102 protein-coding genes, 1 tRNA gene and 2 pseudogenes (2 of these 105 cut by a window edge) are annotated in these 115,343 nt (G+C 57.4%); 36 read left to right on the top strand and 69 right to left on the bottom strand.

Annotation, left to right across the window (positions count from 1 at the left end; translation table 11 throughout):
- Together LB462_RS04545 and LB462_RS04540 are read right to left on the bottom strand one after the other, a co-directional pair.
- Positions 1–780: the 5' portion of an extracellular solute-binding protein gene (locus LB462_RS04545; RefSeq protein WP_224506178.1), read on the bottom strand. Its footprint begins 303 nt before the window's first position; the window shows 780 of its 1,083 coding nt (coding positions 1–780); the start codon lies at positions 778–780; the stop codon falls past the left edge of the window.
- 25 nt (positions 781–805) lie between these two features.
- Positions 806–1,495, bottom strand: coding sequence for a TetR family transcriptional regulator C-terminal domain-containing protein (locus LB462_RS04540; RefSeq protein WP_224506362.1), 690 nt, complete (start codon positions 1,493–1,495; stop codon positions 806–808).
- Positions 1,496–1,757: 262 nt separating this feature from the next.
- Here LB462_RS04540 and LB462_RS04535 point away from each other — a divergent pair, with 262 nt between their 5' ends.
- The 5 genes from LB462_RS04535 to LB462_RS04515 all read left to right on the top strand — a co-directional run bounded on the left by LB462_RS04535 (position 1,758) and on the right by LB462_RS04515 (position 7,656).
- Positions 1,758–3,377, top strand: coding sequence for a phytoene desaturase family protein (locus LB462_RS04535; protein WP_224506177.1), 1,620 nt, complete (start codon positions 1,758–1,760; stop codon positions 3,375–3,377).
- Positions 3,364–4,929: a phytoene desaturase family protein gene (locus tag LB462_RS04530; RefSeq protein WP_224506176.1), complete on the top strand. Its 1,566-nt coding sequence runs from the start codon at positions 3,364–3,366 to the stop codon at positions 4,927–4,929. Before LB462_RS04535 ends, LB462_RS04530 begins: the two co-directional genes overlap by 14 nt.
- A 4-nt stretch (positions 4,930–4,933) precedes the next feature.
- Positions 4,934–6,169, top strand: coding sequence for an aminomethyl transferase family protein (locus LB462_RS04525; protein WP_224506175.1), 1,236 nt, complete (start codon positions 4,934–4,936; stop codon positions 6,167–6,169).
- Between the two features lies 1 nt (position 6,170).
- A complete protein-coding gene (locus LB462_RS04520) occupies positions 6,171–6,416 on the top strand; it encodes a hypothetical protein (protein ID WP_224506174.1) in 246 nt (81 codons plus the stop codon).
- 124 nt (positions 6,417–6,540) lie between these two features.
- Positions 6,541–7,656 (top strand): porin, encoded by a 1,116-nt coding sequence (locus LB462_RS04515; protein ID WP_224506173.1) that lies wholly within the window; start codon positions 6,541–6,543, stop codon positions 7,654–7,656.
- 86 nt (positions 7,657–7,742) lie between these two features.
- On the opposite strand, the gene LB462_RS04510 is transcribed toward LB462_RS04515, so the two are convergent.
- Positions 7,743–9,077 carry an aminotransferase-like domain-containing protein gene (locus LB462_RS04510; RefSeq protein ID WP_224506361.1) on the bottom strand — a complete coding sequence of 445 codons (1,335 nt, stop codon included), beginning with the start codon at positions 9,075–9,077 and terminating at the stop codon, positions 7,743–7,745.
- Between the two features lie 97 nt (positions 9,078–9,174).
- Between LB462_RS04510 and LB462_RS04505 the strand changes: the two genes are divergently transcribed.
- The 5 genes from LB462_RS04505 to LB462_RS04485 are packed head-to-tail and all read left to right on the top strand — an operon-like array spanning position 9,175 to position 13,945.
- Positions 9,175–10,149 carry a substrate-binding domain-containing protein gene (locus LB462_RS04505; protein ID WP_224506172.1) on the top strand — a complete coding sequence of 325 codons (975 nt, stop codon included), beginning with the start codon at positions 9,175–9,177 and terminating at the stop codon, positions 10,147–10,149.
- A 54-nt stretch (positions 10,150–10,203) separates the two neighbouring features.
- On the top strand, positions 10,204–11,046 hold the full coding sequence (locus LB462_RS04500) for an ABC transporter substrate-binding protein (protein ID WP_255626473.1): 843 nt from the start codon (positions 10,204–10,206) through the stop codon (positions 11,044–11,046).
- Between the two features lie 6 nt (positions 11,047–11,052).
- Entirely contained in the window at positions 11,053–11,967 is a 915-nt protein-coding gene (locus LB462_RS04495) for an amino acid ABC transporter permease (protein WP_224506170.1), read from the top strand.
- Complete coding sequence (locus LB462_RS04490) at positions 11,954–12,727, top strand: amino acid ABC transporter ATP-binding protein (protein WP_224506169.1); 774 nt, start codon at positions 11,954–11,956, stop codon at positions 12,725–12,727. Before LB462_RS04495 ends, LB462_RS04490 begins: the two co-directional genes overlap by 14 nt.
- A gap of 33 nt (positions 12,728–12,760) precedes the next feature.
- On the top strand, positions 12,761–13,945 hold the full coding sequence (locus LB462_RS04485) for a M20 aminoacylase family protein (protein WP_224506168.1): 1,185 nt from the start codon (positions 12,761–12,763) through the stop codon (positions 13,943–13,945).
- A gap of 62 nt (positions 13,946–14,007) precedes the next feature.
- Here LB462_RS04485 and LB462_RS04480 read toward each other — a convergent pair whose 3' ends face one another.
- Positions 14,008–14,880, bottom strand: coding sequence for a hypothetical protein (locus LB462_RS04480; RefSeq protein WP_224506167.1), 873 nt, complete (start codon positions 14,878–14,880; stop codon positions 14,008–14,010).
- 262 nt (positions 14,881–15,142) lie between these two features.
- Here LB462_RS04480 and LB462_RS04475 point away from each other — a divergent pair, with 262 nt between their 5' ends.
- The gene (locus LB462_RS04475) at positions 15,143–15,901 is read left to right on the top strand and encodes a sulfite exporter TauE/SafE family protein (protein WP_224506166.1); all 759 of its coding nucleotides are present in this window, start codon (positions 15,143–15,145) and stop codon (positions 15,899–15,901) included.
- Positions 15,902–16,001: 100 nt separating this feature from the next.
- On the opposite strand, the gene LB462_RS04470 is transcribed toward LB462_RS04475, so the two are convergent.
- On the bottom strand, positions 16,002–16,649 hold the full coding sequence (locus LB462_RS04470; protein WP_224506165.1) for a TetR/AcrR family transcriptional regulator: 648 nt from the start codon (positions 16,647–16,649) through the stop codon (positions 16,002–16,004).
- Between the two features lie 132 nt (positions 16,650–16,781).
- Between LB462_RS04470 and LB462_RS04465 the strand changes: the two genes are divergently transcribed.
- Complete coding sequence (locus LB462_RS04465; RefSeq protein WP_224506164.1) at positions 16,782–17,963, top strand: HlyD family secretion protein; 1,182 nt, start codon at positions 16,782–16,784, stop codon at positions 17,961–17,963.
- A gap of 26 nt (positions 17,964–17,989) precedes the next feature.
- The gene (locus tag LB462_RS04460) at positions 17,990–19,573 is read left to right on the top strand and encodes a DHA2 family efflux MFS transporter permease subunit (RefSeq protein ID WP_224506163.1); all 1,584 of its coding nucleotides are present in this window, start codon (positions 17,990–17,992) and stop codon (positions 19,571–19,573) included.
- 110 nt (positions 19,574–19,683) lie between these two features.
- Here the strand turns inward: LB462_RS04460 and LB462_RS04455 are convergent, their stop codons facing one another.
- Genes LB462_RS04455 through LB462_RS04425 form a run of 7 tightly spaced genes read right to left on the bottom strand, consistent with a single transcriptional unit; the run spans position 19,684 to position 26,754 of the window.
- Positions 19,684–20,517 (bottom strand): 5-deoxy-glucuronate isomerase, encoded by an 834-nt coding sequence (locus tag LB462_RS04455; protein WP_224506162.1) that lies wholly within the window; start codon positions 20,515–20,517, stop codon positions 19,684–19,686.
- Between the two features lie 2 nt (positions 20,518–20,519).
- Positions 20,520–21,500: a mannonate dehydratase gene (locus LB462_RS04450; RefSeq protein WP_224506161.1), complete on the bottom strand. Its 981-nt coding sequence runs from the start codon at positions 21,498–21,500 to the stop codon at positions 20,520–20,522.
- 12 nt (positions 21,501–21,512) lie between these two features.
- Entirely contained in the window at positions 21,513–22,316 is an 804-nt protein-coding gene (locus LB462_RS04445; RefSeq protein ID WP_224506160.1) for an ABC transporter ATP-binding protein, read from the bottom strand.
- Between the two features lie 5 nt (positions 22,317–22,321).
- Positions 22,322–23,152: an ABC transporter ATP-binding protein gene (locus LB462_RS04440; RefSeq protein WP_224506159.1), complete on the bottom strand. Its 831-nt coding sequence runs from the start codon at positions 23,150–23,152 to the stop codon at positions 22,322–22,324.
- Positions 23,153–23,157: 5 nt separating this feature from the next.
- Positions 23,158–24,066 carry an ABC transporter permease gene (locus LB462_RS04435; protein WP_224506158.1) on the bottom strand — a complete coding sequence of 303 codons (909 nt, stop codon included), beginning with the start codon at positions 24,064–24,066 and terminating at the stop codon, positions 23,158–23,160.
- Positions 24,063–25,124 (bottom strand): ABC transporter permease, encoded by a 1,062-nt coding sequence (locus LB462_RS04430; protein WP_224506157.1) that lies wholly within the window; start codon positions 25,122–25,124, stop codon positions 24,063–24,065. Before LB462_RS04430 ends, LB462_RS04435 begins: the two co-directional genes overlap by 4 nt.
- 25 nt (positions 25,125–25,149) lie before the next feature.
- The gene (locus LB462_RS04425) at positions 25,150–26,754 is read right to left on the bottom strand and encodes an ABC transporter substrate-binding protein (protein ID WP_224506156.1); all 1,605 of its coding nucleotides are present in this window, start codon (positions 26,752–26,754) and stop codon (positions 25,150–25,152) included.
- A gap of 274 nt (positions 26,755–27,028) precedes the next feature.
- Here LB462_RS04425 and LB462_RS04420 point away from each other — a divergent pair, with 274 nt between their 5' ends.
- The 3 genes from LB462_RS04420 (at position 27,029) to eglC (ending at position 30,392) form a co-directional block, all read left to right on the top strand.
- Positions 27,029–27,757 (top strand): FadR/GntR family transcriptional regulator, encoded by a 729-nt coding sequence (locus LB462_RS04420; protein ID WP_224506155.1) that lies wholly within the window; start codon positions 27,029–27,031, stop codon positions 27,755–27,757.
- Between the two features lie 113 nt (positions 27,758–27,870).
- Positions 27,871–28,785, top strand: coding sequence for a 5-dehydro-4-deoxyglucarate dehydratase (gene kdgD / locus LB462_RS04415; protein WP_224506154.1), 915 nt, complete (start codon positions 27,871–27,873; stop codon positions 28,783–28,785).
- Between the two features lie 164 nt (positions 28,786–28,949).
- Entirely contained in the window at positions 28,950–30,392 is a 1,443-nt protein-coding gene (gene eglC / locus LB462_RS04410) for an endo-1,3-1,4-beta-glycanase EglC (RefSeq protein ID WP_224506153.1), read from the top strand.
- Positions 30,393–30,496: 104 nt separating this feature from the next.
- On the opposite strand, the gene LB462_RS04405 is transcribed toward eglC, so the two are convergent.
- From LB462_RS04405 to LB462_RS04385, 5 genes are all read right to left on the bottom strand, one after another.
- A complete protein-coding gene (locus LB462_RS04405) occupies positions 30,497–30,751 on the bottom strand; it encodes a hypothetical protein (protein ID WP_224506152.1) in 255 nt (84 codons plus the stop codon).
- Positions 30,752–30,753: 2 nt separating this feature from the next.
- Positions 30,754–33,042, bottom strand: a complete 2,289-nt coding sequence (locus LB462_RS04400) for a xanthine dehydrogenase family protein molybdopterin-binding subunit (RefSeq protein ID WP_224506151.1) — start codon at positions 33,040–33,042, stop codon at positions 30,754–30,756.
- 8 nt (positions 33,043–33,050) lie between these two features.
- Positions 33,051–34,037, bottom strand: a complete 987-nt coding sequence (locus tag LB462_RS04395) for an FAD binding domain-containing protein (protein WP_224506150.1) — start codon at positions 34,035–34,037, stop codon at positions 33,051–33,053.
- 3 nt (positions 34,038–34,040) lie between these two features.
- Positions 34,041–34,703, bottom strand: a complete 663-nt coding sequence (locus LB462_RS04390; protein WP_224506149.1) for a 2Fe-2S iron-sulfur cluster-binding protein — start codon at positions 34,701–34,703, stop codon at positions 34,041–34,043.
- Between the two features lie 96 nt (positions 34,704–34,799).
- The gene (locus tag LB462_RS04385; RefSeq protein ID WP_224506148.1) at positions 34,800–34,955 is read right to left on the bottom strand and encodes a hypothetical protein; all 156 of its coding nucleotides are present in this window, start codon (positions 34,953–34,955) and stop codon (positions 34,800–34,802) included.
- 278 nt (positions 34,956–35,233) lie between these two features.
- Here LB462_RS04385 and LB462_RS04380 point away from each other — a divergent pair, with 278 nt between their 5' ends.
- The 3 genes from LB462_RS04380 to LB462_RS04370 all read left to right on the top strand — a co-directional run bounded on the left by LB462_RS04380 (position 35,234) and on the right by LB462_RS04370 (position 38,189).
- Positions 35,234–35,953, top strand: coding sequence for a response regulator (locus LB462_RS04380; RefSeq protein ID WP_112531118.1), 720 nt, complete (start codon positions 35,234–35,236; stop codon positions 35,951–35,953).
- Positions 35,950–37,392 (top strand): sensor histidine kinase, encoded by a 1,443-nt coding sequence (locus LB462_RS04375; RefSeq protein WP_224506147.1) that lies wholly within the window; start codon positions 35,950–35,952, stop codon positions 37,390–37,392. Before LB462_RS04380 ends, LB462_RS04375 begins: the two co-directional genes overlap by 4 nt.
- 155 nt (positions 37,393–37,547) lie before the next feature.
- Positions 37,548–38,189, top strand: coding sequence for an adenylate/guanylate cyclase domain-containing protein (locus LB462_RS04370; RefSeq protein WP_224506146.1), 642 nt, complete (start codon positions 37,548–37,550; stop codon positions 38,187–38,189).
- 35 nt (positions 38,190–38,224) lie between these two features.
- Here LB462_RS04370 and LB462_RS04365 read toward each other — a convergent pair whose 3' ends face one another.
- Together LB462_RS04365 and LB462_RS04360 are read right to left on the bottom strand one after the other, a co-directional pair.
- Positions 38,225–39,172 (bottom strand): DUF930 domain-containing protein, encoded by a 948-nt coding sequence (locus tag LB462_RS04365; protein WP_224506145.1) that lies wholly within the window; start codon positions 39,170–39,172, stop codon positions 38,225–38,227.
- 117 nt (positions 39,173–39,289) lie between these two features.
- Complete coding sequence (locus LB462_RS04360; RefSeq protein WP_112531122.1) at positions 39,290–39,943, bottom strand: TerC family protein; 654 nt, start codon at positions 39,941–39,943, stop codon at positions 39,290–39,292.
- A gap of 386 nt (positions 39,944–40,329) precedes the next feature.
- Here LB462_RS04360 and fae point away from each other — a divergent pair, with 386 nt between their 5' ends.
- Positions 40,330–40,869 (top strand): formaldehyde-activating enzyme, encoded by a 540-nt coding sequence (fae, locus tag LB462_RS04355; RefSeq protein ID WP_224506144.1) that lies wholly within the window; start codon positions 40,330–40,332, stop codon positions 40,867–40,869.
- A 48-nt stretch (positions 40,870–40,917) separates the two neighbouring features.
- Here the strand turns inward: fae and LB462_RS04350 are convergent, their stop codons facing one another.
- The 5 genes from LB462_RS04350 to LB462_RS04330 form a co-directional block, all read right to left on the bottom strand.
- A complete protein-coding gene (locus LB462_RS04350; protein WP_224506143.1) occupies positions 40,918–41,868 on the bottom strand; it encodes a Csu type fimbrial protein in 951 nt (316 codons plus the stop codon).
- Complete coding sequence (locus LB462_RS04345) at positions 41,865–44,294, bottom strand: fimbria/pilus outer membrane usher protein (RefSeq protein WP_224506142.1); 2,430 nt, start codon at positions 44,292–44,294, stop codon at positions 41,865–41,867. Before LB462_RS04345 ends, LB462_RS04350 begins: the two co-directional genes overlap by 4 nt.
- The gene (locus tag LB462_RS04340) at positions 44,266–44,985 is read right to left on the bottom strand and encodes a fimbrial biogenesis chaperone (protein ID WP_224506141.1); all 720 of its coding nucleotides are present in this window, start codon (positions 44,983–44,985) and stop codon (positions 44,266–44,268) included. The genes LB462_RS04345 and LB462_RS04340 overlap by 29 nt, the downstream gene beginning before the upstream one ends.
- Before the next feature lie 21 nt (positions 44,986–45,006).
- Positions 45,007–45,513, bottom strand: coding sequence for a Csu type fimbrial protein (locus LB462_RS04335; RefSeq protein WP_224506140.1), 507 nt, complete (start codon positions 45,511–45,513; stop codon positions 45,007–45,009).
- A gap of 384 nt (positions 45,514–45,897) precedes the next feature.
- The gene (locus tag LB462_RS04330; protein ID WP_224506139.1) at positions 45,898–46,461 is read right to left on the bottom strand and encodes a methylated-DNA--[protein]-cysteine S-methyltransferase; all 564 of its coding nucleotides are present in this window, start codon (positions 46,459–46,461) and stop codon (positions 45,898–45,900) included.
- Between the two features lie 284 nt (positions 46,462–46,745).
- Here LB462_RS04330 and LB462_RS04325 point away from each other — a divergent pair, with 284 nt between their 5' ends.
- Positions 46,746–47,264, top strand: coding sequence for a sigma-70 family RNA polymerase sigma factor (locus LB462_RS04325; protein ID WP_224506138.1), 519 nt, complete (start codon positions 46,746–46,748; stop codon positions 47,262–47,264).
- Here LB462_RS04325 and fhuB read toward each other — a convergent pair.
- From fhuB to LB462_RS04290, 7 genes are all read right to left on the bottom strand, one after another.
- The gene (gene fhuB / locus LB462_RS04320) at positions 47,218–49,245 is read right to left on the bottom strand and encodes a Fe(3+)-hydroxamate ABC transporter permease FhuB (protein WP_224506137.1); all 2,028 of its coding nucleotides are present in this window, start codon (positions 49,243–49,245) and stop codon (positions 47,218–47,220) included. The genes LB462_RS04325 and fhuB overlap by 47 nt on opposite strands.
- Positions 49,242–50,000: an iron-siderophore ABC transporter substrate-binding protein gene (locus tag LB462_RS04315; RefSeq protein ID WP_255626426.1), complete on the bottom strand. Its 759-nt coding sequence runs from the start codon at positions 49,998–50,000 to the stop codon at positions 49,242–49,244. Before LB462_RS04315 ends, fhuB begins: the two co-directional genes overlap by 4 nt.
- A 109-nt stretch (positions 50,001–50,109) precedes the next feature.
- Positions 50,110–50,889 (bottom strand): ATP-binding cassette domain-containing protein, encoded by a 780-nt coding sequence (locus LB462_RS04310; RefSeq protein ID WP_224506135.1) that lies wholly within the window; start codon positions 50,887–50,889, stop codon positions 50,110–50,112.
- 10 nt (positions 50,890–50,899) lie between these two features.
- Positions 50,900–53,053, bottom strand: a complete 2,154-nt coding sequence (locus tag LB462_RS04305) for a TonB-dependent siderophore receptor (protein ID WP_224506134.1) — start codon at positions 53,051–53,053, stop codon at positions 50,900–50,902.
- A gap of 186 nt (positions 53,054–53,239) precedes the next feature.
- Positions 53,240–54,424 carry a PLP-dependent transferase gene (locus LB462_RS04300; RefSeq protein WP_224506133.1) on the bottom strand — a complete coding sequence of 395 codons (1,185 nt, stop codon included), beginning with the start codon at positions 54,422–54,424 and terminating at the stop codon, positions 53,240–53,242.
- Positions 54,421–55,833, bottom strand: coding sequence for an MATE family efflux transporter (locus LB462_RS04295; protein WP_224506132.1), 1,413 nt, complete (start codon positions 55,831–55,833; stop codon positions 54,421–54,423). Before LB462_RS04295 ends, LB462_RS04300 begins: the two co-directional genes overlap by 4 nt.
- On the bottom strand, positions 55,830–56,852 hold the full coding sequence (locus LB462_RS04290) for a GNAT family N-acetyltransferase (RefSeq protein ID WP_224506131.1): 1,023 nt from the start codon (positions 56,850–56,852) through the stop codon (positions 55,830–55,832). Before LB462_RS04290 ends, LB462_RS04295 begins: the two co-directional genes overlap by 4 nt.
- 172 nt (positions 56,853–57,024) lie before the next feature.
- Between LB462_RS04290 and LB462_RS04285 the strand changes: the two genes are divergently transcribed.
- From LB462_RS04285 to LB462_RS04275, 3 genes are read left to right on the top strand one after another with little or no spacing between them, the layout of a single operon-like run.
- Positions 57,025–57,240, top strand: a complete 216-nt coding sequence (locus LB462_RS04285; protein ID WP_224506130.1) for an MbtH family NRPS accessory protein — start codon at positions 57,025–57,027, stop codon at positions 57,238–57,240.
- Positions 57,241–57,279: 39 nt separating this feature from the next.
- Positions 57,280–61,275, top strand: coding sequence for a non-ribosomal peptide synthetase (locus tag LB462_RS04280; protein ID WP_224506129.1), 3,996 nt, complete (start codon positions 57,280–57,282; stop codon positions 61,273–61,275).
- A gap of 26 nt (positions 61,276–61,301) precedes the next feature.
- Complete coding sequence (locus tag LB462_RS04275) at positions 61,302–62,648, top strand: lysine N(6)-hydroxylase/L-ornithine N(5)-oxygenase family protein (RefSeq protein ID WP_224506128.1); 1,347 nt, start codon at positions 61,302–61,304, stop codon at positions 62,646–62,648.
- Here LB462_RS04275 and LB462_RS04270 read toward each other — a convergent pair whose 3' ends face one another.
- The 5 genes and pseudogenes from LB462_RS04270 to LB462_RS04250 form a co-directional block, all read right to left on the bottom strand.
- Positions 62,649–63,416: a 4'-phosphopantetheinyl transferase family protein gene (locus tag LB462_RS04270; protein WP_224506127.1), complete on the bottom strand. Its 768-nt coding sequence runs from the start codon at positions 63,414–63,416 to the stop codon at positions 62,649–62,651.
- Entirely contained in the window at positions 63,416–64,303 is an 888-nt protein-coding gene (locus LB462_RS04265; protein WP_224506126.1) for an alpha/beta hydrolase, read from the bottom strand. The genes LB462_RS04270 and LB462_RS04265 overlap by 1 nt, the downstream gene beginning before the upstream one ends.
- Positions 64,304–64,476: 173 nt before the next feature.
- Positions 64,477–64,986: a peptide-methionine (S)-S-oxide reductase MsrA gene (gene msrA / locus LB462_RS04260; protein ID WP_112531137.1), complete on the bottom strand. Its 510-nt coding sequence runs from the start codon at positions 64,984–64,986 to the stop codon at positions 64,477–64,479.
- A gap of 62 nt (positions 64,987–65,048) precedes the next feature.
- The gene (locus tag LB462_RS04255) at positions 65,049–65,234 is read right to left on the bottom strand and encodes a hypothetical protein (protein ID WP_224506125.1); all 186 of its coding nucleotides are present in this window, start codon (positions 65,232–65,234) and stop codon (positions 65,049–65,051) included.
- 69 nt (positions 65,235–65,303) lie between these two features.
- Positions 65,304–66,599, bottom strand: a pseudogene (locus LB462_RS04250) (cytochrome c biogenesis protein DipZ); the annotation flags it as partial.
- A 238-nt stretch (positions 66,600–66,837) separates the two neighbouring features.
- Here LB462_RS04250 and LB462_RS04245 point away from each other — a divergent pair.
- From LB462_RS04245 to LB462_RS04230, 4 genes are all read left to right on the top strand, one after another.
- A complete protein-coding gene (locus LB462_RS04245) occupies positions 66,838–67,578 on the top strand; it encodes a response regulator (protein WP_224506124.1) in 741 nt (246 codons plus the stop codon).
- Complete coding sequence (locus tag LB462_RS04240) at positions 67,575–68,915, top strand: ATP-binding protein (RefSeq protein WP_224506123.1); 1,341 nt, start codon at positions 67,575–67,577, stop codon at positions 68,913–68,915. The genes LB462_RS04245 and LB462_RS04240 overlap by 4 nt, the downstream gene beginning before the upstream one ends.
- Before the next feature lie 169 nt (positions 68,916–69,084).
- On the top strand, positions 69,085–69,504 hold the full coding sequence (locus LB462_RS04235; protein WP_224506122.1) for an organic hydroperoxide resistance protein: 420 nt from the start codon (positions 69,085–69,087) through the stop codon (positions 69,502–69,504).
- A gap of 55 nt (positions 69,505–69,559) precedes the next feature.
- Entirely contained in the window at positions 69,560–70,612 is a 1,053-nt protein-coding gene (locus LB462_RS04230; protein ID WP_224506121.1) for an alpha/beta fold hydrolase, read from the top strand.
- A 57-nt stretch (positions 70,613–70,669) separates the two neighbouring features.
- Here the strand turns inward: LB462_RS04230 and LB462_RS04225 are convergent, their stop codons facing one another.
- Positions 70,670–71,314, bottom strand: coding sequence for a CDP-alcohol phosphatidyltransferase family protein (locus tag LB462_RS04225; protein WP_224506120.1), 645 nt, complete (start codon positions 71,312–71,314; stop codon positions 70,670–70,672).
- A 197-nt stretch (positions 71,315–71,511) separates the two neighbouring features.
- Here LB462_RS04225 and LB462_RS04220 point away from each other — a divergent pair, with 197 nt between their 5' ends.
- The 3 genes from LB462_RS04220 to LB462_RS04210 all read left to right on the top strand — a co-directional run bounded on the left by LB462_RS04220 (position 71,512) and on the right by LB462_RS04210 (position 73,305).
- Positions 71,512–72,012: a hypothetical protein gene (locus tag LB462_RS04220; protein WP_224506119.1), complete on the top strand. Its 501-nt coding sequence runs from the start codon at positions 71,512–71,514 to the stop codon at positions 72,010–72,012.
- Between the two features lie 77 nt (positions 72,013–72,089).
- The gene (locus tag LB462_RS04215) at positions 72,090–72,731 is read left to right on the top strand and encodes an alpha/beta hydrolase family protein (protein ID WP_224506118.1); all 642 of its coding nucleotides are present in this window, start codon (positions 72,090–72,092) and stop codon (positions 72,729–72,731) included.
- Between the two features lie 214 nt (positions 72,732–72,945).
- Complete coding sequence (locus LB462_RS04210; protein ID WP_224506117.1) at positions 72,946–73,305, top strand: DUF2147 domain-containing protein; 360 nt, start codon at positions 72,946–72,948, stop codon at positions 73,303–73,305.
- 47 nt (positions 73,306–73,352) lie between these two features.
- On the opposite strand, the gene LB462_RS04205 is transcribed toward LB462_RS04210, so the two are convergent.
- The gene (locus tag LB462_RS04205; RefSeq protein ID WP_112531208.1) at positions 73,353–74,393 is read right to left on the bottom strand and encodes a glutamine synthetase beta-grasp domain-containing protein; all 1,041 of its coding nucleotides are present in this window, start codon (positions 74,391–74,393) and stop codon (positions 73,353–73,355) included.
- A 510-nt stretch (positions 74,394–74,903) separates the two neighbouring features.
- Between LB462_RS04205 and LB462_RS04200 the strand changes: the two genes are divergently transcribed.
- Positions 74,904–75,602 (top strand): DUF899 family protein, encoded by a 699-nt coding sequence (locus LB462_RS04200; protein ID WP_224506116.1) that lies wholly within the window; start codon positions 74,904–74,906, stop codon positions 75,600–75,602.
- Positions 75,603–75,779: 177 nt separating this feature from the next.
- Here the strand turns inward: LB462_RS04200 and LB462_RS04195 are convergent, their stop codons facing one another.
- The 10 genes and pseudogenes from LB462_RS04195 to fdnG all read right to left on the bottom strand — a co-directional run bounded on the left by LB462_RS04195 (position 75,780) and on the right by fdnG (position 87,846).
- On the bottom strand, positions 75,780–76,406 hold the full coding sequence (locus LB462_RS04195) for a hypothetical protein (protein ID WP_224506115.1): 627 nt from the start codon (positions 76,404–76,406) through the stop codon (positions 75,780–75,782).
- A 35-nt stretch (positions 76,407–76,441) separates the two neighbouring features.
- On the bottom strand, positions 76,442–77,836 hold the full coding sequence (locus LB462_RS04190; RefSeq protein ID WP_224506114.1) for a selenium-binding family protein: 1,395 nt from the start codon (positions 77,834–77,836) through the stop codon (positions 76,442–76,444).
- Positions 77,837–78,117: 281 nt separating this feature from the next.
- Entirely contained in the window at positions 78,118–78,606 is a 489-nt protein-coding gene (locus LB462_RS04185; RefSeq protein ID WP_224506113.1) for a hypothetical protein, read from the bottom strand.
- A 26-nt stretch (positions 78,607–78,632) separates the two neighbouring features.
- Positions 78,633–78,728, bottom strand: a tRNA-Sec gene (locus LB462_RS04180).
- Positions 78,729–78,854: 126 nt separating this feature from the next.
- A pseudogene (gene selB, locus LB462_RS04175) lies at positions 78,855–80,687 on the bottom strand (selenocysteine-specific translation elongation factor); the annotation flags it as partial.
- Positions 80,684–82,135: an L-seryl-tRNA(Sec) selenium transferase gene (gene selA, locus LB462_RS04170; RefSeq protein ID WP_224506112.1), complete on the bottom strand. Its 1,452-nt coding sequence runs from the start codon at positions 82,133–82,135 to the stop codon at positions 80,684–80,686. The gene selA and the pseudogene selB, both read right to left, overlap by 4 nt.
- A gap of 8 nt (positions 82,136–82,143) precedes the next feature.
- Positions 82,144–83,061: a formate dehydrogenase accessory protein FdhE gene (gene fdhE, locus LB462_RS04165; RefSeq protein ID WP_224506111.1), complete on the bottom strand. Its 918-nt coding sequence runs from the start codon at positions 83,059–83,061 to the stop codon at positions 82,144–82,146.
- Positions 83,062–83,113: 52 nt separating this feature from the next.
- On the bottom strand, positions 83,114–83,809 hold the full coding sequence (locus LB462_RS04160) for a formate dehydrogenase subunit gamma (protein WP_224506110.1): 696 nt from the start codon (positions 83,807–83,809) through the stop codon (positions 83,114–83,116).
- Positions 83,806–84,750: a formate dehydrogenase subunit beta gene (gene fdxH, locus LB462_RS04155; protein ID WP_224506109.1), complete on the bottom strand. Its 945-nt coding sequence runs from the start codon at positions 84,748–84,750 to the stop codon at positions 83,806–83,808. The genes LB462_RS04160 and fdxH overlap by 4 nt, the downstream gene beginning before the upstream one ends.
- A 9-nt stretch (positions 84,751–84,759) precedes the next feature.
- Positions 84,760–87,846 carry a formate dehydrogenase-N subunit alpha gene (fdnG, locus tag LB462_RS04150; RefSeq protein WP_224506108.1) on the bottom strand — a complete coding sequence of 1,029 codons (3,087 nt, stop codon included), beginning with the start codon at positions 87,844–87,846 and terminating at the stop codon, positions 84,760–84,762.
- Between the two features lie 481 nt (positions 87,847–88,327).
- On the opposite strand from fdnG, the gene LB462_RS04145 reads away from it, so the two are divergent.
- From LB462_RS04145 to LB462_RS04130, 4 genes are all read left to right on the top strand, one after another.
- On the top strand, positions 88,328–89,425 hold the full coding sequence (locus LB462_RS04145) for a transglutaminase-like domain-containing protein (RefSeq protein WP_224506360.1): 1,098 nt from the start codon (positions 88,328–88,330) through the stop codon (positions 89,423–89,425).
- 38 nt (positions 89,426–89,463) lie between these two features.
- Positions 89,464–90,525, top strand: coding sequence for a selenide, water dikinase SelD (gene selD / locus LB462_RS04140; RefSeq protein ID WP_224506107.1), 1,062 nt, complete (start codon positions 89,464–89,466; stop codon positions 90,523–90,525).
- Between the two features lie 184 nt (positions 90,526–90,709).
- Positions 90,710–90,946 carry a DUF1236 domain-containing protein gene (locus tag LB462_RS04135; RefSeq protein ID WP_224506106.1) on the top strand — a complete coding sequence of 79 codons (237 nt, stop codon included), beginning with the start codon at positions 90,710–90,712 and terminating at the stop codon, positions 90,944–90,946.
- Between the two features lie 790 nt (positions 90,947–91,736).
- Entirely contained in the window at positions 91,737–92,177 is a 441-nt protein-coding gene (locus LB462_RS04130; protein ID WP_224506105.1) for a hypothetical protein, read from the top strand.
- A gap of 418 nt (positions 92,178–92,595) precedes the next feature.
- Here LB462_RS04130 and repC read toward each other — a convergent pair whose 3' ends face one another.
- The 21 genes from repC to pcaH all read right to left on the bottom strand — a co-directional run.
- A complete protein-coding gene (gene repC, locus LB462_RS04125; RefSeq protein WP_224506104.1) occupies positions 92,596–93,894 on the bottom strand; it encodes a plasmid replication protein RepC in 1,299 nt (432 codons plus the stop codon).
- A gap of 160 nt (positions 93,895–94,054) precedes the next feature.
- The gene (repB, locus tag LB462_RS04120) at positions 94,055–95,017 is read right to left on the bottom strand and encodes a plasmid partitioning protein RepB (RefSeq protein WP_224506103.1); all 963 of its coding nucleotides are present in this window, start codon (positions 95,015–95,017) and stop codon (positions 94,055–94,057) included.
- An 82-nt stretch (positions 95,018–95,099) separates the two neighbouring features.
- The gene (gene repA, locus LB462_RS04115) at positions 95,100–96,299 is read right to left on the bottom strand and encodes a plasmid partitioning protein RepA (RefSeq protein ID WP_224506102.1); all 1,200 of its coding nucleotides are present in this window, start codon (positions 96,297–96,299) and stop codon (positions 95,100–95,102) included.
- 250 nt (positions 96,300–96,549) lie between these two features.
- Complete coding sequence (cydX, locus tag LB462_RS04110) at positions 96,550–96,675, bottom strand: cytochrome bd-I oxidase subunit CydX (protein ID WP_183661901.1); 126 nt, start codon at positions 96,673–96,675, stop codon at positions 96,550–96,552.
- Between the two features lie 15 nt (positions 96,676–96,690).
- Positions 96,691–97,845 (bottom strand): cytochrome d ubiquinol oxidase subunit II, encoded by a 1,155-nt coding sequence (gene cydB / locus LB462_RS04105; protein ID WP_224506101.1) that lies wholly within the window; start codon positions 97,843–97,845, stop codon positions 96,691–96,693.
- A gap of 6 nt (positions 97,846–97,851) precedes the next feature.
- Complete coding sequence (locus LB462_RS04100) at positions 97,852–99,429, bottom strand: cytochrome ubiquinol oxidase subunit I (protein WP_224506100.1); 1,578 nt, start codon at positions 99,427–99,429, stop codon at positions 97,852–97,854.
- Positions 99,430–99,513: 84 nt separating this feature from the next.
- Entirely contained in the window at positions 99,514–101,202 is a 1,689-nt protein-coding gene (gene cydC / locus LB462_RS04095; protein WP_224506099.1) for a thiol reductant ABC exporter subunit CydC, read from the bottom strand.
- Positions 101,202–102,974, bottom strand: a complete 1,773-nt coding sequence (gene cydD, locus LB462_RS04090; protein ID WP_224506098.1) for a thiol reductant ABC exporter subunit CydD — start codon at positions 102,972–102,974, stop codon at positions 101,202–101,204. The genes cydC and cydD overlap by 1 nt, the downstream gene beginning before the upstream one ends.
- Before the next feature lie 4 nt (positions 102,975–102,978).
- Positions 102,979–103,551, bottom strand: coding sequence for a GbsR/MarR family transcriptional regulator (locus tag LB462_RS04085; protein ID WP_112531168.1), 573 nt, complete (start codon positions 103,549–103,551; stop codon positions 102,979–102,981).
- A 409-nt stretch (positions 103,552–103,960) separates the two neighbouring features.
- The gene (gene efeO / locus LB462_RS04080; RefSeq protein ID WP_224506097.1) at positions 103,961–104,788 is read right to left on the bottom strand and encodes an iron uptake system protein EfeO; all 828 of its coding nucleotides are present in this window, start codon (positions 104,786–104,788) and stop codon (positions 103,961–103,963) included.
- 11 nt (positions 104,789–104,799) lie between these two features.
- Entirely contained in the window at positions 104,800–106,107 is a 1,308-nt protein-coding gene (gene efeB / locus LB462_RS04075) for an iron uptake transporter deferrochelatase/peroxidase subunit (RefSeq protein ID WP_224506096.1), read from the bottom strand.
- Between the two features lie 5 nt (positions 106,108–106,112).
- Positions 106,113–107,300, bottom strand: coding sequence for an iron uptake system protein EfeO (gene efeO / locus LB462_RS04070; RefSeq protein WP_224506095.1), 1,188 nt, complete (start codon positions 107,298–107,300; stop codon positions 106,113–106,115).
- A gap of 24 nt (positions 107,301–107,324) precedes the next feature.
- The gene (gene efeU, locus LB462_RS04065; RefSeq protein ID WP_224506094.1) at positions 107,325–108,158 is read right to left on the bottom strand and encodes an iron uptake transporter permease EfeU; all 834 of its coding nucleotides are present in this window, start codon (positions 108,156–108,158) and stop codon (positions 107,325–107,327) included.
- 246 nt (positions 108,159–108,404) lie between these two features.
- Positions 108,405–109,127 (bottom strand): ABC transporter ATP-binding protein, encoded by a 723-nt coding sequence (locus LB462_RS04060; RefSeq protein WP_224506093.1) that lies wholly within the window; start codon positions 109,125–109,127, stop codon positions 108,405–108,407.
- Positions 109,105–109,866: an ABC transporter ATP-binding protein gene (locus LB462_RS04055; RefSeq protein ID WP_224506092.1), complete on the bottom strand. Its 762-nt coding sequence runs from the start codon at positions 109,864–109,866 to the stop codon at positions 109,105–109,107. Before LB462_RS04055 ends, LB462_RS04060 begins: the two co-directional genes overlap by 23 nt.
- Complete coding sequence (locus LB462_RS04050; protein ID WP_224506091.1) at positions 109,863–110,861, bottom strand: branched-chain amino acid ABC transporter permease; 999 nt, start codon at positions 110,859–110,861, stop codon at positions 109,863–109,865. The genes LB462_RS04055 and LB462_RS04050 overlap by 4 nt, the downstream gene beginning before the upstream one ends.
- On the bottom strand, positions 110,858–111,721 hold the full coding sequence (locus LB462_RS04045; RefSeq protein WP_224506090.1) for a branched-chain amino acid ABC transporter permease: 864 nt from the start codon (positions 111,719–111,721) through the stop codon (positions 110,858–110,860). The genes LB462_RS04050 and LB462_RS04045 overlap by 4 nt, the downstream gene beginning before the upstream one ends.
- A 21-nt stretch (positions 111,722–111,742) precedes the next feature.
- Entirely contained in the window at positions 111,743–112,915 is a 1,173-nt protein-coding gene (locus LB462_RS04040) for an ABC transporter substrate-binding protein (protein WP_224506089.1), read from the bottom strand.
- Positions 112,916–113,098: 183 nt separating this feature from the next.
- On the bottom strand, positions 113,099–114,154 hold the full coding sequence (locus LB462_RS04035; protein ID WP_224506088.1) for a 3-carboxy-cis,cis-muconate cycloisomerase: 1,056 nt from the start codon (positions 114,152–114,154) through the stop codon (positions 113,099–113,101).
- Between the two features lie 3 nt (positions 114,155–114,157).
- Positions 114,158–114,772, bottom strand: coding sequence for a protocatechuate 3,4-dioxygenase subunit alpha (gene pcaG, locus LB462_RS04030; RefSeq protein WP_224506087.1), 615 nt, complete (start codon positions 114,770–114,772; stop codon positions 114,158–114,160).
- Positions 114,772–115,343 carry the 3' portion of a protocatechuate 3,4-dioxygenase subunit beta gene (gene pcaH / locus LB462_RS04025; protein WP_224506086.1) on the bottom strand. It continues 169 nt past the right edge of the window, so the window shows 572 of its 741 coding nt (coding positions 170–741); the start codon falls outside the window, past its right edge; the stop codon is at positions 114,772–114,774. Before pcaH ends, pcaG begins: the two co-directional genes overlap by 1 nt.

Here is a 115,343-nt window from a genome sequence, read left to right as displayed (position 1 = left end):
TTCGTCCGTATCGGGCTTTCTGGCTGCCGGCGTACCCGCGAGCGTGAGTTGCGTCGCTGCATCGTTCCATGCCCAGGCCAGATCGACTTCCCCGCCGCCCATCGCCTGCACGATCTCGGTGGTATCTGTCCAATAGAGCCGTACGTTTTTATGGACCTCACGAAGAAAATCCGACGCCTGCTTGAATTGGTCGTCAGTCATCTGCGTCCAGTCCTTCAAACCGATCGCGAGACTGGCCAGGGCATAAGCATCATCGACATTGTCGCCGATAGACACGCGGTCCTTGAACTTCGGATCGGCAAAGGCTTTCAGCGATTGCACGTCCTTCGCGTCGATCTTGTCGGTATTATAGGTCAGCGACGTATTCCCCCAATCCCAGGGCATGAACCACGCCTTGCCGTCCGCTGTGGTTGCGAGCTCCTTCATCGCCATGATGTTCGGCGCAAGATCATTCCAACCGGTAATCTTCGTCGTATCCAATGGTTGTAGCAGGCCAGCTTCGCGCCACTTCTTCACACTCTGCGAGCATGGATGTCCTAGGTCCGACTTGAAGCCGGAACGCACCTTCTCGAAGGCTTCATCCTCGTCGCCAAAAAAAGCGAATGTTGGAGACTCACCATTCTTGGCGACATAGCCGGGGTGGAACGAGGGTTCCTCATATCCTGCCCAGTCAAAAACGATGAGATCCTTGTCTGCGGCGATTGCGATCGTCGCGACCGCGGCCGAAAGCCCGGCGGCTACTCCGAGTATGATGCCAAGATGGCGGCCCGATTTCTTCATGCTCATTCCCCTTATTGTTAACCGTTCATGCGGTTTTCTTTGTCGGTAGGGCTTCTCTTGAGAAGTGTTTTGGAAATACGGAGGCCAGGTAGTCGCAGGCGGCAAAATGGGCCGATTCTCGCGTCACATCTTCGGTCCCCATCATGAGACGCAGCCATAGGCCCTCAAGCATCGCGCTTAGTCCAAGCGCTGTTGCCGTGGCATCGAACGAATAATCGCCGTCAGCCTTGAGTTTTCTGCAAATGTCGATGATCACGTTCTGATAGGCTTGGTCCCGCGCGCCGCACAGAGCCTGATAGGTCGGCCGGGATTTCGCCTCCCCCCAAAAGGCACACCAGGCGGCAAGCTTTCTCTTGTTGCAGATGGCACGATCGAAATCCGAGGCGACAACGCTGGCAAGTTGCCGGGCAGGATCATCGCCGCCCTTTGCCAGGGCGTTGCGCCAGTGAACGGAATACTCCTCCGACATGAATTGCAGCGTGGCGATGAGCAGCTTTTCCTTGCTCTCGAAATGGAAATTGACGATGCCGCGCGAAAGACCGGCACCATCGGCCACGTCCGCCATAGTCGTCTCGGAATAGCCGCGTTTGGCAAGCGAATCGATCGTCGCCTCGATAAGCTGCAACTGCCTGGTCTCCTTCGAAGCCTTTCTGCCGCGCTTCTCCGCGTCCTTTTCCTTGATCGGTGTGACTTTCATGCTTGACCTCTTTTGCATCTGGCCGGTCTGCAACTCACGCCCGGCATCTTCATGCCGATGAGTGAAGTGAAAGTCGTCATTGTCAAGCTCGCCCTGCATCGTTTCCAAGCCCGGATGATCTCCGCCTCCGTCAACGGCGTACCGCCCACAATCCAGCTCAACAATACCCAAAGTCGTCCATAACGCAATCATATTTGTTGAACATTCATTCAATATCTGCTGGACAAGCTATTATTTCTCGTGTGAATTATGGGGCAAGAACAGTGGGAACGGGTATCGAATGAAAAAATGGGACGCCATCGTCATTGGCGCGGGACACAATGGTTTGGTCAATGCGTGCTATTTGCAGCGCGCTGGACTCGATGTGCTCGTGCTGGAGAAGAACGACTGGATCGGCGGCGCCGCGACCAGCCGGTCTCTCACCCCGGGTTTCCTGTATTCGAACTGCTCTTACGTCTGTTCGCTGTTCCGGCCCGAAATCATGCGCGACCTCGAACTGCCGCGCTTTGGTTTGCAGGTCATCTCGTATGAGGGCGGCGCAGTGTTCACCCAGGACGGCGATTACCTGGCCAACTATCGCGACCATCACGCGCACCGTCGAGAGTTCGCGCGTTTCTCGCCACGCGATGCCGAAGCCTATGATCGATATGCGCGCGACGTGACGAGACAGTGCCGGTTCATACAACCGTTGCTCATGCGCACTGCTGCCGATCCAACGACCTTCCGGCCGCGCGATATCTCGGAGTTGATGTATCTCGGCAAGAAGTTTGCCGGTCTCGGCGCCACGGAGATGGCCGATACACTGCGCTTCTGGACGATGTCGATTTCGGATTTTCTCGATGAGTATTTCGAGACAGACGTGATCAAGGCGAATTTCGCGCTGTCCGGAATCATCGGCACGGCGCTGGGGCCAATGTCACCGGGTACGGCCTATGTGCTGCTGCATCATTACATGGGCGAGGTTGACGGATCTGTCGGTGCTTGGGGTTATGCCCGCGGCGGCATGGGTGCGGTTACAAAGGCGCTCGCCGCGTCGTTCGAGGCCTCCGGCGGCACGATCCGCACCGGCGTCGAAGTCGATCACGTTCTCGTCAAGAATGGTTCCGCCAAGGGTGTTGTGCTCGTCGACGGGGAAGAAATCCCCGGGAAGATGGTCATTTCGAACGCCGATGTGAAAAGAACTTTTCTCAAGTTGGTCGAGGAGAAGGAACTCCCCGATATTTTCCTGCGCCGCGTAAAGAACTTCAAGATGCGCGGATCATCAGGAAAGGTGAATATCGCGCTCGATTCCATGCCGGAGTTTCCGGCACTTCCAAAAGATTCGCCGGTCTATCGCGGCGACATGCACTTCACCGACAGCGTGGAACGCATGGAGCGCGGATATGATGACTGGAAGGCCGGGCGCTGGTCGGCCGATCCTTTCCTGGACATGGTCATTCCAACAACGCTCGATCCGACGATGGCGCCGCCCGGCAAGCACTTCATGAGCTGCTTCGTCCAATATTGCCCACCCAAGGTGGAAGGCAAGGAGTGGACAGACGCTGACCGCGATGCTTTCGGCGAGACGGTGATTTCGCAGATCGCCGACTATTCTCCGGGTTTCCGTGATCGCATCATACATATGGAAGTGCGCACCCCGCGCGAACTCGAAGCGGAAGTCGGCCTGACGGAGGGCAATATCTTCCAGGGCGAATTGACCTTCGATCAGTTGCTGTTCAACCGCCCTGTCCCCGGCTACGCGCAATACCGCTCGCCGGTCGACAGCCTTTACATGTGCGGTTCCTCCACACATCCAGGCGGCGGCGTCATGGGAGCACCCGGACGCAACGCTGCAGCTGAAATCCTGCGTGATCTGTCACGCGGCACAAAACATATGAGTCCCGCCCATGACGTCATTTGATGCGATCGTCATAGGTGGCGGCCATAACGGCCTCGTTGCTGCCGCTACCCTCGGGAAAACCGGCAGAAAAGTCCTCGTACTTGAAGCAGAGCGTGAAACCGGCGGTGCTGCGCGCACCGAGGAATTCGCACCAGGTTTTCGGACGTCTTCAGTAGCCCACCTGATTAACAGGTTGCATCCTGAGGTAATCAAGTCTCTGGAGTTGCAGAAGCACGGCCTGAAACTGGACACGTCCCCTTTGATGCCGACCACCGTGCTTTCAGCAAAAGGTGCACCACTTACCCTGATCGGCGCTTATGGTGAAACTCTCGTCGGCGCGTCAAAGCCGGAACAGGAGGCGTGGAGCGGACTGCGCAGTCAGCTCTTCCGCTATGCCGGGATCCTGAAGCCCCTGCTCGCGCGCAGACCTCCCGATTTGGGCGGCATGTCCTTTGCAGAAACGTCGGCGCTGGCCATGACCGGCATCTCCCTGCGCCGGCTCGGCAAGGAGGACATGCGCGATTTTCTGCGCATGCTGCTGATGAACGTCGCCGATGTGCTGGACGAACATCTCGAAGACGATCGGTTGAAAGGTCTTCTTGCTTTCGATGCCACGCTTGGCAGCCATCTTGGACCGCGCTCCCCGACCTCCCTGCTCGGGCTCTATTACCGGCTTGCGGGCGAAATTGGTGGCAAGCCCGGCGCGCAGATGCATCCCGTCGGCGGTACCGGCGCCGTGGTCAAGGCAATCGAACTGGCCGCAGAGCAGGCTGGCGTGGCCATCCGCTCGAATGTTCCCGTCGCCAGGATCATCATCGAGAATGGCCGGGCTGTCGGTGCCTTGCTGGAGAGCGGTGAGGAAATCCGGGCGAAAACGGTTGTATCCGCCATTAGTCCTCGCACGACGTTTCTCAATCTTGTTGGGACCCGCGAGATCGATACAGGATTTGTCCGAAGGATCAATAATATCCGCGTCAATGGCGATGCCGCGAAACTGCATCTGGCCTTGGACAGAATTCCGCAATTTTCAGGCCTGCGCGCACCCGAGTTGAATGGACGGCTGGTTATCGCGCCTTCCGTCAATCACGTGGAGCGCGCATTCAATCCCTCCAAATACGGAGAATTCTCGCCCGAGCCCGCCATGGAGATAACCTTGCCAAGCTTGCTCGACCCATCGCTGGCGCCCGACGGGACGTGCACCCTCTCCGCCATCGTTCAGTATGCTCCCTATGTGTTGAAGGAGGGTTGGACCGCGGGCAAACCGAAGTTCCTGAAGGCAATTCTTGCACAGCTGGAGGCATATGCCCCAGGAATCGGCAAATCGATCCTCCACGCCGAACTCCTCACGCCGCTGGATATTGAACAGCGTTACCGCATGCCGGGTGGACATTGGCACCACGGAGAACTGCAGGCTGATCAGATGTTGATGTCCCGTCCCGTTTTCGGCGCTGAAGGCTATGACACGCCTATTGACGGACTTTATCTTGCAAGTTCCGGCTCCAATCCGGGCGGCGGTGTATCCGGCGTCCCGGGATTGAACGCGGCGCGACGCATCATTGCGAGGAATGGATAACGTCATGAAGCACAGCGACCCAAAAAAGCTGCTGATGGCGAGAGCCGCCTCACAGGATCATTTCCGCACGCCTCGCATCGCCTCGCCGTTTCAGCCGCGCATCGAGGCATTGATGCGAACGGAGGAGTGGTACGACTGGGCAGGCTACAAGGCTCCTCTATCGCTTTGGGACGAAGAACTCGAGTATTTCGCCATTCGCAGCCAGGCCGCGCTGTTCGATATTTCGCCAATGGTGAAATATCGCATTGAAGGACCGGATGCCGAAGCATTCCTGAACCGGGTTACCCTTCGCGATGTCAGGAAGTTGAAGCCCGGCAGAGTTCACTATACGGCCTGGTGCAACGATGAGGGCCACGTGCTCGATGACGGAACGCTTTTCCGCCTGACGAGTGATCGGTTTCGTCTTTGCAGCCAGGAACGGCATTTACCCTGGCTGCTCGATAGCGGCATCGGGTTTGACGTTAGCATTATCGAGGAGACCAAGTCTGTCGCGGGCTTGGCTCTGCAGGGCCCCGCGTCATTTGCGGTCCTGCGCGACGCGGGCTTCAACGGCGTCGACGCGCTGAAAATATTCGACCTTGCTGAATTTGAGCACGACGGCGAAAATGTCACGATCTCGCGAACTGGTTTTACCGGCGATCTTGGCTATGAACTGTTCGTAGACCAGAAAATGGCTCTCAGTCTTTGGGATAGGTTGTGGCAAGCAGGAGAACCCCGTGGCTTGCGCGCGATAGGCTATGCCGCACTCAACCGGGCGCGGCTCGAAGCAGGGTTGATCGTCGCCAACTCGGATTTCATAACCGCCGAGCACGCCATCCGCGCGGACCGGGTGCGAATGCCGGATGAGATTGGCCTCGGATTCATGATCGATATGGAAAAGCCCCACTTCAACGGGCGGCGTGCCATCCAGCAGGCTCGAGCTAGTGGCGGCCTCCAGCACGTCCTTGTGGGGCTTGAAATCGAGGGGAATATCCCTGCCGAACACGCCATTGTGTACCATCAGGGCAAGCGCGAGATAGGACTGGTCAGCGCGGCGATATGGTCGCCGATGGCCAAGCGCAACATTGCGCTAGCCAGCCTGGAGCGGCCCTACGGCGACACCATAACCGGCGATCTGTGGGTCGAGATCTATGCCATGCGCGAGTTGCGTTATCAGAAACTGATGAAGCGGGCCAAGGTGGTGCCGAGGCCCTTCATCAAGCTCGATCGACGCACTGCGAACCCACCTGGGGATTTCTGACATGTCTGCGGACGAAGTAGAGCGAGAACAGTGGGCCTTGATCAACACGCCGCTAGGGCAGGAGTGGTCAGGCCGCGCCCGTTATGCCGCCGCCATGTACTTCAATCGGCGGGGCGAAATGGATGCGGAGACATTGGAGATCTATCGCATCTGTTCGCGTCTCGATTGGGAAGATCCTCTTGCGATCCTGAGATCTCATTCTATCGGAAGCGACTGGTTGGCACGGTTGGAGCGAATTGATAAGTAGTTTAAATGGTAAAATGGCAACACATATTAAATAACCCGCATGCAACTACCGCTATATCAAACATTTTCTTTGACGGTTCAACTAAATTTTGCCTAGATTGATAACAAACATGAGGGGAACAACGATGAATATCAGAAGCTTTTTACTCGGATCGATTGCAACTCTGGTTGTAGCTTCAGGCGCACGAGCTGCAGATGCAGTTGTTGTTGCTGAACCGGAGCCCGTCGAATATGTGCGTGTTTGCGATGCATACGGCACCGGCTTCTTCTATATACCGGGAACTGAGACCTGCCTGAAGATCGACGGCTATGTGCGTTACGATGCTGCAGCCGGCGACAACCCCTATGATGGAACCAATGTCGGCGCCAAGGGCAACGAGACCTGGTACAAACTCACCCGTGCAGAGGTTCGCTTCGACGCCCGCTCCGAAACCGAACTGGGCACATTACGCTCCTATGCCGAGACCCGCCTTGAGTATGAGAATGGCGTCTCCACCGGCGGTACACTCCCGCAAGCCTGGATCGAACTCGGCGGCTTCCGCATTGGTACAGCCGATGAACTTTTCGGATCATTCGTCGGCTACGCCGGCAATGTCCTCAACGACGATGTGATCAACTATCAGTCAGGCCAGAGCAATCAGGTCAGCTATACCTTTACAGGCGGCAATGGCTTCTCGGCCATGATCGGCGCTGAACAAGGCCAGGATGATGTTACCGGTCTCGGCGGACAATATGTCATCGAGGACTATATGCCTCACGTTCTCGCCGGTGCGAAACTCGAGAAGGATTGGGGCGGCGTTTCCGGTGTCGTCGGCTACGACTCCAATGTCGAGGAATTTGCCGGCAAGCTCCGGCTGGACGTTACGATCAACGACAAATTCTCGGTCTTCATCATGGGCGGCTATCAATCCGGCTATGACAATGACTTCGATCCTGCGACAGGCGATGTCGATCAATTCAACCGCAACTGGTTTGGCACATGGGAGGGCGATTGGGCTGCGTGGGGTGGCTTCACCGCAAAGGTCGCCGAAAAGGCAACTCTCAATGGCCAGGCGGCATGGGAAGACGAAGGCACCTACGCCTTTGCACTCAACGTCGAATACGAACTGGTTCCCGGGTTCGTAATCACACCGGAGCTCAACTACACCAAATTCGATGGCGCTCGCGAGGCGTTCTCGGTTGCCAATGGCGGCGATGACGATGCTTTCGGCGGCACCATCCGCTTCCAGAGGAATTTCTGAACCCTCACAGGCGCCCATTTTGAAGACATGAAAGCGGCCTGATCTCTCAGGCCGTTTTTGCATGAAGCAAAGCGCCCCGGATGCTCTCATCTGGGTACAGCGGCCGCGACCTCGATCGCAGCGGCGACCCTTTCGACGTCGGGCAATTGAAGAACACTGGTGGCGACGCGTATGAAATTGATCGGCTTCATGGAGAATTTTGAGCCTGGATGAACGGCGATGCCGCGGGACGCCAGGGTTATCAGCGCAAAGTTCTCCGACATGACCGGGACGAGCACGCTCAACCCGTCTCCGGTATCAATTCTTATGTCACGCCGGAGCAATTCCGAGGCAAATGCTTGCCGGCGCTCCCGATATATCGTCCTGGCCCGACGGATAATTTCATCCGTCGAGGGGTCCTGAAGAAGCCAGGATGCTGCAGCCTGCAAAATCCTGCTCGTCCAGCCTGCGCTGAAGCTTCGATACGATTGAATCTGTTCGACGATACGCGCTGAACTCGACAACACGGCCAGCCTCAGATCGGGCCCGAGGGTTTTCGAATGGGAAAGGATATGGATGACGCGGTCCGGAAAACGCCGACCCAGTGACTGCCGGGCCCCCTCTGAAATATCGCCGACACCATCGTCTTCTATGATGAGCGTTTCGGACTCCTTGAGCACGTCGCCCAGCGCTTCAAGCCTTTCCGCCGTCATGGAGGAGCCGGTGACGGAATGCACCCTGGGCTGGAAAAGAAACGCCACGGGTTTTTCTTTCAACGCTTCCCTGAGCGCGTCCGGAAGTGGTCCGTGCACGTCGCATGCAACCGGGATGATCGGGACGTCGAGATCCTCCAGAATATCCAGAAGCCGCATTGCCGTCGGGTCTTCTATTGCAACTGGCGAACCTGCAGGCACCAGTGCATGGAGCAAGGTGTATACGGCGTTATACCCTCCATTGGTTGCCAGGAATGCACCCGGATCATATGGCCAGGATGGACGAACCGCGTCTTCCAATTCGGGCAGAATGCGAACCCTTTCGTAGCTGTTGAGCGCTTCGGCCTTCGCTCCATGCACCAGAGCAGCTTCCAGGGGCGGAAGCAAAGACCTATCCGGCGACGCCGTCGCGAGTTCCAGGGTGTCCGGCACGTAGTTGCCTATGTTCACGAGGCGCGTCGGACGAGGCGCAAATCGGTCGCCCATCACCCAGGCGCCGTTCCTACCTCTCCCCCCAATGATCTTATGGCGGCGCAGATCGGCCCAGGCGATGGATACCGTCGCCGGACTTATACCCAGCGTGAAGGCGAGATCGCGGACGGACGGCAGTTTGGTTCCGACCGGCAGCGATCCCGAGCGGATCATCGCGCCGGTTTCAAGCGCAATGCCACGCGAGGTGCGATCGCCAAGACGATGAGCAAACCATTGGGCGTCGAATTGATCCGTCATCATCTGAACTTTAAATGTTTAATGTCATAATAACATTTGATTGCATCAACATAAACATTTACGGAGGTCTAGTCAAACCGCCGGTATGAGGAAATCCATGCGCGTTCCCATCAAAATTGCCACCCGCGATTGGGACTATCTGACTCCACTGATTTTCGGCGACGTCCCGTCGGATCGGATCGAACTGCAGGTGGATCGCGTCGGAACATTGATCCCCGATCTTGCTTCGAGCGAGATCTATGACGCCGCGGAAGTTTCCTTCAGCCGCTACACCTCCGCCATGGCCGAGGGCGCGGAAACCATCGTCGGCATTCCTTGCTTTATCATGCGCGGCTTCCGCCACAGGTGCATTATCACCACCGAAGCGAGCCCTATGACCCGGTTGTCCGATCTTGCCGGGAAGCGGATCGGCGTTACCGGCTGGCGCGACTCCGGCAATACCTGGACGCGGGCTGCCCTGCGCAGGGAAGGCGTCGGTATCGAAGATGCATTCTGGTTCGCCGGTCGCCTGACGGCCAACCACCCCATCGTCGATCGGCTCGACGGCTTTGGCCAGCCCGGCAGGATCGAGGCGGCTCCCGGTGAACGTCCCATGCTGGAACTGTTGGCGAAGGGCGAGCTCGATGCGATCTTCACTCCCTTCATGCCTGACGGCTATTTCGAGAACGGAGCGGGGCTTCGCCAATTGTTGCCGGACTTTGCAGCCGCCGAAAAAGCCTATTTCGACGAAGTTGGATATGTGCCCGGCATGCACATAATTGCGATCAAGACAAAGCTGGTCCATGATCATCCATGGCTAGCCGACGAATTAACCCGCCTTGTCGACGAAAGTCAGCGAGTCTGGACCTCGAAGCGACGCAAATATGCCGAGACGACGCCGTGGATGTTCGACGAACTGCTGCGCTCGGCGCGGGACTTGCCGCCGACGTGGAACGAAAGCGGACTGGACGCGAATTTCGGGATGATCGAGGATTTCGTTACCGAATTGCGTGAACAGGGTATCCTGCAGTCCGAGCTCACGCCTCATTCGCTTTTTCCGTTCGAATCTACGCGCCGCGCAGGCGCCGCCTGAAACAATTTTACAGAGGAGTGTACCGTGAAGAAATCGATCCGCATTCTCACCTCACTGGTGGCGGCTCTGGCCGCAACCGCTGCATGGGCTCAGGACATTCAGAAACAAACTCAAAATGAAGAGTTGCGCGCGCGCCTGCCACAGGACATCCGCGACGCGGGCAAGATGGTCGCCGTCAATAACGGCTCCTTCCCTCCCTATGAAATCGTCACGGGAACCGAACTTACCGGCGCGACCAACGATATCTCGATCGCCATCGGCGAATTGCTCGGGATCACCATCGATCATGCATCCGTGGCCGGCCTTCCGGCCCTGCTCAGCGGCATCAATTCCGGCCGCTACCAGTTCGCCATGGGCCCGGTGGGCGACTATCCCGACCGCCAGAAGGCCAATGACTTCATCGACTGGGCGCGCGAATACGTCGTCTTCGCCGTGGAGAAGGGCAATCCGAAGGGCATCACGTCGCTCGATGCGTCTTGCGGCAAGCGCATCGCAGTGATGGCCGGCGGCTCGGCGGAAAAGGTCATCAAGGAACAATCGGGAAAATGCGTGGCGGCGGGTAATCCGGCGGTGGAGGTTCAGTCCTTCACCGACCAGCCGAGCTCGATCCTGGCCGTTCGGTCGAAACGCTCCGACGGGTTCTTCTCTTCACAGGCTCCCTTGACCTATTTCGTTCAGCAAGCCAACGGCCAGCTCGAGCTGGCCGCCGTAGGCCAGGCCAACGGGTTCAAAGACATATATCAGGGAGCCGTGGTGAAGAAGGCCTCGCCACTGGGCGGCGTGCTGCTCGACTCATTCAAGATCCTGATCAAGAACGGCACCTACGCCCAGATCATGAAGAAGTGGGGCCTCGACAGAAATTTGATCGACACTCCCGGCATCAATCAGGGGCAGTAGAGGACGATGTCCGGTTCCGCGTCGATCCAACCCGATGACAGGCTGCGCGACGTCAAACTCGCGCATGTGCCGTTCCCCATCACACGCCTTGCCCTTTGGATATTCACCCTGGCCGTCGCTTTTGGCTTCGCCTACATCGTAGCGATCAATCCGAATTTCGGCTGGCCGGTCGTTGCCCAATATCTCTTCGACCCGACGGTCATGCAGGGCCTGTGGGTGACACTCGGCCTGACGGTCGTCGCAATGATCATCGGCGTGGTGCTCGGACTCATTCTCGCTATTGCACGTATGTCGAACGACAGGCTGGCGTCATCCCTGGCCAACCTGTTCATCTGGTTCTTCCGCGGAACACCGCTGCTCGTGCAGCTTATCTTCTGGTACAACATGTCGACGCTGTTTCCACGCATTTCCATCGGAATCGCGAGCTGGGATACGAACGACCTCATTACGCCGTTGACCGCAGCCATTGTCGGGCTGGCCCTGAACGAAGCGGCTTATATGGCGGAGATCATTCGCGGCGGCTTGCTCTCGGTGGATAAGGGTCAGGCCGAGACGGCGGAAGCCTTCGGCATGAACAGGGCGCGCGCCTTGTGGCGCATCATCATTCCGCAAGCGATGAAGTCCATCGTGCCGCCGACCGGCAACCAGCTTATCAGCATGATCAAGGCGACCTCGCTTGTCAGCGTCATCGCCATGGCCGATCTCCTCTACTCGGTCCAGTCGATCTATAACAGGACGTTCGAGATCATCCCGATGCTGCTGGTCGCCGTGCTTTGGTATCTGTTCATCACGTCGATCCTTAACGTCGGACAGAGCGCCATCGAACGCTATTACAATCGCGGCGATCGTGGGGCGACGGCTGCGGACAGGACAAAGGCGAACGCCACGCCCATCGCAGGAGCCGCCCATGAGCACGTCTGAAACAAGCCTGGTCCGGGCCCGCAATGTTCACAAGGCGTTCGGCCCGCTGGAAGTCCTCAAGGGCATTGATCTCGACGTCGCGCCCGGAGAAGTGGTTGTGATCCTTGGTCCGTCAGGTTCGGGAAAATCCACCTTCCTACGCTGCATCAACCACCTTGAGGCGATCGACCAGGGGTTCATAGAAGTCGACGGAGAACAGATCGGCTATCGGCTCAGGGACGACCGGTTGATCAAGCTTTCCAATCGCGACATCGCCGTGCAGCGCAGCAAGATCGGCATGGTGTTCCAGCAGTTCAATCTCTACCCGCACATGACGGCGCTGCAGAACGTCATCGAAGCGCCTATCGGCGTCCATGGCCAGAATCGGCACGAGGCTGTCCGCTACGCCAAGGAACTTCTCAACCGCGTCGGGCTGGCGGAAAAGATGGACGCCTATCCGCGCCAATTGTCGGGCGGGCAGCAGCAGCGCGTGGCGATCGCCCGTGCGCTGGCAATCCGACCCAGGCTGATGCTGTTCGACGAGCCAACATCAGCCCTCGATCCGGAACTGGTGGGCGAGGTGCTGGCCACCATGCGCGACCTTGCCAAGGAAGGTTTGACCATGATCGTGGTCACCCATGAGATAGGTTTCGCCAAGGAAGCGGCGGACCGCGTTGTGTTCATGGACGGAGGCGTTGTCGTCGAAGAGGGTCCCCCGGCCGAGGTCCTTACCAATCCATCTCATCCCCGCACCAGAAGTTTCCTCAGCCGCTTCATCTAACCGGTGGCCGAACAAAACACGGAAGACAGTCTCATGCCACAAACTTCAAATGAGTTCGCTCGCATTGCGGATTTCGACGATCGGACCGCCGAGCTCATCGAGACGCGCAGGCATCTGCACGCACACCCGGAACTCTCGTTCGAGGAGCATGAAACGGCCTCCTACGTCGCCGATCGCCTGGAACGCTGGGGTTACGAGGTGACCCGCAATGTCGGAGGTCTTGGCGTCGTCGGTCGGCTGCGGCAGGGTGCAGGCGGACGCAGCATCGCCATTCGCGCGGACATGGATGCCTTGCCCATCATGGAAGCGACGGGCCTGTCCTATGCCAGCACGACCGCTGGCAAGATGCATGCATGCGGCCATGACGGCCACACGACAATGTTGCTCGGCGCGGCCGAATATCTGGCGCGTACCCGCCATTTCAACGGCACGGTCAATCTGATCTTCCAGCCTGCCGAGGAAGCCGGGAAGGGTAGCGGCGCCCAGGCTATGATCAAAGACGGGCTTTTCGATCGATTCCCCTGCGACGCGATCTTCGGCTTGCATAATCATCCCGGCGCACCTGCCGGCACCTTCCTGATGCGGGCGGGTCCGTTGATGGCCGCCTCCGACACCGCGACAATCACCATTGTGGGACGCGGCGGCCATGCTTCGCGCCCGCATTTGACGGTCGACCCGATCGTGGTCGCAGCCAACATGGTCATGGCGCTGCAGACCGTCGTATCCCGCAACGTAAATCCGATCGAGACTGCGGTCGTGACGGTCGGAACCATCCATGGCGGCACGGCGTCGAACGTGATCCCCGAAACGGCCGAGATCGTAGCCAGCATTCGGTCCTTCTCGCCGGAGGTCCGTGACATGCTGGAGCGGCGCGTGCGTGGCATCGCAACGTCGATCGCCGAAGCGCATGGCGCCAGCGTTTCCATCGACTATGAGCGCGGGTACCCCGTCGTCATCAACTCGGACAAAGAAACAGCCTTCGCTGTCGACGTCGTCACCGAGCTGGTGGGCGACGCCAAAGTGGGAGTGTGCCCCATGATTCCGGGTAGCGAGGATTTCGCCTATTTCCTGGAACACAAGCCAGGCTGCTTCCTGCGCCTCGGCAATGGCGAGAACTCGCCGATCCTGCACAGCTCGAAGTACGACTTCAACGACGACAGCCTGACCACGGGCGCCGCCATGTGGGCCCGGCTCACCGAGCGATTTTTATCGTTGTAGCCTCACCAAATTCCAGACATGCAAACTCGCAGCCGCCGCTGCGTCTGAAGGAGCGGATAAGTCTACTCGATTGCCGTCACCTCGGCACCGCGGATCCGGAGTTCTGGAAGGATACTATACGAGCCGCTCAGCAACCCGATCGGCAGTATGGCGAAGGCATTGGTGCCGGCCGGCATGTTTGCGATTCGCTCGACGAAAAGCGCACGTAGGCGATCGGCATCCATGAAATCGGTCGGCGTAAAAATTCCCTTGGCGGCGATTTCCTCTCCAAGGCTGGCGATCTCTGCGCTCTTGCCGGCCTTGTAGAGTTCATCGAGGTATTCACCAATGGGCCCGATACGACGGCGCAGGTCAAGAAGATAGGCGATCGAGGCTGGGCCGACCGAATTGATGATCTCCAAAGTCAGGGGCTTTTGCATCGACTGCATCTCGCCGTCGGAGGCGAGCGTCTTGACAGCACGCCCGATAGAAACGCCATAATTCGCGAGCTCGAGGCCGATACTCGGCGCGTCGGGAGTGAAGGAATGCTGTCCTTCACCAATGAGAAGCAAGCCCACCTCGAAACCGGAAAGCCTCTCGATCGCATTTCCCGCTTGCGGCGTTGAGAGGATGGTCTTGAGTTCCTCCTGATTGGGCTGCGTCAGGCGGGGGAAGACGGGCTCAAGATCGCTGTTCTTGAACTTTGTGGTAGACAGAGTGAGGCTCGGGTTCATATCTATCAGAACCAATTTGGATTGGTCTATCAGACGCTTTCCCTCGGCCATGATGTCCGGAAAGAAATCACCGCGGACGCGCACATAACCGAAGAGCACAATATCTTGCGACGGGAATTTGGCGCGCCAAAATAAGGAGCTCTTCCCATTTGCCGCTCGTGACATCTCCGGCAAGGAGAGCACAACCATAAGAGCCGCAAATTGGCGGCGGTTAATGCGCATGGTTGCCTCCTCGTTGATCCGTCCCATGGCCTCGTCGATGGCGGTGCTTTCGCAATTGAATTAACCTCGTGAAACAGCATTTGTTCCGGTTGTCACCAAATTCCGGATCGCAAAGCGTCACTAAGGGTGGGCATTTCGCTGCCTGGGAACAGCCACGGTTCTTCACCGAGGAACTGCGTGCGACCTTCCATTCGCTGCACCGGGGTAGCTGACGTGAATTCCAATCGTGTATAGATCGCGCGGCAGCTAAGGAGGTAACTGTATGGAACTGACGATCGGCACGATCCTTGTCGCGTTTGCCGGCGTATTCCTGATCAGCTTCATGAGAGGGGCGTTCGGTGGCGGATTTGCCATCGTCGGCATTCCGCTTCTGTCGATTGTAATGGATCCGGTCACCGCCGGCGGTCTGCTCGCGCCCCTGTTCATCGCGATGGATCTGGTCGCCCTACGCTACTGGAAGCCCTCGACCTGGTCGAGGCCGGACCTGGTGCTGCTCCTGCCGGGACTGGTGATCGGCATCGGGCTCGGCTATGGGCTTTTCCGCTTCCTCGACCACCGGGCCATCGCGATCGTGATGGCGGTGATTACTCTGATCTTTGTCGGATTTTGGTTTCTCAGAGGCGCGGAGGTGACGGCCCAACCGCGTTCGACTCCGAAAGCGATCATTGCGGGTCTTACCTCAGGCGTGACCACGATGGTGGCGCATTCCGGTGGGCCGCCACTTGCGATGTATCTGTTGCCCCTCGGTCTCAGCAAGGAAATCTACGCGGGAACGACGAGCATGTTTTTCACCGTCGGCAACGCGACCAAGGCGGTGCCATGGCTGCTGTTGGTGAAGCCGACCTCCGGTGTCTGGACCTTGATGGCTATTTGCCTTCTTGCCATCCCCAGCGGCGTCTGGCTGGGTTGGCGGCTTCACGGAAGGCTCGACCAACGGCAGATTTATCGCGCCTGTTACGGATTGCTGGTCTTGACGGCGTTGAAACTGTTGTGGGATGGCGTTTCCGGATTTCTTGCGTGATCATGCGAGAAAAATATGTGTTCTCTTTCGTGATTTGCTCAGCATCACATGCGGGCTAAAATTGGCTTTTCGCAGGTTGGCTCAGCCCTTGAAAAGTCCACTAAATTGCGCATCCCTTCAGAAACAAATCGGCGCACATTTTCGCTCGAGCTACAATTTCTTCGGCGTTCGGCGCTGGCATTTGGCGCAACATGGCTGCGCGCTGCGGTTCCATGACCATCATTCCCCGCAGCATGCCGCTTGCCGCATGCGGATCGTCTAGCTTGATACGTCCACGCTCGACCTGTTCGCGAAGCCACGCTTCCATCAACGTATTGGTCCTTACGATTGCTCTTTCATAGAACGATGCTGCAAGTTCCGGAAACCGATCGGATTCACCAATCACGAGGCGCATGATCCCAATCGTATCGTCGGAGAGCGTGAGCATGCCATAGGCAGTCAGCACGTGTTCAAGACCGACCCCTAAGTCATCATTGATATGCCCGGCGGGATCGACTGCCAGCAAAAAGCGGCCAATTCGAGCGGATATCATGCAGGCAAACAGATCTGCCTTGGTGGGAAACAGCCGATACAAGGTTTTGGTTGAAACGCCGGCATTCTGCGCAATGGCGCTGATGCTCACCGCAGCATAACCGCTTTCGTGAAACTGCGCATTGGCGGCTTCGACGATAAGGCTTCTCGTATCGTCGTCGCAGCGAACTTGTGGTCGGCCCCGCGGGCGTTTCTCAATCTTGTGAATTACGACCATATCCATTTTCCAAAATAATTATTGACAGCCCGTTTATACGGCGTATTTTGGAAAACGTCAAGTTTCGTAAATGGAGTCATCAACCAAAGGCCGCAGCCCAAGCGACGGCGACCCGGAAATTCGGAGACCACAATGAGCAAGCTGCAAGCCTTGAACAACAACGTTGCCCAACCCGCAGAAATTGTCCCGACAGCCGAAGCGGGTTCGCCTGTCCGCATCGCGGAAGCGCCCCAGCCGTCGGCCTCTGATGAGAAGCCGGTCCGGAAGCGTGGACGTCGCTTGCTTTTCGGTACAGCCGCGATCATCTTGCTCGCAGCCGGTGCCTATTATGGCCACGATTACTGGACGGTAGGTCGTTTCCACGTGGAGACAGACGACGCCTATGTAAAGGCGGACAATAGTTCGGTCGCGCCAAAAATCTCGGGATACATCGCCGAAGTCCTCGTGAAGGACAATGAAACGGTGAAGTCAGGGCAGCCCCTCGCCCGCATCGACGACCGGGATTTCAAGACGGCGCTCGAGCAGGCGAAGAGTGATGTCGCGGCCGCAGAGGCAACAATCGAAGCCAAGCAAGCCTCCCTCGCAATCCAGGAATCCACTATCGCGGCAGCGCGTGCCACAGTCGATGTCGATCAGGCCAATGCGATCTTTGCCGAACAGAATAACAAACGCTACGCAACGCTTGCCACGAGCGGCTATGGCAACATCCAGAACGCCCAGCAGGCTGCCTCCCAGATCGCTGCGGCAAAAGCCACCGTCGTGCGCGACAACGCTGCGCTGGACGCTGCAATAAAGCAGGTCGATCTATTGAAGGCCGAGCTTGCGCAGGCAAAGGCCGCTCTGGAGCATGATCTTGCCGTCCAGGACCAGGCCGAACTCAACCTGTCCTATGCGACGATCGTGGCGCCCGTCGACGGCGTCGTCGGCAACCGCACGCTGCGCGTCGGCCAGTATGTTCAGGCAGGGACGCAGCTGATGACTGTCGTGCCGACCGCCTCGGTCTATGTAATTGCGAACTATAAGGAAACGCAGCTTACGGACGTTCATGCCGGCCAGCCGGTCGATATCGACGTCGATATGTTTCCGGACCGGGTCTATCACGGCCGCGTCGACAGCCTTGCTCCCGCGAGCGGCCAGGAATTTGCCCTGCTGCCGCCCGACAACGCGACGGGCAACTTCACCAAAGTCGTCCAGCGCATTCCTGTAAAGATCGTCCTCGATGCCGACAGCGCCGCAGGCGATCTGCGACCCGGCATGTCCGTCCAACCGAGCATCAATACCAAGGTCGACGCTATCCAGCGCCAGAGCCATTGACGGCCGGGTAAAAGGAGCAGCGTGCCATGTCTGCCATCACGTTTAATGCCGCGTCGGTGCCACAACCACGCGCCAGCACGAAGGAATGGATTGCCGTTCTCGCCGGTATGATCGGCGCGTTCATGGCGATCCTCAACATCCAGATCACCAATGCTTCGCTACTCGATATCGAAGGCGGCATCGGTACCGGCGTCGACAACGGCGCCTGGATCTCAACGTCGTACCTCATAGGTGAAATCGTCGTTATTCCCCTCACCGCCTATTTCAGCAGCGTGTTCTCGTTTCGCCGTTACATATTGGTGAATACGATCCTTTTCCCGCTGTTCTCCATTGCCTGTGCCTTCACCCATGATCTCGGTTCGATGATTGTCATGCGTGGCCTGCAGGGCTTTGCCGGAGGCGTGCTGATCCCCATGGCCTTCACCATGGTATTGACGAAGCTGCCAAAATCGCAACAGCCGGCTGGCCTTGCCCTCTTCGCCCTCTCGGTCACCTTCGCGCCGGCCATTGGCCCCACGATCGGCGGCTACCTCACCGAGAATTATGGATGGCAGACCATCTTCTTCATCAATGCCATCCCGAGCGCTGTCATGGCTGTAGCACTGGCCGCAACTCTGGATAAGGCGCCTATGCAACTCCATCTCCTCAAAGAGGGCGACTGGGCCGGCATATTCACCATGGCAGTCGGACTCTCGGCTCTTCAGACCGTGCTCGAAGAGGGCAACAAGGACGATTGGTTTTCCTCCCCGTTCATCCTGAAGCTCAGCGCCGTCGCCGTCGTCTTCCTCGCAACCTTCATCTGGATCGAGCTGACCGTCGAAAAGCCCTTGGTCAAGCTCAGCCTTTTGAAGCAGCGGAACTTCGCTATTGGCGTCGTGGTCAACGTTCTCGTCGGTGTCGCGCTGTTCGGTACCGTCTATATCTTGCCGCAATATCTGGGGCAGGTGCAGCGCTACAACGCCGAGCAGATCGGCAATGTACTGGCTTGGACCGGCTTGCCGCAATTGCTCCTGATCCCGCTGGTCCCGATGCTGATGAAGCGTTTCGACGCCCGCTATATCGGCTTCCTTGGCATCAGCATTTTCGCGGCGAGCTGTTTCATGAACGTCATGCTTTCACCCGACAATGCCGGCGATCAGTTCTGGATCCCGAACATCGTGCGTGCGATCGGACAAGCGCTCGTATTGACGCCGATCACCGCCATTACGACGGCCGGCATCGCCGCCGCCGACGCCGCTGCCGCATCGGGTTTGACGAATATGCTGCGCAATCTCGGCGGTGCGGTCGGCACAGCAACGCTTGGAACAGTTCTGACCAAGCGCGAACAGTTCCACTCGAACATCATAGGCCAATCTGTCACGCTGGCGCGCGACGAGGTTCACCAGCGCCTCGACCAGCTGACCGGTTATTTCATCGCCCATGGCGTTCCCGATCACGCCCTCGCCGCCCAGCAAGCCGTCGTCGCGCTTGGCCGGCTCGTCAAGCGCCAGGCACTCATCCTTGGATTCGGTGATACCTTTGCGGTTATCGGCGTTCTCCTTGCTATCGCAGCAATCGCTTTGTTGTTCGCCGAAAAACCCAAGGGCGCAGGAGGAGCCGGCGCTCATTAGCGATTGCAGGGCTCGAGACGCACAAGAGCAACATAGTCACCGTTCTGGAGTTCATGTTTCGATAGATTGGATCGATCAGCCTTTGAGCTGATCATGGGGAGACGCAGTTGTCACCGGAATTTCGCCCGCATGGCGTCGATCCCCGGTATTTTCGCCATCAGGGGACGATGGACTTCTTCGAAATTCTGTACGAGCGAACGCTGCGTTTTGCCGACGAGAATGGTGAAAATATAGGATGCATGGCCGGGCGACGTCGCGGTGGGATGATAACCGGTTGAGAACGCGAAGGTGTCACCATTGCGCGTTGCGTGAGCATGGGGCTCACATCCCTCTTCATACCATAATTGTGTACCAAAGCCGGTCGGCGGATCGAACCGCCAATGATATAATTCCTCATGTGCGGTTTCGCCCGGCTGATCCGTATCGTGCTTGTGCGGCGGGTAGCCGGACCAGCAACCTTCATCAGCATAGAGTTCGCTGACGAGCAGACGTCCAACGCGATCCGCCTGTCTGTTGCCGAGGATATGGAAGATGCGCCGGCGTGATTTCGTTTCATTGGAACCAACATCGACCATATCGACTTCTTCCGGCGTGATGCGAAACGGATCCATCGGTGCGTCCCAACGACCTCCGGCAATAGCGATTTCACAACGCTCGAGTGCTGTGATCGTAACGGCCGCATCCGGACCCGCATAGATGGAATCCGCTTGTCCCGCCCAAACGCTCGCGCGTCCACCGACCTTGTTGAACTCGATGCCATCTACAGAAACATCGCAAATGCCGGAGAGCGGAACAATGGCGGTTTCAAAGTCGGGTAGACGGTAGCTGTGCGCCTCACCTGCGGCAAGTTTCACTAGATTGAAATGAATGAGCTTTGTCGGTTCGCTACCATCGAGAATGGGCTTGTTGCCATTCTCAAACCTGCGGATCATCTTCGCGGACATTGCTAATTCGCCTCGCTTTTCATTACCTGCAGCAACGCGACAATGTAGCCGTAACTGAAGGCGAAAGCGGTGTTCTGCGGATCGCGTCCGGAGATTTGCGGCACATGATCCGGCATAATCATGTATTGATAGCCGACCTCCGCATAGGTTTTCAGCGAGCGCCACATGTCCATGTCGCCCTCCTCCGGAAATGTCTCCATAAAGGAAAGCCTGCCGCCACGAATATTGCGGAAATGCACATTGAATAATTTGCCCCGTTCACCGAACCAGCGGATAACGTCGAAGATTTCCTCGGCCGGTTTGTCGAGCATTTCACCAACTGTTCCCTGGCAGAAGTTCAGGCCATGGTAGGGGTTTTCGCGCAGGAGCACGAATTTCTTCAGACCCTCGACTGTGCCGAGAACACGCGTCACACCGCGATAACCGGGCGGCGTATAGGGGTCGTGCGGATGACAGGCGAGACGCACCTTGTTGGCCTCGGCGACCGGCACCACGCGTTCAAGAAAATAGTCGATGCGCTCCCAGTTTTCATCCTCCCCAACGACCCCGGCGATAGTTAGCGGTGCTTCATGGTCGGCCTTGTCCCAGCGGAAGGCATCGTTGCGTGATCCGCCCCTGCCCGTTTCGAGTTCTGTGCGCGGGATACCGATAATGTTGAGATTGTATTTCACTGCTGGAATGCCAGCCGCCGCGGCGCGCTCTATCAGGCGGCAGATGGAATCGATCTGGCGATCACGCTCGGGACCTGCGGACAGAATATCAGGGCTGTATTGTTGTTCAATGACACGTGAACTCAAGGGCAACTGGATCATGTCCAGAGATAGTCCGAAATCTGCCAGATGGTCGCGATGCCGTTCGAGAACTTCCAGTGTCCAGTCGTGTGGATTGCCGGCGGGATCGGCACAGACGTGTTCGATACCAAGTTGTGCCATGACTCGGTAATCATCATCGTCGCGTGCACGAAATTGTGTGCCAAGAAACATGCCATACTCCTGTTATGTATTGGAAGCTCGCGCCTGAGTGACCTCGCGCGGATCTTCGCCATGGGCTTCGCTCGCAGCGATGAGTTTTTTCGTGTAGGTCTGGGTTGCGCCACCATTCACGAGCGCATGGACGTCCAGAGTTTCGACAATCATCCCGGCTTGCATAACCGCGGTACGCTTGCACATATGGGCCACGACCCCGAGATCATGGCTGACCATGAGATAAGTCAGGCCGCGCTCGTCCTGCAAGTCAGACAGAAGATTGAGAATTTCGGCCTGCACCGAAACGTCGAGTGCTGACGTGGGCTCATCGAGCAGCAATATGTCGGGCTTTGACATCAACGCCCGGGCGATGGCAACGCGCTGCCTCTGCCCGCCCGAAAGCTGATGCGGATAACGCCACAGCAGTGCCCGGGGAAGTCCAACGGAATCGAGCGCAGCATTACCCCGAGCCTCCGCATCGGGAATATTCTGGATGCGTGCGGGTTCCATCAATTGGCGCCAAACTGTGTGTCGCGGGTGCAGCGCTTCATAGGGATCCTGAAAAACCATCTGCACCTTGCGATAAAAATCCCTGCCGCGTTTGTTGCGTATGTCTTCACCGGCAACGCGCAGGACAGTGGCCTCATTTCCTACGAGACCTGTAATCGCCCGCAGGATTGTCGACTTGCCCGAACCGGATTCGCCGACGAGGCCAAAGGTCTCGCCGCGATCGACCGAGAAGCTAACGTCATCGACGGCCCGCCGTTCGTCGGCACCTTCACCGAACGTGACGGAAAGGTTCTCTACTTCGATGATCGGCGCTGTACTCCTCATAATGCCTACCATGCCGCGTCACGCTTGAGGACCGGCAGTCGTTTGCGCGGCGCATGGATGCGCGGCATGGCACCGAGCAAGCCTCTCGTATAGGGATGTGTGGCCTTGTCCAGTTCATTGGCCTTCAAGGCTTCGACCACCCTTCCTTGATACATAATCAGCACGCGGTCGCAGAAGCGGCGGACAAGATTGAGATCGTGGCTGATGAAAATCAGTCCGAGCCCGCGTTTCAGTACGAGGTCGTCGAGAAGGTTGAGGATTTCCAGACGCACCGTCACGTCCAGAGCCGACGTTGCTTCATCGGCGATGAGGATTTCCGGTTCTGAAACGAGCATCATGGCAATCATGATGCGCTGTCCCATGCCCCCGGACATCTCATGTGGATACATGCGGTAGACACGCTCAGGATCACGCATCTGCACAGCACCAAGCATTGCAACAGCCTTCTGACGCGCCTCCGATGACGAAGAGCGCGTATGGATGCGATAGGCCTCTGCGACCTGCTCGCCAACGGTGACGACGGGATTGAGCGAATATTTCGGGTCTTGCATGATCAGCCCGATCCGTCGGCCACGAATGCTGTTCATGGTTTTCTCCGATGCAAGGAGAAGATCGATCTCGCCGAGCTGTATACGCTCGGCTTTCACAAGTGCTGCCGGCGGGGTCAGCCGCATGATGGCGCGGCCAGTCATGCTTTTGCCGGAGCCGGATTCGCCGACTATACCGAGTTTTTCCCGCCCAAGATCGAAAGACACACCACGTACTGCATCAAAAATGCCCGAAGCGCCGTGGAAGCTGATCCGGAGATCGCGGACAGAAAGTAAAGGGTTGTCCATCTCGCTCATTCCTGCCTCGGATCAAGCGCATCGCGCAATGCGTCGCCAACCAGATTGAAAGCCAGGCTGACGACAAGAATTGAAAGGCCGGGCATGGTCCCTACCCACCAGCTGTCCAGCATGAACCGCCGTCCGGTGGAAACCATCGCCCCCCATTCAGGGCTAGGCGGCTGTGCGCCGAGACCGAGGAAACCGAGACCAGCTGCCGTGAGGATGATGCCCGCCATGTTGAGAGTGATGCGCACGATCACCGACGGAATGCACAGGGGCGCGATGTGACCGAGCACGATGCGCAAGCTGGACGCGCCCATGAGCCGGACCGCAGAAATATGGTCCCTGCCACGGAGGCTGAGCGATTCGGCTCGGGCCAGACGGGCGATGGGCGGCCATTGCGTCAGGGCAATCGCGATGATGGCGTTGTTCAAGCTCGGGCCAAGCGCCGCCACGAAAGCCAACGCCAGAATAAGGCTCGGAAAGGACAGGAACAATTCCGTAACGCGCATCAGGATTGTATCGAGCCAGCCGCCAAAATAACCGGCGAGGCAGCCTACGATGAGGCCGATTGGCGCAACGATGACACTGACGATCAAGACGATGGAGAGCGTAATCCGGCTCCCCCACAGGATGCGGCTCAGGATATCCCGGCCAAGTTCGTCGGTCCCGAAGAGGTGCTGGGCATTTGGCGCGAGCAAAGTTTCGCGCAAATTCTGTTCGAAGGGCGAATATGGAGCAAGCCATGGCACGAAGATCGCGACGAAAACCAGCACCAGGATGATCGCAAGACCGGCAATACCGAGCGGATTGGAAGCAAACCGGCACCAGACATGCCAGACATTCTGGAATGCTGCGTGAGTAGCACTCGTCGGCTCTTGCGTGGTAAGCCAGGCTGTCAGCCCCTTGCTATCGCTGTTCATTGAATCCTCGGGTCGAAAAACTTGTAGAGCAGGTCCGAGATCACGTTAAGCGCGATAAAGACACAGCCGATGATGAGCGTGCAGGCAACCACCACATTCATATCGCCGATGACCAGGGCGTTAGTCAGGTACTGGCCGAAACCCGGCCAGCCGAACACCGTCTCGATCAGCACTGCACCTTCCAGCATGCCGCCATAGGACAGCGCAACAACGGTAACCAGCTGAACACGAATATTCTTGAAGGCATGGTGCCAGATGACGCCGTTTCGGGGCACGCCCTTGGCGCGCGCCGTGATCACATATTCCTGGCTCAGTTGTTCCAGCATAAAGCTGCGTGTGATGCGGCTGATATAGGCAATCGAAGCATAAGCCAGCACCGATGCCGGCAAGATGATGTGCGACACCGCGCTCCAGAAAACATCCATGTCCCAGGCAAGCAGCGCATCGACCAGCAGGAAACCGGTGACGTTCGGGACAATGTCCTCGTAAAAGAGATCAATCCGGCCAGATCCGCCAACCCAGCCGAGCTTGGCATAGAACAGCATCAGGCCGACCATGCCTATCCAGAAGATCGGGGTTGAATGACCCAGCAGCGCGATGAGCCGCACCGCATGATCTGCGAAACGGCCGCGATTGACGGCCGCATAGACGCCGAGGGGAATTCCGATGCCCGCGCCGAGAATGATCGTTACCGTTGCAAGCTCCACCGTCGCTGGCAGGACACGAGCAATATCTTCCATCACCGGACGACCGGTCAACAACGTGGTACCAAAATCACCATGCAGTAGATTCTTGAAGAATATCCAGAACTGCTGCAGAACAGGCAGGTCAAGGCCGAGCTCCTGCTTGACCTTAAGATAGGTGGCGCGGTCGGCATCGGGACCGACGACAGCAATGACGGGATCGACCGGCATCAGTCGCCCGATAACGAAGGTCAGGAGCACCAACAGGAAAAGTGTCGTCAGGACACTGAGCAGAGAGCCGCCGAAACGGCGATATTTTCGCAGACCCGAACGCCGCCTTGGTGTCCGGGTCACCGTTTCAACCTGATTGACCATGCGCTGGCGACCTGACTTTGCTTTTCTAGTCCTGCTTCTCGACCTGATCCCAGCGGGTCATCCAGCCGATATCACCAACATAATTTTTCAGCCGGGCGCTTTTTGCGTAGGGATCGACACGCTGCGAAATCGGGATCACGGGCGGACCGGACTCTTCAAACAACTTCAACGCCTGCTTGTAAAGTTCGACACGTTTTTCTTCATTGTCGGTGATGGCCGCAGCTTCGTCGATCAGTTTGTTTACCTCGGGCAATTGGAACGATGCGCGCCATGCTTGCAGATTGGCGAGATTGGCGCCGTCAGTGTTGTCGGGATTATAGGCGTGAGTGCGGATCCAGCCGTCCGCGTCGGTCTGTGCCGAAGAAGCCGTGCGGCCTACACCAAGTTCGAATTTGCGGTCACGCATGGGTCCATAGGTCTGATCGCCATTACCGGTCTGGATGTCGACCTTGACGCCGGCGACAGCGAGATTTTGCTGAATGGCCGTCGCAAGATCGGCATAGGGCGTCGAGTTGAGCGAGAGCAGCTGTTTGTTGAAGCCTTCGGGATACCCGGCGGCGGCCAGATCCTGTTTGCACTTTTCCGGATCATACTGGTTGCCGATGTCAGGGATATAGCCGGGAATATCCGACGGAATGAATGTGGTTGCGCTCTTGCCGTAATTCTTCATCACGACGTCATTGATGTCCTTGTAGTTGATGCAGTAGCGCAATGCTTTGCGTACTTCCGGCTTGGCAAATTCCGGATCCTTCGTGCTCATGATCATGTAATAAAAGCCGGACCCGACAAGCCGGTCAATGACGATATCGGGATTTTTGGCGAGGCCATCGATGTCGGCAGAGACGAGCTGGAAACCGACATCGAGATCGCCCTTCTCCAGCTGTAGACGCTCTGTCTGCGATTCCGGAAGATGGCGCACGAGTACGCGTTTCATCTTCGGTTCGCCGCCCCAGTAGTCGTCGAAGCGATTAAGCACGACAATGTCATTGGGATTCCAGCGATTGAGGGTGAACGGACCGGAGCCCGCAGCATTCGATGCGAGCCAGCCTCTGCCCATATCGCCATCTTTCTCGTGCTTGGCGAGGACTTCCTTGTCGAGAACCACACCGTAGGCGCGGGTGAGCGCGTTAAGCTTGAGCGATGGCGCAACGGGGGTAGCAACTTCCATAACAAAGGTATTGTCGTCCTTCGCGTGGAATTTCTGGTCTACATTGTCCGCCGTATAGCCCCAATTTGCATAGTAGGCCTTGGCGAGCAGGCCAAGCTTGACAGCACGTTGCAGGGAATAAGCAACGTCTGCAGCTGTGATCTTGCGACCGCTTTGGAAAGTCGCCTTGTCATCCAAGGTGAATTCGATCGTGCCGTCCGGCAATACGTTCCAGGATTTTGCCAGCATGGGCAGTACCTTGCCAGGCGTCTGCGGATCGGTGCGAACAAGCGTGTCATAGAGATTGGCGATAACATGATAGGATTCGTAGGAATTGACGTTGTGCGGATCAAGGCTGGTGAGATTCACCATATTCATGCCGATGACCAGCTGGTCCTGCGGTGTCTTTGCCTCGGCCACATTCATTGTCATGGCAGCAACGATGGCTGTCGTCCCCGCTAGAAAAGCACGAAAATGCGTCATAGATTTCCTCCCTACGAGCCAATTTATTCTTATGTTGTATGACATCGTAGTATTGATCTTTGTTGCAAGCAAGAGCAAATTTGCTTGAGACGCCAGGCTTTGAAAGGAAATCTCGGTCAACGGGGTCCAATAGATCCAATTAAATAGGAAACGACCCAAAAAACAAATTCCCGACGATAATGGTTTTCCACATGGAAATATATGATATCCTACTTTTCATTCTGCGCCTTAAACGCGGGCCTATTGCGACCTGAATTCAATACGGAAGGATACCATGTCGAGCATTGGCAAACGAGAAACGCTTACAGGTCAACTGGTTAAGGCCGTTGCAGACCGTATAACGTCTGGGCAATACAAGCGGGGCGAGCGGCTGCCAACGGAACAGGATATGATCGGCGAGTTCAATGTGAGCCGCACTGTCGTACGAGAGGCAATTGCCAATCTGAAAGCAAAAGGCTTGGTCCACACGCAACAGGGTATCGGCGCCTTTGTTCTAAAAGATATCCCCTCCGCTCCCTTCCGAATCGAGGAGGACAATCTCGAAATCATCGAAGAAATCCTCAGTGTCATGGAGCTGCGAATCAGCATTGAACTTGAAGCTGCAGCGCTCGCGGCGGTGCGGCGGGACGAGAGCGAACTTGCCAGAATCAAGCACGCACTGGACATGATGAATGAAGCGATCGAACGCGGAGAAAACTCTATTCAAGCAGATCTCGAGTTTCACCGCGCGATCGCCGCTGCGACAAAGAACCGCCATTTTCTCAGCATGTTCAACTACTTGGGTGAAGTGTTGATTCCCAGGACACGCTTGCAGACCCACAAGATCGGCGGCCTTCCGCAGCGTGAATATCTGGAACGAGTCAACCGCGAGCACAACCAGATTTACCAATCCATAAAAATGCAGGATGTCGAAGGTGCCCGCGCTGCCATGCGCCTTCATCTCGGGAGCAGCCGTGATCGCTTGCGGAACAACACGCTGCAGGTGAATAACAATTCGGACTAAACTCTCGTTTGCCGCATGTCTGGCACAGAAATTCGGTTCTGTGATTAATTGAGTTGTATGATGACATACATGGTGCTAGTCGTTGGTGAATTTCGATTTCATACGAGGCTCCCATGCATCCACAGACACTCAAACAAACGATAAGCTCCGGTCTTCTGTCTTTCTCCGTGACAGATTTCAACGAGAACGGCGATTTCGCCCCGGTGGAATATGCAAAACGCCTGGAGTGGCTTGCCCCCTACGGCGCGTCGGCGCTGTTTGTCGGCGGGGGCACTGGCGAAGGTTTCTCACTGACACCAGCCGAGCATGACAATGTCGTGCGCACCGCAGTAGGGGCTTGCGGCAAGGAGGTGCCGATCCTGGCGGCAGCCGCCTATGGGACGCGTATTGCCGCGGAGATGGCGCGCAATGCCGAGAAGAATGGTGCTGCCGGTCTACTTCTGCTCCCCCACTATCTCACGGAGACAAGCATTGAAGGAATCTGCCGTCACGTCGAAGCGGTCTGCGCCGCAACCAGCCTTGGCGTTATCGTTTACAATCGAAATGTCTGCAAACTGAATGCCGATGCGCTGGAGCGCCTCGCCGATAAATGTCCGAACCTGATCGGGTTTAAGGACGGCGTTGGTGAAATCGAGAATATGGTTTCAATTCGCCGCCGGCTCGGCGATCGCTTCGCTTACCTTGGTGGCTTGCCAACGGCAGAAGTCTATGCGGAGGCCTATAAGGCGATGGGCGTCGCTGTTTACTCGTCGGCCGTGTTTAACTTCATTCCTCGTACCGCCCTCACCTTTTACAGAGCCGTCTCCGAAAATGACCACGACACGACGGCAAGACTGTTGAACGAATTCTTCCTGCCTTATATCGCCATTCGCAACCGTGTTCCCGGTTATGCAGTAGGTATCGTCAAGGCAGGCGCAACGATCGTGGGTCGTTCCGCCGGGCCAGTCCGCGCGCCGTTGGTCGACTGCACTGCCGGCGACATGAAGGACCTTGGGGAGCTTATCGAAAAGCTGGGTTCTCAACGTTGATTAGCCAACTTAGTACTTTTCCAACAAGACTATAGCAACGACGTTTTAGAATATTATTCCTCTGCAAGACGGTGGACCGTTAGAAATCTGAATGTTACGTTTTGCCGTGGGAGGACAGTCCGTATCCGATGAGGAGGTCGGATACGCAAGTTGGAGAGAATTCGATGAGCAGAACTGTCCTGAACGCCGTGGGTGTACCGTTGTACTATAGCGGGAGCTCGACGGCATGGTTTTCCGCAACCGGATCCGGTTCCGAACTTCATGGGACGAATGGCAATGATTCCCTGTGGGGAGACAGCGCAGTCGACGTCACCATGCGCGGCGGGATGGGCGACGACATCTACTATCGCTATTCAAGCATCAATCGCGTCTATGAGGCAGCGGATCAAGGCGTTGATACCGTAAATACATGGATGAGTTCCACCCTGCGGGAAAATTTCGAAAACCTGACCGTCACAGGCGATGGGCGTTACGCCTTTGGCAACAATGCCGATAACATCATTATAGGTGGTACCGGCAGTCAAACCATCGATGGCGGCGAGGGAAACGACGTTCTGACCGGCGCCGGGGGTGCCGATACTTTCATCATGACGAGGGGCAACGGTAGCGAACTCCTCACCGATTTCGGATCCGACGATGTGGTGCGCCTCGATGGTTACGGGCTGACCTCTTTCGAGCAAGTTCGCAGTAATCTTACCCAGGAAGGGACCGATCTCAGGCTCTCTCTCGGAACAGGCGAAAGTCTGGTCTTTACCGATACGACCGCGGACGAACTCCGGGCGGATCAGTTCGAACTGAGCCTTGACCGCTCCACTTTGACCCGTACATTTTCCGACGATTTCAATTCGCTCCAGCTTCATGACGGCGATACCGGTACATGGGAGGCGAAATATTGGTGGGCGCCCGAGAAGGGAGGGACCCTGTCAGGCAATGGTGAGCTTCAATGGTATGTCAACCCTGCCTACCAGCCTACAGCCTCGGTCAATCCATTTTCCGTGAACGATGGTGTCTTGACTATCACCGCGGAACAGACGCCGGACGCGATCAAATCCGAAGTCGAAGATTACGACTATACATCTGGCATGCTGACGACTCATCCCTCCTTTGCCCAGACCTACGGCTATTTCGAAATTCGCGCCGACATGCCGGACGATGCGGGTGCGTGGCCTGCTTTCTGGCTGCTTCCCGAAGACGGTTCCTGGCCTCCTGAACTCGACGTCGTGGAAATGACCGGACAGAATCCGAACACCATCGATGTCACAGTCCATTCGAACGAGACTGGACAACAGACCTCGGAGACAGCCGCCGTGCACGTCGGCGATACCGACGGATTTCACAGCTACGGCGTGTTATGGCAGGAAGATGAGGTCGTCTGGTATTTTGACGACGTTGCCGTGGCGCATGCGGATACCCCATCGGACATGCATGACCCGATGTACATGCTCGTCAACCTCGCCGTCGGCGGCATAGCAGGCACGCCAACGGACGGCCTGGGGGATGGTTCTGAAATGAAAATCGACTACATCAGGGCCTATTCTCTCGACGACCTGGGTGTTGACGCGGGCACCGACGTGCTGTCCTCGCAAACTTCCGACTGGCATACTTAAGACGCGTGTTGGAAAGGGTTTTTTCAAACACGCAGCTGCATCGGGCAAGTCTTTAATCGTAACCGATTCTATGAAGGTCCGCTCTACGCTAGCAGCTGATGGCTTTATGCATCGATTTCATGGTTCAGCGGATGCCGCTTGCACATCGTGGCGGTTGTTTGTTGCAGTGATGTTTCGCTGGCTGCACGACGTGAAGCTGACAAGGATCCTGCAAACCATTCGGAATTCCCATAGCCTCCTTGTATCGTTGCAATCAGGACGACACAAAGCCCGACACCGACCATATATTTGTGCCCGAGATTATTCGCCCTCTCAATTCGGTCGTGGACATATTCAGGAACACGATCAATCTCTCGCATGGTCAACTCCTGTTTGCTCTGGATATCTGAATAGGCAGCCCGGGCAATACTTTGTCCAAGGTGATCGGAAACTCGCGAACGCGCACTCCGGTCGCATTGAAGATCGCGTTGGCAACAGCAGCGCCTGCGCCGCAAACGCCTAATTCTCCTATTCCCTTGCTTCCAAAGACATTTGCATTGCTATCGGGCTCCTCCAGAAAAACCACATCAAGGTCCGGGACATCCGCATTTACCGGAACATGGTATTCCGCCAGATCGTGATTGACGAAGTGACCGTATCTCGGATCAAGAACACTCTCTTCCATGAGCGCCGCGCCGATCCCCCAAACCATGCCTCCGATAATTTGCGAGCGCGCTGTTTTGGGATTGAGGATGCGACCCGCACCAATGACACTGAGCATGCGGCGGATCCGTATCTCGGCGGTATCCATATCGACTTCTATCTCGACGAAATGTGCACCGTAGGCGTGCTGGGAATAATTTCGGTAATTCTCACCGGCTGCCTCTACGGCCCCTCGAGCGTCCAGTCCTTGCGGCGCCACACGTTTGATGAGGTTCGCAAGATTCTCCGAACGATCCCCGATTCTGATTTCTCCGTTCCTGAATTCGGTTCCGTCGAGATTCAAACCAAAAAAGGGCGATCCTCGCACCTCTTGTGCAACCTTCGCTATTTTTTGCTTCAACGCTTCACAAGCATTGTGGACGGCGGAGCCGGCGCTCGCCGCTCCCCACGACCCGCCGGATCCCGCCGTGCGCGGAAAATGGCTATCGCCGAGTTGGACATCAATTGCGGAAAGGGGGAGACCGAGGCTGGTGGCAGCGATCTGTGCCAGGATGGTATAGGTGCCCGTGCCGATATCGGTCATATCGAGCTCAACTTTCACCCGCCCGTTCCCGTCGATGCCTATCCGGGCTGCCGACGCGCCAAGGTAATTGGGCCGGATCGCAGCCGCCATGCCAAGGCCGATCAGCTTGCGTCCTTCTCGCACCGTACCCGGCTTCGCCTGTCTTTGCTCCCATCCAAAGCGACGCGCGCCCTCTTGCATACAGGCGACGAGGTTGCGTGTGGAAAACGGAACGTTGCGCTCCGGATCTACCTCGGGCTCATTGCGGATACGCAATTCGATCGGATCATTACCGATCTGATCAGCCAACTCGTCCATGGCACATTCAAATGCGAGCATGCCTGGCGCTTCGCCCGGCGACCGCATCCACTCACCGCGGTTTGTGTCCAGACCAACCAAACGATGCCTCGTGATCCGATTTGGAGCCGCATAGAGGGATCGCGCAAACACGGCCGTCTGTTCGCAGAATTCTTCGAACCGGGAGGTTGCCGAACAGACGTCATGGGCGATGCCGGTGAGCTTGCCATCACGGTCGGCGCTCAGCCGGACCGACTGGATCATTTTTGCGCGGTGGCCCGCATTTGCAAACATCTGTTGCCGCGTCAGCGCAATCTTGACCGGGCGCTGGAGTTCCCTGGCGGCGAGTGCGGCAAGAATGGTATCGGCATGCACGATCAATTTCGAGCCAAATCCGCCTCCGATAAAGCGACTGACGAGATGCACCTCGTCAGGCGGGATTTGCAACGTATTGGCAATACCGGCCTGGAAATTCGCAAGGGTCTGGGCACTCGTGTAAATTGTCACTTCATCGCCGGACCAAGCTGCGAGTGTGGCATGCGGTTCCATCGGATTGTGATGTTCGTAGGGTGTCGTATAGATTGTATCGACCTTGACGTCGCTATCAGCAAACGCTGCCTCAAAGTCGCCGACAAGTGAATCCGTTTGAAAACCTGCATTGGTGCGCTGCGGCGCATAGGCATCCGCAAGGTGCCTGCTTAGATCATACGCACCGCGCTCGTCTTCGTATTCGATCGCAATAAGTCCGGCGGCACCTCGTGCCGCCTCAAACGTTTCTGCCACGACCAAGGCAACAGGCTCGTCATAGTAGCGAACGCGATCAGTCGAGAGGACGGGTCGCGGACGGGTAAAGACTTCACGCACCGCGGGCGTGACAGCCGGACCAAATGCAGGTTGTGCCGGTGCATTCTTATGCGTCATCACACGGAGGACACCCGGCATTGCCTCGGCCTGCGCGGTATCGATCGCAGAGATGCGGCCGCGCGCGATGCCGGCCCCAAGAATATAACCATAGGCAACCGGATCATCTGCCCTATGCTCATAAGCGTAGACGGCCTGTCCCGTCACCTTCAGCGCGCCATCGACGCGATCGACCGGCTGGCCAATCCAGGTTTTTCCGGTGTTCGCCATTGGTGTTGAATTGGACATGGTCTTCCTCATCCGCGTTGTGAAGCAACAGCAAGCGCGTGTTGTATCGTCCGCTTTGCCAAGGGGATTTTGAAGTCGTTGCCGCCACGACCGATGGCATTTGCCAAAGCGATCTCCGCCGCCCGTTGAAAAACTTCCGTCGAAACCTTCTCGCCAAGCAGGATTGCCTCGGCTTCGGGAGTGCGCCATGGTTTGGCGGCGACGCCGCCCAGTGCAAACCGCGCGCCTGTAATTGTCTCACCTGCAACGTCGACAATTGCTGCGACCGATACGAGTGCGAAGGCATAGGATGCCCGGTCACGAACCTTGCGGTAGATATGCCTCCCGGGCTGGACCGGCGGCAGGATAACCGCCGTGATCATTTCCCCAAGCTTGAGCGGTGTTTCGATATCGGGCGTTGTGCCAGGCAGTCGGTGCAGATCGCCGATAGGGATTTGTCTTGTTACCCTTTCGGTATCAATCGTCTCGACGGATGCGTCGAGCACCGTCATGGCGACCGCCATATCCGACGGATGTACGGCAATACAGGCTTCACTTGATCCAAGCACAGCGTGCATACGGTTGAAGCCATGGAGCGCTGCACACCCGGAACCGGGCTTGCGCTTGTTGCAAGGCATATTGCGATCATAGAAGTAGTAACAACGCGTCCTCTGCAGCAGGTTGCCACCTGTCGACGCTTTGTTGCGGATTTGCGCGGAAGCGCCCGCAAGCAGTGCTTGTGCCAGGACCGGATAATCCGATCTTATTCGTGGATCAGCAGCGAGCGTGCTGTTACGCACCTGTGCACCGATACGCAGGCCGCCTTCTGCTGTTTCTTCAATTCCACTAAAGGGCAGATGGTTAATGTCGACCAAATGGGCTGGCCGTTCGATTTCCAGCTTCATGAGGTCGAGCAAATTCGTGCCGCCACTGATGAATTTGGCGCTTGGTGTACCAGCGGCACCTGCCAATGCTTCGCGCAGTTCGCCTGCCCTTTGATAGGTGAAAGGTTTCATGTTTCAAACCTCTCCGGCTACGTCGCGAATAGCAGCGACAATATTGGGGTATGCAGAGCAGCGACAGATATTTCCGCTCATGCGCTCGCGTATCTCCGCATCAGTCAAGGAGACGCTAGGGCTAGAAAGCGTTTCGCTGACATGGCTTGGCCAGCCGACTGCCGCTTCTTGCAGCATGCCGACGGCCGAGCAAATCTGGCCGGGTGTGCAGTATCCGCACTGAAATCCGTCATGTGCAATGAATGCAGCCTGCATGGGATGGAGATCGGCGCCTTTCGCAAGGCCCTCGATGGTCGTGATGGCGTCACCGTCATGCATTACTGCCAGCGTGAGGCAGGAATTGATCCGTTGGCCGTTGACCAGCACGGTGCATGCTCCACACTGACCATGATCGCAACCTTTCTTGGAACCGGTCAGACCAAGATGATTGCGCAACACATCGAGTAATGTAGTACGGGGATCGACGCCAACAGAATAGTTGCGCAAGTTGATGTTCAAGGTCAATTCCACCGGATCAACGACCCTTATGCCTGCATCATCATCCCCAGTGGTAGGCATTTGTTGGCCCGTCGCTGGCAATCCAGTTGCGAGGAAGAATCCAGCCGCTGCACCGGATTCCAGAACGGCTCGGCGTGTCGGACCCGTTTTTTGAGACTCTTCATTCATTGCTTCCACTCCTTGGAGACGACAACGGTCAAGGGAAACGTACCGGCAGACCGATGGCCCGCCGGCACGAGCTTCTGAGCGTTCAGGACTAAATCATCAGCCTGGCTGCTGCTTCGTATCGGAGCTTGATGGCGTTTGCGGAGCCTGCTCTGTCTGCGTATTGGCGGAGTTGAGCTTCTGGCACGCAAGCGCAGTTCCGGCTGAGAACGCAATACTCGCTGTTGCGATGGCGGCGATCAGATATTTGTTCATGACGATCTCGCTTTCTGATTAGTCGATGGACTGTTTCATTGACATCAGACAGCGTATTTGCGGTTTGTCGCAGAGTTGTGCCGTACCCAGGGCAGAGTTGTCGCAAAGTATCGCAGGATTGCATGACGGGACATTTCGCTACAAATTACCAGCATCAACGCGACGGCCAGGTAGCCAACCCGATATTGCTTGACAAACTTTGATACAATTTTCCGGATACCGGAAAACTACTTCGAGTGATATTTCACGCGTGTGCATTAAAGTTAGGGACGTGCCCGATGGAATCCGTACCCCATATCGCAGTAGTCGACGATCACCGGGATATCCGCGACCTTGTTGGCAAATATCTCACTCAGCAAGGATATCGCATCAGCGTCGCTGAAAGCGGGTCGGCACTGAGACGACTGCTCGAACGCAACGCTCCGGACCTTATCATTCTTGATATCATGATGCCCGGGGAAGACGGCTTGTCCGTTTGCCGGCAGCTACGCCGTTCGACCGAGCTGCCGATCATTTTCCTGACTGCCATGGCCGATGATACGGACCGCATTATTGGTCTGGAGCTTGGAGCCGACGACTATCTCATCAAGCCCTTTAATCCACGTGAGCTGCTCGCGCGGATCAGGGCAGTCTTACGGAGGGTCAATAGCCTGCCGCCACAGCGCGAAATGCCCAAGGCAAAGACGATCAGTTTCGAGCGCTGGAGTCTGGATGTCGGACGCCGGGAATTACTGGGGGGCGACGGCGTTGGCGTCCCGCTCAGTACGGCAGAATTTCGGCTACTCAAGGCCTTTCTCGAACATCCCGGAATGGTGCTCAGCCGCGATCAGCTTATGGACCTGACCGTCGGTCGCAGCGCCGATTCATTCGACCGGAGCATAGACAACCAGGTCAGCCGGTTACGCAAGAAAGTCGAGGTCGATCCCAAGAATCCTTCGATTATCAAGACACACTGGGGCGGTGGCTACAGTCTTTGCGCAGAGGTGGAGCGGGCATGAAACGGTGGTGGAAGCGCAGTCTGGCCGCACAATTCATAGGCTTGATGCTGCTGGCGCTCGCGCTCTCCCAGGCACTCAGTTTTTTCGTTTCGTGGGACGAGCGGGGTAAAGCACTGCAGGCGGCCGCAAAGGCAGAGTTTTTCAGCCGAACGGCTTCCCTTGCAACGCTGCTCGAAACCATACCAACGGGGTTTCGCAACGATGTCCTGGATGCAACCGGCACCGCCTACAGCCGGTTCTGGCTATCCTCTCAAGCGCCGGCGGACGCGGACGCGTGGCGTCGCGAGGCATGGGTGCAATTGTCAAAACCCATGCCAAATCTAAAAGCCCTGAAGTTCAAAATGCCTGGAGCAGCTACATCAACCGCCGCAGAAACTGCCCGGCCTGAACCTTCGCCCTTCCAGGCGCTGGCTGCACAATCTGATTCATGGACTACACTTGGTTCGCATGTCTGGACGATACCGCAGCCAGCAAAATTCCTCTATCTCGGCCATTCAAACGGAATGGGGCTAGCCGTTGAATTAAGCGATGGTACCTGGTTGAACACGGCCTATGCCAAATCGGTTCCAAATTCCATCTGGAACGTCCAGTCTCTATCGTCCCTTGGTATAACAGCTGCAATTCTTTCGCTGATCGGTGTCATCGTGGCCAGGCAGATCGCAAGTCCGATGCGTCGCCTTGCCATGGCAGCTGAAGCCTTGGGGCGAGGTGAAAGTGTACAACCGCTTCCGGAAGCAGGACCTGACGATATCCGCCAGACTGCCGAAGCATTCAATCGCATGCAATGCCGTTTGCATCGTTTTGTCGAGGACCGAACCCGGATGCTGGCCGCCATTGGCCATGATCTGCGAACGCCACTTACATCGCTCCGCCTGAGGGCGGAATTTGTCACAGAACCGGACGTGCAACAGCGAATGCTTGCGACTATAGACGAGATACAAACGATGACGGAAGCGGCCTTGGCGTTTGCGCGAGAGGAAGGCACGGTTGAGAACACACGTGCCATGAATATCTCTGCGCTGGTCGAGAGCATTTGCGACGACATGGCGGAGCTCGGTCAGGACGTCAAGTTTCTTGAAGGCGAAAAGATAGTCTACCGATGCCGACCCGATGCTTTGCGACGTGCCTTCCGCAATTTAATCGAAAATGCTGTCCGCTATGGCGAAAGGGCGCGCGTCAGCGTCGGGAAGCGGCACGAGGGCATCGACATCATTGTCGAAGATGATGGACCAGGCATACCGGAAACCGCATTCGAGGATGTATTCGCTCCGTTTTTCCGGCTGGAGCAATCCCGCAACCGGGAAACGGGCGGGGTCGGTCTCGGTTTGTCGATTGCTCGGGCAATCATTCATCATCACGGGGGGGAGATCGCTCTTCACAATAGCGGTAGCGGCCTGAGGGTGGTGGTTGCGCTTCCTGCAGCTCAACGAATTTCCTGAAATATATGTATCGAAATGTAGCAAGGTACCCAATCGTTACGGGTGGGGTCAAAAACGCGTGCCTTCCGACAAACCTCTGCGACATCTCGCGCGCAATATACGCCTCATAACTGAATATGCAGGTCTCTTGCACATTCACAAATGAGGATGTCAAAATGTTACGCGTTGAAAATCACGTTGGCCGCAGCAATTTTCCTATCCCTTTCGAAATGGATAACCGCGATGCGAAATTGGTTTTCGCTTCTGTGCTTTTTGCAGATATCAAAGGCTTCACACGTTTTTGCCAGGCCGTCGATCTATCCTCGGCATTCCACGCTCTTTCAGCATTTCATCGGCGGATGGCACAGGTAGTCTCACGATTTTCTGCGACTGTAATCACGAACACCGGCGACGAGGTCATGGCAGCGTGGTGTGGCACACCGTCCGCTGTATCGTCGAAAGCGCTCCGATGCGGGTTTGCTATGCTTGAGTCAGTGGAGGCCTGGAACCGCGAAGATCGCTCCCATAGACCGAGTTTGAATATTGGTGTGGGCCTTCATGCCGGACCAGTTGTTCTGGGTCAGATCCCGGGTTTGTCTGAAAGTCGAATGAGCGTGTTCGGCGATACGGTAAATACTGCAAGCCGCCTCGAACAGATGACGAGAGCCTATTCAACTGATCTGATCGCCTCCGACGAACTGGTGCGGATGGCATCCGCAATCACACCAGCGGAAAGTGGAGCCAGTCGGCTTCATTCAGCGATAACCGCAAAGGTCCGTGATCGGGCTGGATTGCTTTCAATCCGCATCTCTGCGTGAGGCCCCAAGTCGCCTCACGCCACAGTCGCCGGGAACTAGTCTACTGGCAGCTTGCGTGCGGGCCAATCGTTTCTTGGTACCGGGTTGCCAATTCCGAAACTGAAGGAAACGACTTCCATCGCTGCCGCATCGACCTGGCATTTGAAGTCCAGATTGTACCAATTGGACCTGTTTCGAAATGCTCCCTCCCGGGAACTCAATGTACCGCTCGCGATGGTTCGGCCGGACGGGCTGTATGCCAGCAAGTCGGCATCAGGCCTTTCGTTGCGAACCTGTTCCATTGCTTCAATACCGCACAACTGCGTGATCCTCCGGTTTATCGGGAGATTGCCTATCGCCTGTCTCACCCTCGAGTCCGACAAGGCATTGGGTGAAAACAGTTTCTTCGCTCGGGCAAGTTTGAGCGGCTTCTGCTTGCCGCTTTTCGGCTCCGCCGGCTTCTTCTGTGCAGGTGCCTTCTGACTTTGCGCGAGTGCTTTTGCATCCGCTACCTGTTGCGCCGTCGGAGCTTCGTCCTTGCGCGGTACGTCGCCTCTGTCCGTCACGGGAAGATCAAGCTTTGGCAAGTCAGGCTTGGTGGCGGACGGCGCCTTTTCTGCGGGCGGTTCCTTCTCCGTCTCTGGCTTTGCCGGAGCAGCATCCTGCGGTGTTGAATCGGCACTTTGAGGCGCCTCTTGCTCTTCGGGAGGCAGCTGCGATTCGATCACCTTCTCGTCGGTTTTGGCGAGAGCGGACTCGAACGCCTGTGGCGGCGGCGGAGATAGTGGTGCCGCCGGTTGTGGCTTGCTCTCGGCTGGCTTGTTTTGCGTCTTCTCCGGCGGCTTGGGCGGCGCCGGAGGCACGACCTCTACCTTGATAGCTTCTTCCGGTGGTTTTGGCAGCGCCTCGGCCAGCCGGAACAGCAACAGAAATGCCACTGACAGATGCAGGGCGACAGACGCTAGTGCGCCCCATCCCCTCCACGGCTTCTTATAGTGTTGCATTGCTCAGACGATACCGGACCCGCATCCTTCAAACCTAGGCTTTAGCAGGGTCGGCAACAAGGGGCCGCAATCCGATAGTCGAATTGCCGGCGGCGCAATGCCCCGCCGGCAAATCAATCAGACGCTCGCGTATGCGAAGACCTCATTGGCTCCGCGATAAATCATTTCCAGCGACACGTAGAGAATGATCAGAAGACCAACATAGGCGATCCAGCGGTGACGCTGAAGCAAGCGCGCAATGAAGCTTGCGGCAATACCCATAAGGGCGATCGACAAGATCAAACCAAAGACAAGTATTTCAATATGATCACGCGCAGCGCCGGCTACAGCCAGCACATTGTCGAGCGACATCGAAACATCCGCGATGACGATCTGCCATGCAGCTTGCGCGAAAGTCTTGCGCGGAGCCCCCGCAGCAATTTTCCCGTCACCATCAATATCCCCCCGTAGCAGTGCCTCATTGGCTTCGGTCTCTTCAGCATGGGTGGTGCGAAGCTCCCGCCACATTTTCCAGCAAACCCAAAGCAGCAGGATACCGCCGGCTAGTAGAAGACCTATGATCTGCAGCAGCTGGGTGGTAGCGATCGCAAAAATGATACGAAGCACCGTGGCTGCGATAATACCGAGGAGAATGGCTTTGGCACGCTGATCCTTTGGCAGGCCAGCGGCGGCCAGGCCGATGACGATTGCATTGTCGCCAGCCAGGACCAGATCCATCATGATGACCTGGAGTAGGGCTGAAAGTGCGCTGGCACTGAGAAGTTCGCTCATGTGGTACCCGTTTTCCATAATTGGGGGCGCCCAAATTCCATGAAATATCCGAAATCACAAAGCAACGGCAATCTGCACTTTCGTTTGGAATGCGGACTGAACTGTGAAAAAATTACGGTCGATTGTATTCCAGGAAACCAGGCCATCCAGTTGAACACTCAGTCCGACATCGCAGCTCCAAGAACTGCCAGAGGGGCCCGGCCTGATGTGCCATTCCTATTCGAATCGCGCCGCGAACTCAAGGGGGCAATATCCGGATTCGAAATGTGGCTGCGGTTTGATCTGACGCACACGCAGTATTGCCTTGGTGCAATGAGCGACTTTTCGTCCGCTGGACCGGTACTAAGGATGTCGATAGGTTCTGCCTGCAATCGAGAGGGAAGCACATGACTGATATTTGGTTTCGTACGGGTGAAGCAACGGTTTTGGCTGCGGAGGGTCAGGTGACCGACGCCATGCCCGAGGTGGTCATCGGCTCGGTCAGGGGTCCGGTCGGGCAGGCATTTGCGTCGATGATGGGACAGGTCAAGGGTCACACCCGTATGTTCGTGGTGCGGGATCTCAATCAAGCGGTACGGCCGGCCACGATGATGACCACCAAGGTCACAATCAAGAACATGGCATATGCGGAACTGCTCGGCGGGGTCGTACAGGCGGCGATGGGCGATGCGATCGTCGACTGTCTCATCGAAGATATTCTCCCCCGCGATCAAGCCGATGAACTCTGCATGATCATTACCGTCTGGCTCGATCCCCGCTGCGTCGACGACGAGAATCTCGACCACAAGGATCTTTACCGTACCAACTACGAAGCGACGAAGCTCGCGATTTCCCGGGCAATGACCGGCAGACCCACGGTCGAAGAACTCATCGCCAACCGCAAGACCGTCAAACATTACGCGCTGGAAGGCATCATCGATTATTGATCGGCAGGGCTGAGGCCGCCTGCATGCGGTAAATTCCGAACGGTTCCGTCAATAGGTCACCGTCACGACGATTGTATCGCTGTAGAGGCCAGGCGTTGGTGTAGTCTGAGGCGGAATACGTGCATAAACAGGCAGGTTTTGCGTCACACCAGTCCCGGTGCCGCCAAGCGTATCGGTGCCGGACGTATTTCCCCATGGCAAGGTGCGTGCTACGTCCCGGTAAAGACCATAGGTGATGAATTCTGCGCCTTTGGTCATGCGTCTGGCGGTCGGTCCAGCATTCGCACCGCCCGGACCAAGCGCCACGACATACGGTGTGTTCGGTGAACAGTTGACCGACACCTGACCATTCTGGTCGATATTGGCGCTCAATACGCCGCGATTGCCGAAATCGATATTCTGCGCCGACACCAGGCAATCTTTTACGGTCTGCAGACTGACGGTAAAGTTGGTGGTTCCTGATGCTCCCGAGAGATTGGCGCACCCTGCCCCGTCGTCGAAACGATAGCGGAACGTCGTCTGGGCTCCGGAAAAATTCGATGAATAACTCCCGACCGGTGCTGTCGTCTGATTGGGGAAGATCTGCCCATACATTGTAACGGTTGTCGAACCAGATCCCAGCAGCGCGGGTATATCGACAAAAAATTGTGGGGGTCTGGCGGAAAACGCCCACGTCCAAGATCCCCAGACGGTTTGCCGGGCCGAATCCTGATAGAGTTGGTAGTTGAGCGCTATCGGGCCGGTCATCAATCGCGTGGCTGAGGTTGCGCCGCCAGTGCCGGCATTGAGGTTGGGACAGATCAGGACACGGCGGAATAAACCGAGTGCCGCCGAACAGTTTGCCGTGAGGCTCGTCGTCCCGTTGATCGCGGCGCCGGATAATGGGCTTCCGGAAAATACCATGTTGGATGTACTGAACGTGCAGGACTGAGCCTGTATTTGCGTTGGCAGCATTTGCAGGCAGATGAACAGCAGGAGACCGGTCAGCAAACGTTTCACGAGCAAACCACACTCTTGATTTTGACCTGCGTCCCCTGCTTTGCCTGATACGGAAAACGCGCCCGGCAACTCTTGCCATCCTGTAGGTCGACTACAATGTCGTTCTGTGCACCAAGCGCGGATATATAGGCTTCGCCGTCATATCCGATCACAAATTCCTTTCCTGTCCTCTCCACATGGCCACGCAGGCCCGCTTCCAAGGCCTTACCGCTCGCATCAAGAAACGTAACAAGCGCAGATGCGGTTGTTTCTTCAACGTCGAAGTTGATGACGACGCCACTGCGATCTGCGGGCACGACCACGTTGCGCGTCGAGCCTATGCTTGCGTCGACGGGCAGATTTTTCGGATCGATGGCCACGATGTTCGGCTCATACGATCTGAGATTTGGCACCAGTATCCGTCCGCTTCGGTTTGTTCGCCCAACCGGACGGTTCTCGAATGAAACGTCGATATCCGGCGCCCCGACATCCACGACCGCGAAGGCATCGTCTATGCGGTTGGTGGCAAAGACGCCTCCTGAAGCGACGGCAATCGCGCCGTCAATCTGCGCATTGGCGCGAACCGTATCGTCGAACTGCTGCGCGCTGCCTTCGATCCTCGCATAGCGCGCCCGGTAACTCGCAGACGCAGAACGGTCCGGGTTGCTACCTTCGCTGGTTCTCAGGCGCCATCCATAGCTGCCCTCCTCCTGCCTTTCCGATTTCGCCACATCGATAAATCCCGCTGGTCCATCGGCGGTCTGCTCGTAACCGGTCGAAACATTGATGTCATTGTCGAACGGGATGGTCAGCCCGGCAAAGACACCGAAACTCTCGCTGTCTTCCAGGTCTGCGAAGGCAGTGGCATAGAATGAACTGCTCTTGAACAATGACTGGCTGAAGGACGCCCCTATGATCTTGCTGTCATCGCCTCTGTCGAGGTCGAGCTGCGTATAGGAGAAGTTCAGGTTGCTGCGATCGAATGGCCCCGGTGTTGACAGGGTGACCTGCGCCAGCGACCGCGGCACGCGTGGGCTGAAGACGGTGACGCCGCTCGGATCAAAAATCGGATCAAGCTCATCATCGGCAGAGACCGAGGCGATGTCATCGTAGCCACCGAAAGCGTGTTGCAAGCGCGCGAACAAGGTGTAGTTGCCATGCGTCACCTCCACAGACCCGTTGAGGATCATGCCGGTGTCGCCATCATGACTACTTCCAGCGGCAGCGACCGAGGCTACTCCATAGGCGCCGAATGGAAACGCCGCCCCAACCCCGCCATTTAGCAGATCCACCCCGCCTTCGAAGTGCCCCTCCAGCGTCAGCCAATTGGTGAGACCATAACGGAAGGTGGCGACGCCCATCAGATCACCGTCATAGTCGTTGGACTCGGTACCGTAGTTGCGGCGCGGGAAGCCGAGATCAGCGGAAAAATCGATCAGGCCTTTTTGCAGCAACAGGCTCGACGAATAAAATGGTAGTGTCGTTCGCGTCTCGCGGCCCAACGTATCCCGCAGGACGATCTGTGCCTCGCCCTGCCCGGAGAAAACCGGAAAATTTGTCACCTCGAATGGCCCGGAAGGCACCGCCCCGCTATACGTCCTGACATTTTGCGTGAAGACCTCAAGTGTCGAGGGTACCGCCGCAGTGCCCGAAAGCACCGGCACCGGCAGCGTTATGAGATCTGGGCGCAGGGAGAAATTGCGTTGCACCTGCATGCCGCCCAGAAAGACCGGCCGCGTCCACGGCAGGCCTCCCGAGATGAAATCTCCCGCGCGGTAGGTGATCAGCCGTTCGGCATCGGAATAACTCCACGTGGTGTTAAGCCTTTTCACTCCCTCGAGCTTGCCATCCGACATATTTGCCGTAAAGGATTGATTCAGCGTTCCATAGGGGCTGAAGAACCGCGCATCGAACCCGCCGGAGATTCCCTGGAATGGTTTGACATTACCATCCATAAGGTCATTGGTGCCCGCGAAGAGCGAATAATTCAGCACAGTGCCATAACTCGACTGAGGCTTTTGCGTCTCCTCATCCGTTGCCTTGGGGTTTATATCAATGATCTTAGCTGCTCGACCACTGTCATCAATTGTGACGTAGAGCCGTTGGGTGGCGGCGTCTACCCGGTAGACGAGACCAGGGAGATCCTTGAGCCTTACGGAGCCGTTGGGTTCGCGAAGCTTGGTGTTGGCTTTCAATCCGACTTCCCCCAACTCCTCCGGCGTCGCCGACAGGCCGCCATCGGCAAGTTGCCTGAAGGCGCCAATCATTTCAGTCGAGGTATCATTGATAAAAACCTCAAGATAAAGATCTCTCGCCTCGACGCCCGGAGATATGTTCTGATCAGGTGTCGGTGGACCTTGGTTCTGGGCTCGACCAGACGAGAACGTGCAGATGCCCATGCAGAAAATCGCCAGCGCTCTACCGGCCGCTGATAGAAACATCGGCATTGAGCGGTCCGAAATCGCTTTGCGCCTTCAGGTCGGCCGACCCGGAAGAGACCGATTTGCCCGAAGCAATGGGCCACTCCATGCTCGATTCGCCAAGAACATAGCCGACCAATCCCTTGCGATTGCCGAGTACGCGGCCACCTTGGCTCAACTGCACGTCGGCAAGCCTCAACCGTGTATCACCTGTGTTGCGTGCTCTCAGCATCAGCGCGCCCTTCGACTTCACGAGCCCCCAAGCCACCTTCGGCGGCGAGGCGTCCTCATCCTTGAAGAAGACAGGGATCGAATAGCGAACGACAAGCGCAACAGTCCCTGCTCGTTTGCGCGACGGATCGGGTAGTTCATCAACAATGACGCGGTAGCCTTCCTCGCCTGCAACCGGCTTTTTCGTAACCCGCACGACACGAACCGCATACTCTTTGGCGCTGGGCAGGGTCGTGGATGGAGGGCTGACAATGACGTCGTTCGTCGGCTCGAGCTGTTCCACGCCATTTACCTGCGTCCAGCGGAACACACGGATCTGCACATTGATCGGCCGCTTGGCCTCGTTCGTCAATGTGAGGACACCGGCACTGCCTGGCGCGACCATCTCAAGATTGGTCGGCGAAACACGTAAGGAAGCACTTTGGGCCACATCGGAAAAGAGCATGAAGAGGCTCATCGCGCCGATGCTATATAGCATGGTCCGCATTCGGTTCTCCTTGGAAGATGGTCAGTAAGTAACGGTTACTGCAACTGTGTCGCTATAGGCGCCCGCACCGGGTGTAGATTGGGGGGCAACGCGCCCAAACACCGTAATCGGCTGCACGGCACCATTCCCCGTACCGGATACCGTGTCCGTCAACACCGTAGTCCCCCAGACATTCGTATGGTTGACATCGCGGTAGAGATTGTAGCTGACCGTGGCAGCGCCTGGTCCGGTCATCAAGCGGGCGGTAAGCGAAGCTCCGGATCCTGTACCGAGGCCAATGCCCACATTATAGGGGGTGCCCGTCGTGCACTGCACACTGATGGTGCTGGTCGAGTCGAGGTTGGCATCAATGACACCATGCGATCCAAAATCCAGATCGGAAGCAGACACCAGCTTGCACTCGGTCGTTATCGTGATCCTGACAGCAAAGCTCCCCGTTGCTGTGGCTGCCAAGGCAGGGCTTGTGAGGCAGGTCAAAACAGCAAAACATGCTGCAATAGTACCTCGTTCCAAAATGCCAAAATTCATTTATCCTCCTCAGGATGTCGGCGCCGGTAGCAACCGCCTCCAGTCCATTACAAACGAATCAGTATTATGGTCCTCTATTATAATCCTAAAGTAGTACACCTTTCTAGTTACTAGGCAACCGCGAGCTTGCCGTTCACGCCAATATGCCAGTTTTTTCAATTACTTAGCCAGAGTGTGGTCGGAAAAACTGGCGGTGCACAACATATGATACTGTTCCATATCAGACTAATATATCAAAAAACTGATGAAACGGGTCAACATTGCTGGCTCAATATTTTGCGCAGTTTTAATACTTTTGGTTGTACTTTGGAACGAATGTTCTCGCAGCTCGGATGTTTGTCTACGGCAGGCGCCCTGTCGGGCCCGACTGTTCGGCTCCGGTATTTAGAACCCAAACGATTTCTGCGCCGGTTGCGGTGATTGGAAATGAACACCCTCAAGCTCGAGCATGCGGGCCTTGGCGACGGAGCCTCCGGGCGCGGAAAAACCACCGACTTTGCCACCGGCCGCCAATACGCGATGGCAGGGAATAATCAATGGCACCGGGTTTCTGGCCATGGCCTGGCCAACATCGCGCGCGGCTTCCGGTCCTGCGCCAAGTTGCTTGGCCAAGGCACCATAGGTCGTCGTATGGCCCCAACCCAACTGCCGTGCCGCAGCATATATCTGCTCGAAAAATCCGTCCTGTTCGCCCAAATCGAGCTTGAAGCCGAAAAAATCAATCTCTTCGCCCTCGAAATAGCGCTTTGCTGCGGCCACGGCTTGAAGCACTTGCTCAGAGGGTTGGCCAGGTTCAGCGCCAGGTAGCCTGCGGAGCAGCAACCGTTCTGCCGCCTCAGCACTTTTTGTCGGTAACTGAAAGCGTGTGATCCCGATATCGCTCCAGGCGATACCGCAGAAGCCACCCGCGGTTTCGAAGATAAGATAATGATGCACTGTCTGGCCCATCGCACGGCCCTCGCGTTTCAACTGCCTTAGAAATCGTGCAATCGGCGCGCGAATTCAACCCGATTCTTGCTTAGTGCGAGCCCCCGGTTGTTGGAGGTCGTCGAAAAGATGTGCGAGAGCAGCATCTAACTATTTTGATTTAATAACTTGACTCTTTTTATCATATTATTTTATAGCTATCCCCGCAACATCGCTGGCAATTTTACTCGGGCATTTTAAATAAAAATGCGCGGACAAAAGCCATTTTATTCCTCATTGCAATCGTCTACCAAGAAGATACTATAATGAGAAAAGAAATAAATCTATATGACGGCAATATCCTTGTCGATGTATTGATACGATATAAGCCAAAGCTCCTGAAAATTGCCGAAGGCGTTCTGCATTCCCGCACGCAATCGGAAGATATATTTCATGATGCTGTCCTTAAGGCATGCACCATGCAGTCAAGCTGCGTCCGTTGTCCGGTCGGCTATGCTTGCCGCATGGTCTACAATCTGGCTTTGGATGAGGCCCGCAAACGGTCCTATGAAAAGCTCAACATGACACCCGTCGACGGTATGGAATCCATCCCCGCCCCGAGCGTCAGCGCGCTCGACTGTCTGGTGAGCACAGAAACCTTGTGGGAAGTACTGAACTCATTGAACAATCTGCCGAAGCGCACTCAGGACGCATTTGTCCGCCATCGCATCGATGGTATCCCACAAAAGGATATTGCCGAAGAACTGGGGGTATCCAGAACCCTCGTCAATTTCATGATCAGAGATGGGCACCGGGCCTGCCAGCAAACCCTTCGTGCAGCTTAGACAAGCGGCGGCCGCGGATAAGTAGCAATGCGAACACCGGTCCGCCCAGCAGTGTAGCGACAAGCCCTGTCGGCAATTGCCACGGGAAATAGGCGGTGCGGCCGATGAAGTCGGCTGTTGCCATGAGCAGCGCTCCGTACAGTGCCGAACCCATCAGGTGCGGCAGGCCCCGCGTCAGCCCAAGCCGCTGCGCGAGATGCGGAGCCATCAGGCCGACGAAGCTCAACGGACCCACGATCAGCGTGGCCATGGCTGTCAGCAGCGCGGCTACTGCGAGGATCAGGATCTGCAGCTTCTTCACATCAACGCCGTGTGAATGCGCCGATAGATCACCCAAAGCGAATTGCTGTAGCGGGCGAACGAGGAGCATAGCCGTGATGGCACCGACTATGGCCAATGCCGCTATTATCAAGGACATGGCACTACTGACCCCATAGGTCGAGCCCGCCATCCAGCTGATCAGTGACAGGGCTCGCGGGTCACCTGAGGCGAGGACGACGGAGATCAACGCCGTCAGAAATGCTCCCAGCGATACACCGAACATCAGAAACTGGTTACCGGAGTGCGCCGCGCGGCTCATCGCGAAGAGGATAGCGAGAACTGTCCCGGCGCCCAAAAAACCGCCGATAAGTCGATGGCTAATGGTCGGTTCCGGTACAACGAACAAGATGCAAAGCAATCCGAACGCTGTTCCGGCACTGACACCCAGAACCTCAGGACTTGCCATGGCGTTGCCGGTCAGACGCTGCAGCAGGCTGCCCGCAAGCGCCAGCATGATACCCGCGGAAGTTGCGGCTAGGAGCCGGGGAAGCCGCCATGGCAGCAGGGATTTCAGTGTCGCGCCGGTGCTGCTTATCCACGATCCGTCGACGCCCTTGCCGACAAATATCGCGACCATTGCTACGGCCAGGACGAGACCGGCAAGCGTCGCTATCAGGATCAGGGGCCGGCTGCTTGCGGCGGGGGACGATCCGCTTTGAACCGCCGTTTGCAGCGAACCGCCACGCTTCAACATGACGAACAGAAGCACTGGCACCCCGATCAGCGCAGTCGCCGCACCGGTCGGAATATAGCTTCCTGTTTTTGCGGTATAGATTTGCATGATCTGATCAACGATGATCAGCAATGCAGCGCCGATGAGCGGAGCAACAATGAGCCGGGTATTGATCCGCCGGGCGCCAATAGCCCTCGCGATCGCGGGTGCAGCGAGGCCGAGAAAGCCGATCACACCTACAGCGCTGACCGTGAACGTCGTCAGGGCCACGGCGACAAACAGCGCAGCGGCCCGGACAAATTGCAGTTTGACTCCAAGCCCTTGCGCTGCCTCACCAAGCGTCAGGACACTCAGCTGCCGGACCAGCAGCAGCGCTAGTACGGTACAGCCAATTACTTTCGGGAAAAGTCCAGCAACCGAGCGCCAGTCGTTCTGGTTCAACGATCCGCCACCCCAGACGAACAGACCTGACAGATAGTGGTCGTTCATCAACGTCAGCAGCGTAACGATTGCCGTACAGTAGAGGCCAGTAACCAGGCCTGTCAGGATGACGGCAATCGGTTGGAACTTGAATCGCCATGCGACGGCAAAGACGACGGCCATCGCGGCGAAGCCACCGAAAGCCGTTGCAGTGTCGCGGCTCCAGCCGAGAAGTGCCGGAAACCAAAGCATCGCGGCGCCGAGCGCGAGTTGGGCCCCTGCCTCTACGCCCAAGGTCGAAGGTGAAGCGAGCGGATTGCGCAGCACATGCTGGAAAAGCACGCCGGATAATCCTAGTGCGAAGCCGCAGACGCAAGACATCATCAGCCGTGGCAATACACTATAGTGCAGAAGGACTGCCTGGCTGTCACCGGCTGACGGCAGCGAAAACACAGCACGTACTCCGGTGCTGCCGATCAACGGACCGAGGTTGAATGCAGCGATGGCGACGGCGATGCACCACAACAAGCCGGTGGTGAGCCATGGACGGGCAGCTATATGTCTCATGCGCTGCCTTCGACGAGCAATCGGGCAAAACGGGTTGCCGCAGGCAGTGTGCCAAACATCAGCACGCTCGCCATGCGCTGGGCATTTCCTGACTGCGCGAACGGCATGCTTTGCCAAAGGGGACTACCCGGCAAGTTTGCAAGCACATCCGGTGGGACCGGGTCCATGTAGAAGAGCCGCGCGTCGCCAATATCAAACAGATCGGCCATACCGATATCGCCGAATCCCCATTCGTTGGTTGGCCGCGTCCAGGCATTTTCTAGTCCAAGACGATCGAACACATCCTGAAAAATGCCGCCCGGTCCGTATATCCGGATGTTGCGTTCGTCGATGAAGGTAATCACTGCGACCTTTCCGAGATGGCTGGTCGCCGCCCGTGCTGCACGCAATTCCATCTCCGAGCGGTCGATGAGCGATTCCGCCTCTGTCGCGCGCCCGAGCACACGGCCGAGTTCCCGCGTCGCGTCGATGATATGGGGAAACGGTGATGACCCGAGTGCGTGTATCGGGAACGATTTGACCGGCGCGATTTGCTCCAGCTGGGGCCTGACCCATTCAAGATACGGCGTCGACACAATCAGATCGGGTCTCAACAGCTGCAACAGCTCCATGTTGATCTCATGGGAGGAGCCGAGATTGGCCACGTTTGGCGGCAAAGGCGGTTCCACTGTCCAGTTCGCCCATCCCGTCGTGTCAATCAGCCCGATTGGTGGCACGCCAAGCTCAATCAATGTCTGCGCCAGACCATAGTCCAACGAAACAACTCTCGGAGTAGAACTTGCGCCCTGCGCCTTTGCCGGCAAACAACCAAGCGTTGCCACCACACCAAACAGAAAGTCGCGTCTGCGTATTGAGGACATTGGCTTAGAGAACGTAACTGATGGGCGCTTGCGTTTCCGGATGCCGGAATATCCCCATGCGCACGCCATAGATCGCATCGAGCCTGTCCGCAGTAATCAGCGTTTCGGTCTCGTCGTGAGCCACGAGCTTGCCGCCGGAAAGTGCAATCAACCGGTCGCAATAGCGCGCTGCCATGTTGATGTCATGCAGAACGATAAGCACGGAGCGACCGTGATCGTGCGCCAGCTTCTGAATCAGGCGCATCACCTCGATCTGATGATTGATGTCGAGAGCCGAGATCGGCTCGTCAAGAAGCAGGCACTCGGTGTCCTGGGCGACCAGCATCGCCAGGAAGGCACGTTGGCGTTCACCGCCGGACAGAGTATCGACAATACGATCGGCCATCGCCGTCATGGATGTCAGCTCCAGTGCTTCGCCAACCTTGGCCCTGTCGTTGCTGGAAAAACGTCCAAGCGCCCCGTGCCAGGGATAGCGGCCAAGAGCAACGACTTCCCTTACGGTCATGCCGTCAGTGTCGGGAGTCTGTTGCGGCAGATAGGCAACCTTCCTGGCATATTCCTTGGACCGGAACGATCCCAGCGCCTGCCCCAGACATTCGACGCGGCCGTGCGTTGGCGACTGAAAACGCGCCAATATCTTCAGCAGCGTGGATTTTCCGGACCCGTTGTGGCCAAGGATACCGACCACCTCGCCCTGTGGAATGTCCAGCGTCAATGGATGGAGCAGTGTCCGTCCATCAACGTCGTAACCGATACCATTCAGCGAAAAGGCGGATCCGTTCATCACATACTCGCTAGAACTTGGCCGAAAGGGTGGCTTTGACAGCGCGTCCCTCGCCGTAGATGCAACTGGTATTGCTACTGTCACCGGCGCAGGTCGAGTAATATTCTTTGTCGAACACATTGTTCGCCTTCAGCGACCCCTTCCAGCCGTTCTTCTCATAGCTGATAGCTGCATCGACCAGAGTATAGGATCCGACCTCGATCTGATTGGCGTTGTCACCGAAGGAGCTACCGACATAGCGAACGCCGGAACCGATATTCAGGCCTTCGAATGCCCCGCTCTCGAAGGTGTACTTCGCCCAGAGTGACGCCTGATGTTCCGGCACGAGCGCCGGCCGATTACCAAGTTCACCGTCGACGTTGCTCGATGTGATTTCCGCATCAAGATAAGTATAGCTGCCAGTGAGGCTGACACCGTGGAAGAGGTTCACGACGGTCTCGAGCTCGAAGCCGCGATGGCGCACCTCGCCCGTCTGAACGTCGAATCCTAGATTATCAGGGTCTGGCGTCAGCACGTTGGACTTGGTGATCTCGAAAACCGAGCCGGTGACCGTTCCCGGGAAATAGTCCGGCTCATACTTCACGCCTGCTTCGTACTGCTGACCCTCGGAAGGCGAGAATGACTGACCGGAGAAGCCTTGACCGATGGTTGGTGTGAAGGATTCGGAATAGCTGATGTAAGGCGTCAGGCCATTATCGAACAAGTATCCGAGACCTACCTTTCCAGAGAAGGCACTGTCAGATTGCTCGCTGGTTGAATTGCTCAAGCGGTCAAAGGTCTTGTCTTCCACCCAGGACTGGCGCCCCCCCAGAGTAAGCAACCAGCGATCGTCGAATTTGGTTTGGGTTTGAGCGTAAAGTCCGATCTGATCGACGGTCTGGCGGCGATCGACATAAATTGGAGGAGAAGGAACATCGATGCCATAGACGGGGTCATTGATATCGAGGCTCGGCCCGGTATCGAAGCCGTTCTGACCATCAACTGTCTGGCGGTCGTATGACAGGCCCATCAGCAAGGTGTTCTTGATGCGTTTTCCTTCATAATCATACTGAACACCATTATCGATGCTGAACAGCGTTGCCGTTTCGTCAACCGTGAAGGCCGTGCGGCCCATCGTGGCATCGTCGACCATGCTCGAATAATAGAGGTGCCTGTAATCTGTATTTTGCCGCGAGTAGCGGACATTCTGCCAGACCTTCCACTCATCGTTGAAGCTGTGCTCGAACTCATAGCCGATGGAGCCGTGGTCTGCATCGAACCGGTCGAAATTCGGATCAGATGTGGTGAAGCTACGAGAGAATTTCGGAATATTCGGGAAGTCCGGACTTGCGATTGGCAGGAACGTATTCGGCGTCAGTTTATCCCACTGGTAGTTGGCGAGGATTGTCAACGAGGTATCGGCGCTGGGTGACCAGGTGATTGCGGGTGCGATGAACACCCGGTTGTTCTTTGAAAAATCCGTTTGCGTCTGCCCATCGCGGAAAAGACCCGTCAGGCGATAGGTCCACACGCCTTCCTTGTCGAGCGGACCGCCCAAATCAATCCCCGTCTCATAGGTATTGAAGGATCCGTAGCTGGCATATGCGCTGTAAAGCGGGTCCTGCGTCGGCCGCTTGGTCACGAGGTTGACAATGCCGCCAACCTCATTCGAGCCATAGAGGACGGAAGCCGGTCCCTTGAGCACTTCCACGCGCTCCAAGCCGTACGGCTCGGCTTTGAAGCCAGAAAAGTCGATCGCCTTTTGTGGCAGGCCGTCGCGATAAACGGCGTATGGGCCAATGTCAAAGCCACGGATCAGGAATTGATCGAAGCGATCATCAACACCCCAGGGTGAGGCGGTCACACCGGAAGTGTAGGCTATCGTATCCTCGATTTGCTCCGAGAACCGGTCGTCCATCTGCTCTCGGGTAACAACAGAAATGGATTGCGGTATTTCACGGATCGGCGTGTCGGTCTTGGCGCCGGTCAGCGTATTCTTGGCGATGTAACCTTTGTCAGGTCCAACAGGGCTGGTATCGCCATCAATGACGATAGTGTTCAGCTGGATTGAGGGCGCTTCCTGGGCAACCGCGATATTTGCCATCATCAACCCGGCAATTGACGTCGTCACCAGCAATCGGGCACGACGCTGCCGCCTTGATGAAGTGGCTTCGGTCCAAATCACTGCCCTGCATCCCCGCATGACACACCCCTTGTAAAAGCTTGACTCTGCTTGATAATTTACATGAGTTTTGTACTCATGTTTAAAGATGACTACATTTGTCATCTTATGCGAGTCAAGGCGCGATCGGTAAAATGCCGATTTTTTTGACGCGCCCTGCCCAATCAGCAAGAGGCTGTGGCCCCAATGCTACAGACGCGCGCCATGCAGCGCTTGCTGGATATCGCTCCAGATCACTTCCGGCTCCTCGAGACCGACCGCAAAACGTATGGTTTGCGGATTGACGCCGAAACGAACGAACGAGGTCATGCGATCGGGAATTTGCAACGCAGCCTTGGCAGGAACCACAAGCGTTTCCGGTCCGCCCCAGCTCACACCAAGCCGGATATGGCGCAAAGCGTTGACGAAACGCGCCACATCAATATCGGGGCTTAGATCGAAGGCGAACAGACCGGAAAATCCAGTCAGCGTCTTCTTGCCCGGATGGTCGGAAAACGCCGGATGACGGACGAGCGCAATGTCCGGATGTTGCTGAAGATGCTTGGCCAGCACGAGCCCGTTATGCATATGTTCCTTCAGCCGCACCTTCAGTGTCCGCATACCGCGCAGGAGCAGCCAGGCTTCGAAGGGCGAGAGCTTTGCGCCGATGTACGGGTAGGTCGAGCTGTTGATCTTGGCGATCATATCACGCGGACCTACAACCACGCCGGCAACCGTATCACTGTGGCCACCAAGATATTTCGACGCAGCATGAATGACGATATCGACGCCATGCTGGATCGGCTTTTGGAACAGCGGGGTCGCCCAGGAATTGTCGATGACAGTCGTAACGCCATATTCCTTGGCCATTGTCGTCAAGGCTTCGATGTCCTGCAACTCGAAAACCATCGATGTCGGGTTTTCCAGGTAGAGCAGCTTGGCGCCGGGCAAGGCAGCACGGACCTCGTCATGATTGGACGGATCGACAAAGTCTACCGTGACGCCGAATCGAGCAAGCAGTTTGACGAACAGCCGGTAGATATCATTGTAGAGGTGTTGGACAGCGACAACCCGATCGCCAGCTTCGACAAGGCTCAAGATCGTGGCCGTGATTGCTGCCGTTCCACTCGAGAAACCACGTCCATCCTCGGCACCTTCCAGCCGGGCCGTAAGCAGTTCGAACTCCCGCACGGTAGGATTATCGCCACGCGAATAGATATAGTTGCGGGACCGCCCGGCAAAGACATCTTCCATGGCCTCATAGGTGTCATAGGTGAACAGGGAGGTCTGGAATATCGGCGGCGAAACTGCATTGAACGCAGCATTATCGACTGGCGAAAACAGATCGTCCGGCATTTCGGCATTGAATTCTTGCGGTGGCATGGCTTTGTTCATGAGGCCCTCTCAGACGCGATGCTGTTGAAACTGGTGATCGGATTGGATGACGAATGGTCACGGAGCTGGCGCAGGGTCATGACAAGGATGCCCAATGACATGAGTGCAGTTAGCGCTGGCGCAACAAAGAGACTGGCCAGAACTCCGTCGAATTCAAACCAGTGTGGCAGGATAAAGAGCAGCGGCAGCAGGAAATAGCCGTTCTGCGCAACGCTGATAAATCCCGCCAGACGCGCCCGGCCCTGCGCCTGCAGCAGTACCAGCAGGATCTGCCTAGCACCGAAGAAAACGAACGGAATGTGCGTGAGGACAAGCGTCTGCGCGGCAATATCCGCGATTTCGACGTCATTCGTGAAAATCGCGGCGACAGGATAGCGCAGCAAAATGGCAACAAGACCGTATATGACGGCAAACGCGGACGTGAGAACGAGCAGCGTTCTGGATGCCGCGAGCAGGCGCTGTGAATTGTTGGCACCCCAGGCGAAACTCAACACCGCCTGCCCGCCGAGCGAGAGGCCAACAATCGGCAGCATGCCGAGGGTCAGGACGCGCATTGCAATGCCGACCCCGGCAATGCCGTCGTCCCCACGATAGAATCCGGCGAAAGTGAAGAGCACCGCGAAGCTGATACTGCTCAACATACTTGTGAGCGTTACCGGCAATCCTATGAGAAGGACCGGCTTGAGAACATCGATGCGCAGTGCCATGAACCGTGCCGCTACGTGCAAGGTCCCGATTCGCCTGCGGAAGTAGAGGAAATAGGCACCGAGCGCTGCAATCTGCGATATAATGGTTGCAACTGCCGCACCCGCGAGCCCAAAATCGAACCAGAAGATCATGATTGGATCGAGGACGATGTTGAGGGCGAAACAGCCCATCAGCGTCCACATGCTGAAGCGCGTGTTGCCCTCTGAGATGGCGATGAAATCCGCAAGTATCTGCAGCATGGTCAGCGTTACCGAAAAGGCGACGATAGCTAGATAGTGTTCGGCCAATGGCAGGATGGCCTCGCTGGCGCCAAAGAGGATGAGCAACTCACGCTTGAAGAGGAGAATTGCAACCGTCAGCACGAGCCCGAGCGGTATCGCCAGCATGACGAGCGTTGACGACGTGATGCTGGCCCGCTGCGGATCGCCGGCACCCAGCGCACGGCCGACGGCGGTGGCGACGCCAACGCCAAGCCCCTCGCCGATTGCTCCGACCATCATCAGGATTGGCAGGACAACGGTGATCGCCGCGATCTCATGGCTACCGATCATGCCGACGAAGACCATATTGATCGTGTGATGGACGGCATTGATCGACAGGCCTGCAACCGCAGGCATGCCAAGCCGGAAGATCAGACGGGTCAGTGCCGGATCATTCAGATCATCGGGTGCAAAATAGGCTCGCTTCGGCTTGGCCGTCATGGTGCCGGAACCCAGAAACGATCGTCAAAGAAACGCTCCCGCGTCAACATTACCAGCAATGCCCGCTTGTGCGGGAAGTCAAAGTGCTTGACCTTTGCAAAGCCCGAGCGGTCAAGATTGCGGATCTGCTGCTCGTGGCTGGCGCGCGGCTCGCCGACAATGCGCTGTGTACGCGGATCATCGAGAAAGATGAAATGCATCAATGACGGGAGCCAGGCGGTGATCCACTGCTTGCCGCGATACGCTGGCTCGCCAATAGCGACATGCCAGCCGCGATCATAGTCCTGTGCATCATAATAGGGCCCGAGGCGGTTCTCCTTGGCCCAGTAAACCTCGAAATATCCAAATGGCACACCGTCGAAACAGCCGATCAGCGCCAGCATGTGCGGATCGCTCCGGCGCTCTTCAAGGATAGCCGCGTGCTTCTGCCTGTCACCGCCATCCTCCCAGATCACATTGACCTGTTCGTCATTCATCCAGCGATGGAAATGCTCGAGATCGGCTTTGGGGTCTGCAACCCGAAAAGACAGGCTCTGGTCGAGCCAGGGAATATAACGGTCATAGACAACGCCTGTCGGCTTTCGCGGCCGTTTCGGATGATATTGTCCATTGCTCAAGACATGCACTTGGGGATTTGGATAAGCCGGCTTTGCAATCCATGGCGCCGGCCATTGCCAGAACGCCCGCGGGTCGATCAACAGGCGATCGCCGTCAAATGTGCCGAGCGGGAAGTCAGATGCCGGCATATTGCCGATCTCGATAGTCCCGATATCGCGTGACTGCGCGGTCATGAATTCGATGGCGGACGACAGAACCGGGATTGCCTCAGCCTGTTTGAGATCCGGCAAACCAAGTTTCAACCCGTCCGGCGTCGTCTGTACCGAGATCGTATAAGCGCCGCTGGCGGTCGAAACCCGCAATGTCTCCGGCGTTGGCTGCGCCGCCGTTTTCAGGAAGCGCAATGAGACAGGAAACCGCTCAACGCGTGTTTCTTTGGCAAGGTTGGATATGAGGGTCATGGCGCACTCCGCAGCATCACGCCGCAGCTGTTACGCGCGGCTTTCCTACAGAGACGCAATAAGCCGGCGTCGATTTAGGCCAATCTTTGAAAAAATTTTCTCCATTCTCGCTTAAATTACAGGCGACCTCGTCCGTCTCTTGATCATGTTTGTCTGTTTAGGAGTCTGCACGATGTCTGCAGGAGAGCTATTGCCAGAGACTTGGCCCGAGACCTGGAGTGTCGTTCGCGACCGGGAAGATCGCTATTCCGTTTGGGCCGACGACAAGGCGCTGCCTGTCGGCTGGAGCAAGGAACCGATCAGCGGCACGCGTGACGAGTGCCTGCAAAGGATCAAGGAAATCTGGATCGATCCAAGGCCGCTCGGCTTGCGGCGGGCCATGGCCTGAGCCCTGCGCTCTCAATTCAGACAACGGACCGGTGAAAATATGAACAAGCTATTCGCACCAAATCAGACGAACGATACCGTCCCGGTGGATGAGGTTTCTCGTCGTGCCTCCGACGGCTTTCCTCTAAGCCTTGCGCAAAAGCGCATCTGGTCGCTCGAGCAGATCGGCAACAGCACTGTTTTCCCTTTGCAGGTTCTCAGCTTAGGCTGGCATACCAGCGTTACACTGGATCAGCTGCAGCAGGCGCTGGTGCAACTGGCAAAACGTCATAGCGCTCTGCGCACACGCTTTCACCGTTTCGCCGGTGGGCGTATCGAACAATTTTCAGACGTGGGCGAAACTCCGCCTGTAGAGACGCTTGGAAGCGACAGCAATCCTCTGACAGCAGTTGAAGCAGCAGAACACGAGGCCGAGTTTATCTCCCGTCCCTTCGATTTGCTCAGCGGCGTGTCATCCCGCTGCCAGCTGATCGTGACGGCGCAAGGCACGCTCAAATCGACCATCGTCCTGCATCCGATTGTCTGCGACGATGCCGCTCTCTCGATCCTGCAACGGGATCTGATTGCGCTCATCAATAACGAGGCACTGGCGCCGGTCATTGACGACAACCTGTTGCGCGGTGCCCGCGAAGAAGAGTGGCTTGAGACGAACGATTTCACCACTGCGCTCGCGCATTGGCGCAATCTGATCGGCGAGGAATACACCGCGACAACTTTGCCGACACGTTTCAACGCGAGCGGCTATGCGGGTGCCAAGCGCCGCCACCTCCCGTTCCAACTCGATGCAACGCTGTGGACCAGCGTCAAGCTTTACGCGAAGCAACACGCGTTGCGACCGGATCTCGTGCTGTCCGCAGCATTTGCAATTCTCCTCGCCCGCTACAGCGGCAACTACAGCTTGCAGCACGGCGTCCTTTTATCAAATCGTGACGCAGATGCACGCGGGCCAATCGTCTGCCGCGTTGAGCAGATTTTGCCACTCAAGCTCGAGCTTACCTCCAGAGCACGCATACTCGATGTTTGTCATGCGGTGGATTCCGCAATTGTGACGGGCACGCGCAATCTGGTTCCGTTTGAGCGATTGGTGCAGGAAATCCAGACACATGAGGAACGGGAGCAGGATGCGATAGTCAAATCGCTGTTCGAGTTCCGCGAACCCCGCATCCGCTCCGATCTCGCGCCGGGGACATCGCCCACCCTCGCCCCTCGTTCCGATATCGAGCTTGCGCTGCTTGTTTCACCTAATGAATCAAGTGGGCTGGATGGGTTGTTCGACTATGCGGAGGATATCTACGAACCGGGCCTGATCGAGCGAGCCTCCATCCATTTCGGCCGTATCTTGGCCCAAGCCATCGGTGGGACGGACATCCGCATCAAGGATATCCAGTTCATTGCCGAGGACGAACTCGACATCCTGTCCGCTCCCTACGACGATGAGGGCGTCAATGACGACCGTCCCGTGCATGAACACATTGCCGCCCATGCGGCGCGCACGCCGGACAAGACAGCCATCATCTATGCCGACGAAGTCTGGAGTCACGCCAGGTTAGACCAGAGCGCCAATCGACTTGCACACCGTTTGGTCAAGCTCGGCGTTGGGGCCGACATAAGCGTTGCCATCGCGGTGAAGCGCTCGCCGGAGGCCATTGTCGGCATCCTTGCAACGCTGAAAGCAGGTGGTGCCTATATTCCGGTCGAGCCCGATCATCCCACAACGCGCAATCACCACATCCTGCACGATGGCGGGGTAAAGGTAATCCTGACCAATAGCTGGCTGCTCGATCGCATTCCCGACGGACTTGATGCCACTATTCTGGAGCTGGACAAGCTTGACCTGAGCCAGGAACCCGACACAGCCCCTGATGTGCATGTTCACAAGAACCAGCTCGCCTATATCATGTATACGTCCGGTTCGACCGGACTTCCAAAGGGAGTGGCTGTCGAACACGGTCCCCTGACCCACCACATGCAGAATACGTCCCGTGTCTATGGCATGAGCGAGCTATCGCGCGAATTGCCGTTTCTGCCCTTCAGTTCCGATGGCGGGCACGAACGATGGATGAATCCGCTGATGGAAGGCGGTAGTATTATCCTTCCGGATCAGCCACTCTGGACACCGGAAGAAACGTTGACGGCGATGCGCAAGCACGGTGCCAACAATGCCAGCATTCCGACGACCTATCTCCAGCAGCTGGCCGAATGGGCTGACCTCACCGACAGCGCGCCCCCGATGCGGCTCTATTCATTCGGCGGCGAGGGGCTCGCCCAGCAGACTTTCGATCTTTTGTCGAAAGCATTGAAGTCGGAATGGCTGATCAACGGCTATGGGCCCACCGAAACCATCATGACGCCGATGGTCTGGAAAGTGCGGGCTGGTCAGAAATTCGAAGGGACTTACGCGCCAATCGGTCGCGCGGTTGGCAATCGCCGCGTCTATGTGCTTGATCCTGATTTGAACCCCTGCCCTATCGGAGTGACCGGTGAACTTTATATCGCCGGCGAAGGCATGGCCCGTGGTTATATCGGCAAGCCTGACATTACCGCCGACCGTTTCATTCCCGACCCGTTTTCAAAGGAAGGCGGGCGCCTCTATCGTTCCGGCGACCTCACTCGCTGGCGCGAGGATGGCACGGTGGAATTTGTCGGCCGCGTCGACCATCAGGTGAAACTGCGGGGCTATCGCATCGAACTCGGCGAGATCGAAGCTGCACTGCTGCAACAGGATGGCGTTGGCGAAGCCCTCGTCGTCCTGCGTGACGACGAAGCCACCAAACAGAAGATGCTCGTCGCCTATGTCGTGCCAAAACAGGGACGGGAGCTGGAGATCGCCGATATTCATTCGGCGCTCGAGCGTGCCTTGCCCGCCTATATGGTTCCCTCTGCGATCGTTCCGCTCACGAGCATGCCGATCAATCCGAACAGCAAGCTCGATCGCTTCGCACTTCCTGCGCCAACGCCCCTCAAGCGAACGATCATCGAGCCTCAAAACGCGGTGGAAGCAGAAGTTCTCGATATCTGGCAACAGATCCTGAATGTCAGCCCAATCAGCGTCGAGGACAACTTCTTTGCCATCGGCGGCAATTCGCTGGGCGCTATCCGGATTCTTTCCGCGTTGCGTCAGCGCAAGCCGCAGAACCGCACGACAATTGCCGACCTCTTCAACAATCCGACAATCCGCTCCTTCGCCAAAGTTATTGAAGCGGGCAACGATCAAGCTGGAAGCGAGGTGATTGTGCTGCGCGCTTCGGGCACAAAGCCCATGCTCTATTGCTTCCCCGGTCTGCTGGTCAGCACGCGCGAATACGTCAAGCTGGTCGACTATCTTGGAGCGGACCAGCCGGCGACCGGCTTCATCTGCTATTCGCTCTCCGAGCAGAAGCAGATCGGCGCTTCGGTCGATGAGATCATCGAGAGTTATGTCGACTACATTAGAAGTCACAGCAAAGGCCAGCCATGCTATTTCCTCGGCTGGTCATGGGGCGGATTGCTGGCCTATGAGGCGGCGCGCAGGCTCGGCGATGAGATCGACCTGCGGCTGATCACCATGGTCGACGTCTGCGACCTCGGAACCGAATTCGCCATTGGTTCCACGCCGCGATTCAAGCCGGGTGAGCGCGCCCAGTTGCATCAGACGGTGCAGGAGTGGCTATCGCAGACCGCGATGCGCGCGGAATGGGACCGGCTGCTTGGTGTCATGGACGCAGATACCTACGACCAGTTCCTGCGTTTCGTCGGCGACGAGAAGGATGAACTCCCAACCGATGGCCCCGATATCAGCAGTCGCGAACACACATTCTGGATCCTTATCGACAATGCCCTGATCTTCCGGCGTCATCAACTGCAGCCTCATAATGTACCCATCCACTCCTGGGCGGCCGACGACAGTCTGAACCGGGGCCTCAACCTCATCGACTGGCGCCGCTATTCCCCTCGAGCCAACCCTGCGGAAATCATCTCCGGCACCAACCATCTGCACGTGATCGGCTCGCAGGCGTTTCACAGCCGGCTGGCACACCGGCTGAATGAAGCTCTTTGACCAATGCGTCACCGAAAGGAATTCTGATGACTGCGATGTTTGCAAACAATGATCTGACCAGTCCCGCAAGCGATACCCTGGATCTTGCCGGTATCGGTATCGGACCTTCGAATCTCAGCCTGGCATCGCTCCTCGATGGCGTCGGGAACGTCAGGGCGCATTTCTACGAGAGCCGCGCAAGTTTCGATTGGCATCCGGGCATGATGCTGCCGGATGTCGAACTGCAATCCTCCTATCTGAAGGACCTCGTCACGCCGGTCATGCCGACCAGCCCATGGTCGTTCATTTCCTACCTCGTTGCGCATAAGCGGCTCTATGCCTTTCTCAACGCCCATTACGATGCAGTGCCGCGTCGCGAGTTTGCCCGCTATCTGGAGTGGGTCGCTAGCCAGCTAAAGAGCCTCACGTTCAACTCTACCGTGCGCGAAGTTAAATTCGACAAGGACAAATTCTTCGTCCGGTTCGATAGCGGTGCGGTAACCGCCAGAAATCTCGTGCTTGGTACGGGTACTACACCATCCGTACCCTCCTGGGCGACGCCGTTCCTCGGAGAAAGATGCTTCCACAATTCGGAGGCAAAACACCGCCTGCCTGGCCTCAATGCATCGCGCATCGCGGTCATCGGCGGTGGACAGAGTGGCGGTGAAGTCGTGGAAGCGCTGCTGAACTCAAAGTCAACTCTGAAAGAACTCAACTGGTTCAGCCGCCGGCATAATTTCGAGCCGATCAACGATACGGCGTTTTCCAATCAGGTCTTCTCGCCGGAATATGTCTACGCCTATCTCAATCTCAACAGCGACCAGAAGCTGGACGCACTGAAAGCTTCGATCCTGACGAGTGACGGGCTGTCCATTTCGACGATCAACGCCATTTACCGACGACTCTACAGCCTGCGCTATCTGGAAAACCGGAACATCGAGGCAAAACTTTCGCCCAACCGCGACGTCATCCAGGTCGAAGGCGACAAGGATGGCTATCGCCTGATCGTACGCAATCGTTTCGATGGAGGGGTTGAGGTCGCCCATGCCGATGCAATTGTCCTGGCAACGGGGTATCAGTTCAAGCTTCCCGACGCATTTGCCGGTTTACAGGACCGCATTCAGTTCGATCGTCATAATCGGCCCATTTTGGACGACAGATACTGCCTCAACTGGAGCGGCCCAAAACAGAACCGGATCTTTGCGCAGAACGCCGGGCGGTACAGTCACGGGATTGCTGACTCGCAGCTGAGCCTCATGGCATGGCGCAGCGCGCACATCATCAACTCGCTGGTGGGCCGGCCGCACTTCGATCTGGAGCCGCACGACTCGCAGGTGAACTGGCTTTCGAGCGGACACGACACTCTGGGGCAGAACATCGCCGTCGACTATTGACTATCGAACTGGATGGACCAGTTCGCGTTGATGAAAGAGCAATTCCTCTCCCCCCGACTGTGCTGAAACAGCAATCAAATGACCGGAAGGTGCGAGAAAAAGGCGGTGATGCCACAAGGCGTCATCGCCGCTCGGCACCTTATCCATGCGGATAGCGTTCGTCCCGCGATCCAGCCGGATGTTCAATTGTTCCGGCGCGGCAGTCAGGCCGGTGCCCGTCGCCTTGAGGTAACTCTCTTTCAAGGTCCAGTAGCTCAGAAGCCGCGATTGACGCGCCGGGCCGCGCAGCACCGAGAGCATCTCGGACTCTGCCGCCGAGCAGAACAATGAAGCTGTCTCGGGTTCAATCACCGTCGTGAGGGCTTCGACGTCGATACCCAGTGCCACGGCGTCCCGGCTGATCGCGAAGGCCGCGAACCCTTCCGTGTTGGACAGGTTGAAGGCAATTCCGTCGGACTGCCCGGCGAGAGCTGGTTTGCCGTGCAGTCCGGCGACGATGTTCAGATCGGCCATTGGCACGGCCGTATAAAACGAGAGGACCGATCGCTGCAAGTAGCGCCCCGCCATGAAGGCTCGGGCATCTTTTTCAAAATGGATGCTCGCAGCTCGTGCCCGTTCGTCGGGGACCAATGCGAGGCTTATGGTATTCCAGTCCGTGTCAGGCCCATGGGCCCACCACCAGATATCAACGCCGGATCCCCCTTGGTCGACGCGCGAGGCTGGAACAACCGGCAAGTCCGACAGCGGATCGCACGGCAGCGTCATCATCACAGTGTTCTGACGGCGAATGCATTCTGGATCGCACGATTGACGGCAACTGGCAGCAATGACATGTGATTCTCACCGGGATGGATTTCAAACTGCGCCTGTATTGGCCGACCCGGCAGGCCGTTCAGCCGCTCCACCAGTTCCATGGCGTTCACATCGTTCAGCGTGACTTTCTTCTGCTTGAGCCTCTCCGCCTCGTCGGTCGCACCAAGCTGAAACGGCGCCAGTTTGTCGGTTTCATATTCGCCACAGGAAAGGAACAGCCTTGCGTTCTCGCTCGTCTTCGGAGCGGCTGCAAATGACGGATAGAATTGATCGATGACACGGTCTTCCCAATAGATCGATGGACTGGCGGCGATCCAGGTCGTAAAGGCCGAAGGCGAAGTGAAAAGGCTGTAGAGCACGAAAAGACCGCCGAAGGAGTGGCCGAAGAGCGCTTGACGGCTCCGGTCAATCGGATGCGTTGCCTCGACGAGCGGCTTTATCTGTTCCTCGATAAACTCCAGGAACTCTTCCGCACCGCCGGTTTTCACTACCGGGCAGTTTTCGAAAAATGGCGGATAAGTCTGACCGGGCGGCGGGCTAAGATCCCAGGAGCGGCGCAGGGGATCATATGCAGCGTCGAGGGGGTAGCCGATGGTCACGACGACTCCGTATCCGACATTGGTACCGCTAGGATAGCTCGCCTGCGCCCGCATGACGTCGACTGCCGTGCCGATCACCGCATTGCCATCGGTCATGTAGAGGACCGGCCAGCCCTGCTCAGGTGCATCGCCGGGCGGGCAATAGATAAATATCCGGTAGACCGCGCCGTTTCGATCGGAAATCACATCGTGAAATGTTGTGTGTCCCACCAGGGCGGGCGATGAATTCGGAAATGTTTGCATATATCCATCGCTATGGGATTTCGGTGCAGGTCTGGCGCATACAGTCTCGTGCCGTGTCAGTTATAAAACATGACTAATTTCGTCAATATTTAATTTCGTCGTCGAAGCGTCGATGCATGGGCAAAAACAAAGGCCGATGCGAACATCGGCCTTTGTTTGTTGGTCGCAATGGTTCAGGCTATCTTCTCTCGAACCGGGAGTTTCCAGCCAGGCCGGATGAAGTGGCACGTATAGCCGTTCGGAATGCGCTCGAGATAATCCTGATGCTCGGGCTCGGCTTCCCAGAAATCTCCGGCAGGCGCAACTTCAGTCACCACCTTGGCAGGCCACAAGCCGGAAGCGTCGACATCCTCAATGGTGTCTTTTGCAATCCGCTCCTGCTCTTCGGACGTATAGAAGATCGCCGAACGATAGCTCAGTCCAACGTCGTTGCCTTGGCGGTTACGCGTGCTTGGATCGTGGATCTGAAAGAAGAACTCGAGAATTTGCCGGTAGCTGATCCGGTCGGGATCGAAGACGATCTCGATCGCCTCCGCATGGGTTCCATGGTTGCGGTAGGTCGCATTCGGCACGTCGCCGCCGGAGTAGCCGACTCGCGTCGATATCACGCCGTCGTAGCGCCGGAAGAGGTCTTGCATCCCCCAGAAACAACCGCCGGCCAGCACTGCCCGTTCTTTTGTCATTGGATGTCCTCCATTCATTGTGATGGAATTTGCAGCACTTTATGCCTTTGGGGCACACTCTGTCACTGCATTGTTTCGGTAGAGATGTCGGGATTGCGGCTCGAGAATTCAATCCCGGCTCCCGCGCGTTGGGGACCGCCCTGCGCAATCAACGCGGCCAGAGGTGACGGTTCCCGGGGATCGGTATCGTAAACGCATGGCGAAATCAGCACTGCCATGCCGATCAGGGATAAAATGGCAAATCGCATGATATGTCTCCTTAAAGGTTTTGGCCTCGGGCCTGGCGCCCGAGGCATTTCCATCTACGGTCAGCCCTGCTTTGCAATCGGAGCTGGAGCAGTCCGGGCCGCCTGTTGGCCTTTCGCCTCGGCCAGAAGATCCTGAATGACCTTCTCGGACTCCTCGTAGTCGCCTTCACCGAAATGGTGGTACCTGATCTGGCCCTTGGCATCGATGAAGTAGTGGGCTGGCCAATAGCTGTTGTCGAACGCTTTCCAGATGGCAAAATTGTTGTCGATCGCAACCGGATAGCCGATCTTGAATTCGTCTATGGCCTTTTTGACGTTTTCGATCTTGCGTTCGAAGGCGAATTCCGGCGCGTGCACGCCAATCACCACCAAGCCCTGATACTTGTACTTCTCAGCCCAAGCCCGAACATAGGGAACGGTGTGAATGCAGTTGATACAAGCGAACGTCCAGAAATCGACCAGCACCACCTTGCCGCGAAGCTGCTCTGTCGTGAGCGGCGGCGAATTCAGCCACTCGACAGCTCCATCGAGTGAAGGAAACTGGCCCTCAACCGGCAGATCGCTGCGGAATACTTCGCTGGCGTTGAGTGCAAGCTGAGCACCCTCGGTTGTGCTCGCTGCAGAAGTTGATGCCGGCTTCTCAGTATGTAATCCGTCTAGAAGTGCCTGTTCTATCTTGCTCGTTCCGACTGTTGAAAGCCGCGCAAGCAAACCTGTATCGGCACCAAGGCCAATGGCGACGACACCTGCAAGTACCGCAATGCCCAAGCCGCGGCGCACCCACTCACCCGCTCCAAGCGATTGCTTCATCGCCGTGAACACGCGGCCACCGATGAGCAGTGCCAAGCCCAGCGAAGTTGCTGCACCCGCCGAATAGGCAAGCAGAAGCAAGGTTGTCTGAACGTTGGCACCCTCAAGGGCGGCACCCGTCAGAACCAGCCCGAGGATTGGGCCTGCACAGGGCGCCCATAGCAGACCCGTTGCAACACCGAGAACCAGCGAACCACCGGCCGTCGGCACCGAGCGTGGTCCACCCGTCGCGTTCAACAGCCTGTTGGCAAACGCAACAACGGGCCGTGTCAGGATTGTTGCAAGCTGCGGCGAGACAAGCGTCAAGCCGAAGATCGCAAGCAGCCCGATTGCAGCGTAGCGGCCATATTCATTGGCGTGAACCGCCCAACTGCCGCCGACTGCCGCCAGTGTTGCGACGAGAGCGAAAGTGATCGCCATGCCTGCGAGCATCGGCAGCGTGCTTTTGACGAATGGCTGTTCGGCACGCGCGAAAGCGAATGGCAGGACAGGCAGGATGCATGGACTGAGGATCGTCAGCACACCTGCAAGGTAAGCAATAACCGGAAGGGTCATCATCATATCCTTTGGGTAGTTGAAGGAGCGTTGGAGCGCAGCGGCCGAGGTTCAGCCGTTGTCGGGCACAAGGCGCCTGCGACGTATCGCGCATGTGTCTCAACCAGCCAAAATTGTGGGCCAATGTATCCAGGCGCAACGCGGATACATTGGCTTACAATTTTTCCGAAAGGCCCTCGCCCGCCCGCGAAAAATGCCTGCTAATGTAGTGCGACCAATAGATGGAAGGCACTCTGCGATGGATCACATCGACCACATTCTGATCGTCGATGACGATCGCGAAATAAGGGAACTTGTTTCGGGTTACCTCAAGAAAAATGGCCTACGCGTCACGGTGGCGGCAGACGGACGGCATATGCGGTCATTTCTTGAGACAGACTCCGTCGATCTCATCGTCCTCGATATCATGATGCCCGGCGATGATGGTCTGGTCCTGTGCCGCGAACTTCGCGCCGGCAAGCACAAGGCAACACCAATTCTGATGCTGACGGCCCGGACAGACGAAACCGACCGCATCGTTGGCCTGGAAATGGGCGCAGATGACTATCTCGCAAAACCCTTTGCCGCGCGGGAATTGCTGGCGCGCATCAAGGCGGTTCTGCGCCGCACGCGCATGCTTCCGCCCAATCTCCAGATAACCGAGGTCGGCCAGCTTCTGACCTTTGGTGATTGGCAACTCGACACTACCGGCCGGCATCTGCTCGACCGCGAGGGAACGGCTATAGCACTTAGCGGTGCCGAATACCGCCTGCTTCGCGTGTTCGTCGATCATCCGCAGCGCGTGCTTAATCGGGATCAACTGCTGAACCTCACGCAGGGCCGCGAGGCTGAATTGTTCGACAGGTCTATCGACCTTCTGGTAAGCCGGCTTCGCCAGCGCCTTGGTGATGATGCGCGCGAACCCGCCTACATCAAAACCGTTCGCAGCGAGGGCTACGTCCTGGCAATGCCTGTCGAGATTTCCGAGCTTCGCCAATGAGCATCGGTGCCGCACTTCGGCCGTTGCGGTTATGGCCACGCACTCTGGGATCGAGGCTTTTCCTTATCTTGCTTGCTGGTTTGCTGCTCGCGCAAGGGCTCACCTTCAGTGTCCAGTTTATCGAACGTTATATGGCCGCCAAGGCTGTGATGCTCAACACACTCGAGAACGATGTCGCGACGTCGGTCGCGATTTTCGATCGCTTGCCGGCGTCCGAGCGAGCCGATTGGCTTCAGCGCCTCGACCGGGGAACCTATCGATTTGAGTTGGGCGCCGGACTTCCCGGCATCGACACCCTGACCGACCAGGGCGCCGGTATCGCGGCGAAGATCAGGCAAGCCGTCGATCCGCGTTTCCCGATAAGATTTCAGTCCATCCCGGGCGATGGCAAACGCCTGCAAGCTCATCTGACCTTGAGCGATGGAAATCCGCTGACAATCGATGTGAACCCGGCACCCATCATGCCGCTGGCGCAGTGGCTGCCATATGTTCTCTTCGCGCAGCTGCTTCTCCTCATTCTTTGCGCATGGCTTGCCGTTCGGCTGGCGATCCGCCCTCTCGTAAATCTTGCAAATGCAGCTGACGCGCTCGATCCGAACAAGAAAACGCCGCGGTTGAGCGAGACGGGACCGAGCGAGGTCGCCTATGCCGCGACAGCATTCAACGCCATGCGAGATCGTATCGCGCATTATCTTGAAGAGCGCGTACAAATCCTTGCAGCAATCTCGCACGATCTTCAAACGCCGATAACACGCATGAAACTTCGTGCGGAGTTTGCCGAAGAGTCCATTGAAAAGGACAAGCTCGTTCAGGATCTCGCGGAGATCGAGCGCTTGGTCCACGAAGGCGTTGCCTATGCGCGCAGCGCGCATGGAAGTACAGAAAAAGCCTCCCGTCTGGACATGGACTCTTTCATGGAAAGCCTCGTCTATGACTATCAGGATACCGGCAAGGCTGTGACACTGAGCGGAAAGATCGAAACTGCGATCGTCACCCGGCCGCACGCCCTGCGCCGCATCTTCACCAACCTGATCGACAATGCCCTGAAATTCGGCGGAATCGCCGAAGTTTCTCTTGAGAAAGACCCTCAGGGGACAGTCATCGTAAAAGTGCTCGATCGTGGCCCGGGTATTCCGGAAGACCAGCTCAAGGCAGTCCTCCAGCCATTTTTCAGGCTGGAACAGTCCCGGAATAGAGGAACCGGCGGCACAGGGCTGGGATTGGCAATCACGCAGGAACTGACGCTCGCCATTGACGGGACGCTTCACCTGGCAAACAGACCCGGTGGAGGTCTTTCCGCCGAGATAACATTGCCTCAGACATTCAAGCCGCACTAGAGGCAAACCGCACATTGTATCTCAATGTACCAGCGTCGCTTCCTTACACAATTCGTTTCAATTCCCGCCAACCCTGACACATGCGGGATACGTCTCTAGCGCCTTATCCGGGCAATGACTGGCTGCAGTCATTGCTTGAAGCAAATCAACCGTTCAAAGGACCAATACAATGACCCAAGTCGAAAAAGTGCTCTACACAGCCAAAACCCACACCACCGGCGGTCGGGATGGTGGCTCGGGCAAAAGTGATGATGGCCATCTCGACGTCAAATTCTCCACGCCCGGTACCGCAGGCAGTGGCACCAATCCGGAACAGATGTTTGCTGCCGGCTGGTCGGCATGCTTCATCGGCGCCATGGGCCTTGCAGCACGCAAGATGAAGGTGCCCCTGCCGGCAGACACGGCCGTCGATGCCGAAGTGGATTTGTGCAACGTCGATGGCGCCTATTTCCTTCAGGCGCGCCTCAACGTCAGCCTGCCGGGCCTGGAGCGCGACGTTGCGCAAGCGATAGTCGACGGTGCACATCAGACATGCCCGTACTCCAAAGCCACACGTGGCAACGTCGATGTAGTGCTCAACGTCGTCTAGAGCACAGGCCTGCTAGCATCAGTCTGAATCAACTTCAGCAATGGATACGATAAAAATGTCGCAAGAAATCAACCATCGCCGCCGAGGGCTTCTCGGCATAGCGGCCGCGACTTTTGCCGCCGCAACACTCCTCCAGTCCGCCAGGGCGAACGCGCAGACGGGCACGACGAAATCGGCGGCGCTGCCCACCATCAAGCCGGGGACGAATATCTCCCTGGGTCCAATCAAGCAGATCGACGCCGGCGCCCTCAATGTCGGATATGCCGAAGCTGGCCCTGCCGATGGCTACCCGGTTATTCTTCTGCACGGATGGCCGTATGATATCTATAGCTTCGCCGACGTCGCTCCCCTGCTTGCCGGCGCAGGCTACCGCGTGATCATGCCTTATCTGCGCGGCTACGGCACCACGCAGTTCCTTTCGGGCGATACCGTGCGAAATGGCCAGCAGGCCGTTGTCGCTGTCGACATCATCGCTTTCATGGATGCGCTGAAGATACAAAAGGCAATCATTGCCGGCTTTGACTGGGGTGCGCGCACGGCCAACGTTATTGCGGCCCTATGGCCAGAGCGCTGCAAAGCTCTGGTCTCGGTAAGCGGCTATCTGATCGGCAGCCAGGAGGCGAACAAGAAACCATTGCCACCGAAGGCCGAGCTCGCCTGGTGGTATCAGTACTACTTTGCAACCGAACGCGGACGCCAAGGCTACGATAGCAACCGGCACGATTTCTCCAAGCTCATCTGGCAACTCGCATCGCCGAAATGGAACTTCGACGACGCAACCTTTGACCGGTCGGCCGAAGCGTTCAACAACCCGGATCATGTCGCGATCGTCGTTCATAACTATCGCTGGCGCTTGAGCCTCGTGGAAGGCGAGCCACAATATGACGATCTGGAAAAACGGCTGGCAACATTTCCGGTGATTGCGGTTCCGACGATAACGCTTGAAGGTGATGCCAATGGCGCGCCGCACCCGGATCCCGCGTCTTATCGCAACAAGTTTTCAGGGAAATACGAGCACCGGACAAGCAGCGGCGGTATTGGCCACAATCTGCCACAGGAAGCACCGCGCGACTTCGCTCAAGCCGTCCTCGACGTCGATACCTTTTAGGAGCTACTGCGGACTCGCAGAGACGCGGGTCCGCAGTACTTTCACCATGACACCAAGTCACTCGGGGTCAGAACGGCCTGCTAATCCGCGGGAAATGCTGACTGTTCGTGTGACGCAGGTCACGAGGCTGCCGATCGTTATGATGGCCAATGCCACAAGCAGTGACCAGTGGCTCCCGAAGAGCCACGTTTCGACGCACTGGACAAGGAGACCCGCGGTGAGCACTGCCATGCGACGCTGTTTCGCCATGATGCCGCTGAAATCCTGAGCCAATCCCAGCGATCCACCGAAAACCCTGATATAGGCGGTCAGGGCGGCGAGCAGCGCGCATAGCCAGCCAAGCCAAGGGTAGCCCACGGCATATCCAACCGGAACAAGAAACAGCGTATCGCAGATCCGGTCGGGAAATTCGTTGTAGAGAGGCCCGCTCGGTGTTTTCTTGCCGCCTTCGATCGCGACCATTCCGTCGAGAAGGTTGCAGATCAGTCTCATTTGCACGCAGGCAGCCGCGCAAAGCCAAGCGATCGGATGAACCGTAAACGCGATGAGCGCGCCCCCGACGACAGCAAACACAATCGACAGCAGTGAAATACTGTTGGCAGTGACGCCCGCTTGCGCCAGGTACTTGCTGAGCCTGATGGCCCAGGGAGACGATCGGCTGGAAATAGGGCGGCGCGCGACTTCCTCATGCAGTTTACTCATTCACTTCCCCCACCTGGCGACCACCCCGCCGAGATTGCCCTTCCGCAATCGAAATTGAAAGTGGATGCTCGTATTTTTACTGCGCCAATGCGTTGCCAGTTGTACAGTATCCGGATGTGGGCCGTTTTCCTAAGCGGAACCACCCCTTGAGATGCGCGTTGAACCTTGGCTTTGCTCAAGCTTTGAAAGATGCCGCCATGATACAGATTCTAGCGGGACTGATTTTGGCTTTTACATTGGCGGAAGCTGCACGTGCCGACGAAGCGGCGTTTCTCCAATCCCTCGAAGGCAAGTGGGCGGGCAATGGCGCGGTGCGCATACGCACGAACGTCCCGTCCATGACGGTTTCATGTACCTTCGACTCGTCGACCACACCTTCATCACTGGCTCTGGAGGGTAGTTGCACCGGCTTGATGGTCATGTCCCGCGCTGTTGCGGTCAACTTGACATCGAGTGGCGGCAGATACACCGGCTCCTATACTGGATCAGCTACCGGCATAGCTCGCCTTTCTGGAACGCGGCGCGGAAACGCCATTAACCTCGGCATTCTCTGGGCCAAAAATGTCAATGGCGACCGCAAAGCACAGATAACCATGCGGAAAGTCGGCAATAACGGCATGGTGCTGACAACAACCGACATGGATCCTCGATCCCGTACGTCCGTTGTCACCAGTGAAATAAATCTCGTGCGCAATTAGCCGAGCGAAAGATTCTCCATTCCACCACTGCAGCGTACCGTGTCACAATAGTCGCGGGTCAAAAACGGCAGGCTGAAATGCACGATAAATTTCTGTTCGACGGACCGGAGGATGCGCCGGTCACCATCCTTCTTGCGCACGGTGCAGGAGCACCGATGGATTCAGCCTCGATGGAAGCCACAGCCAAGGCTCTTGCCGCGGCGGGCTTTCGCGTTGCGCGTTTCGAGTTCGGCTATATGGCGTCTCGTCGTACATCAGGCGTGCGAAAGCCTCCGCCTCGCGCTGAAAAACTCAACCCGGAATACATCGCGGCTGTCTCTGAACTCGGCGCGACAGGTCCGCTGATCATTGGTGGCAAGTCGATGGGTGGACGGGTCGCCAGCATGATCGCTGACGATCTCCATTCTACCGGGAAAGTCGCGGGTCTCGTTTGCCTCGGCTATCCGTTTCATCCGCCGGGCAAGCCGGACCAACTTCGAACGAAGCATCTCGCCGGGTTGATGACGCCTGCGTTGATCTGCCAGGGCACACGCGACGAGTTCGGCACGCGAGAGGAGGTTCAGGATTATTCTCTCTCACACAAGATCGAACTTCTCTGGCTGGAGGACGGCGACCACGATCTCAAGCCTCGCAAGAGCGTATCCGGCTTCACGCCCGCCGATCATTTGAAGACTCTGGCCACGGCGGTCACGGAGTGGACGGGCCGCCTGACGCTGTGATGGCGCTTGCCATACCGGCGCTCCAGATTCACCCTTGATCATTAGTCACGAAACTTGCTTTGTCCCTATTCCTGTCCAATTTCTGCTGTAACAACTGCCACAAACTATAGCCATCCGCGCAAAGAGCGCATCGATTTTCCACCATAATTTAACACGGAGCCACGATTTGTTCGGTATTCAGAAAGCTATTCTCTCTCTCGTTCTAGCAGGCAGCATGACGACTGCCGTAATGGCGCAGGAACCAATTGTTGGAACCTATGTCAACGAGTCTGGCGGCACGAAAGTCCGGTTAAGCGAGTGTGATGCCGGCGTTTGCGGCACGATCATATGGATGAAAAATCCGGTCAACGACGTCAACAATCCCGATGCTTCCAAACATGACCGTCCGGTGGTGGGTCTTCAGGCTGTCACCCTTAAGTCAACCGGGTCTGGAGCATATACGGGCTCTCTTTACGATACCGAGAGCGGCAAGACCTATGCGGGCAAGGCAAAATTTTCCGAAGCGAGCGTTCAACTCTCCGGTTGCGTCCTAGGCGGCCTTCTATGCAAAACCCAGACCTGGCAGCGCGAATAGGTGACAGTGCGGCAAAGATCAGTGATCTTTGCCGCCCTTTGCGTCCTTTAGGCAGCGACCGAGATGTCGCTTTCGAGAGGAACGGATGCGATGGTCTTGAGGATTTGAGACGCTATCTGATAGGGGTCGCCCTGTGAGTTCGGGCGGCGGTCCTCGAGATATCCACGGTAACCATTGTTTACAAAGCTATGCGGTACCCGGATGGATGCGCCGCGATCAGCCACGCCGTAGCTGAACGTATGAATGGACTGCGTTTCGTGCTTGCCAGTCAGGCGCAGATGATTGTCGGGGCCATAGACGGCGATATGATCGGCCGTCGCACTTTGGAAGGCACTCATCAACTGCTCGAAATACTCTTTGCCGCCGATTTCCCGCATATATTGCGTGGAGAAATTGGCGTGCATGCCCGAACCATTCCAATCGGTATCGCCGAGCGGCTTGCAATGGTATTCAACGTCAATGCCATACTTTTCGGTCAAACGCTGCAATAGATAGCGCGCCAGCCAGATCTCGTCGGCAGCCTTTCTGGAACCCTTTCCGAATATCTGGAACTCCCACTGGCCTTTGGCCACTTCGGCGTTGATGCCTTCGTGGTTGAGGCCCGCTGCCAGGCAAACATCGAGATGTTCTTCGACGATCTTGCGGGCGATATCGCCGACGCTGCTATAGCCAACGCCCGTGTAATATGGCCCCTGTGGTGCTGGATATCCGGCTTCCGGGAAGCCGAGTGGACGGCCATTCTTATAGAAGAAATATTCCTGTTCAAATCCGAACCAAGCATTCTCGTCATCGAGGATCGATGCGCGCTTGTTCGAAGGGTGCGGCGTAACGCCATCCGGCATCATGACTTCGCACATGACAAGAGCACCGTTCTTGCGCTCGCTATCAGGATAGATGGCCACTGGCTTCAACACGCAATCCGAGCTTCTGCCTTCCGCTTGCATCGTGGAGCTGCCGTCGAATCCCCACATCGGCAAATCCTCAAGTGCAGGAAAACTGTCGAACTCCTTGACCTGCGTCTTGCCGCGAAGATTCGGCACCGGGGTGTATCCATCCAGCCAAATATACTCGAGCTTGTATTTTGTCATTTTTTTACCTTCCTTGTCTGAAGGCGTAGCGATCCAGGATATTCCGATGATCGAGTAACGCCAGCTTGCACCATGAGAACAAGAAGCATGTTCCATGCCAATTGGTCTGGCCGTCTCGAATTTCTTCAAAAGTTGCAGCGCCCAGAGGGCCAATGGTCGAAATAAGAACGATTCATGACAGGCGGGGCAGACGCAGATATCCTCCCTTCTTGCGACTGATCGCGACGTTAGCCAGTGAAACGACAGCGAGTTCGGAAAAAGCGCCTCTGATTTCGGCGCAGGGTGGAACGAAGCGCATTAAAAAGCATCAAAGTGATTTTAATTTGAGCATCGCAAAATCGAATTTGCCCTTAGCGAGAGCACGCGGGAGCCGAATTGGCAGTCGAGGCGGAACATCTAACAATATGATACGTTGATATCAACGTTATAATGCCATAGACTTCGCTATGGCAGGCTCATCCCTGCGACTGGGCCGCCGGATCGAATACACAACCACCCAAAGGATCGATCATGAACACCACCCATCCACTGACACCCGCAGCGGAGCTCGTGAAGCTGAGCGAGGCGCACTTTCCGAACGAAAACAATGAATACCGGCAGGCGCGCAATGCGCTGTTGGCCGAAGAGATCGAATTGAGGCGCCATATCGAGCGTGTTGCCGAGCAACGCCGGGCGTTGCCACCTGGCGGCGAAGTCGCCAGGAACTATCGATTTGAAAGCGAGCACGGCCCTGTGAGTTTCGCCGATCTGTTCAATGGCAAGCAGACACTCGTGGCTTATAGTTACATGTTCGGGCCGCAGCGCAAGCGCCCGTGCCCGATGTGCACCTCGCAGCTCAGCGCCTGGGACGGCGAGGCTCGTGATGTCGAACAGCGCATAGCCTTGGCGGTGATCGCGCGCTCGCCGATCGAGCGGCTTGCCGCTTTCAAAAAGGAACGTGGCTGGCACGGCCTCAAACTCTATTCCGACATGAGCGGCGATTATACTCGCGACTATGTAAGCTCCGAGGACGAAGATAGAGCCGCATTCAACGTCTTCACCCGTCGCGACGGCACAATTCGCCACTTCTGGAGCGAGGAAATGGGCGTAGCGACCGCCGATCCCGGGCAGGACCCGCGCGGCGCACCGGACCCTATGCCACTGTGGACCATTTTCGATGCAACGCCCGAAGGTCGTGGCAAGGATTGGTATCCGAAGCTCGAGTATTGAACAGAGCTGGTTCTGGATAAACAACGCTTCCTATGGGGGCTGTTGAGATTCGCGCTGTGACGCGACGAAAATGGTGGTTTTCGAGCACCGGAGCGGAACGTACTTTAAGGTACGTGAGCACCGGAAGCGCAGAAAAACACCGTTTTCAGACCGTCAGAGTGTGAAAACCAATAGCCCTCAAACAATCAGGACAACACCCGTGATCGCAAGCGCCGCGATCCAGATGGCATCAAAGTTGATCCATCCGCGGCGCAAGAATGCGAGGCCAAACCAATCGTAAACAGCGATTGCGACCAGCAGGATCACCACCAGCATCGCTGCCATGTGCGTGCCGATAGCTGCCAGGGCTATCGGCAATGAACCCGCCGCTGTCAGCTCTTTGGCGGGGCTGGCCGAGAGGCAAAGCGGGATGACAACCGGCACCAGCATGAGGCCTGCCCCATGCGCGGTTGCCATCAGGAATGACCACAACCCAAGCCCTGTCATTCCGGTGGTCATGCCGACCCTGACACGGTGGCGATGGCCATATGTGGCGTAGTAGACAGCCCATGCGAGCAACACCCCGCCCGCGATGATTTCGAGAACGCGTTGATCGATGATGAGGCCGAGCAACACGGCCAAAAATGCAACGACAGCGATTGAAATCGCGTGCCCTATGGCGATAGGAAATACCGACAGGAAAACTGTTTTGCGGCTCCTTCTGTGCAGACCGAGCGCCACGGCAAAGAGCCAGCCCATTGCGGGATTGAGACCGTGAAAAACGCCAAGGCCAGCAAGCACCAGCCAAGGTGACACGGATGTCATTTACGCGGCCATTCGCTTTGCGGATGCTGGCCTCATCAAGGATAGCAATACGAGTCCGATGAGCAGTCGCCTCCTTCCAGCCGCACCTGATGCGGGCGATGACCTTTCGGCCAGTCAACGAAGAAATTCTCGTCGAATGTGATCCCGCCGTTCTCCCCGACGTCAAGCTTCACCATCCAGCCATCGATGCCGTCCGGATAGAACTGCGGATCGATGGCGCCATAGAGCGAGTTGGTGAAATAGACGCGCTTTCCGTCCCGGCTGATTTCAACCATTTGTGGCCCGCCATTGAGCGCGCGATTGTTGGCTTTCGGGTGGGTAGCCCGGGAAACGATACCGCCGATCCTGACCCGGCCGGTTTCTTTCGGATGGAAAGGATCCGATACGTCATATTGAATCATATCGCCCGTACCCCAGCATGAAACATAAAGGAACCGGTCATCCATCGACAGATCGATATCGGTGACGAGTGGGGCAACCGCCTGGAAGCCTTGCAGCACAGGCGGCAGCAGTGAGGCATCGGCAGGCTCGGCAGGAATTTCGATGATCTTTTTGACGGCCCACTTGTTGCCATCGCGGTACCACGTCCAGATCGACGCCGAGAGGTCCTTCAGACTGATGACGCAGCCAACGAAACCATAGGCCTTGGTGGGATCATGCGCCGGGCGGAGTTCAAACACCAGCTGGTGCTCGTCGCCGAAATCGATCTCCTGCAGATGCTTACGCTTGTGGAGGTCCCAGAAGTGCAGTCTGCGTCCATATTTGCTGCCGAGCAGAATCTCCGGGACGAGCCCGTCCTCGAATGTATCGGGCGTTCCCCATTCACTTGTGATCATCGTGTCGTGGCCGAGGTGCCACCAGAAATCATAGGCGAGCTTTTGCGGCCCGCGATCCATCTCCCATTGGCCAAGCACATTGAAACTTTCGGGATCGAGCAGGAATATGCCACCGGGCGCCTTGCCCTCGGCGTTTCCAAGCGCATTGACATAAATCCCCTCGGGTCCGCAGTGAATGGTATGCAACCGGGAGTACCCTGCCTTTTCGGCAATTTCTTCGGGCTCGATAACCTTGACGATCATCGGATTTCGGGGATCTGGCTTCGTATCGATGATGTGCAGCCTCGACGATCGCAGGCCCGGCACGACGAGATAACGCCTTTCCATGTGAGGGTGCGGCGCATTGGGGCAAAGGCAGGACGAGCACGCATTCCAGCCAAAATGGTGCAGTTCGTCTCCCGCATTCGGCATGTCGACCTGGCCGACGATACGGGAATAGGAAGGCGATTTCGGATCAACATCGACGACGGCGATTGCATCGGGTTTCTTGCGATCCGGATCGAAGGCAGCCACATAGGCCAGCTTTTCTGCCGGCGCCTTGGCGGCCATTCTCGGCGAGGGATAGAATGAGGGATCGGGTTGCCAGGTTGCCATGATGGAACTTCCTCTTGATCAACACGAAGTCTTGCGCAGTGGTTCCTAAAATGAATGTGACGGGCGATCTTCGCACCTGGAAGAAGCGCTGTCCAATCAAGTCATTTGATGACAGACGCAGTTCTGACTGGTTGTCTCAGAGCCCGTTTGGAAAGTCGCTGCGGCGAGACATATGGCGTGGTTTTCGAGAACCGGCGCGCAGCGTACATAAAGTACGTGAGCACCGGAAGCGCAGAAAATCGCGTCAGATGTCCGTCGCAGTAGAGTTTACGAGCGGGGTCTCAGAAGTCGACGCGCGGCGTATCTTGCATCGGATTATCAAAAAGCATCCAGAACGAAGCGCCGTGAGCCTCCTCATACCAGGCCTCGAAGCGTCCAAGCGCATCATCGATACCTGACGTTTCGTCAGGCATCTCCGCGCCGCCTGAAGCCCGGTAAAGTGCAATGACCACAGATGCGAAATGCGCAAGGGTTGCATCCCGGGTTTCACTATCCGACGACCAGCCAAGCCTGACCCGCAACAGCGCAAGGGCACGCGCGACGGCGATTTCCTCACCGCTCCGCTCGGCCGGATCGCTATCGTCCTCCATTTGTGGCTTTGCCGCGTCGGCGACCGACCGCATCAGATTCATCCGGCGAAAGGCGAAAGCACGTTCGCGCTCGAGTACCGCTATGCGGGTTGCCGCCTCCCGCCGACAGGCGGTCTCGGCCGATTGCGCCCTGTCGGCTGCTTGCTGCAACCGCTCGAGATAGGTGGTTACCGTCGTCATCGGGAGCTTCCCGAGTGGCCGGGCGATGGCGGAAGAGAGTGGGAGTCGAACCCACCAAAGACCGTCTCTCGGCCCCTCCCGGATTTGAAGTCCGGACGCCCCACCGGGGACGATTCTCCTCCAGAAACAGTATTTTCGCCGGTCGCGCCATCTGCCATATCCGCGAAGAGATCCAGACGGTTCCGGTTAACCCGGCGCAGGTCGCCACGGCGCAATGTGATGCTGTGATGATCGAAGAAATCAAGGATCTGGATTGCGACCTTGCGGCCGTTTTCGACCCGGTCGCGAAATTGCGCGGCGGCAAACCAGCCCTCATCGGAGGCTGTGCTGATCTCAACAATAATGGCAACCATTTCTGCAACCGTGCCTCGCAGGAAGAAATGGTCGTGCGCCACCTCATGTACTTTGCCAATGCGGCTGCCCAGCTTCAGCAGCCGGCGCACCTGCGGCTCCGGCACGCCAAACAGCGCGGCAATATCGCGGACGCGCGGCGGGCGGAAACGTTCGGCTCCGCCGAGTAGCGGTTCGATCGCATTCCACAGTCGCTCGTCAGCCGGGGCCATCGTCACTTCGTGCCCGGAAAGCCGCACCCAAGCTCCATCAAGCGCTATCTCCCCGCCGCGGGCAAGACTATGCAAGGCTGCACGGAACGCAGGCACGGGCAGGCGCAACTCAAGCTGCGTCCGGAGCCGTTCAATGCCGATCCCCAACAAATCCGGATTGTCAGCATGGAAAGTTTCGAGCCGGTCCAGAAGATCTTGCTGGAATTTCTTCCACTGCCCAAACGATATGGCGACAACCGAAGCATCAACAGGCAACTGCACCGCGCCTGTCAGCCCTGCCAACGCACTGACATCTGCCGTCGCCAAGGCCCAGTCACGGGCAAACGTCGTAACGTCCAGATAAAATGGCGGCACTGCAAGCAATGCCTCCAGCACTCGATCCGGCTCGGTCAATTCGTGTGCATCGAGCTGTGCCCTTCGCTCTGGAGTACGGCGTTTGCGGGCCGGACCACGCAAATCCAGGAAGCGGCCGCCACCAATCGTGCGCCGCGCAGACGTATCGCGGATGACGTAACGATCGCCAACCGCTGTAGCGATCGGCCGGTCGAGCACAAGTTGTACACGGGTGCGTGCCCCGGGGGCTACTGGCTCATCAGCCAGCAAAGCGATGCGAGCGCCGACCTCGGTCGACGCATGATGCAGCCGTACCGGGAACCAGTGACCGATCGGCTTGCGTTCGGAGCCAAGCACACGCAATGTCGCGTCAATCCGGCTCGTCGGCGCATGCAGGCTGGCATCAAGCACCACGTCGCCACGATTGATCGCTGCCTTCGTGATGTCTGCGCCGACGAGATTGAGAGCACATCGATCACCGGCTCGGCCAACCTCACTCGGCCGGTTCTGTGCATGGATTGAACGGATGCGGGCGGAAAGGCCAGAGGGGCTTACCGTCACATGATCATCGACGGCGATCGTTCCCGAAAGGACAGTTCCGGTTACAACGGTGCCCGCCCCCTGGATTGTGAATGAACGGTCGACTGCCAGCCGGAAGCGGCCAGTTGCCCGGCGGCGGGCGAACTTCCGGGCGGCATCAACGATTTCATCGCGCAACGCCGGGATGCCTTGACCCGAAATCGTTGAAACGGCAATGATCGGAGCATCGCTAAGCGCCGTGGCCGCAAGTTCATTTCGTATCGCGGTTTCCACCTCGACGAGCCGTTCTTCCTGCACCAGATCGGCCTTCGTAAGAGCAACGACACCGCGTTCGATACCGAGGAGGTCGATGATGGCGAGGTGTTCATGTGTTTGCGGCATTACTCCGTCATCGGCGGCAACGACCAGCAGGGCAAAATCGATGCCGCTGGCCCCGGCAAGCATGGTGTGGATGAACTTCTCGTGCCCCGGCACATCGACAAAGCCAAGTATCTCTGCCCCTTCTACAAGCATATAGGCAAAGCCGAGATCGATCGAAATACCGCGGGCCTTTTCCTCTTTCAGCCGATCGGTGTCGACGTTGGTCAACGCCTTGACCAGCGATGTCTTGCCGTGATCGATATGCCCGGCGGTTCCGACGATCATGGCTTGCCCACCTCGTCGATTTCCGGCCCCGCCGCTGCACTCCTCTTGCCCGTATCAAAATTTGCGATGCCGGAAAAATTGGCCGCAAAACCGGCCTCGTCCTCAAGACAGCGCAGGTCCAGCACCAGCGCTCCGCGCTCGATACGGCCGATGACTGGCATCGGAAGTCGCCTGAGTGCAGCTGCGAGTTCAGCGAGCATGCTTCCACTGCTCTTGACCGGCGTCAGCGCCAAGCCAGCGCTCGGCACGGTGGAAAGCGGCAAGGCGCCGGAGCCGATCTGGCTTTCGCACGTAATAACGGCAACGGTGAAAGCGCCTTTCAGCGCACGCTGCACTATGGGCGCCAATCGCTTCGCTTGCGCGTCGATGGCGCCCCGCGAACGGGTAAGCAGCCGCATGGTGGGCAAGCGCTCGCTCAGGCGATCCGGATCGCGATAGAGCTGCAATGTGGCAAAGAGCGCCGCGAGGCGGATTTTGTCGACACGCAGCGCCCGTTTCATCGGGTTCTTGTTGATCGTCTCGATGAGGGACTTGCGTCCGACGATGAACCCGGCCTGCGGGCCGCCCAGCAGCTTGTCACCGGAAAAGGTCACAATGTCCGCACCTTCAGCGATCGCTTCACGCACGGTCGGCTCGTGCGCAAGCCCGAAACGCGTGAGATCCGTCAGGGTACCGGAACCGAGGTCATTGACCAGCGGAATGTCTTTGCTGCGGGCGATGTCAGCCAGTTCGCGCGCACCCACCTCCTTGGTGAAGCCTTCGACGCGATAGTTTGAGGTATGGACTTTCAGTATCAGACCCGTATCGGGACCGATTGCATCGCGATAATCCCGGGCATGGGTGCGGTTCGTGGTACCGACCTCGATAAGACGCGTACCGGCGCGTGCCATGATATCCGGCATGCGGAACGCCCCGCCGATTTCGATCAGCTCACCGCGCGAGACGATGGCTTCCCTGCCCGCCGCCAGACTGTTCAGGACCAGAAGCACAGCCGCCGCATTGTTGTTGACGATCGTTGCCTCTTCCGCCCCGGTGAGTTCGCAGATCAGGGAACGCAGATGATCATCGCGTTCGCCGCGCTTGCCACTCTCGAGATCGAACTCGAGGGCAACGGCCTCGCGCATGGCCGCCGTTGCAGCCTCGATTGCCGCTTGCGCAAGCAACGCACGACCGAGATTCGTGTGCAGTACCGTACCCGTCAAATTGAACAGTGGCCGGAGCGATGACTTGTCAGCCGCCTCGAGGCTGGCCAGCGCGACCGTCATGATGGTTTCCCCGGAGGGAGCATTATTGCCATTGCGCACGTCATCACGTGTCTGCGCCAATGCACTCCGCAAGGCTTCAGTGAGGGCCGGACGTCCAAAACGCTCGATGATGCCAGCGGCGGCTGGCGACTTCAGAAGCTGATCTACCGAAGGAAGGCGGCGCAAGCTGGCATTGCTGTCCATTTCACCCCCTAAAAGCCGGCTAACAGCGGAGAAAACCCGCCGCGGTGGTAAGGCCCATCCCGCATGAGGAGATCGAGGTCGAGGCTCGCCACGTCATCGGCAAGGGGATCCGCCGCGGGCTCCTTGTCCTGATACAGTATCTTCGACCAGCCATGGCATTCATCGCAGGTCTCGGCCTTGACGATCCCGCCTTGTCCGTCAATCTCCTGATAACCGATGCCCTTGGTGGAACCGCAAAGCACGCATTTGACCCGGACATAGTGCCAGAGCGTGCCGCACAGTGAACATGAGCAAAACCGTGCGCCGTGCGAACCGGGCCAGCCGACGACCATTGACGACATCGGTGCGCCACCACAGACGGGACAAACGCCATCGGCGACCGGCGCCAGCGCGGCCACATCAAGAACGGATGCAAGGCGGGCGAAATATACCTGTAGCCCCGCCCATACAAAAACATGCTCGGCAATCGCATCGCCGGGCAATGTGTTGGAGAATACGGTCTGCGCCATGGCACGACGTTCGGCAGGATCGGCTGCTGTCACGCGAGCCAGCGCCTTGCCCGCGGCAACCGGCTTCTCGATTGTCGCAGCCGCGGCGAACAGGCGATCGAATAAAGTGCCAATCGCCGGGTCGCCCCCGATCAGGCTTCGGTCGAGCGGCGGCATTTCGAACTCGCGTGCACGCGCAATCGTTTCCGCATCGGGGCTCTCCGGCAGAGGCAGATCCGACTGGATATCGTTTTGGGCTTGGCCAAGTTCGGCAAGAAAATTCAGATAGGGTGCCAGATCGCTTGTTTCAGCCAACTGGCGCAGACGCCTCGATCTGGCGGAAAAAAGCGAAGCGGGATCGGGCAGACGCGCAAAGGGCGGTGACGCAATATTCCCAATCGCTGTTGGATCCGGTACGACCGCGCTTTTGCGACTCATAAAACTCCCTCACGAACCCGCCGGGCCACGTGGACCGATGTTGAACGCCCTGTTATTCGGCGGGCGTCGATTTGCCTTTTGACGCTTTGCCGACCAGCTCACGTAACCATTTGCGGTGATGCCTCCACGCCCAGCCGCCAGTTACAGAACCACGGGTCATAGCCCTTATTGTACCGCGCACCCAGATCGCTGCATAGACATGGATAATCCAGACACTGATCGCACAAACAGCCGCAATCGCGTGGACGAGCACGGCCCATCGTTTCTGCTCGATTGTGGTGAACACGGAGAAATACTGATCCCAGATTATCAAACCCGTTGTAATCAGAACGATGATCAGAGCCGACATCGACCAGAAGACAAATTTCTGTCCGGCATTGTATTTACCGACCTCCGGCAGCCGTTCTTCATGTCCCGTCAGCACATCCCGAATGCGCGCGAGCCAGGTGCCATCCTCACGCTTCCAGAGATTGGCTTTCCAGAAGCGGAGAAACAGTCCGAAAAAGCTGAAAAACAGAAGAACGCCGATCCACGGATGAATGATCCGCGTCAACGGGCCGCCGCCAAAGAGCCCCGTCAGGAAAAAGAGGCGGGGATGGAACAAGGCAAGTCCGGACAACGCCAGGAGCACAAGACTGATTGCCGTGATCCAATGATTGACGCGCGCACCCGCCGTGTAGCGGTCGACGGTAACGGGCTTGCCCGGATGAACGCTATCGCCCTTCTCCACGTCATAATCCGTGCTCATGGGCGAGGTTCCTCTCCGGTCAGCTTTTCAGCCGCCTCTTCATCCTCTTCGGAAACCCGGTTCGGACCGGCAACCAGATAGTGCATGAACCCGGCTGCCGCAGCAAACCCAATCACCGCGAGCCCGGCATATTTCGTGACACCCTTCCAGGCCTCGACGATCGGGCTGATACGCGGATTGTTCGGCAGGCCGGCATAAATCTCCGGCTTGTCCGCATGATGCAACACATACATGACATGCGTGCCACCAACGCCCTGCGGATCGTAGAGTCCCGCATTGGCGAAACCGCGCGATTTCAAGTCGGTGATGCGTCCTGCCGCGTGCTCCTTCATCTCATCCTTGGTACCAAACACAATCGCTTGCGTCGGACATGCCTTGGCACAGGCCGGTCCCTGCCCGACGGCGATGCGGTCGGAGCAGAGCGTGCATTTGTAGGCGGTATGAGTGACCTGTGAGATGCGCGGAATATTGAACGGGCATCCCTTGATGCAATAGCCGCAGCCAATACAGTTCTCGTGGATGAAATCGACAATGCCATTCGAATATTGCACGATCGCACCCGGCGCCGGGCAAGCCTTGAGGCAGCCCGGATCCTCGCAATGCATGCAACCATCCTTGCGGATGAGCCACTCGAGATTGTTCGTTTCCGGGTTTTCCCACTCGGTGAACCGCATCAGCGTAAACATGTCCGGCGTCAGATCATGCGGGTTATCGTAGACGCCGGTGTTGATTCCGATTTCCGGGTGCGTGTCGTTCCACTCGATACAGGCCGACTGGCAGGCTTTGCAGCCGATGCACTTGGAGACATCGATGAGCTTTGCCACCTCCGTCTGCCGTTGCGCGGGCGGCGTCACGTTTGACGCCGACCGGCGGATCAAATCCTGATCGCCGAATTTCGGGGGTGTAGGCTGGGTCGTCGGGTTTGGGACAGGCGGGAACATGGTAACCTCCTATGCCACCGGCCCGGCGATGGGCTCGATATTGACCAGGAACGCCTTGTATTCAGGCGTCTCGATATTGGCGTCACCGACGAAAGGTGTGAGCGAGTTGGGACCGAAGCCCTTCTTCGCTGCCCCCGTGAAACCCCAGTGCAGCGGAATACCCACCACATGAACCGGCTTGCCGTCGCAGATCAAAGGTTTGATCCGCTTCGTGACCACCGCCTTGGCCTTGATCGATCCGCGCTTCGACCACACACGTACCCAGCCGCCTTTGACAATGCCTTTCTCCTTCGCGAGTTCTTCCGATATCTCGACGAAGAATTCCGGCTGCAGGACGGCATTCACCCAGACATGCTTGGTCCAATAGTGGAAATGTTCGGTAAGACGGTAGGACGTTGCCGCATAAGGAAATTCCTGCGAAGCCGGTTCGGCAAACTGCGCGAAATCACCCTTGAACACCCGCGCCACCGGATTGCCGCGGATTTTTGGGGCGATGAGGTTTGTGACGGGCGACTCGAACGGTTCGTAGTGAGACGGGAACGGACCATCGCGCATCATGCCCACGACGAAGAGGCGCGATACGCCCTCCGCGTTCATGATGAATGGACCGACGTCCTGCGGCTTGGCTGTCGGTGCAATATCCGGCACGTCGTAGCCCGACCATTTCTGACCGTCCCACTCGATCAGCTTGCGGCTGGGGTCCCAGGCCTTGCCATTCAGGTCCGCCGAAGCCCGATTGTAGAGGATACGGCGGTTGACGGGCCACGAGAATGCCCATTTCGAGTAAGCGCCGGTCTCATCGGGGTCCGATGTATCGCGCCGGGCCATGTTGTTGCCGTTCTCGTTGAAGCAGCCGGAATAAATCCAGCATCCGCTCGTCGTGGAGCCGTCATCGCGCAACGCGGCGAAGCTTGGCACCAGCTTTCCGGCTTCGACCACCACCTTGGTCGGATCGGTTGGATCCATCAACGGGGTCAGCGCCTTGCCGTTCAGTTCCTTGGCAAGTTCTTCGGCAGTCGGCTCGCCCGGATCGGCATAGGACCAGTCGAGATTGACGATCGGATCGGGGAACGCTCCACCCTCCTTACGGTAAAGGTCTCGCAGACGCGTATAGATCTGCGCCATGATCCAGTTATCCGTCTTGGCTTCACCGGGAGCCGTGCCGCCCGGCCAGTGCCACTGCAGCCAACGCCCGGAATTGGTGAGCGAGCCCTCGTCTTCAGCAAAGCAGGTCGAAGGCAATTGATAGACCTCCGTCTGGATTTGCGAAGGATCAACGTCGTTGAACTCGCCGTGATTTTCCCAGAACCGCGATGTTTCCGTGTCCAGGGGATCCATCGTCACGAGGAACTTGAGCTTCGACAGTGATGCGGTCAGCTTCGTTCTGTTTGGCGCTGCAAGCAGAGGGTTGAACCCCTGGCAGATGTATCCTGTCATCTTGCCCTGGTTCATGAGTTCAAAGGCGCGCAGCACATCGTAGCCCGGCACATCGAGCTTGGGCAGCCAGTCATAGGCGAAATGGTTTTCCGGAGTCGCCGCCGCGCCCCACATCGTCTTGAGGAAACTGACGAAGAATTTCTTGTAATTCTGCCAGTAGCTCGTCTGGTTGGGCCGGAGTGGCTTGAAGCCGCGCGTCGACATGTAGCTGTCGAAATCCACCTCTTTTTCGTTTGGCAGCGTCATATAGCCCGGAAGCAGGTTCGACATCAGGCCTACATCGGTCAGCCCCTGGATATTGGAGTGCCCGCGCAGTGCGTTCATGCCACCGCCGCGCACGCCGATATTGCCGAGGACGAGCTGTAACATCGCCATCGAGCGGATGTTCTGCGAACCCTTTGAATGCTGCGTCCAGCCAAGCGCATACATGGACGTCATCGTCTTGGTCGGCGTCGAGCATTCCGAGATCATCTCGGCAACCTTGAGGAACTTCTCCTTGGGTGTGCCACAGATGCGCTCGACCATTTCGGGCGTATAGATGGAGATATGCGCTTTCAACAGGTTCCACACGCACCGTGGATTGGTCAGCGTGTCATCGACCACAGCGTAACCATCGTCGCCGATCACATAATTCCAGGTCGACTTGTCATAGTCGCGCTTTGTCTCATCGTAACCGGTAAACAGGCCGTCCTTGTATTCGAAGCCGTCCTTGACGATGAAGGCGGCATTGGTGAATGCCTTCACATAATCCCACTGCACCTTGTCGTTCTTGATGCAGTAATTCATCACACCAAGCAGGAAGGCTATGTCCGATCCCTGACGGATCGGTGCATAGAAATCAGCCACCGACGCAGAGCGTGTGAAGCGGGGATCGACGACGATAAGCTTGGCACCACGGTTGGCCTTTGCCTCCGTGACCCATTTGAAACCGCAAGGGTGGGCTTCCGCGGCATTGCCGCCCATGATGACAACAAGATCCGTATTCCTGATATCAGTCCAGGAATTGGTCATTGCACCACGGCCAAATGTTGGGCCCAAACTGGACACCGTTGGGCCGTGTCAGACACGTGCCTGGTTATCGAATACCAGCATTCCAGCGCTGCGCACCACCTTATAGGTGGCAAACGCTGTTTCGTTCGTTGTTGCGGAGGCGGCAAGGAAGCCGGTTGTCGTCCATCGATTGACGGTCACGCCGTCATTGTTCTTCTGGACGAAATTGCCGTCGCGGTCGTCCTTCATCAGCCGGGCGATGCGATCAAGCGCGTCATTCCAGGAGATACGCTCGAACTTGTCCGAGCCGGGTTTGCGGACCATCGGATATTTCAGGCGTGTCTCGGCCTTGACGAAGTCGAGCAGGGCGGCGCCCTTCGGGCATAGCGTTCCGCGATTTGTCGGATGGTCGGTGTCGCCCTCGATATGGACGATCTCGGCCTTTTCGCCCTTTTTCAGGTCGCCCTTCGAGTACATGATGATACCGCATGCAACCGAGCAATAGGGGCAGGTGTTTCGGGTTTCGGTGGTGTTTACGAGTTTGAAAGCGCGGATCGCTTCGGCATGGGCGGCTTCGATCTCGCCGAAGCCAAAGGCGCCAAGCGCCGTACCCGCAACACCCGCGCCGGTCGCCGCAAGAAACTGGCGCCGCGAGAGTTCCATGTTCATAGCATGTTATCTCCCTTTAAACCGGCTCTGCCGATAAAGCACGCCGGAGATCAGACACAAACCATTGGCATTTCAAGTAAAATCCTACCTGACCCCATTCTATTGTCAAATCAATAAGAAGCGATAAAATATGAATGTAATGATCAAATTAAAATGAGCAGTGCGACCATCCCGGCGAATGCCACCGGTATTATACTACTCGTCGCCTTTACTGCTCAATTCGGGGTACACGCGAAAGTCAGCAATGACGAATTGACGTTCAACCTCAAATGGACAAGAATAAAAAGGTGAGCTTACTCGTCGCTCCCGAGTTTCGGGGCAGTCGTCATGATGCTTTCGACGCAGAATGCTCCCGGGAACCGGCGGGCTTTTTCTGGTGCGTGCCCTCCTGTCTTCCGCAAAACTCGAAAAGCTTTCACCACGTACACTTTAGCTGTCTGCCAATGCCGTTGATGTCATCAAATTGGGAGGGCATGAAATGATCGATCGACGCGAATTCCTGAAACTCGCCGCCGCAACGTCTGTAGCGACCGCAATACCAGGACGGGTGTTTGCGGGCTCTTCTTTTGCGCCAAAGCCTGCCGCCTGGCGGACCTTCGAAATCACAACCCGTATTGAGCCGTCAGGCACCGAGGGCACCGGGCGCGCATGGATTCCATTGCCTGGTTTCAGCGCCAGCGACTGGAGCCGGCCCGAGACAAGCACCTGGACGACCAATGCGCCCGGCGCCAGGATCGTGCACAGCCCGGCTAATGACACTGACATGCTGCTTGTTGAATGGAGAGCCGGCAGCGTAGCACCTGCCGTCGAGATCATCGGCCGTGTCGCCACGCGCGATCGCGCCATCGATCTTTCAAAGCCAGTAAACCCCACGCCGCTCAACACTGACGAGCGCGCACGATATCTGGCCGGCAGCCGACTTGTCCCCATCGATGGCATCGTCAAGGAAACATCCGACAGGATCGTCGGCAATACCGCAAACGAGATCGAAAAGGCGAAGCTGATCTACGATTGGGTGGTTGAGAACACGTACCGGAATGCCGCCACGCGTGGCTGCGGTTCCGGTGATGTCGTGGCCATGTTGAGGAGCGGCGACCTTGGCGGCAAATGTGCCGATCTGAACGCTCTCTATGTCGGCCTTGCCCGAGCCGCTGGTCTGCCTGCGCGCGATATTTACGGTCTGCGGGTTGCGCCATCCAACTTCGGCTACAAGAGCCTCGGCGCCAAGAACGAGATCGTCACCAAAGCACAGCATTGCCGGGCGGAAGTCTATCTTTCTGACTTTGGCTGGGTGCCCGTCGACCCGGCGGATGTTCGAAAAGTCATGCTTGAGGAGGCGGATGGCGGTCTTCCGGCTGACAATCCCAAGGTGGTTGCGGCGCGCGAGACGCTGTTTGGCGCCTGGGAAGGCAATTGGATCGCCTATAATGACGCCCGCGACGTGATATTGCCCGGTTCGAGCGAAGCGGCACTCAATTTCCTGATGTACCCGCAGGCGGAAGTAGCGTCGGTCAGGCTTGATTGCCTTGAACCCGACGCGTTCAGATATACGATCCGGTCACGAGAGATCACGATCTGACCTGATCTCGATTTCGCAAAATCGTATGGAGCCGCATCATGGATGACCGAACCTCGTCGTCGCCGATCCGCCTGACCTCTCTGTCCCATGGTGGCGGATGCGGATGCAAGCTGGCACCGTCTGTCTTGCAGCAATTGCTTGCGGATCAACCCGTCGCCGGACCGTTTGAGCGGCTGCTTGTCGGAACCGAAACCGGTGACGATGCCGCAGTCTGGCAGCTCGATGACGAAACCTGCGTGATCGCGACGACCGACTTCTTCATGCCGATGGTGGATGATCCTTTCGACTTCGGCCGGATAGCAGCAACCAATGCGATCTCGGATGTCTATGCAATGGGCGGAAAACCGATCATGGCACTCGCCATTCTCGGCATGCCGATCGACAAGCTGCCGGCCGAGATGGTGCGCGAGATCCTGAAGGGCGGAAGCGCCATCTGCTCCGAGGCCGGTATCCCTGTCGCCGGCGGCCATTCGATCGATTCTCCCGAGCCGATCTACGGCCTGGCGGTCATCGGCACTTGCCCCGTTGCCAGTCTGCGGCGCAACAGCGGCGCCAAGCCCGGTGACACGCTGATCCTGACCAAGGCGCTTGGTGTCGGTATCTACTCGGCGGCGTTCAAGAAAGGCATGTTGCCGGCGGATGCCTATGCCGAACTCATCGCATCGACGACGCTCCTCAACCGCATTGGCAGCGAACTCGCCAAGGATGCGGATGTGCATGCCATGACCGATGTCACCGGCTTCGGCATTCTTGGCCATGCCCTTGAGATGGCAAGAGGGTCGAATGTGCACATCTCGCTGCGCGCGGACGATATTGCCGTTTTTATCCACGGCGCCGAACTCGCAAAGGAAGGTTTCGTCACCGGTGCCTCGCATCGCAATTGGGCAAGCTACGGTGCAGACGTCGAATTGCCCGGCGATTTCCCCCTATGGCGGCGGCACCTGCTGTCCGATCCCCAGACCTCTGGCGGGCTACTCGTTTCCTGCAGCGCAGGACGTGCATTGGACCTGCTCCAGGAGATCACGGCTGCGGGTTATCCTGCAGCCCGGATCATTGGTTCAGTTGAGACGGGCAAGCCTGGATTGCACGTCGTTACCTGACGATCGCCCGATATTCCCCATCTGAGCAACGAGAGTTCCGCGACAGGTATCTGGTCTCGCGTTCGGAACCAAATCGCCCACCGTCGATTAGGCATGCTGAAGGGAAGGGTAAATCAAGGGAGAGTAAACCCATGAAACGCATACTTCTTCTAACCGCTGCATTGATGTTTGCGGAGCCGGTCAGGTGCTCGCACAAGATACCGTCATCGTGGAAGTGCCCCAGCCGGCGCGGGACTATGTGATCGCCAACCCGTCTGAGGACATCATGATCGATGAGGATGTAGCCGTCGGAACCGCAATCCCCGAGGATGTCGAGCTGGTACCTATACCGGAGAGCCCGGACTACAGTTACGTCTATGTAAAGAAGCAGCCGGTCATCGTTTCGACGAAAGATCGAAAAGTTATCTATCTGTCCAATTAATTAAAACTTTGCCGGTCTGACGAATGGGAGAGAAAGCCCGCTACCTTGCGTAGCGGGCTTCGGTATATTGTCATTCGATTGCTGCTGACCGTTGCCGCAGGACCAACCCAGCAAATGGGCAATTGACGACAAGCCAAAAAAGGCGGCGAGTTTGAAGGCTCGCCGCCAAGTTGGTGAGCCCTGAATATTGGCGGCGCAGCTGCAACAAGGGCCCAGCTGACCTGGAAAATCAGCGTCCAAAAAACAAATGAAATCCGAATTGGTTCCGCATCCGGCCCAACAAAAAGGCGATCAAACCGCCATGGCCAAAGCAGAGGATTGTAAGGATTGAACAAAATGAAGAGGGGAGATCAATTGACCTCCCCTCCATACTAAGACCTGCTTGAAATTGATGATTTTTAAAGCCGGTTCATTTTTTATGCGCAGCTGCAATCTAGTACCAGCGTCCGCGGCCGTACCAGCCGCCTCCGCCCAGCAGAATCAGTATAAGCACTATGATAAGAAGTGTGGTGAGATCCATGGTTGGCCTCCTAAGTTGCTAGCGACCGCGCACGCGTTTGGTCTGGCAGAACAACGTTCCTATGCAATCAATTGTTCCACTTCAGGCATTTGAAGGCTGACCCCGCGAGATCGCCAGGCCGGAATTTTTTGCTTGGGCGGGAGCACGTTTTTGTGAACGCAATAGTCCAGGCCGCAACGTGATTGGACTTCGTGATCCTTTGGAGTCACTTTTGTCTCCGGGGTTTTATTGCAATGGGCGGACCAACTATTGTCAGAATAGGAGGCCAAAATGAAGCATCATGCCCTTGAACAACTGCAGATCGTCGCCGAGGTCGATCAGGACTACCCCCGCCAAACATTATCCAAAAGCCAACGTCTTGAGCGTTGGGCGGCGCTGCTCGAACAGAATCCTGAGCGGCGCCTTTCGACGTTGCATCAGACAGAGTATCAGCCTGCCAGTCAGCGCGCTGCCATGCGTGGAGAGGGCTCACCGATCTCGGTGGCGTTCGACGATCCTGTCCTGCGCGCTGCCGGGTTGGAAAACGACAGTTATGGGGAAGCCAAACGGTTCTTCCAGCTGACTGACCGCCAGTTGCACAATGTCATTTGCTATTGCCATTTCGGCGCGACAGTAAACGCCGCGACGGCTGCCTATTACATCCGTCGGCTCGTGCCTAAAGGGACAAGGCGGGGTATGTTGGCTCGGTTGCGCGAGATGTTTGTCGGTTAAAACCGTCGGCGCTTCAAGGTCTTCCTTAAAGCGGCCTGCTCTCATCGAGCGGCCGCCAACAAAGATTTCTGTGCTACGGATGATCCAGGAAAAAATAGAACGGAACATCCTTGGTGCTGCCAAAGCGGCTAATCTATCTCCGACTTTGATCGGCACGCCGCCTGCACTTTCCTAGAGCAAGCGAGTTCTCATTAAGATCCTGTTTAGGTTAATATTTTTCTTCATACCGCATCTAACTATCAATTAGGTTCCGTTCACTGGACTTCCTAATCACCTAAATCTTTTTAGCTATGGCGCTCGCCGTTGGGTTTCTCGTCTCATCCATCTTGGACGCCTAACCTTCATTGCGAGATACACTGCCCGACAAAGCGCTGATATTTTAAGTTATCGTTGCTACTTCCAGATGCCAAATATTGGTTCATTTTGCGGTGACCAATCGGACGTGCGAGCCGTTGGCTCTAAGTTGCGCCAACACCATCGGCCAGACCGAGAACTCGCCCCTCCCCGCCTTGTCGGTGAGCGCTCTCAAATAGCCGCCGGCGGAATTGATCTGCTCGGCGCGTTCGAGGATGCATGCAATGGCGATGGCCGCATTTTCCTGTCCCAGGATCTCGCAGGCTTCCTCGTATGCTGAGGGGCTGACGCCAAGCATCGAGCGGACGACAACGGCCGCCGCCATCAGATCAGACCAATTTGCGATACCGTTCCTCGCATAGACAACAATTTGCGGACAAGCTTGGCGCACAAGGCCGAGCGGCACCGGTTTGGCATCAGAGAGCCCGGCGTCTGTACCATCGCCCCCTCCCCTCTCCAATAGGATTGTAATCGCTTCGCTGCCTCGTGTCTCAATAGCCACTTCTGTTTCAGGTTCCAGCGCAGTTTTTGCCCCTTGGGTTTTTCTAAAGCCGGGTTCAAGGTCAGAGGTGGATTGGGTGTTTGAATTATGTTTGTGGCGCTCAGAATGAGACTCTTTGGCGCTTGTTTTTTGAGAATTGAGCTTATCTTCCAATAGATTGGATATCTCCAGATGGAGACATTCCAGTCCATCGACAGCTGGCTCCAGATCGTCAATCGTTGCCTGGCGCGGAATGTCGCCAATGACCGTACGAAACCGCGAGTATTGGGCGCTCCAGTCGATGTGCGGCAGTTCCTCAAAGCCGAGTTCGATCAGCTTGACGATATCGCGGCGTAGCAGGGTGACGCGCTCCTTCATCAGCTTCAGTTGCAACCGCTCCGAACGCACCTGTTCGGCCAAAACTTCAAATTCAGCCGCACGCGAGACCAATGGTGCCAATGAGAAGCCGAATGCCTCGCCACCCTCCCCTGCCCTCGCCTTGCGGGCGTAGCGCTTGCCATTGGGGCTGTCCTTGCGGAAAATCAGTCCTGTTTCCACCAGCGCACTCAAATGCCGCCGTAGCGTCGCCGGCGCCATACCGTGCGCGCGCAGTGAAAGTTGCATATTTGATGGAAACACCACGAGGCCGTTGGCCTCACAAAGCTCGGTCTGTGGATAGAATGTCAAAAGAGCATTCAAAACGACAAGCGCCCGATCGGAGATTCCGATCAGTGCCCTCGCCTCACACAGGCTACGAAACAGTTTCCATTTGTCGATCGACGCTTCCGGATCGATCTCCTGCGCCTGTGCCTGTATTGCCAGCATGCCAAGCGACAGCGACCGCCGCCCGAAGGGCGTCGTGAATGCATTCCCCGTCTGCATTGTCTTTTCACCTTTCTAAAGGCAAAAGAAATCCGCTCGCCAAAACGACGTCAAAAAGTCTTGACACTGATTCGGGGAAATGCGATTCTCGATCCTGCTAGAGATATGAGAGAAGCCTTCCGAGACAGCGATGTTGAGGTGGGCTTTTTTCTTTTGCGGATTAATCTCCTGTTTTGGTTGAAGCTTGCGACCCCTGGAAAGCCCGATAGAGCTCGTCGAGGTTGTCGGCAATGTATGCGCCAAAGCGGGAGGCATTCTTGGCCTTCAAAGCCAGCGTGAATGCCTTGCCGCTATCCTTGATTTCCACCTTCACGGATTTGTCCTGTGCCGCCCAGGCTTTGGCCGCGGGGGCCACGGCTTTCGCCGGGCGCTTCGTTTTTGCCAGGAAATCCGACAGCAAAGCGAACCGCGCATCACCGGTTTCAGCCGCGAAATCATCCGATCTTGTAAACTCTACCGCCCTCTCGGCATTGCCCGGCACCTGCAGCAGCTTTGACAGCTGCCACCAACGGTCCCGCCCGGTAGCCTTGGCCGAGCCGATCGCGAGTATGATCGCCTCGGGAACATGAGCCGCGACCGACTGCATCTTCGAAAATGTCGTCGCGTCCAGGGCAAGCGCAGACTTGATGATTGACTGATCGTAGCTGAGGTCAGCGAGACGCTTGGCAAACAATGTGCGTTCGATGAAGGACAGGTTCGATCGGGCAGCGTTTTCCTGGCCCTGAGCGATCACATGATCCTGGTCGGCCATCGGCTTGACGACGGCACGAACCTGTCTTCCGAGCTGCTTGGCCACCTTGACGCGGCGATGTCCGAAAACAACCTGATAGCGGCCTGAAACGGCGGGATGCGGACGCACCAGTATGGGCGAGTCCTGGCCCCTCTCCTTTACGGCGACAAGCAGTTCCTGAAAAGCCTCGTCGTCGTCATCGATCCGGTCCGATACGAAAGAGCCGTCGATGAGTTCCGGGTCAAGTTCGACAACACTGCCTTTGGCGAGTTCTTCGAAGGAACTCTTGATCGAACGCGAAGCGCCGCTGACGACATAGGACAATGCGTCATTGCGCTCAGGTCTTGCTGGCGCTGGGTTCATCACGCTGCTAAAAATGTCTTTACGGGCCATCTATCTGCTCCCGTTTCGAATTAACAAACTGATTTCACAAGCAAAAAGCATTGTTTTTACCGCCGTAAACGTGCCTGTCATCTCATCGCCCCCACGCTCTGTGGACGAGAGCCGTAATTTCTGAATTTACAGCGTCCAGCGATTCAATAGCGCGTTCATAGGTTGTGCGCGTGAAACTCGTTTTCTCGACTTCGTAGAGTGTCTGCTTGGTCAGGCCCGCATCCGATACCGCCGTCGATTTCAGCATCGGATTGGTGAGGATCTCCTCCGCCAGCATGGACTGCATGAACCCGACCATCTGCGCTTGCGGGATATCCATCGGCTCGTAGCGTGTGATCAGATAGCGGAACCAATCCAGTTCGACGCGTGCTCCGGCTTGTTTGACAGTCTTGAGGATGCCGCCAAGCATCAGCAGGAATTGCGACATCGACATGAGGTCGAGCATCTGCGGATGCACGGTGATCAATACGGATGTTGCCGCCGACATGGCCGTCAATGTCAGATAGCCCAACTGCGGCGGGCAATCGATAACCACCACATCATAGCGGCCGTCCACTCCCTCAAGCGCGCTGGCGATACGAGTGAAGAACTGCCGGCCGTCACGCGATGTCTTGTCCTGCATGGCAAGCGGCGTGTCGTACTCATATTCCTGCAATTCGAGATTGGCAGGAATGATGTCGAGGCCAGGAAAATTGGTCGGGAGAATAACTTCCGATATGGGCCTGCGCTCGTCGTCGTAACGGATGGCTTCGTAGAGCGACAGGTTCCGGTCGAGTTCCGGCTGGAAGCCATGCAGCGCCGACAGCGAGGCTTGTGGATCGAGGTCGATGGCAAGGACGCGGTGGCCGGTCAGCGCCAGATATTGCGAGAGATGTGCCGCAGTCGTCGTCTTGCCCGATCCGCCCTTGAAATTGACGACAGCGATAACCTGCAGCTTGTCGCCCTGCTTGCGGTGCGGAACATACTTCTTCACTTCGGTGCGGCCGTTGCGGTCAAGATAATGGCGCAGCTCCAGCATCTGTTCGGCCGTATAGGAACGGCGGCCTGACGATACCTGGGCAGGAACCGGACCCTTTCCTTCGAGATGCAGGCGCTTGAGATTATTCTGCGTCACGCCAAGATAGTGGGCTACCTCGGCCATGGAGAACTGCCGCAATGTCTTCTTCGCATTCGGTGGAAATTTTTCCATCCGAAGTTGATTCAGCCGGCGAGAAATCTCCGCACCCTGATCGAGGATCTTGTCATCGAACTCGAACTTTGGCAGAGGCATTGCGATGTTCATCGGAATCGAAACCTCTAATAGCGCTTTTTCAAAGCAATCCTTTTAAGAACCGCTATTAAGCTCCGATTCGATTGATCCGGCAAGATTTTTTAGGTTAACAAAAGGTTAACGCGCGTGAAGCTAACAACTTTACTGTACAATCCCGAATTTCGATAAGTGAATCCTAGAGTGACACAGGTTTGTTTTTCCTCGACAAATCCGCTGATTTTACCGCAGTAAATATCAGCGGATCATATGGCGAGGGATACCCTTAAGACTCCTTCTCTGCCGTTTTCTTTCTGGATTTGTCGTCTTCCACCAGTTCGTACCACATCGCATTCAGTACAGCGAAGGCGGCAGCGAAAGGCAGTCCGAGAAGCCAGGCGAAATACCACATGTTCTTGTCCTTTCGTTAGTAAGCGTGACCGCTCTCGTCGTTGATCGTGTCCTCGTCGACCTTGCCCCAAAGGACGTGGTAGACCCAGCTTGTATAGGCGACGATCAGCGGAATGAAGATCACCGTAACAACCAGCATGATGAACAGGGTCAAATGGCTCGACGATGCGTCCCACACAGTCAGGCTGGACCTCGGATCGAGCGAGGACGGGAGGATAAACGGAAACATCGAAACGCCCACTGTCGAGATGATGCCGAAGATCGACAGGGCGCTCGAAAGGATCGTCGCTATCTCCCATCTTGCTCTCAGCCCGATAAACGCGCCTGCCGCGCCAATGAAGCCAAATAGCGGAGCCAGGAGAAGCACCGGATAGCTGCCATAATTGGCAAACCATGCGCCGCTCTCTTCAACGACGGTTTTCATAAGCGGGTTCGACGCGCCTGTAGGGTCGATAGGGCTGGTTATGCGGTAACCGCCGAACCCAGCCCATACCCACAGTCCGGCGAGGCCGAACAGGATGATGGTGATCAGCGCGGCAATACCGCCATACCTGCGGGCACGGTCCGCCACGGGTCCCGAAGTCTTCAGCGCCAGCCATGCGCCGCCATGCATGACCAGCATAGCGACCGAGATGAGACCACACAGGAGCGCGAACGGGTTCAGCAGGCCGAAGAACGAGCCTTCGTAGAAGATGCGAAGGTCGTTGTTGAAACGGAAAGGCACGCCCTGCAAGACATTGCCCATAGCCACACCGAAGATCAGCGCCGGCACAAAGCCGCCAATGAACAGGGCGCAATCCCAGGCAGCGCGCCACGTGTCGCTATCGCGCTTCGACCGGTATTTGAAACCGACAGGGCGCAGGATAAGCGATGCCAGTATGATGAACATGGCGAGATAGAAGCCCGAGAAGGACACCGCATAAAGCGGCGGCCAGGCGGCAAAGATCGCTCCGCCAGCAACGATAAGCCAGACCTGGTTGCCTTCCCAGACGGGTCCTATCGTGTTGATGACAATGCGCCGTTCCATATCGGTTTTTGCAACGAACGGCAGCAGCGTACCGGTGCCGAGGTCGAAGCCGTCGGTGATGGCGAAGCCGATCAGGAGGACGCCGATCAGCAGCCACCAGATCACGCGCAAGGTTTCATAATCGATAAATTGATGCAGGATCATGATCGTTTACTCCGCTGGCACGATGTTGGGGGAAATCAGCTTTGCTTCTGGCTCGAAGTCGGGTTCGGGGCCCTTTCTGATTGCCTTGAGCATCAGCCCCATCTCGACGATGAAAAGCGTCGTGTAGATCACGACGAACCCCCCGATGGTTATGAGCAAGGAAGCCGCTCCGAGATTGGAAACCGCTGCTGCCGTCGGCAATATGCCTTCGATAGTCCATGGCTGACGGCCGGATTCGGCAACGACCCATCCGAGTTCCGCTGCAATCCAGGGGAGGGGGATCGCAAACACTGCAATGCGCAACAGGAAGGGATAGGCATCGATCTTGCGCCGTATGGAGAGGATGAAGAACGTCGCCGTGAGAAGGATAAAGAACATGCCCAGCCCGACCATGATGCGGAACGACCAGAACAGGGTCGGCACGTTCGGCACTGTATCCCAGGCGGCCTTCTCGATCTGTTCATCGGTCGCCTGACGCGGATCATCCACATAGCGCTTCAACAGCAGCGCATAGCCGAGGTCACCGCCGTTCGTCTCAAAGGCGTCGCGCACCTCCTGACCGACTGCGGTGGTGCTGCCCGCTTCGCGAATACGCTGGAGCGCATCATAGGCAAGCAGTCCGCTGCGGATATTGGCTCTGGCGCGGTCCACCAGTTCCTTGATGCCTGGAATTTCGGTGGTCAGCGACCGTGTGCCGATCAGGCCCATCACCCACGGTACGCGCACAGCATAGTGCGTCTCGCGCGCCTCGGTGTCGGGAATACCAAAGACCGTGAAGGCCGCCGGCGCCGGTTCAGTCTCCCACATGGCTTCGATGGCCGCGAGCTTCATCTTCTGGTGCTCGCCGGAGAGGTAGCCGCTCTCGTCGCCGAGGACGACGACGGAGAGTGCGGAGGCGAGGCCGAACGATGCCGCGACAGTCATCGAGCGCTTGGCGATCTCGATATGCCTGCCTTTGAGGGCATACCAGGCCGAAACACCGAGGACGAAAATCGATGCCGTGACGTAGCCCGCAGACACCGTGTGCACGAACTTCGCCTGGGCGACTGGATTGAACAAAACCTCATAGAAATCAACGACTTCCATGCGCATCGTCTGCGGATTGAAGGCGGAACCCACAGGGTTTTGCATCCAGCCGTTGGCGATGAGTATCCACAACGCCGAGAAATTCGATCCCGCAGCCACCGCCCAGGTCGCCGCCAGATGCCCGACCTTCGAAAGCTTGTCCCAACCGAAGAAGAACAACCCGACGAAGGTTGCTTCAAGGAAGAACGCCATCAATCCTTCGATCGCCAGCGGTGCGCCGAAAATGTCGCCGACATAGTGGCTGTAATAGCTCCAGTTCATGCCGAACTGGAACTCCATGACAATGCCGGTGGCGACGCCGAGAGCAAAATTGATGCCGAACAGCGTGCCCCAGAATTTGGTCATCTGGCGCCAGATGACGCGGCCGGTCATCACATAGACCGTCTCCATGATCGCAAGGAGAACCGACAGTCCAAGCGTCAAGGGCACGAAGAGAAAGTGATAGAGAGCTGTGATCGCAAATTGCAGGCGCGACAGCGCCACGATATCGAGTTCCATTACCGTTACCGGGTCACCCCGGCCCCCTGTTAGCGGCATTCACCTGGAGTGAATGCCGAATGAAATGTCTGCCTCAGACTTGCCTCAGTCCGGCCGCAGCGCGGCGAGGGCAGCGTCGAATTCCTGTTCTCCCCGCCGCGGCGCGCCGACAATGCGTCCGCGTTCGAGAATCAGCAGCCGGTCGGCGATCATCGCTTCCCGTCTGATATGCGTGGCGATGACGACGGAACGGCCCTGCATTTGCGCTTGAAGGCGCTGCAGCACGTCACGGGCTGTGTCTCCATCGAGACCCTCGGTGGGCTCATCCAGCAGCCAGAGTGGCGTGTCGCGCAAAAGCAGCCGCGCCAGCGCCAGACGGCGGGCCTGACCGCCGGAAATCCCAAACCCGCCTTCGCCAAGCATGGTATCCAGACCTGCCGGCAGGGCAGCGACGAACTCTCCAAGGCCTGCAACAGCGAGAACGTCGAGAAGACGCGCATCGTCGGCATCTCGATCGGCAAGCCGGAGATTGTCACGCAGACTGTCTTGGAAGAGCTCTGTTTTCTGCGTCAGAAGGGTAGCCGGAAGGCATTCGATGCTGCCTGTTTCGGCTGCGATCTCGCCAGCGATCAGTGCCAGCAGTGTGGACTTGCCGGCACCGCTCGCACCCACAAGCGCGAGGCGTTCGCCGCGAACGAGAGACAGCGACAGATCCCGAAGCGTGGGTCGGGGAGAGCCATCGTAGCAGACGGAGACATCCTCGAGCTGAACTGCCAGTTCACCTCGTGGCGAAACCGGTGGTTCGGGGGAGGGGAGGTGGGCGATGTTCGGTCCGATGCGTTTCGCAGCAAGAACAGTACGCCCGAGTTCAACCGCACCGCGACGCAGCCCCGCAAAGGGTTCCAGTGCCGCCAGCGCGATCAGCAGTCCGAGGGCCGCAACAGGTCCACCGATCAACCCGCCGCTGGCCAATAAAGCGACCGCGTAAAGTGTCCCGCCGAGCAGGAGTGCCGAGGCTATGCCGAAACCGGCTGTGACGAACATCTCGATACGATTGAGCGCATCATCCGTTTGTGACAGGCGACGGTCGGAAGCCAATACTGCATTCCGCTGGGCGTCCAGCCGTCCGGCCATGACCAGATCGATTTGCCCGGCGACGAGATCGATTGTGCGCGAGCGCAGGCTCTCCAGGGCATGAGCGCGGCGGCGCGATGGTTTTGCGGCGAAGCGGGCGGCCACGAGCGGGATACCGAACCCGGTCAGCAGCAGCCACGACCCTGCGGCAAGACCCAACAGCGGATGCATGAGCCCGAGAGCGACAGCAATGGCGAGCGCCGTGCAAAGCGCGACGGCTGCGGGGACGAGAATACGCAGATAAAGCGAATCCAGAGCATCGATATCGGCAGTCAGGCGAAACAGCAGTCTTGCCGGACGCTTCAACAGCCTCTGCGCCGCTTGCGGTTGAGCCCAATTGCGGAGAATCTCTACGCGCAATCCCGCCAGCACACCAAGTGTTGCGTCGTGCGTGGTCAAGCGCTCGCCGTAGCGAGCGGCAGTGCGGGCGAGAGCCAGAAAACGGATCGCTGCGGCAGGCGCAAAAACATCGAAAGCGAACGCCGCGACTGACGAGAGCCCCGCTATTGCCGTGGCGGTAATGAACCAGCCGGAAAGCCCTAGCAGTGCGATACCGGCGAGCACTGTTGTCGCCGCCAGCAGAGCGCCCGCCAGAAGCGCGGCGCGCCGCTCAGCAAGGAATAGCGCCAGAATGGGCCGGAATGCGCTCCACAGGGCCATTACACGCCCTCCTGCGGTGTTTTTGGCGGCAGGAGCACTACCCTGTCCATGCGGCTCGCGAGGATAGGATCGTGTGTCGCGACGATGAGCGTCTTGCCAGCAGAGATCCTCAGCAGGCTATCCATGATTTCATTGGCTGTACTCGTATCGAGATGAGCGGTCGGTTCGTCTGCGAGGATCAGCCCCGCATCCGGATTGGCGGCCGCACGCGCCAAAGCAAGCCTTAAGGTTTCCCCGCCGGAAAGGCCCGATCCGCCTTCACCGATCGGCGCGTTTGCGTGCGCATTGGCCACGTCCTGCAGGGCCGCCTTGCCGAGCGCTGCTCCGATCTCGTCGGATCCGATTTCCGGGCGGCCCAGCGCTACATTCTCCGCAACCGTGCCAGCGAAAATATGAGGCTTCTGTCCGACCCAGGCAATGCCTGTCCGAAGCTCTGCCGCCGTGGCCGGCGTGAGCGGGATGTTCCCAATTGCAATCCGCCCGCTTGCGTAGGGCGCGAGCCCGGCGATCAAAGCGAGAAGCGTGGATTTTCCCGAGCCGCTTGGACCCAGCACTGCAATGTGCTCAGCCGGCAAAACATCGAGGCTGAACTGGTCAAAAACCGCCAAGCTATTGCCCTTGTGGTGGAATGTGATCTCTTCAATCTGAACGCCCGGAACTGCCGCATGGATCGCTATTGTATGCCTAGCACCCTCGTCGGCACCCGGCAGGACAACGCCATCATCGGACAGCCTGTCCAGGGCCTCGATTGCAGCCCCACCCGCAGCCCGGTCGTGCCAGACCGAGCACAACTCACGCAGCGGCTCGAAGAAAGCCGGTGCAAGCAAAAGAATAAACAGGCCTTCTGTCAGGCTTAGACGCCCGCCCCAGGCGCCGAAATTCAACTGGCCGAGCAGATGGAAACCAACATAGACGGCGACCATGGCAACACCCAGTGCCGCAAACAGCTCCAGCACCGCGGATGATAGAAACGCTATTTTGAGCACCGCCATCGTGCGTACCCGCAGCGATTGCGCGTTGTCGCGCAGGCGATGCGCGGTCAAATCCACGGCATCCAGTGAGCGAATGGTGCCCAGTCCACGCAATCGGTCGAGCAGGAACGCATTCATGCTGCCCATTTCGACAAGCTGTTTCTCGCTCGCCGCTTTGGCACGCCAGCCGATCAGCGCCATGAAAACCGGAATCAGAGGAGCGGAAACTAACAGGACTATAGCTACCGTCCAGGACAACGGCAGAACACAGAGCATGATAGCAACGGGAACAATTGTGGCCCTCAGCCGTGCCGGGCGAAACCGCGAAAGATAGGGCACGATGGCCTCTGCCTGCTCGGCCAGCACACTCGCAGCGAAACCGGAAGCGGGTCGATTCATATCGAGCGGTGAGCGCCAGGCCAGCGCCGCCACAGCTTTTTCGCGTTTCGTGGACAACACAGCGCGGGCGGCGCGAAAAGCAAGCCGGCTTCCAACCGCATCGAGCAGTGCCCGGAACACGCCAATCGCAATGACGCCAAGAACCAGCCAGTGGATATTCGCCATTCCTTTGCCGGCAACGATGCCACCCACACCCGTGGCGAGGAGAAAAGCCTGCGGTAACCACAGCAGAGATGCAAGCACCAGAACAATGGGTGCCACCCTCTCGGTGCGTGCAGCACCGGGAGAACTCGCGGATTTCTCCGCCAAATTTGATGACGCGGTCCGCAGCGCTGCACTGTCGTCCGCAAAATCACTCTGCGTGCGGAGCGTTATCGAGGACGAATGTGCTGCCGGTGCCATCACTTCAACCCTTCTCGGGAGAACGCTTCGACCTGCCGAGGGATACGATCTTGTCCTTCGCCTCCAGCAGTCTTGTGACTTTCGCACCCAGCGTCAATAGGGTCGCCAAGCGGTCCGTCTCGAGCTTCTTGACGTCGTCGTACCAATTGGTCAGTTGCTCGATGAGACTGTGCATCTCACCCATCCTCGCCTGCGCGTGGCGTTCTGCATCGCTGGCCGGCTGCTGCATCAGGATTTCGCGCAAAACGGACAAGGTTGGATCGACTTCGCGCTTCTTTCGTTCCTCCGCAAGTGTGCGCAAAATCTGCCAGACATCGTCCGGCGTTGTGAAGAAATCGCGGCGGTCATCGGGAAGATGTTTGAGCAGGACGAGGTTCCACGCCTGCAATTCACGCAAGCTCATCGACACATTCGAGCGGGAGATTCCCAACGCGTCGACGATCTGTTCGGCATTGAGGGGATCAGGCGAGACATAGAGCAGTGCATAGATCTGGCCGACGGTGCGGTTGATTCCCCACCGGCTTCCCATCTCGCCAAAGTGCAGAACGAAGGACTGAACGAGGGGCGGTAGATTCATCGGCTTATCCCGTTGCAACTGTCATTTCAGTAATTACTGAAATTACGATATTTAATAAATCGTAAATTGGCAAGGGGCAGGTTTTGGATACCACAGGAAAGGAGGAGGGGAGGCTCTGCGAACCGCCGCCGCTTCTTACCCTCCCCCTTGTGGGGAGGGCAGGAGCGAAGCGACGGGGAGGGGAACTTTTTACATATTTGGTCGCCGTCAGCCTTAATGGATCCAACGTCAAAAAAACCCCCTCCCTGCTGCTGCGCAGCCTCCCTCCCCACAAGGGGGAGGGTAAGACGCGGCACCCTTGGAGCCCAATTGCAACCCAGCAACCCAATTAAAAAACCGGCCCGATCAGTTGATCGAGCCGGTTTACAAGATGGCGCAGATGCCCATCAGGCTGAAGAAATCAAAAGGCTTAGTTCAGACCCAGCTTCCCACGCAAGGTCGACAGGTCTTCGGCAAGCGTGTTGACGGCGGCAGCCAGCACGGCGCGGTCATCTTCGGTGAGCTTGTCATAGAGCTCATAGCCGTCAGCCGTCTTGTACTTGGCCAATGTCGTATCGACCTTGTCGAAATTGCCCGATACCTTGGTCACGAAAGCGCTGTCTTCCTTTTCGACCAGCGGACGCACCAGGTCGAAAATCTTGCGCGAACCATCGAAGTTCGCCTTGAAGTCCCAAAGATCGGTATGGCTGTAGCGGTCTTCTTCACCGGAAATCTTGGTCGCCGCAACTTCTTCCATCAGCGCGGCCGCACCCCCGACAACCTTCTCGGGTGGCAGGGTCAAATCGGTGATCCGCTTGTTGAGCTCGGTCACGTCGGCCATCAGCTTGTCGGCAAATGGTCCGAGGTCCTTGGTGCTGTTCTCGGTGAAGAGGCCGTATTCGATACGATGGAAACCAGTGAACTCCGGATCCTTCTCCGCCTTTTCGTGGTCGTCGGCGCGCGAATCGATCGAACCATCGAGATCGCTGAACAACTCTGCGATCGGCTCGATCGCTTCGTAGCTCATGCGCGTCGAACCGAAGAGCGACTTGGCCTTGTCCACATCGCCTGCCTTGACCGCATCCGTGAATGCCTTGGTGTCGGTCACGAGTGTTTCAAGGTTTTCCGACACGTAGATCTTGTAGTCGGCAATTGGTTGAACGAGATCGAGCGGTGCAACCTCGGCATTTGCCATTCGCGGCAAAGCTGCGGCTGAAAGTGTCAACAGGCTGACAGACAGTACAAGTTTGAGTTTCATCCTTAGTCCCCTTAAGATTTGCGGACCACGTCGTGACCCGCCGCTTGCAATAATGTCCGGCCGACAAAATCGCTTTCGTCCTGCGGGCCGGGTGGCGTGAAGAAAAAGCCGCCGCCAATCGGCTTGATGTATTCCTCGAGCGGTTCCCCATCGAGCTGGCGCTGCACCGTGATGAAGCCCTTCTCCAGATCCGCCTGATAGCAGATGAACAAGAGCCCCTGTTCGAGCTGGCCGGATTTGCTCACTCCGTTCGAATAGTTGAACGGGCGGCGAAGAATGAGGTTTGCTTCGGAAGCCTTCGTGCGGAAATTGGCGAGCCTTATATGCGCGTCGAGCGGCGTTACCGTCCCTTCCGGATCCTTGGAATAGTCAGGCACATCATGCTCGGTATTTCCGCCGCCATGCGGTGCGCCCGTCGCCTTCTTGCGGCCAATGATGCGCTCCTGCTCGCCGAGCGGTGTGCGGTCCCAGCGTTCGACGAAATTGCGGATGATGCGCACGGCCTGATAGGAGCCGCCGCGCGTCCATTCAGGCTCGGTCCCGGTCTCCGGCACCCAGACGATCTTGTCCATCAGCGCAGCATTATTGGCATCGGGATTGGCCGAACCGTCGCGGAAACCGAGGAAATTGCGCGCGCTTTCGTGGGCTCCGTCCGGTTTCGGCGGCAGGACAGGCACCGAGCCTTCCTGTTTCCAGCGAAGCACCATCAGATCCGGCAGGTTTTTCAGGACGTCGCGCAAGGCGTGAATGTTCGTATCCGGCGTGTTCGAGCTGATCTGCAACGCCAGGTCGCCGTGGCACAGGTCGGCATCCAGCGCATCGTTGCGGAAGGCCTTCATGCGCGAAAGACGCGCCGGTTTGTGCGGCGCCAGCCAATCGCGGTCGTCGAAGAACGATGAACCGAGCGAAACCGTGATGGTCAGATTGTCCGGCGGAACCACCGGCCCCAGCAGTCCCGAATCCGCCGGCGGCAGCTTGTCGTCCAGCTCTGGCGGCGTACCGCCTTGCATGAGGAAAGCGATGCGGCTCGATAGCGTCCGGAACAGCCGCTCCACGTCTGCCGGCGTTTCCGCCAAAACGTGAAACGAGGCGATCATGCCCGCCGCCGGGCGCGGTGTGACAATGCCCGCCTGGTGCAGACCATAAAATGACTGGCGCTCCTGCGTCTTGTCGCTGACCGGCGCATCGGTGACCTGTCCGCCCTGCTTTTCCGCCGCGCGTGCCGTGGTCAATCCGGTGGCCAATGCACTGCCCGCGGCACCGACACCGAAAAGCACGTTGCGCCGTGTTGTCACCAGTTTGTTGTCGTTGGTTGTCATCGCCGTTACTCCAGTCCTACGGCCGCATTGAGCTTGCCGATCGCCTCGGCCAGCCCTTGCATCTTCTGCGCCAGTGCCTTGCGGCTATCCGCGTTCACCTTGTCGTAGGCCGGATAGCCGTCCGGGCCCTTGAGTGCAGTCAACGCGCTGTTGGTATCTGTCAGGCGGCTGTCGATATCAGCCACCACCTGTGGCGCAGCCTGCACCGCAACCGGCTTCAGCAGGGCCATCATCCGCGAAACCCCGGCAATATTGGCCTCGAAATCGGCAAGATCGGTCTGCGCGTAGTGATCTTCACCTGCCGTGATCTTCGTATCGGCAATCTGCCCGACAAGCCGCCCCGCGCCCTTGGCGATCTGCTCGGGCGGAATGCGCAACCCGCGTATCCGGCCCTTCAGCGCCGTCACATCAGCCAGTAGCTTCGCTGAGACTGGCGCCAGCCCGTCAAGGCTGTTCTTGGCGTAAAGACCAAATTCCACGCGATGGAAGCCGGTGAAACCCGGGTCCTCCTCGCGCTTTTCCAGGTAGTCCGCCACCGGATCGATGGCATTGTGCAGATCGGCAAAGAGGTCGGCCATCGGTTCAATCTGCTTATAGGGAGCACGCGCCTTCTGATAGGATTCGCGCGCCTTTTCGAGGTCGCCGGCCTTGACCGCGTCATCGAGCGCCTTCGTGGCCTTCACCAGCGAATTCGCCTGCATCGCCATGAACACCTGGAATTCGGCCAGCGGACCGATAAACGATACCAGCGCCGGCCGCGCAGCCTCCGCTTCGGACTCGGCCGATGGCGTGACGTGCAAGGTTCCGCGCGGATTGTTGAGCAGACCGCAGGTAATCTCGTAGGTTCCGGCCTTGAGTTTTGCCTGCATCGTCTGGGTAAAGCCCGGCACGATATTCTCGCGCTCTTCCAGAACCATCACGCCGTCGAGGATTTCCCACTCAAGCGCGCGGTTGGATTTGTTGACGATGGTGAATGTCGAACGCCCGGCCGGAACCGTAATCTCGTTGGGATCGCAGGCGCTGTCATTGATCGTGACGGTAATTGCCCCTGACGCCGCCGATTTCAACCCTTTCGAGGCATAGTAGAAGGCCACGCCGCCTGCGACGACGAGAAGGGCGGCCCCGGCAACCGCCAGCTTCATCAGCTTTTGCGATGAAGGGCGGGGAGAACTGGAGCCGGCGGTTTGCGTCATATAAAATTTCTTTCGGGGTGGCGATCAATGGGAAGGTTGGGCGGCAGCTGTACGACTGCCCGCTGGACGCAGGAACATGAAGATGCTGATGGATAGGAAGGCGACATAAATGATGACTTCGCCCAGCGTCGGCATGTCCTGATAGCCGAACATTCCGGAGAGCAACGTACCCAATGGGCTGCTGACCGGCAGGATGCCGCTCAGGTCGATGACAATCGTCTGGAGACTGTTCCAGACACCCGCCTCGTGGAAATGGCGCAATGTGCCCGCCAATATCCCGGCAGCGACCACCAGTATGAAAAGACCCGTCCAGAAGAAGAACCGGCGCAGATTGAGGCGGATACCGCCCATATAGATGCCGTAGCCAAGCACGATCGACACCAGAATGCCGAGAAGCGCGCCAAGCGGCGCATCGCTGTTGGTGCTCTGCTGGAAAATGGCGAGCAGGAAGAATACCGATTCGAGCCCTTCGCGGGCCACGGCGAAGAACACCATGGCAATCAGCGCAGGGGCCTGTCCTGTCGAATGCGAAAACGCCGAGTCGATCGAATGGTGGAGGTCGGATTTGATCGAGCGCGCGGCCTTGCGCATCCAGAATACCATCGACGACAAGACGATGACGGCAATCAGCCCGACAATGGCCTCGAAGAATTCCTGTGCCTTCTGGGGGAACTCGGCGCTGACCATCTGCAGCCCGGCGCCCACGAAGAGCGAAAGCGCAATGGCAAGCAGAATCCCGACCCAAACCGCCGGCATCCATTCGCCTCGACCGGTCTGCTTCAGATAACTCGCGACAATGCCCACGATCAGGGCCGCCTCGATGCCCTCACGCAGCATTATCAGGAATGGAACCAGCATAGATCAGACCCTCGGCCAACCCTTGACGTCTCTTCGAGACGCGCTTTGGCGCCGCGGGAGTCATAGACTGTCGCGAAAAACGAAGCAATAACAATATATTAGAAGAATTCTAAGGAATAACCGGAGGAAATTTGTCAATTATTCCAATATGTTGATTGTTTCAATCCACAATCGAATGCAACCTAATGTCGAGAAGGCCCCCTGCGCCGCCACATTCTTTCCACAATTCCTCCGGTGGAGGCGAAATCAACGCGGAACGCTCGCCACGCCAAGCAATTGATCGACCGTGTCGCGATCACCCGCCAGTTGCTCCGAGGAACCATCCCATACGATGCGGCCGCGTTCGAGAATGATCACCCGTTCGGCAAAATCGAGAGCGCTCTGGATACGCTGCTCGACGAGCAGGATAGTCATCTCGCCGCTCGACGCGAGTTGCGAAAACGCCGCCATCAGTTCCTCGCATATGACGGGCGCCAGCCCTTCCAAAGGTTCATCGAGCAGCAGCACAGTCGGCTTGCCGAGAATGGTACGGGCGGTCGAGAGCATCTGCTGTTCACCGCCGGAAAGCTTTGCCCCGGAATTCGCCCGCCGCTCGTAGAGACGCGGGAACATGTCGTAGGCCTCCTGCAACGCACTACGCGGCCTTCCCTTCAACCCGACGAAGAGGTTCTCTTCGACAGTCAGCGATGGAAAGATACTGCGTGATTGCGGTACGAAGCCAAGCCCGCTCCAGGCCCGGGCGGAGCTCTCCATGTGGGTAAGGTCCGCATCGCCGAGTTTGATCGTGCCGTCATAGCGCCGTGTCTGCCCCGCAAGCGTTGCAAACAATGTCGTCTTGCCGACGCCGTTTCGCCCAAGCACCGCGATGCGCGCACCAGCCTCGGCTACAAAGGAAATATTCTCCAGCACCCGGGTCGGACCATAGCCCGCGCTCAGACCTTTGACTTCAAGCCGCGCTGCCATTGGCATACCCTCCGAGATAGGCCTCGCGTACCCGCACGTCATTCGTCGCATCGACAGGCAGTCCGTCGAAGATGATTTCACCCGCCGCCAGCACGATCACCCTCTTGGCAAACCGAAAAACCAGATCCATGTCATGGTCGATCATCAGCACCGCGAGATCGGCCGGCAGTTGCGCCAATGCATTCTCGATCAGGAACGTATCGCTGTGCGGCACGCCCGCCGCCGGTTCATCGAGCAACAGCACCTTCGGCCGCAGCGCCAGCGCCAGCGCAATTTCCAAAAGGCGCTGTTGCCCATAGGCGATCTCGCTGACCGGAACCCGTCCGAGTGCTGTCAGATTGAGCGTCTCGAGAATTTCATATGTTTCACGCATCACGTCCGGCATGGCCTGAAAGGAACCAGCCATCCGGCCGGACTTGCCTTGCCGCTGCAGGATCGCCAGCGCGACATGCTCTTCCGGGGTCATCTCGGCAAAAAGCCGTGTCACCTGAAATGAGCGAACCAGCCCGGCTCGCACACGCCTCATCGGATTGAATCTCGAAATGTCTTCGCCGCCCATCAGCACCTGTCCGGAGTCCGGACGCAAATGGCCGGTTACCAGATTGACGAAGGTGGTTTTTCCGGCGCCGTTCGGGCCGATCAGCGCCACGCGATCACCCTTGCCCAGCGCCAGCGAGACATCGCGCGTGACGTTCAGCCCGCCGAAGGCCTTCTGGAGATGATCGACCTCGAAGAGTGCAGTCATTTGCCGCCTCGCCTGTATCGTTCAACGAGGGTCGCGGCCGTGCCATAAAGGCCCTTGGGCGCAAACAGCACCACGGCAATCAGCAGTGCGCCGACGATCGTCAGCCAATGGAACGGGTTGGCGGCAGAGACCAGATCTTCGATCCAGACAAAAGCTATCGTGCCGATCAGCGCTCCGTAAAGCGAGCCCACGCCACCGAGAACCAGCATGACGAGCGCTTCGGCGGAATTGGTGAAGCTCAGGCTGTCGAGGCCGACGACCTGTGTCGATACCGCATTGAAGGCGCCGCCGACACCCGCGACCAACCCCGAGATCACATACATCTTGATCAGGGTGAGCTTGACCGAGGCGCCCATCGCGCTGACCCGAATAGGATCCTGCCGGATACCCCGGCAAAGCATGCCGAAGGGTGACCGAACCAGAATGCGCAGCAGTATGAATACAAGGAGGAGCAGGACGATGCCAAAGACATAGGCCGTGCGGCCCCAGAGATCGAACTCGAAGACGCCGAGGATGGGATCGGGCGAGATGCCCGAAAGCCCATCGCTACCCCCCGTATATTGCGATGCCTTGTTGGCCGCCTCGTGAAACAAGTGGATGATGGCGATGGACAACACGAGTTGGGCGAGGCCGTGTCCACGCAGGATGACGATGCCCGAAATCAACCCTGCCAAAGCACCGCCAACTGCGCCGATGGCGATCATGGTGATCGGTTCGGTGATCCCGAAATGCGCCGCTGCGATACCTGCCGCATAGGCGCCGCTGCCGAAAAGTGCGGCATGACCGAGCGTCGCAACGCCGCAATATCCGGTCACCAGATCGAGCGACAGGACGAGAAGCATGATCGCGATCATGCGCGTCAGCAGCGCCAGATTGTCGGGAAACAGGAAGTATCCGGCCATGGCCGCAATCAGGATGACGGCGATGCCAATGAGATCGCGCTGCCAGCCCCTGTTTTGGGCAGGCATCGCCGTGACAGATACCCCGGCGCTCATTTGGCTCTTCCCATCAGACCGCGTGGGAACACCCAGACGATAGCTATCACCGCGAGATAGAAGAAGAACTCGCCATATTCGGGCACGAGGTAGCGCCCCGTCGTATCGATGGCGCCGAGCAACAGGCAGGCGATCAGCGCGCCGGGGATGGAGCCCGCACCGCCGACCGAAACGACGACAAGAAACGTCACCATGTAGCGCAGAGCGTAATAGGGTTCGACCGGCAGCAGTTCCGCACCGATCACCCCGCCAAAGGCTGCAAGCCCAACAGCAAGCGCGAAACTTGCTGCATAGACGATCTTGGTGCGAACGCCGAGCGCCGCCGCCATCGCCGTATTGTCCACCGAGGCACGCAGTTTGACACCGAAGGATGTGCGCTCGATCAGATACCAAAGCGCCAACGCGACAACCACACCGCAGCCGATGGCAAAGAGCTTGTGCGCCGCGATAGTACGGAAACCGATATCGACGGGACCCTGCAGTCCCGCGGGGAGGGGGATCGTCTTCAGCGTCGGACCGAACACGTAATTGGCGAGGCCGATCACGCAAAAGGTGATGCCGATGGTCATCAGCACCTGCGTCAGCTCCGGTGCGCCGTAAATCCGCCGGTAGAGAAAACGTTCCAGGGGAACGGCAATGATGATCGTGCCAAGCACGGCAATCGCGATCGCCAGGCCATAGGCAAGCCCGAGATCGCGCGCCGCATAGGAAGCGATATAGCCGCCGATCATGGCGAATGCGCCGTGGGCGAGGTTGATCACCCGCATCAGGCCCATGGTCACCGACAGGCCAATCGAGATGACGAACAGGATCATCCCGTAGGCCAGGGCATCGACGCCAATGCTGAAGAACGTCTGCATCAGATCATTCCGGTTTTGGGACTACTTTGCAGCCGCCAATCCCGGATCCGGCTGCTTCTCAAACGTCTTGATTTCCTTGTTGAAGTAGACGCCGTCGGCACCCTTCGATACTTCACGCAGATAGATGTTCTGGGTGATGTGGCGCGTTTCCGGATCGATCGAGACCGGACCGCGCGGGCTTTCCCAGGTGAGGCCTTTCACGGCATCGACCGCCTTCTGTGCATCCTGCTTGCCGCCGGTCGCCTCGATCATCTTGCTGATGACATACATGCCATCATAGGCGCCGACCGAAGGGAAAGAGAGTTCGGCCGGGTTGCCGATTGCTTTTTGGGCCGCGGCGACAAATGCCTTGTTCTCCGGCGAATTATGCGCCAGCGAATAATGGAACGTCGTCAGGATGCCGAGGCCCGCATCGCCAATCGCCGGCAGATCGGATTCCTGTGTCAGGTCGCCCGGCGCGAGAAACTGGATGCCGGCCTGCTTCAGACCGTTCTCGTTATAGGCCTTGACGAAACCGAGCGTGGTTGGACCCGACGGCAGGAAGGCAAAAACCGCCTGTGCCCCGGAGTTGCGCACCCGCTGCATCACCGGGCTGAAATCATTGGTCGACAGCGGCATGCGGATGGATTCGACAACCTTGCCGCCTTCTTTCTCGAACGTCGTCTTGAACGCGTTCTCCGCATCGACACCCGGGCCGTAATCGCTGACGACTGTAATTGCTTTCTCCACACCGCGCTCGCGCGCGATCTTCGCCATCGGCGCAGAGGTCTGCCATGTGGTGAACGAAGTGCGGACAACCAGCGGGCTCTTGGTGACGATGGCCGACGTCGCCGCGTTCATGATGACCATCGGAACATTCGCCTGCTTGAGCAGCGGCGTGACCGCCATGGCGTCCGGGGTGAAATAGAAGCCGGCAAGATATTGCACGCCTTCCTTGACCACCAGTTCCTGCGCCAATGCTTTCGACTGGGCCGGGTCGGCCTGTGGCACATCCCGGTAGAGGATTTCAATCGTGTTCTCGCCGACCTTGTCACCGTGGGTTGCAATGTAGGCATCGATGCCAGCCTTGAAATTTTTGCCCTGTATTGCGAATGGTCCCGAGAAGGGACCGACAACGCCAATCTTGATGACTTCGGCATAGGCACTTGCACTCATCAAAATTGATGCGGCGACGGCCAGAATGAGCTTTTTCATGGTTCCTCCCTCAATCGAAAACGGCTTTTTCAGAACATTGCACACGACCCGCGGTTTCCGAAGCAGGAATGAAACGAAAAGATACGATTCTCATACAAGACCGGGCGATTCCTATGCAAGAAATGTCGATTCTGGCGCAAGATTTTCCACCCGCAATTGCATTTTAGTTGCGTGTGGTTGAAATCACGCCTTGCCAAAGCTCTCAATCGAACCGAGCAACGTGCTGGCCGAACGCAGCGCGGTCGTCGTCGTTGCAACCATGGATGGCAATATCATCCACTCCAAAGTCCATGCGGCGCCTGAGCGTTCCTGCTCGTGAACCAAGGCGTGGTGCATGCCGGAAACCTGCGTGGCATTGTAACGGGCGAGCACAACCAGAAGTTCAGCAAGGACCGGATTTTGCTTGTGCGGCATCGCCGATGATTTGCCGCCACCGCTCAATTTGAGCTCCGTCGAACCTTGTGCGAGAAGCGCGATGTCCTGGCCGATTTTGCCAAGCGAACCGGAAATCAGCGATAAAAAGTCAGCAAATTCAACGATAATGTCGCGCTGACTGTGCCATTGCGGCGCATCGTAAAGGCCGAGTAACGCCGCCATTCGCTTGCGAACCGCTGGTCCTTTATCCCCCAGTTTCTCCAGCGTTCCTGCTGCTCCGCCGAACTGGATCACCGGGAAATCGAGCTTCAATATATCGAGGCGCTTGCGGTGACGCAGCAGCGGCCCGCGCCAGGATTCGATACGGTCTCTGACTGTTATCGGGATGGCCGCCTGCATGCGGGTGTGCCCCATCAAGCCATTGTTCCCAAACATCTTTTCAAGTTGATCCAGATCGGCGATAATATCGGACAATCCGGTTTCGAGGCGTTTCATTACCGGGTTCAGCCGGATCATCAGGCTCGTATCGATGACGTCCTGACTGGTCGCACCAAGATGCAGGCAAGCGCGATGCTCCTGCGGAACAATCTCGCGCAATTGCCGGATAAGTTCCGGGATGACGACACCATCCGATGCAACCGCCGATTTGAGCGCCGCCATGTCGGGTACGAAAGCCTGGCACGCCTTCTCGATGGCCTCTGCGGCCGCACTTTCTATAATATTTTCGGCAGCTTGCGCCTCGGCCAAAGCGATTTCGAACTGAAGCATTGCCGCAATATCGCTCTCCGCCGAGAACCATTGCGCTGCCTCTTCATCACCGATCAAACCGGACAAAAACGGATGATCGAAAGGAGAAATACTCATCGCCTATACATCGAAAAAGATGGTTTCCTTGTCGCCTTGCAGATAGATATCAAAGACATAGCTCGACCCATCGCGCTTCGCGATCAGCGTCGGGACGCGATTGCGATGCTCGATGCGTTGCAGGATCGGGTCTTTGTCGTTCGCCTCTTTCTCGTCGTCGAAATAGATCCGCGTCTGCAACCCTATGTTGATCCCCCGCGCCACGATCCAGACCGTGACATGCGGCGCCATCAGACGCCCGTCCTTGAAGGGAACCTGTCCCGGTTTCACGGTTTCGAAGCGATATTCGGCCGTTTCCATGTCCGTTGGACAGCGTCCCCACCCGGTAAAATTGGGATCGGCGGTGCCGCGCAACTCGGATGGACTGTTGTAGAGCCCCTTGCTGTCGGCCTGCCATATTTCAAGCAAGGCGTCACGCAATGGCGTTCCGGTGCCGTCGAAAACCCGTCCACGCAGGGTAATTCGCTCGCCCAACGTCTTGTCATTGACCATGGAGATGCCAAGATCGTTCTCGTAAACGCCTGTAATCTCACAGAAATTCGGCGTGCAGCCGATGTGGACGTAAGGTCCGGCCGTCTGTGATGGCGTTTCCTTCAGGTAGCCCAATTGTTGCACCATCAGTTGCCCTCCATGCGATTCTCGAACAGGGTTGAGCGGCGGCCGCGCAACACGATGTCAAATTTATAGGCGCGTGCATCCATCGGAATGGTGTTGTTCATATCGAGCGCCGCGATGAGCTGTTCTATCGCTGCCTTGTCCGGAATGGATTTGACGATCGGGCAGTTCCAGATCATCGGATCGCCCTCGAAATACATCTGGGTAATCAACCTCTGCGCGAAACCATGGCCGAACACCGAGAAGTGGATATGCGCCGGGCGCCAGTCATTCACACCGTTCGGCCAAGGATATGCGCCCGGCTTGACCGTGCGAAAACGGTAGTAACCGTCCTCGTCTGTGATCGTCCGGCCGCACCCGCCAAAATTGGGATCGAGCGCCGCAAGATATCCCTCGCGCTTGTGCCGATAGCGTCCGCCAGCATTGGCCTGCCAGAATTCCAGGAGTGCACCCGCAACACCCTTGCCGCGCTCGTCTACAACTCTGCCGTGAACAATAATGCGCTGCCCGATCGCGCTCTCGCCTGGCTTCGCATAATTGTAGATAAGATCGGCATCGAGCTCGCCCAGCATCG

The sequence above is a fragment of the Phyllobacterium chamaecytisi genome, from assembly GCF_020164455.1.
In the GTDB taxonomy this organism is placed as follows: domain Bacteria; phylum Pseudomonadota; class Alphaproteobacteria; order Rhizobiales; family Rhizobiaceae; genus Phyllobacterium; species Phyllobacterium chamaecytisi.
This window is presented reverse-complemented; position numbering and strand designations above follow the sequence as displayed.

Excerpts from the sequence above, each read along its gene's own strand:
- fae (WP_224506144.1), top strand. The coding sequence starts at position 40,330 with ATGACTGATATTTGGTTTCGTACGGGTGAAGCAACGGTTTTGGCTGCG.
- LB462_RS04255 (WP_224506125.1), bottom strand. The coding sequence starts at position 65,234 with ATGCGATTTGCCATTTTATCCCTGATCGGCATGGCAGTGCTGATTTCG.
- LB462_RS04225 (WP_224506120.1), bottom strand. The coding sequence starts at position 71,314 with ATGAGTAAACTGCATGAGGAAGTCGCGCGCCGCCCTATTTCCAGCCGA.
- LB462_RS04420 (WP_224506155.1), top strand. The coding sequence starts at position 27,029 with ATGTCGAGCATTGGCAAACGAGAAACGCTTACAGGTCAACTGGTTAAG.
- LB462_RS04345 (WP_224506142.1), bottom strand. The coding sequence starts at position 44,294 with ATGCCGATGTTTCTATCAGCGGCCGGTAGAGCGCTGGCGATTTTCTGC.
- LB462_RS04460 (WP_224506163.1), top strand. The coding sequence starts at position 17,990 with ATGTCTGCCATCACGTTTAATGCCGCGTCGGTGCCACAACCACGCGCC.
- repA (WP_224506102.1), bottom strand. The coding sequence starts at position 96,299 with ATGAACATCGCAATGCCTCTGCCAAAGTTCGAGTTCGATGACAAGATC.
- efeB (WP_224506096.1), bottom strand. The coding sequence starts at position 106,107 with ATGACAACCAACGACAACAAACTGGTGACAACACGGCGCAACGTGCTT.
- LB462_RS04530 (WP_224506176.1), top strand. The coding sequence starts at position 3,364 with ATGACGTCATTTGATGCGATCGTCATAGGTGGCGGCCATAACGGCCTC.
- fdhE (WP_224506111.1), bottom strand. The coding sequence starts at position 83,061 with ATGAGTCGCAAAAGCGCGGTCGTACCGGATCCAACAGCGATTGGGAAT.
- LB462_RS04130 (WP_224506105.1), top strand. The coding sequence starts at position 91,737 with ATGAAGCATCATGCCCTTGAACAACTGCAGATCGTCGCCGAGGTCGAT.
- LB462_RS04450 (WP_224506161.1), bottom strand. The coding sequence starts at position 21,500 with ATGTTTCTTGGCACACAATTTCGTGCACGCGACGATGATGATTACCGA.
- LB462_RS04440 (WP_224506159.1), bottom strand. The coding sequence starts at position 23,152 with ATGGACAACCCTTTACTTTCTGTCCGCGATCTCCGGATCAGCTTCCAC.
- eglC (WP_224506153.1), top strand. The coding sequence starts at position 28,950 with ATGAGCAGAACTGTCCTGAACGCCGTGGGTGTACCGTTGTACTATAGC.
- LB462_RS04445 (WP_224506160.1), bottom strand. The coding sequence starts at position 22,316 with ATGAGGAGTACAGCGCCGATCATCGAAGTAGAGAACCTTTCCGTCACG.
- LB462_RS04100 (WP_224506100.1), bottom strand. The coding sequence starts at position 99,429 with ATGGAACTCGATATCGTGGCGCTGTCGCGCCTGCAATTTGCGATCACA.
- LB462_RS04295 (WP_224506132.1), bottom strand. The coding sequence starts at position 55,833 with ATGACGGCCAAGCCGAAGCGAGCCTATTTTGCACCCGATGATCTGAAT.
- LB462_RS04045 (WP_224506090.1), bottom strand. The coding sequence starts at position 111,721 with ATGCAGACGTTCTTCAGCATTGGCGTCGATGCCCTGGCCTACGGGATG.
- fdxH (WP_224506109.1), bottom strand. The coding sequence starts at position 84,750 with ATGTTCCCGCCTGTCCCAAACCCGACGACCCAGCCTACACCCCCGAAA.
- LB462_RS04535 (WP_224506177.1), top strand. The coding sequence starts at position 1,758 with ATGAAAAAATGGGACGCCATCGTCATTGGCGCGGGACACAATGGTTTG.
- kdgD (WP_224506154.1), top strand. The coding sequence starts at position 27,871 with ATGCATCCACAGACACTCAAACAAACGATAAGCTCCGGTCTTCTGTCT.
- LB462_RS04485 (WP_224506168.1), top strand. The coding sequence starts at position 12,761 with ATGCCACAAACTTCAAATGAGTTCGCTCGCATTGCGGATTTCGACGAT.
- LB462_RS04520 (WP_224506174.1), top strand. The coding sequence starts at position 6,171 with ATGTCTGCGGACGAAGTAGAGCGAGAACAGTGGGCCTTGATCAACACG.
- LB462_RS04375 (WP_224506147.1), top strand. The coding sequence starts at position 35,950 with ATGAAACGGTGGTGGAAGCGCAGTCTGGCCGCACAATTCATAGGCTTG.
- LB462_RS04290 (WP_224506131.1), bottom strand. The coding sequence starts at position 56,852 with ATGACCCTCATATCCAACCTTGCCAAAGAAACACGCGTTGAGCGGTTT.
- fhuB (WP_224506137.1), bottom strand. The coding sequence starts at position 49,245 with ATGAGACATATAGCTGCCCGTCCATGGCTCACCACCGGCTTGTTGTGG.
- LB462_RS04310 (WP_224506135.1), bottom strand. The coding sequence starts at position 50,889 with ATGAACGGATCCGCCTTTTCGCTGAATGGTATCGGTTACGACGTTGAT.
- LB462_RS04190 (WP_224506114.1), bottom strand. The coding sequence starts at position 77,836 with ATGGCAACCTGGCAACCCGATCCCTCATTCTATCCCTCGCCGAGAATG.
- LB462_RS04285 (WP_224506130.1), top strand. The coding sequence starts at position 57,025 with ATGTCTGCAGGAGAGCTATTGCCAGAGACTTGGCCCGAGACCTGGAGT.
- LB462_RS04235 (WP_224506122.1), top strand. The coding sequence starts at position 69,085 with ATGACCCAAGTCGAAAAAGTGCTCTACACAGCCAAAACCCACACCACC.
- LB462_RS04270 (WP_224506127.1), bottom strand. The coding sequence starts at position 63,416 with ATGATGACGCTGCCGTGCGATCCGCTGTCGGACTTGCCGGTTGTTCCA.
- LB462_RS04510 (WP_224506361.1), bottom strand. The coding sequence starts at position 9,077 with ATGACGGATCAATTCGACGCCCAATGGTTTGCTCATCGTCTTGGCGAT.
- LB462_RS04385 (WP_224506148.1), bottom strand. The coding sequence starts at position 34,955 with ATGAACAAATATCTGATCGCCGCCATCGCAACAGCGAGTATTGCGTTC.
- LB462_RS04055 (WP_224506092.1), bottom strand. The coding sequence starts at position 109,866 with ATGACTGCACTCTTCGAGGTCGATCATCTCCAGAAGGCCTTCGGCGGG.
- LB462_RS04380 (WP_112531118.1), top strand. The coding sequence starts at position 35,234 with ATGGAATCCGTACCCCATATCGCAGTAGTCGACGATCACCGGGATATC.
- LB462_RS04465 (WP_224506164.1), top strand. The coding sequence starts at position 16,782 with ATGAGCAAGCTGCAAGCCTTGAACAACAACGTTGCCCAACCCGCAGAA.
- LB462_RS04265 (WP_224506126.1), bottom strand. The coding sequence starts at position 64,303 with ATGCAAACATTTCCGAATTCATCGCCCGCCCTGGTGGGACACACAACA.
- LB462_RS04035 (WP_224506088.1), bottom strand. The coding sequence starts at position 114,154 with ATGAGTATTTCTCCTTTCGATCATCCGTTTTTGTCCGGTTTGATCGGT.
- LB462_RS04205 (WP_112531208.1), bottom strand. The coding sequence starts at position 74,393 with ATGACAAAATACAAGCTCGAGTATATTTGGCTGGATGGATACACCCCG.
- LB462_RS04455 (WP_224506162.1), bottom strand. The coding sequence starts at position 20,517 with ATGTCCGCGAAGATGATCCGCAGGTTTGAGAATGGCAACAAGCCCATT.
- LB462_RS04200 (WP_224506116.1), top strand. The coding sequence starts at position 74,904 with ATGAACACCACCCATCCACTGACACCCGCAGCGGAGCTCGTGAAGCTG.
- LB462_RS04340 (WP_224506141.1), bottom strand. The coding sequence starts at position 44,985 with ATGCGGACCATGCTATATAGCATCGGCGCGATGAGCCTCTTCATGCTC.
- LB462_RS04525 (WP_224506175.1), top strand. The coding sequence starts at position 4,934 with ATGAAGCACAGCGACCCAAAAAAGCTGCTGATGGCGAGAGCCGCCTCA.
- LB462_RS04475 (WP_224506166.1), top strand. The coding sequence starts at position 15,143 with ATGGAACTGACGATCGGCACGATCCTTGTCGCGTTTGCCGGCGTATTC.
- LB462_RS04330 (WP_224506139.1), bottom strand. The coding sequence starts at position 46,461 with ATGGGCCAGACAGTGCATCATTATCTTATCTTCGAAACCGCGGGTGGC.
- LB462_RS04435 (WP_224506158.1), bottom strand. The coding sequence starts at position 24,066 with ATGAACAGCGATAGCAAGGGGCTGACAGCCTGGCTTACCACGCAAGAG.
- repC (WP_224506104.1), bottom strand. The coding sequence starts at position 93,894 with ATGCAGACGGGGAATGCATTCACGACGCCCTTCGGGCGGCGGTCGCTG.
- LB462_RS04395 (WP_224506150.1), bottom strand. The coding sequence starts at position 34,037 with ATGAAACCTTTCACCTATCAAAGGGCAGGCGAACTGCGCGAAGCATTG.
- efeO (WP_224506095.1), bottom strand. The coding sequence starts at position 107,300 with ATGACGCAAACCGCCGGCTCCAGTTCTCCCCGCCCTTCATCGCAAAAG.
- LB462_RS04540 (WP_224506362.1), bottom strand. The coding sequence starts at position 1,495 with ATGCAAAAGAGGTCAAGCATGAAAGTCACACCGATCAAGGAAAAGGAC.
- LB462_RS04480 (WP_224506167.1), bottom strand. The coding sequence starts at position 14,880 with ATGCGCATTAACCGCCGCCAATTTGCGGCTCTTATGGTTGTGCTCTCC.
- repB (WP_224506103.1), bottom strand. The coding sequence starts at position 95,017 with ATGGCCCGTAAAGACATTTTTAGCAGCGTGATGAACCCAGCGCCAGCA.
- LB462_RS04220 (WP_224506119.1), top strand. The coding sequence starts at position 71,512 with ATGATACAGATTCTAGCGGGACTGATTTTGGCTTTTACATTGGCGGAA.
- LB462_RS04245 (WP_224506124.1), top strand. The coding sequence starts at position 66,838 with ATGGATCACATCGACCACATTCTGATCGTCGATGACGATCGCGAAATA.
- efeO (WP_224506097.1), bottom strand. The coding sequence starts at position 104,788 with ATGAAACTCAAACTTGTACTGTCTGTCAGCCTGTTGACACTTTCAGCC.
- LB462_RS04390 (WP_224506149.1), bottom strand. The coding sequence starts at position 34,703 with ATGAATGAAGAGTCTCAAAAAACGGGTCCGACACGCCGAGCCGTTCTG.
- LB462_RS04515 (WP_224506173.1), top strand. The coding sequence starts at position 6,541 with ATGAATATCAGAAGCTTTTTACTCGGATCGATTGCAACTCTGGTTGTA.
- LB462_RS04160 (WP_224506110.1), bottom strand. The coding sequence starts at position 83,809 with ATGAGCACGGATTATGACGTGGAGAAGGGCGATAGCGTTCATCCGGGC.
- LB462_RS04050 (WP_224506091.1), bottom strand. The coding sequence starts at position 110,861 with ATGAGCGCCGGGGTATCTGTCACGGCGATGCCTGCCCAAAACAGGGGC.
- cydB (WP_224506101.1), bottom strand. The coding sequence starts at position 97,845 with ATGATCCTGCATCAATTTATCGATTATGAAACCTTGCGCGTGATCTGG.
- pcaG (WP_224506087.1), bottom strand. The coding sequence starts at position 114,772 with ATGGTGCAACAATTGGGCTACCTGAAGGAAACGCCATCACAGACGGCC.
- LB462_RS04325 (WP_224506138.1), top strand. The coding sequence starts at position 46,746 with ATGAGAAAAGAAATAAATCTATATGACGGCAATATCCTTGTCGATGTA.
- msrA (WP_112531137.1), bottom strand. The coding sequence starts at position 64,986 with ATGACAAAAGAACGGGCAGTGCTGGCCGGCGGTTGTTTCTGGGGGATG.
- selA (WP_224506112.1), bottom strand. The coding sequence starts at position 82,135 with ATGGACAGCAATGCCAGCTTGCGCCGCCTTCCTTCGGTAGATCAGCTT.
- LB462_RS04300 (WP_224506133.1), bottom strand. The coding sequence starts at position 54,424 with ATGAACAAAGCCATGCCACCGCAAGAATTCAATGCCGAAATGCCGGAC.
- LB462_RS04195 (WP_224506115.1), bottom strand. The coding sequence starts at position 76,406 with ATGACATCCGTGTCACCTTGGCTGGTGCTTGCTGGCCTTGGCGTTTTT.
- LB462_RS04085 (WP_112531168.1), bottom strand. The coding sequence starts at position 103,551 with ATGAATCTACCGCCCCTCGTTCAGTCCTTCGTTCTGCACTTTGGCGAG.
- LB462_RS04365 (WP_224506145.1), bottom strand. The coding sequence starts at position 39,172 with ATGCAACACTATAAGAAGCCGTGGAGGGGATGGGGCGCACTAGCGTCT.
- cydD (WP_224506098.1), bottom strand. The coding sequence starts at position 102,974 with ATGGCACCGGCAGCACATTCGTCCTCGATAACGCTCCGCACGCAGAGT.
- LB462_RS04470 (WP_224506165.1), bottom strand. The coding sequence starts at position 16,649 with ATGGTCGTAATTCACAAGATTGAGAAACGCCCGCGGGGCCGACCACAA.
- LB462_RS04060 (WP_224506093.1), bottom strand. The coding sequence starts at position 109,127 with ATGCCAATGGCAGCGCGGCTTGAAGTCAAAGGTCTGAGCGCGGGCTAT.
- cydX (WP_183661901.1), bottom strand. The coding sequence starts at position 96,675 with ATGTGGTATTTCGCCTGGCTTCTCGGACTGCCTTTCGCTGCCGCCTTC.
- cydC (WP_224506099.1), bottom strand. The coding sequence starts at position 101,202 with ATGGCCCTGTGGAGCGCATTCCGGCCCATTCTGGCGCTATTCCTTGCT.
- LB462_RS04495 (WP_224506170.1), top strand. The coding sequence starts at position 11,053 with ATGTCCGGTTCCGCGTCGATCCAACCCGATGACAGGCTGCGCGACGTC.
- LB462_RS04405 (WP_224506152.1), bottom strand. The coding sequence starts at position 30,751 with ATGCGAGAGATTGATCGTGTTCCTGAATATGTCCACGACCGAATTGAG.
- selD (WP_224506107.1), top strand. The coding sequence starts at position 89,464 with ATGGATGACCGAACCTCGTCGTCGCCGATCCGCCTGACCTCTCTGTCC.
- LB462_RS04430 (WP_224506157.1), bottom strand. The coding sequence starts at position 25,124 with ATGGTCAATCAGGTTGAAACGGTGACCCGGACACCAAGGCGGCGTTCG.
- LB462_RS04215 (WP_224506118.1), top strand. The coding sequence starts at position 72,090 with ATGCACGATAAATTTCTGTTCGACGGACCGGAGGATGCGCCGGTCACC.
- LB462_RS04370 (WP_224506146.1), top strand. The coding sequence starts at position 37,548 with ATGTTACGCGTTGAAAATCACGTTGGCCGCAGCAATTTTCCTATCCCT.
- LB462_RS04360 (WP_112531122.1), bottom strand. The coding sequence starts at position 39,943 with ATGAGCGAACTTCTCAGTGCCAGCGCACTTTCAGCCCTACTCCAGGTC.
- LB462_RS04240 (WP_224506123.1), top strand. The coding sequence starts at position 67,575 with ATGAGCATCGGTGCCGCACTTCGGCCGTTGCGGTTATGGCCACGCACT.
- LB462_RS04400 (WP_224506151.1), bottom strand. The coding sequence starts at position 33,042 with ATGTCCAATTCAACACCAATGGCGAACACCGGAAAAACCTGGATTGGC.
- LB462_RS04275 (WP_224506128.1), top strand. The coding sequence starts at position 61,302 with ATGACTGCGATGTTTGCAAACAATGATCTGACCAGTCCCGCAAGCGAT.
- LB462_RS04490 (WP_224506169.1), top strand. The coding sequence starts at position 11,954 with ATGAGCACGTCTGAAACAAGCCTGGTCCGGGCCCGCAATGTTCACAAG.
- LB462_RS04425 (WP_224506156.1), bottom strand. The coding sequence starts at position 26,754 with ATGACGCATTTTCGTGCTTTTCTAGCGGGGACGACAGCCATCGTTGCT.
- LB462_RS04335 (WP_224506140.1), bottom strand. The coding sequence starts at position 45,513 with ATGAATTTTGGCATTTTGGAACGAGGTACTATTGCAGCATGTTTTGCT.
- LB462_RS04230 (WP_224506121.1), top strand. The coding sequence starts at position 69,560 with ATGTCGCAAGAAATCAACCATCGCCGCCGAGGGCTTCTCGGCATAGCG.
- efeU (WP_224506094.1), bottom strand. The coding sequence starts at position 108,158 with ATGCTGGTTCCATTCCTGATAATGCTGCGTGAGGGCATCGAGGCGGCC.
- LB462_RS04280 (WP_224506129.1), top strand. The coding sequence starts at position 57,280 with ATGAACAAGCTATTCGCACCAAATCAGACGAACGATACCGTCCCGGTG.
- LB462_RS04505 (WP_224506172.1), top strand. The coding sequence starts at position 9,175 with ATGCGCGTTCCCATCAAAATTGCCACCCGCGATTGGGACTATCTGACT.
- LB462_RS04210 (WP_224506117.1), top strand. The coding sequence starts at position 72,946 with ATGACGACTGCCGTAATGGCGCAGGAACCAATTGTTGGAACCTATGTC.
- LB462_RS04185 (WP_224506113.1), bottom strand. The coding sequence starts at position 78,606 with ATGACGACGGTAACCACCTATCTCGAGCGGTTGCAGCAAGCAGCCGAC.
- LB462_RS04040 (WP_224506089.1), bottom strand. The coding sequence starts at position 112,915 with ATGAAAAAGCTCATTCTGGCCGTCGCCGCATCAATTTTGATGAGTGCA.